We start from the raw sequence: 93,572 nt of genomic DNA, 5'->3' as shown, positions 1-93,572 counted from the left end.
TGGTGAGAGAGGCGATCCTAATCTACAACCAGGAGCGCCCGCACCTGTCCTTGAAATACAAAACGCCCGATGCGGTGCATCGGGCGTTGGGGTGAAACAGGTGTAAACCTATTTCAGGACTAGACATGGCGAATTCAGATACCCATATTGCCCAGCGCCTGCACGATGTTGCGCAAGGTACCAGCAAGGGTCGGGTGCTCGATTTCGAAGCGCTCGACCGCCAGGTTCACATTATCGGACAAGCTTGAATCCTGGGTTTTGGTCTCAAGCTCAAGCTCAAGTTCGATCTGCTGCATCAGTACGTGCAGGTCTTCACGCTCCACTTCCGTCAGTGGCGGATTCTGTTCCAGTTGCTCGCGCAGAGTATTGAGCTGTTCTTGCAGTTCGCGGGCAGGCATGACGTTCTTCCTTTTATCGATAGGCACTGGCATAGACCGCAGCAGCGCGCCAAAGGTCTATGGCTTGCCTTTAGATTAATCCACTCGCGGGCAACCTGCATGCGTTGATCGTGGCGAGGCGGCAATCAGGGCTTTTCGCCCTTGAGCCGGCGCAGGCTGATGTCCGCCAGGCAAGTGTCGAGTTCGCCCAGGTGGTCGATCACCGAATGCACGCCCAGACCGAACAGTTGCACGGTGGCCTTACCGCGTTTGAGCTCGCGCTGCTGTGCGCTCAACGCTTGCCATTCATTCGGCGCCAGCCCGCACAGCGATCCGCAGGAGGCCAGGCCAATGGTCCACAAACCGGCGTTCAGGCCTGATTGCAGCAGCCGCGGCTCACCGCTCACCAGCACGCAGCCATCCAGTTGGGCAACGTTGAGGGCCATCAAGGCTTCCCAGCAGGCATGGGGTGACGGCCATGGATTGTTTGTTGCAAATTGTGTCGAGGGTTTGATCCATTCCGGCAGCGCGAGCGCCAGGGAGTGGCTGAGGGCAGGGGGCAGTTCATCGAGCCAGGCACAGGGGATTTGCTGTCGCTGCAAGCTGTGCAGACTGTCCAGGGCGCCAGGCGTGACTTCGGCATGCTCCCCTTGATGGTCGGCATGTTGGCGGGTGCGCGCGCCGAAATCCACCAGGCAGCCACTGAGGCCAAACAACACGGCGGTCAGGCGGGGCGCGGCGAGGGGCAAGGCTTCGGCGTGCGGCATTTCGGCATCCTTGAAATAGTACCGAGGCTATTGGACGCGGGTGACAGTTGAGTGACACTGCTGTTATCGACCGTAGGCCAGCTAGACTTGCGCGCGGGCTCACGGCGATACTGCCTAAAACGGCCTTTCCGTCTTATACTAGCCAGCTCAACGCTTGGGTCCAGAGCCCGCGTCAGTACAATCCAAGGAGTTTTTCTATGCGCTGGAGCAACCTTCTAGCTCAGCTGTGTGTGTGTTCCAGCGTGTTGCTGGTGCCTTTCGTTGCCCAGGCAGCCACGGAAGAAGACCCTTGGGAAAGCGTCAACCGCCCAATCTACAAATTCAACGACGTACTCGACACCTATGCGCTGAAGCCATTGGCCCAGGGTTATCAGTACGTGACGCCGCAGTTTGTCGAAGACGGCATTCACAACTTCTTCCGCAACATCGGTGACGTGCGCAATCTCGCCAACAATGTGCTGCAGGCCAAGCCGGCTGCAGCGGGCGTCGATACTGCGCGCCTGATCTTCAACACCACGTTTGGCCTGCTGGGCTTCATTGACGTCGGTACCCGCATGGGCCTTCAACGTAACGATGAAGACTTCGGCCAGACCCTGGGTTACTGGGGTGTCCCGAGTGGTCCGTACGTGATGCTGCCGTTGCTCGGCCCGAGCACCTTGCGCGATGCACCGGCCAAGTACCCGGACTCCTACGTCGGCGCCTATCGCTACGTCGACGACGTAGCCGTGCGTAACTCGTTCATGGCTCTGGATGTGGTCGATGCCCGCGCCAGCCTGCTGTCGGCCGAGAAGCTGATCAACGGCGACAAGTACGTGTTCATCCGTAACGCCTACCTGCAGAATCGTGAATTCAAGGTCAAGGATGGTCAGGTCGAAGACGATTTCTGATTTCGACCAGGCATAAAGAAAGGCGGCCATTGTGCCGCCTTTTTCATTATCCGGATCACGCAAACTCCAGGTTTTATGGGGCTGAGCATGCGTTTTGCGCACTGAGTGCTACCTAACATTGAGTTACGGTTTTACCGGTTCTTATAACTACTGGTCATTTGCCAGGTAAAGTCCTCAAGTGACCTTCGCCACGAGCTTGAAACGCCCAGCGGATGGGAGTACCGTCTGCGCCTTAGAGGGCACCTCTGGTGTGACCTGTGCGTAGGGCAAAAGCCCGAAACCGGCGCGTCAGAGAGGCTAGAAAGCGAATCCAGTAGCGAGAGCCGGGTCTGAACCCCGCCTGCTACGCCAACCTAATTCTGGCGCCGTTTGCCCACATGCCAAAAACCAGTGCCACGCTGCTGATAATCGATGATGACGAAGTAGTGCGCGCGAGTCTCGCCGCCTATTTGGAAGACAGTGGTTTCAGCGTCCTGCAGGCCAGCAATGGCCAGCAAGGTCTTCAGGTATTCGAGCAAGACAAGCCCGACCTGGTCATCTGCGATCTGCGCATGCCACAGATGGGCGGACTCGAACTTATCCGTCAGGTCACCGAGCGGTCTGCGCAAACCCCGGTCATTGTGGTTTCGGGTGCCGGCGTGATGAATGACGCGGTCGAGGCCCTGCGCCTGGGCGCCGCTGACTACCTGATCAAGCCTCTCGAAGATCTGGCCGTGCTCGAGCACTCCGTGCGCCGGGCCCTGGATCGCGCGCGCCTGCTGCTGGAGAACCAGCGCTACCGTGAGAAGCTGGAGAAGGCCAACCGCGAGCTGGCAGCCAGCCTCAACCTGCTGCAGGAAGACCAGAACGCCGGTCGCCAGGTGCAGATGAACATGCTGCCGGTCAGCCCCTGGACCGTCGATGAGTTCCAGTTCGCTCACCAAATCATCCCGTCGCTGTACCTGTCGGGTGATTTTGTCGACTATTTCCGTGTCGATGAGCGTCGGGTAGCCTTCTACCTGGCGGACGTTTCCGGTCACGGCGCTTCGTCAGCCTTCGTCACCGTGCTGTTGAAGTTCATGACCACGCGCTTGCTGTTCGAATCCAAGCGCAGCGGTACATTGCCGGAATTCAAGCCTTCAGAGGTGCTTGGTCATATCAACCGAGGCCTGATCAGTTGTAAGCTGGGTAAACACGTCACAATGGTCGGTGGAGTCATCGACGAGGAGACAGGTTTGTTGACCTATAGCATCGGTGGTCATTTGCCGTTGCCTGTGTTGTACACGCCAGACAGTGTGCGTTATCTGGAAGGGCGCGGTCTGCCGGTGGGCCTCTTCAATGAAGCCACCTACGAAGACCACGTACTGGAACTGCCACCGACCTTCAGCCTGACGCTGATGTCCGACGGCATCCTGGACCTTCTGCCAGAACCTACACTGAAGGAAAAAGAAGCGGCTTTGCCCCAGCGGGTCAAGGCAGCGGGCGGCACCCTGGATGGGTTGCGGCAGGTTTTTGGATTGGCCACGCTTGGGGAGATGCCGGATGATATCGCCCTGTTGGTGTTGAGCAGGAATCTTTAATGAGTACCGGTAGAATCCAGTTCGCCGAGCAGGACGGCACCTTCGTCCTGAAGTTCGTCGGTGAAGTTCGCCTGACCCTGTGTTCGGCGTTGGATGCGACTATTGAGCGGATCTTCACGGCGTTGAATTTCAACGCCATTGTGATCGACCTGACCGAGACCCGTAGCATCGACAGCACCACCCTTGGCCTGCTGGCCAAATTGTCGATCCTGTCGCGGCAAAAAGTCGGCCTGCTGCCGACCGTCGTCACCACCCACGAAGACATCACCCGTCTGCTGCAGTCCATGGGCTTCGAGCAGGTGTTCAACATCGTTGACCGCCCGATCCCGTGCCCTGAGTGCCTGACCGACCTGCCAGACCAGGATCAGTCGGAAGAAGTGGTGCGGATCAAAGTGCTGGAAGCGCACAAGATCCTCATGGGGCTCAACGACTCCAACCGTGAAGCCTTCCATGACCTGGTGAACGCGCTCGAGCGCCACTGATACTGTCAAATTCCCACACTGGAATTCACACACAAAAAAGGCGAACCCCTGAGGGTTCGCCTTTTTGCACTGCCTTGGACTAGATCACAGCTTGGCTTGCAGAAGCGCCTCAAGCTTTTCCTGATCCCGGGCAAACTGGCGAATCCCCTCAGCCAGCTTCTCCGTCGCCATTGCATCCTCGTTGGACAACCAACGGAACTGCGCTTCATTCAAGCTCAGGCGCGCTTCACCGGCATGCCCTGGGGCCAACTTGCGCTCCAGCTTGCCGTTGTCCGCAGCGAGTTTTTCCAGCAGCTCCGGGCTGATGGTCAGGCGATCACAGCCGGCCAGTTGCTCGATCTGGTTCAGGTTGCGGAAGCTCGCACCCATGACCACGGTCTTGTAGTCATTGGCCTTGTAGTAGTTGTAGATACGGGTCACCGACTGCACGCCCGGATCGTCCGCGCCGGTGTAGTCGCTGCCATTGGCTTTCTTGTACCAGTCGTAGATGCGGCCCACGAACGGCGAAATCAGGAACACGCCCGCGTCGGCACAGGCCGCTGCCTGAGCGAACGAGAACAGCAGGGTGAGGTTGGTCTGGATGCCTTCCTTCTCCAGCTTCTCGGCGGCACGAATGCCCTCCCAGGTGGAAGCGATTTTGATCAGCACGCGGTCACGGCCCACGCCTGCCTTGTCATAGAGCTCGATCAGACGGTGCGCGCGCTTCAATACCGCGTCAGTGTCGAACGACAGGCGCGCATCCACTTCAGTGGAAATCCGCCCCGGTACTACCTTGAGAATTTCCTGCCCGACCGCGACGCCAAAACGATCGCTCGCCAGCCCTACGTCACCTTTGCAGTCATGCACGCACGCATTCAACAACTCGGCATAACCGGAGATTGCGGCGGCTTTGAGCAGCAGCGAAGGGTTAGTGGTAGCGTCTACCGGCTTGACCCGGGCAATGGCTTCGAAGTCGCCAGTGTCGGCAACGACGGTGGTCATTTGTTTCAGTTGTTCCAGCTTGGAAGTCATGGGCGTGCTCTGTCCTTTGGATCTGATGACATTACCCGAGCGCTGACAGCCACTCAAGGGCGCGTGTACCTATCGAAGGCCCCAGCGGCAACAACCTGAAAACGGCTGTTTGAAAGGTGGGGCGCGGTGTTGATAAATACGATGCCGAAATGCGGAACTGGTTCAACCGGGCTGACCAAGCAGTAAAAGCCGTAGCAGCGCAGAAGCGCAGAAGCGTAGGAGCTGTCGAGTGAAACGAGGCTGCGATCTTTTAAAAACGGCTGCGATCAGCCCCCCCCCGCATCAACGCCCCTCCAGCAACTCCGCCGCCTGATCCAGCAACGCCAAGGGCTCCTTGGCCTTGTGAATATCCACCGACAACAACTGCCGAAACCTGCGCGCGCCAGGGAATCCCGTACCCAACCCCAGCACATGCCGGGTGATATGGTGCATCGACCCACCCGCAGCAATATGCGCCGCAATATACGGCCGCAACTGCGCCAGCGCCTCAGCCCGGCTGATCACCGGCGCAGTGCTGCCGAACAGCTGTTGATCCACCTCGGCCATCACATAAGGATTGTGATATGCCTCACGCCCCAGCATCACCCCGTCGAAGGTCTGCAAATGCTCATGGCAGGCCTCCAGCGTCTTGATCCCGCCATTAAGGATGATCTCCAGATCCGGGAAGTCAGTCTTCAGCTGCGCCGCCACGTCATAACGCAGCGGCGGAATATCGCGGTTCTCCTTCGGCGACAACCCCTCCAGGATCGCAATCCGCGCATGCACGGTAAAACTTGTGCACCCGGCATCCCGCACGGTGCCAACGAAGTCGCATAACTGCTCATAGCTGTCCCGGCCATTGATGCCGATCCGATGCTTCACCGTCACCGGAATCGACACCGCATCCCGCATCGCCTTCACACAATCCGCCACCAACTGCGGATGCCCCATCAGCACCGCGCCAATCATGTTGTTCTGCACCCGATCGCTCGGGCAGCCCACATTCAGGTTCACTTCGTCATAACCGTGCTCCTGGGCCATGCGTGCGCAGGCAGCGAGGTCCAGGGGGACGCTACCGCCCAGTTGCAGGGCCAGCGGGTGCTCGGCTTCATTGTGACGAAGGAACCGCTCGTGATCGCCGTTGAGGAGCGCGCCGGTGGTGACCATCTCGGTGTAGAGGAGGGCGTGTTTGGAGAGCAGACGCAGGAAGAAGCGGCAGTGGCGGTCTGTCCAATCCATCATGGGCGCGACGGAAAAGCGTCTAGACACTGTAGAGCCTGTATTTACCTGGGTTGTAGCAAGATTTTGTACCATTTTACTCTACGTGTTCTAGGTCGATTTCAGGGGGTAAAACGACGTTTTTTCAGGGTCGGGGGTACGATGTACCACTTCAAAACTGACGCGTACCACTTTTGAAATGGCGACTATCAGGGCAAGAAAACTGGCAGATGGGACTGTGAGCTACACGGCTCAGATCCGCATCAAGCGCGACGGAGTGCAAGTCTACCAAGAGACCCAGACCTTCGCCCGAAAACAGGCCGCCCAGGCGTGGGTGCGCAAGCGCGAGGCCGAGCTGGATCAGCCCGGCGCCATTGAACGAGCCAATCGCCAAGGCGCCACGGTGAAGGAAATGATCGATCGTTACCTGGTCGAAATGGAAAAAGCCCGCCCGCTGGGTAAAACCAAACGCGCAATCCTCAAGGCCATCAGCGAATCGTACCTGGGCAAACTCATGGACCAGAGCATCAACAGCCAGCAGTTGGTTGAGTATGCGCTCTGGCGCATGAGCAAAGAGGGCGGGGGGATAAAACCGCAGACAGCCGGCAATTACCTGGCGCACCTTGGCGCGGTGCTTTCCATTGCTCGCCCCGCATGGGGCTATGAGGTTAACCCGCATTCCATGAGCGACGCGCGAAAAGTCCTGAAAAAGCTGGGCTACAACATGTGCAGCCGCGAACGGGACCGCCCGAGGGTCCCACACACACAGCCGCCATAACACGCAATACCTTGTGCTCATTATTTATTGTGGGTACAGTAATGTCATGCAGATTACTTATGACCCAGCCAAAGACGCTCACAACGTTGAAGAGCGTGGACTCCCATTCTCCCAGGTGCGGGACTTTGAATGGTCTACGGCCTTGATCGTGGAGGATGATCGATTTGACTACGGCGAGTTCCGGTATCGGGCCATGGGGTACATAGGGGATCGACTGCATGTCGTGGTGTTCACCCCTCGGGGCGATGCGGTCCACGTCATCAGCTTTCGTAAAGCGAACAAACGGGAGGTCAAAAGCTATGACCAAGAAACTCAATCCTGAGATGGTCGATACGACAAACCCTGAGTGGTCGGCCAAAGATTTCGCCAAGGCCAAGCCAGCCAGCGACGTGCTGGCGGGATTGTTCGGCAAGGTCCAGGCAGAAGAAATGCTCAAGCCAAAGCGTGGTCGGCCAAAGTCGGTAGCCACTAAAGAACACGTCAATGTTCGCTTTGATGCTGAAGTGCTGGAGCAATTCAGAGCCTCTGGGCCTGGCTGGCAAACACGAATGAACGCCGCCTTGGCTGACTGGCTCAAGACGCACACACCAGATGAATTGAAGGCGTAGCCACCCAGGTTAATCACCAAGACAATGAGCCGCCCATGAGGCGGCTTTTTGCTATCTCTGCTCAAACGTTCAGAGCGAGAAGGCGCTCGGGTCGTTGTTTGGTATCCAGGGCGAAGGTGGCAATCCCCAGCCCCCCCAACCTACTTCCGAGACGTAGCCTTACCCACCGAAGCAACCGTTGCGCCACTGCAGTTAATATAAGGCGATGACTTCAACCAGCGCTGGTCCGGATAATAAGAAAACAACAACTGCCCATTTTTCATCGAGTCAATCAACGGGCGAGCAACGGCAGGTCTCACGGCCGGGCAGCCCAGGCTTCGACCAATCCGGCCGTTGGCGCGTGCCAGTACCGGGCTGACATATGGTGCACCGTGAATGACGATTGCCCGGTCAAACGCGTTATCGTTGAAGCCTGGTTCCAGGCCTTGCATGCGCAGGGAATAACCGTTCTGCCCGACGTAACTGGCTTGTGTGCGATACAACCCTAAACTGGTGGCGAAACTCTCGTTCTGGTTGGAAAAGTTGACCGCCATGTTCTCGCCGCTGTTACGGCCATGGGCGACCAGTTCACGAAACAGCAACTTTCTCTTTTTCAGATCGAACACCCACAGGCGTTGTTCGGTCGAAGGCAGGGAGTAATCGATGACTGCCAGGCGTTGGGCTGGAGCTGAACCCTGGGCCTGCGTACATTGTGAAGCACGTACTGCCAGGTTTATAACGGCGGCGTTGGCATCTGGAGCCGCTTTGACGAGGGCGGCGGCAAGCGAATCGGCGTAGGCTGCCGGTACTGAAAGGGATGTCAGCAGCAGGGCCGAGAGAAGCAGACGAATGCGAGCTGGCGCCATATAGATGTCTCATCGTGATAGGTTCGAGTCTAGCTGTTTGCGGGAAGCTAGCCGTTGAAATCGGGAGATTAAGGATTATCCATGGTGCAATTAACAAGGTTATTCGTCATAAGCCGCGTCTTTTTTATGGTCTTTCTGATCAGCGGTGCTGCGCATGGAGAAAATTCGTCGAACGAGGGGACAATTGCTCCCATCATCCAAAGGGATGCGGCAGCGGATGACAACGTCGGGCAGGCGATCCAGGCGCACCTTTCGCCCCTGACGACATCTTTTCCTCCTTTACTGACTGCGCCGCGGCATAAGCGGGTCGATGTCAGCCGCATGGTCCTGGATTTCTACTCCCATCGCGGCTATCGCGCGGCGTGGACCAACGAAGGCGATACCGTGCAATTGTTTGCCAGCTTGCGGGCCACTCAGGTCGATGGCTTGAACCCGGCGGATTTTCATATCGACGAGTTGGCCGCGTCGCGGACATTGATGCAGGCTGATTCGGCGACACCTGAACAGCGAGCGGCATTCGATGTTGCGGCCACTCATACTTTTCTCACGGCATTGCTGCAGTTGCGTCGCGGCAAGGTCGATCCTTCCCGATTGGATATCCATTGGAATTTCGACCCTGCGGACGTCGATCCCCGGGAAGACGTGAATAAATTCTTCATCGCCCTGGATGCCCATGACGTGGCTGGCGCCTTTGCCCAGGCGCCACCGCAAGAGGCGGTGTATCGCGGCTTGCGCGAAGGCCTGGCGCAGTTGCGCAAGGTGCACGACGTGGGTGGCTGGCCAAAAGTGGCCGAAGGTCAATCGCTCAAGCCGGGCATGGATGACCCTGCCGTCGCCCAGTTGCGGGCCAGGTTGGTCGCCGGTGGTTTTCTCGAACCGCGCCTGGCCCGTGGAGCCAAATATGACGGCGCAGTGATTGCGGCAGTGAAGAAATATCAGGCCGAGCAGTACCTGGGGGCTGATGGTGTGGCCGGGGCGACCACGCTGGCGGCGCTGAATGTGTCGGTCGACGCGCGCATCGATCAGGTCCGGGTGAACATGGAGCGGGCGCGCTGGCTGCTGTACAAGCTGCAAGGCACCTTCGTGATTGTTGATATCGCCGGGTATAAAGTCGCGATGTACCGCGACGGCAAGCCCATCTGGCGCTCGCGGGTGCAGGTGGGCAAGCCGTTCCGTAACACGCCGGTGTTCCAGTCCGAGATCACCTATGTCACGTTCAACCCGACCTGGACGGTGCCCCCCACCATCCTCAAGGAAGACGTGATCCCCAAGATCCAGAGGAATCCCGGGTATCTCGCCGCCAACCACATTCGCGTGATCGATCGCGAGGGTGCGGTGCTGGATCCGTCGAGCGTCGACTGGAGCAACCCGCGTGGCGTCAGCCTGCGCCAGGATGCGGGGCCCGACAGTTCGCTGGGGCAGGTGGTGATTCGTTTTCCCAACGACTATGCGATTTATTTGCACGACACGCCCCATCGCGAGTTGTTCTCCAAGTCGATGCGCGCCACCAGTTCCGGCTGCATTCGCGTGGAAAACCCGTTGCAGCTGGTCGAACTGTTGTTCAACGATCCGGTGCGCTGGGACAGTGCCGGCATCCAGAAACAGTTGGCCAAGGGCAAGACCGAAAATATTCGGCTGCCGGTGAAGGTGCCGGTGCTGTTGGCGTACTGGACGGTAGACCTGAGTAATGACGGGCGAGTGACGTTCAAGCCCGATGTGTACGGCTACGATTCGGCTGTCCTGCGGGGGTTGAACCTGCCCTCCAAGTTACCGATTCTGGATTTGCTGCGGGCAGGAGCTCCCGCCGTGGTGCTCAACCCGAAATAAGGGGGGTGAATATGGATGTTGCGCAAAAAACCACGGAACTGGTCAAGAGTCTGGTCCAGGTGCATGACCTGGATGAGTGTCGCAATATAAGTAACGGGGCGGTGTTTATCATCGCCTCGGGTGCGTCAGCCAAGGACTTTCCTCTCAAGAAGTATGCTGACGTGCCGATGATTACCATGAACGGTGCGATATCGATGTTCATCGGCACCGGCATCAAACCGTACTTTTTCATGTGCTCGGATGACGCGTTCTACAGGGAGCAGCCGCGTCTGTTCGCTGAAGCCATGCGCTTGAGCCAGCGGGTTGCGGTGACGCAAAGTCACGCTTATTACCAGGCGCTCAACCCCAAGGGGGAGCTGTACCTGTTGACTCGTGCTCCCAGGCTGTCATGGCTGGGGCTGCTGGGCCGGCGTGACAGGGAACTGATCCGAAGCCGCAAGCTGGGGGCAGGGCGTAATCGCAGCCTGGGTTTCAGCAAGAATCTTAAGCGTGGTTTTTTTGATGCGCGCACGGTGGCTTATGTGGCCCTGCAGGTTGCTTATCACCTGGGTTTTTCCAAGGTGTTCCTGGTGGGTGTCGATCTGAATCAATCAGTGAAACGCTTCTACGAGACTCCGGGGGCCTTGGTTTCGCCTTGCACGCTGGATGAGCATTTCCACACCCGGATCCTGCCGTCGTTCAAGATTCTGTCGAAATACGTGATGAATCCGGACTTCCAGGTCTACAACCTGTCCAGCACTTCGAGGATCCCTGCTGAACTGGTACCCCGTGTGACCTTTGAAGATGTCGACAGAATGATCGGCGCCTGACGCGCCTTTCCCAGGATGAGTTTTCTTGCCAATTCCCATGTATGACCACCAGCCCAGCTCCGGCCGGCCGCTGAAACGAATGCCGCTGCTCAAGGCGGCGGTGCTGTTCATCGTAGCCGTTTGCCTGACCCTTGTGGGTTTGCTGTACCTGCAACTGGACCAGTCACGCCGTTACGATCTGGAACAGGCGCAAGTGGCGTCGCAGAATCTGACCCGTGCCATGGCACAGCAGGCTGAAGATACCTTCATGAAGGCTGACCTGGTGTTGAGCAGCCTGGCCGACTGGATTCAGGCTGACGGCTACGGCGCTGCGCAAGTGCCAAGGCTGCAGAGGGCCTTCGCCCGGCGAGTGGCGGCGCTGAATCAGCTGCACGGCATTTTCCTGTTCGACCGCCAGGGGCAATGGGTGGTGACGTCGTTCGAAGACCTGCCCCGTGGCAAGGGCGTGGCGGATCGAGACTACTTCAAGTTCCACCAGCAGAACATTTCTTCGCGGGCGCACATTGGCCCGGCGATTCGCAGTCGCGAGAATGGCGAGTGGATCATTCCGCTGTCCAAGCGGGTAAACGACAAGGATGGCAAGTTCCTGGGCGTGTTGATGGCCGGGATCAAGATGTCGTATTTCGACCAGTTCTTCAAAAGCTTCAGCATCGATGACAACGGCTCGATGTTCCTCGCCATGACCGATGGCACCCTGCTGGCGCGCAGGCCTTTCGTGGAAGCGCAGATTGGCTCGAGCCTGGCCCAGGGGGAAATCTTCCAGAAATGGCTGCCCGGTGCGTCTTCCGGCAATGCCATGGTGAGCTCGATGGTGGACGGCGTGATACGCCTGCACGGTTACCGGCAGCTGGACGCCTATCCGCTGGTGGTGTCCGCGGCTTCTTCGCAAACGGCGATTCTCAAGCGCTGGTCAGACACCGCATTCCAGTCCAGCATGATCGTCGGCCTGGTGGTGCTGGGCGTTTGCCTGTTCGGTTGGGTGTTCATCCATCAGGTGCGCAATGGCGAGCGCATCGAGGCGGATTTGCGCGCGGCCCAGGAAACGCTGGAGCTGATCGCCACCCACGACAGCCTGACGGGGCTGGCCAATCGAAGGTTGTTCGAGCGCGCGCTGGACATCGAGTTCGGGCGTGGGGCCCGGCAAGCCAGTCCGCTGAGCCTGATCATGCTCGACATCGATTTTTTCAAGCGCTACAACGATACCTACGGTCACGTTGTCGGTGACCATTGCCTGGCTGAAGTGGCGGGTGCGGTGAAAGCATGCTGTCAGCGCAAGGCTGATCTTGCGGTGCGTTATGGCGGGGAGGAATTCGCGGTACTGCTGCCTGACACCGATCTGCGCGGGGCTAAGATTATCGCAGAGGAAATTCGCCAAAGAGTCATGGGCAAGAACATCACCCATACCGAATCGCCCACGGGATACATCACCGTGAGCCTGGGGTGCTACTCGTTCGTGCCAAACGGGCGCGACAGTATCGAAGTGTTTATCGGGCGCGCGGATGCAGCCCTGTATCAAGCCAAACATTCCGGCCGCAACCGGGTGGCGGTGCTTTCGATGGAAGGCGCCGAAGAGGCGTTGATACGCTCAGATCGTTGATACAGCGTTTGTACGGTCAGGGCAACGCAGGCAGTCGAGTTCATCGGCTGCCTTTACGCGTTCAGCTGCCCGTGCCACCGCCCGCACCGCCCGTGCCACCACCCGGAGCCCCGGTGCCGCCGCCTGCACCCGAGCCGCTGGTGCCGCCATTGGTGCCGGTGCCGCCGCCGGTACTGCTGCCGCTGCCGCTGCCGCTGCCGGTGGATGGGGTCGAGCTACTGTTGCTGCCACCCGAGGTGCCGGAAGGCATGCCAGGGTTGTTATTGGGGGACATGGTCGAGCCACCGACGGATCCCGATTTGGTCCCGGTAGCGTCAGCTCCATCGCCGGACGCCGCATAGGCACCCAGTGACGCCACGGACATCAACCCGGCCAGAAGCAGTGAGGAGATCTTGAGATTTTTCATGGTACGTCTCCAAAAATGAGTCGTTACCTGATGTTGGGGTGGCGCGGGAGGGGGTTGGTGCCGATTGGATGACGAGTGGTCGTGAGGTGAGCGCAGCGGACAGGTACCAACCCATTCCGACGCAACCCCGCAAAAAGCCAGCTGTCACAACCTTGGAAACCACGCCGTCCACTTTGCCAGCAGGAGCGCCGGCCCATGAAAAAATTGCGAATCGCCACGTTCAACGTCAATGGCATGCGCGCCCGTTTGCCGAACCTGCTCGCCTGGCTCGAGCGCGAGCAACCGGACGTTGTCTGCCTGCAGGAGCTCAAGTCAGTGGACAGCGCTTTTCCCGCTGCCGAGCTTGAAGCTGCCGGATATGGCGCGATCTGGCAGGGCCAGTCGTCGTGGAACGGGGTAGCGATCCTGGCGCGGGATGCGCAACCGCTGGAAAGCCGGCGCGGGTTGCCAGGCGATGACAGCGACACGCACAGCCGCTACATCGAGGCCGCCGTGCACGGGGTGTTGGTGGGGTGTCTTTACTTGCCTAATGGCAACCCGCAGCCCGGGCCCAAATTTGATTACAAGCTGGCCTGGTTCGAGCGATTGATCGCCTATGCCAAGGACCTTCAGGCCAGCGACCATCCGGTGGTGCTGGCCGGGGATTACAACGTAGTGCCCACCGACATGGATATCTATAACCCGCGCTCCTGGCTCAAGGATGCCTTGCTGCAGCCGGAAAGTCGCGAGTGTTACCAGCGCCTGCTCGAGCAGGGCTGGACCGATTCCCTGCGTCATCTCTACCCGGAAGATCGGCTCTATACCTTCTGGGATTACTTCCGCCAGCACTGGCAAAAGAACTCGGGCCTGCGCATCGACCACCTGTTGCTCAACCCGGCGTCGAGTCCTTACCTGGAGGAGGCTGGCGTGGACGCCTGGGTGCGCAATGAACCCCACGCCAGCGACCATGCCCCGACCTGGATTCGCCTGGGCTCACGCAAGCGTCGTTGATTTCAAAAAAGGCTGATTGGGGAAATCAATTGTTGGTCCGGGGCGTTTTTGGCCTATACCTGTGGCCCATCGGCGGAGCGATCCGCAGCACCCGTACAGGACTGAGCAATGAGCGAGACACGCCTGAGCAACCTTGCGCACTACCTGCAACTTCTAGGTTTCGAAGCACCGCCCGCGCCGACACTCGATACCTTGCGTCAGCTGCAACTGCGTCACACCGGCGTGTTCCCGTTCGAAAACCTGGCGACGCTGGCGGGAGAACCGGTGCTGATCGACTTGCCGTCCATCGAGCGAAAACTGCTGCAGGAACAGCGTGGCGGCTATTGCTACGAACTCAACCACATCTTTTTCGTGTTGCTCCAAGAGCTCGGCTTCGATGTTCAGGGCATTACCGGTCGGGTGGTAATGGGCCAGCCCGAAGGCGCCTGGACCGCCCGCACTCACCGTTTGAGCCTGGTGCACCTGGACGGCGTGCGCTACATCATCGACGTTGGCTTCGGCGGCATGGTGCCCACTGCGCCACTGCTACTCGACTCCAGGGCCGAGCAGCCCACGCCCCACGAACCCTACCGGATCGACCAGCATAAGGATGGCTTTACCTTGCGCGCCAAGGTCGGGGATGAATGGCGGCCGATGTACATCTTCGACCTGCAGCGCCAGGAGGACGTCGATTACGCCGTCGGCAACTGGTACGTCTCGACTCATCCAGACTCGTCTTTCTCAAGGCAACTGATGGTGGCGCGGACCGGGGATGGCTGGCGGCGCACGCTCAACAACGGCAGTTTTGCCATCCATCGAACCGGCCATGCCAGCGATCGGCATGAAGTGGCTGATGTCGCAGAACTCATCGACTTGCTACAGCTCGAGTTCGGCATTCGGCTGCCAGCGCATGCGGGATTGAGGCAAACCTTGGCCCGCCTGGTGAGCGGCGCTTAGAGGCCGTACTTCCAGCCTCAGTAAGTGACCGAGCTGATCGCCTTCAGCGACCGGCTCAGGTTTTGAGCACTCGCGGGATCTCGCTCAACGCCTGAAAGCTAAAAAACAGCGGGGGGCGAGAGAGCTGTCAGGCGAAAAATAGTGAAGGAATTTTTCTGGTGGAGCCCAGTGCAAACAAGGGTGGGATGGACATGTGTCCATAATTTGACTGGTGAGTTGTATACAACTCTATAGACATTTGTCCTGAGTCTTGCATACAGTGTGCGCATAACAAAAAACCAGGGAACCCCCCAATCATGAAAACGCCCCATGTTTCACACCAACGGCCTGAGGATGAAAACCTTGGGATCGGCGCGAATATGGCTTATGGCCTGCAACACGTTCTGACCATGTACGGCGGCATCGTTGCGGTGCCGTTGATTATCGGACAGGCGGCCGGGCTGTCGCCGGCGGACATCGGTTTGTTGATTGCTGCGTCACTGTTTGCAGGGGGCCTGGCAACGTTGCTGCAGACCCTTGGTTTACCGTTTTTTGGCTGCCAGTTGCCGCTGGTCCAGGGCGTCTCGTTTTCCGGCGTCGCGACCATGGTGGCGATTGTCAGCAGCGGCGGGGAGGGCGGGTTCCAGTCGATCCTGGGGGCGGTAATTGCCGCGTCGTTGATTGGGTTACTGATAACTCCGGTGTTCTCGCGTATCACCAAGTTCTTCCCGCCGCTGGTGACCGGCATCGTGATCACCACCATCGGCCTGACGCTGATGCCGGTGGCCGCGCGCTGGGCCATGGGGGGCAACAGTCACGCGCCTGACTTCGGCAGCATGGCCAACATCGGTTTGGCGGCAGTGACGCTGGTGCTGGTATTGCTGCTGAGCAAGGTCGGCAGCGCGACCATCTCCCGCTTGTCGATCCTGCTGGCCATGGTGATCGTCACGGTCATCGCGGTGTTCCTTGGCATGGCAGACTTTTCGTCCGTGACCCAGGGCCCGATGTTCGGTTTCCCGACACCGTTCCACTTCGGCATGCCGACGTTCCACTTCGCCGCGATCCTGTCGATGTGCATTGTGGTCATGGTGACGCTGGTGGAAACCTCGGCGGACATTCTCGCCGTGGGCGAAATCATCGAGACCAAGGTCGACTCCAAGCGCCTGGGCAACGGTCTGCGCGCGGACATGCTGTCGAGCATGATCGCGCCGATCTTTGGCTCGTTCACCCAAAGCGCATTCGCCCAGAACGTCGGGCTGGTGGCGGTGACCGGAATCAAGAGTCGCTTCGTGGTAGCGACGGGCGGGTTGTTCCTGGTGATCCTCGGCCTGCTGCCGTTCATGGGGCGGGTGATTGCCGCAGTGCCGACCTCTGTGCTCGGCGGTGCCGGTATTGTGCTGTTCGGCACCGTGGCGGCCAGTGGCATTCGGACGCTGTCCAAGGTTGATTACCGCAACAACGTCAACCTGATCATCGTTGCCACCTCGATCGGTTTCGGCATGATCCCCATCGCTGCGCCCAACTTCTATGACCAATTCCCGAGCTGGTTTGCGACCATCTTCCACTCGGGCATCAGCTCGTCGGCGATCATGGCCATCGTGCTGAACCTGGCGTTCAACCACCTGACGGCGGGCAACTCCGACCAGCAGTCGGTGTTCGCTGCGGGTACCGAGCGGGTGTTGCGTTATCAGGACCTGGCCGCATTGCGTGAAGGCGATTACTTCAGCGATGGCAAGCTGCACGACTGCGATGGCAAGGAGATTCCGGTGGTGGAGGTTGACCATGGGCATGGAGAATCGCGACCGGTGCAGGCCAAGACGGGTGAGCATGTCTGAATCATGCAGGAGCTCGCTCCTGCAACAGACTTAAGCCCACAAAAAAGCCCCTGAATCTTTCGATTCAGGGGCTTTTCAGTTCTTGCTGTCTGGCTCCACGACCTGGACTCGAACCAGGGACCCAGTGATTAACAGTCACTTGCTCTACCAACTGAGCTATCGCGGAATGGCGTGTATGTTACTGATTCAAAAAGAGAAGTCAAGCACCTGTGGTTAAATTCGACAATTCGTCGAGACCTGCGGTGGTTTTTCCGACTTTGGCGGTTACCAGAATCCCCTCAGGGGTCTACCATGGCCGCCCGGAAGCGGTTACACGCGCTGCCGGCCATTCGCCGAAAAGGTACGCGCCATGAATCACCCAGTTTTCACCTGTCCAGCCAACGGGGTGTTCGCATGAGCATCGCCCAGATCAGCCTGCCAAAAGGCGTTGGCCCACACGCTGAAAAGCTGTTCGACGCCATCACCCAGGCCAGCACCGCCGAAGAATTGAACCGTGCGGGCGGCAAGGCCGAAGGTTTCGTTCTCGGCCTGGAAAGCACCAAGGCCATCAAGAGCCAGGTCGCCGAATCGCTCTACGTCGCTTATGACGATGCCGCCAGTCAGCGGGCTGGCGAACTGGTTTAACCGCCGAAGGTAAATGTGCCAAGCATCAGCTTGCCATACACCATCGTCACCGCCAGTTGCACCAGCCACAGGGCCAGGCCGCCGAGAAACACACCGGCGGCCACTTGCAGCACCAGGTTGTTGCCGCGTTTGGCCGCAGGGCGAGGGACGAAATGGTCCAGTTCATCCAGGTCATCGCGCTCGGCGCGCAGGTCATCATTTTTCATCTACGTTCTCGCAGGAATTCAGGCTGTACACAAAACCCGTAGGAGCCGCCTCGTTGCACTCGACAGCTCCTACGGCTAGTTGAGATCTGATGCAGTCTAGAGGTTTCGAGCCGCATTCTTCAGACAAATAAAAAACGGGAAGCCCAAAGGCTTCCCGTTTTTCGTCAACAGGCCGAATCAGATCACCTGAACGATGGCATCCGTTACCGCCTTGATGTTGCTCTGGTTCAGCGCCGCAACGCAGATGCGGCCCGTGTCCAGCGCGTAGATGCCGAACTCGTTGCGCAAGCGGTGAACCTGTTCGGTGGTCAGGCCGGAGTAGGAGAACATGCCACGCTGGCGACCGACGAAGCTGAAGTCACGCTGCGGCGCTTTTTCCGCCAACAGGTCGACCATCTGGGTGCGCATGGCGCGAATGCGCAGGCGCATCTCAGCCAGCTCCTCTTCCCACTGCGCGCGCAGCTCAGGGCTGTTCAGTACAGCAGCGACGATGCTTGCACCGTGGGTCGGCGGGTTGGAGTAGTTGGTGCGGATCACGCGCTTGACCTGCGACAGCACTCGCGCGCTTTCTTCTTTCGACTCGCTGACGATCGACAGGGCGCCAACGCGCTCGCCGTACAGCGAGAACGACTTGGAGAACGAGCTGGAGACGAAGAAGGTCAGGCCCGATTCAGCGAACAGGCGCACGGCCGCCGCGTCTTCGTCGATGCCGTCGCCAAAGCCCTGGTAGGCCATGTCGAGGAACGGCACGTGGCCTTTGGCTTTGACCACGTCGAGCACGTTTTTCCAGTCCGCCGGGCTCAGGTCCACGCCGGTCGGGTTGTGGCAGCAGGCGTGCAGTACGACGATCGAGCCAGACGGCAGGGCGTTGAGGTCTTCCAGCAGGCCGCTGCGGTTAACGTCGTGGGTCGCGGCGTCGTAGTAGCGATAGTTCTGTACCGGGAAACCGGCGGTTTCGAACAGCGCGCGGTGGTTTTCCCAGCTTGGGTCACTGATCGCTACGACGGCGTCGGGCAGCAGCTGCTTGAGGAAGTCAGCACCGATTTTCAGTGCACCAGTGCCGCCGACGGCCTGGGTGGTCAGAACACGGCCAGCGGCGATCAGGGGCGAATCGTTGCCAAACAGGAGTTTTTGCACGGCCTGGTCGTAGGCAGCGATGCCGTCGATTGGCAGGTAGCCGCGGGACGCGTGTTGAGCGACGCGAATCGTCTCGGCTTCGACAACGGCGCGCAGGAGTGGAATTCGCCCCTCCTCGTTGCAGTAAACACCGACCCCCAGGTTGACCTTGGTGGTGCGTGTATCGGCGTTGAATGCTTCGTTGAGGCCCAGGATTGGATCGCGTGGTGCCATTTCGACAGCGGAGAACAGGCTCATTTTTGCGGCGGCTCTGAATGGGGAGTGGAGGGACGTGTCGCGCTCCAGCCGAATGCACTAGAGCGGTGCACAAACGGGGAGCTAGTATAGAGGCCATCAACGAGTGAAGGCGACAGACGATTCGGCTTTTCGCGTAAGTTTTTTGCATTATTTTTCGACCGTTAGTCGCACTGCGTCGTCAAAGACCCAGAGTGATGTAGGACGTTTACCTTGAAAGCGCAGGCAATCGGCTCCACATTGAGCACAATCCAGTTTTTTTCCTCGGGCGGCGTCAGTCGTTTGCGGCTTTTCTCGTTCCAGCAGGTTTAACCTGCAGGCGCGATTCCCTGCTTCGAGAACCCAGAGGTATGCATGTCTGAATTCCAGCTAGTCACCCGCTTCGAGCCCGCCGGCGATCAGCCGGAAGCCATCCGCCTGATGGTCGAAGGCATCGAGGCCGGGCTGGCGCACCAGACGTTGCTCGGTGTGACCGGCTCGGGCAAGACCTTCAGCATCGCCAACGTCATTGCCCAGGTTCAGCGCCCAACCCTGGTGCTGGCGCCGAACAAAACCCTGGCCGCGCAGTTGTATGGCGAATTCAAGGCGTTTTTCCCCAACAACGCCGTCGAGTATTTCGTTTCCTACTACGACTACTACCAGCCCGAAGCCTATGTGCCGTCCTCGGATACCTTTATCGAGAAGGACGCCTCGATCAACGACCACATCGAGCAGATGCGACTGTCGGCGACCAAGGCCCTGCTGGAGCGCAAGGACGCGATCATCGTGACTACGGTGTCGTGCATCTACGGCCTGGGCAGCCCGGAAACCTATCTGAAGATGGTGTTGCACGTGGATCGCGGCGACAAGCTGGATCAGCGCGCCTTGCTGCGCCGCCTGGCGGACCTGCAATACACCCGCAACGACATGGATTTCGCCCGGGCGACATTCCGGGTTCGCGGCGACGTGATCGATATCCATCCCGCGGAATCGGACTTTGAAGCGATCCGCATCGAGCTGTTCGATGACGAGGTCGAGCGGATTTCCGCGTTCGATCCGCTGACTGGCGAGGTGACGCGCCAGTTGCCGCGATTCACCTTCTATCCGAAGAGCCACTACGTGACCCCGAGAGAAACCCTGCTCGGCGCCATCGAGGGGATCAAGGTCGAACTGCAGGAGCGCCTGGACTACCTGCGCTCCAACAACAAGCTGGTGGAAGCCCAGCGCCTGGAGCAGCGCACGCGTTTCGACCTGGAGATGATTCTCGAGCTGGGCTACTGCAACGGTATCGAAAACTACTCGCGCTACCTGTCCGGGCGCGCTTCCGGCGAGGCGCCGCCGACTTTGTTCGATTACCTGCCGGCCGATGCGTTGCTGGTGATCGACGAATCCCATGTCAGCGTGCCCCAGGTGGGGGCCATGTATAAGGGCGACCGTTCGCGCAAGGAAACCTTGGTGGAGTACGGCTTCCGCCTGCCGTCGGCCCTGGATAACCGGCCGATGCGCTTCGACGAATTCGAACACATCAGCCCGCAAACCATTTTCGTCTCCGCGACGCCTGGCAACTATGAGGCCGAACATGCGGGGCGGGTGGTCGAGCAACTTGTGCGGCCGACCGGCCTGGTGGACCCGCAGATCGAAATCCGCCCGGCGCTGACCCAGGTCGACGATTTGCTGTCGGAAATCTCCAAGCGTGTCGCGCTGGAAGAGCGGGTGCTGGTCACCACTTTGACCAAGCGCATGTCTGAGGATTTGACCGACTACCTGGCCGATCATGGTGTAAGGGTTCGTTACCTGCACTCGGACATCGACACGGTGGAACGCGTGGAAATCATCCGCGACCTGCGGCTGGGGACGTTTGACGTGTTGGTGGGGATCAACTTGCTGCGAGAAGGCCTGGACATGCCGGAGGTCTCCCTGGTGGCGATTCTTGACGCGGACAAGGAAGGCTTCCTGCGTTCCGAGCGGTCGCTGATCCAGACCATCGGCCGGGCGGCGCGTAACCTCAATGGCCGGGCGATCCTGTATGCGGACCGCATCACCGGGTCCATGGAGCGGGCGATCGGCGAGACCGAGCGTCGCCGGGACAAGCAGATTGCCTTCAACCTGGCCAACGGCATCACGCCCAAAGGGGTGTTCAAGGACGTTGCCGACATCATGGAAGGTGCCACTGTGCCGGGTTCGCGCAGCAAGAAGCGCAAGGGCATGGCCAAGGCTGCCGAGGAAAGCGCCAAGTACGAAGCCGAACTGCGCTCACCGGGCGAAGTGGCCAAGCGGATCAAGGCGCTGGAGGAGAAAATGTACGCCTTGGCGCGGGACCTCGAGTTCGAGGCTGCGGCGCAGATGCGCGACGAGATTGGCAAGCTGCGCGAGCGCCTGATCACTGTTTGATGTGTGCGGTGCCTGACTGGCCTCATCGCGGGCAAGCCCGCTCCCACAGGTTTTGTGTCGATCCACAAATCCTGCGAACGGCTCTAAATCTTGTGGGAGCGGGCTTGCCCGCGATGAGGTCAGTCGCCGCACTACAAAATCAGTGCGCTTCCCCAGCCTTGATCCCCGCCGGCAATGCCTTGGTCAGCAACACCGCAATCATGCTGATCCCCAGCGCAATCCCGACAAAGTGAAACGCATCGTTGTACGCCATGATCGAGGCCTGCTGGTGCGCGATTTCGCTCAGTTTGCCCAAGGCCGCCGTCTCGCTGCCAAACCTATCCGTCATCGACGCCATGCGCTCCGCCACCTGCGGGTTGGTCGGTACGATCGCCTCGCGCAAATAATCGAAGTAGGTCTTGGTTCGCGCATCCAGCAATGTGGCGAGGAGGGCGATGCCAATCGCGCCGCCCAGGTTGCGCAGGATGTTGAACAGGCTCGACGCCGACCCCGCATCCTGGGGCAGGATATAGGCGGTGGCGATCAGTGAAATGGTGACCATGATCAGCGGCTGGCCCAGGGCGCGAATGATCTGGATCTGATTGAACTGCGGCCCGGCAAAATCCGGATTCAACACCCCCGACGAGAAGCTCGCCAGGCCGAACAACCCAAAACCCAGCGTGCACAGCCATTTGGGTGAGATGTACTTCATCAGTTTTGGCACCAGCGGAATCAGAAACAGCTGGGGCACACCCATCCACATGATCACTTCGCCGATCTGCAGGGCGTTGTAGTTCTGGATCTGCGCCAGGTACAACGGCAGCAGGTAAATCGAGCCATACAAGCCCACCCCCATGCCCAGGCTGGAAATGCTCGACAGGCCAAAATTGCGATTGCGCAGGATGCCCAGGTTGATCAGGGGGTTGGGCCTGGATACCTGCACGATCACAAAGGTGATCAGGCTGATCAGCGCGATGCTGCCCAGGGTCACGATCAGGCTCGATTCCAGCCAGTCCTTGCGATGGCCTTCTTCAAGAAAAACCTGCAGGCAACCAAGGCCGACGCCCAGGGTGAGAATGCCCATGTAGTCGGTGCTTTTGAGCAGTTCCCAGTGCGCCTCTTTTTTCTCCAGACCGTACATCAGCCCGGCAATCATGATCAGGCCGGGGGGGATGTTGATGTAGAAGATGTATTCCCAGCCCCAGTTTTCCGTCAGCCAGCCGCCCAGTGTCGGGCCAATGGAGGGCGCGAAGGTGGCGGTCATGGCAAACATGGCCATGCCCTTGGCGCGATGGTGTTCGGGGAGTTTGATCAGGGTCAGGGTGAACGCCAGCGGAATCAGTGCGCCGCCGGTGAAGCCCTGCAAGGCGCGGAACACGATCATGCTTTCCAGGCTCCAGGCCATGGAGCACAGCAGCGAAGCCACCAGGAAGCCCAGCGAGACCCAGACCGCCAGGCGACGTGCTGACAGCAACTGCACCAACCACGCCGTCAGCGGGATCATGATGATTTCCGCGACCAGGTAGGAAGTGGAAATCCACGAGCCTTCCTCCAGGGTCGCCGAGAGCGCGCCCTGGATGTCTTTGAGTGAAGAGTTGGTGATCTGGATATCGAGCACGGCCATGAAGGCGCCGAGCATCACGCTCATGACCGCAATCCAGTCCCGCCGCGTCGGCTCGCCGACCGGGCGGATCAGTGGGTCACCGGCCATCGTCAGGGGCGTCTTTGATGTTCACTTTGGCGGTGACCGACATCCCCGGACGAATCTTGCCGTGCAGCGGGTTATCCGCGGCGAAGGTCAGTTTGACCGGGATCCGTTGTACGACTTTGGTGAAGTTGCCGGTGGCATTGTCCGGTGGCAGAAGGCTGAATTGCGCCCCGGAAGCGGCAAACAGACTGTCGACCCGCGCTTCAATCGGCGTATCGCTGTAGGCGTCGAAGGTCAGCTCGGCTTTCTGCCCTGGCTGCATGTGGCCGATCTGGGTTTCCTTGAAGTTGGCCTGGATCCAGATGTCCTGGTCCGGCACGATCGACAGCAGGTACGCGCCGGCCTGCACGTATTGGCCGTTGCGCGCGGCGCGCTGGCCGATCAGGCCGCTGATGGGCGCGTGGATCTCGCTGCGGGTCAGGTTCAGCTCGGCCTGAGCCAGATCGGTCCGGGCATTGGCGATCATCGCATCCAGGCGCTTGATTTCGGCGGTCAGGGAGTTCACCTGCTGGCGCTGGCTCTGGGCATCCGCCTGGGCTTTGGTCACTTGGGAGCGGGCAATATGGTTGTCGGCGGAGAGGGTGGTCACCCGTTCTTCTGATACGTAGCCGGGTTTGCGCAAGGTTTCGGCGCGGGACAAATCGATTTGCGAACGACTGAGGCTGGCCTGGCTGGAGGCCACCTGCGCCTCGCTGGCCGCAATCAGGCTGGCCTGTTGCGTGAGTTTGCTCTGGGCTTGCAGGCGCTCGGCCTGGCGGGTCTCGAGGGCGGCGTTGGCGCGGTCGACGGCCAGGTGGAAATCATCACCTTCGAGTTTGACCAGCAACTGGCCTTTTTCAACGTGCTGGTTGTCCTGCACCAAAACCTGATCGATGCGAGCGCCGAGCTGGCTCGACACGCGGGTGATCTCGCCCTGCACATAGGCGTTGTCGGTGCTTTCGTAAAAGCGCCCTTTGAAAAACCAGTGAGCAAAGAATCCCCCGGCGATGAGCAGGACGAGCAACAGGAAAATAAACAGGCGACGCTTGAGTTGGGCAGGCATGGGCAGACTGTAGTCGAGAAATTGTAAGGAAAGGTATCAGCAGCCCAATCTGGCATACAGCCGATAAACGGTAAATGCCGACCGTTGATATTCGGCCATTCACCGGCTGCGAAGCGCGTTGCAGACGCAAACTTGGCTTAAATGCCCTGCTCACTGGAGCCGGGCCGGTGTCGCCTGTTACCATTCGCCCTTTGTTTTATCTTCATTTCGAGACTTGCCATGACCACCGTCCGCACTCGCATCGCGCCATCGCCTACCGGGGATCCCCACGTAGGTACCGCTTACATCGCATTGTTTAACTACTGCTTTGCCAAGCAGCACGGCGGTGAGTTCATCCTGCGGATCGAAGACACCGACCAATTGCGTTCCACCCGCGAGTCCGAACAGCAGATTTTCGACGCCCTGCGCTGGTTGGGTATCGACTGGAGCGAAGGCCCGGACGTGGGCGGCCCGCACGGTCCCTATCGCCAGAGCGAACGTGGCGAGATCTACCAGAAGTACTGCCAGCAGTTGGTGGAAATGGGCCACGCCTTCCCGTGCTTCTGCACCGCCGAAGAGCTGGACCAGATGCGCGCCGAACAACAGGCCCGGGGCGAAACCCCGCGCTACGATGGGCGTGCGCTGCTGCTGCCTGCGGAAGAAGTGGCCCGTCGTCTGGCCGCTGGCGAGCCGCACGTTATCCGCATGAAGGTGCCGAGCGAAGGCGTCTGCGTGGTGCCGGACATGCTGCGTGGCGACGTCGAAATCCCGTGGGATCGCATGGACATGCAAGTGCTGATGAAGACCGACGGCCTGCCGACCTACTTCCTGGCCAACGTGGTCGACGATCACCTGATGGGCATCACCCACGTGCTGCGCGGCGAAGAATGGCTGCCATCGGCGCCCAAGCTGATCCTGCTCTACGAGTACTTCGGCTGGGAACAACCGGAGCTGTGCTACATGCCGCTGCTGCGTAACCCGGACAAGAGCAAACTGTCCAAGCGCAAGAACCCGACCTCGGTGACGTTCTACGAGCGCATGGGCTTCATGCCTGAGGCGATGCTCAACTACCTGGGGCGCATGGGCTGGTCGATGCCGGATGAGCGCGAGAAGTTCTCGCTGCAAGAAATGGTCGACAACTTCGACCTCAAGCGCGTCTCCCTGGGCGGGCCGATCTTCGACATCGAGAAGCTCTCCTGGCTCAACGGCCAGTGGCTGCGTGACCTGCCGGTGGACGAGTTCGCCTCGCGCCTGCAGACCTGGGCGTTGAACCCTGAATACATGATGAAAATCGCGCCGCACGTGCAGGGCCGCGTTGAAACCTTTAGCCAGGTCGCTCCGCTGGCCGGGTTCTTCTTCGCCGGCGGGGTCAACCCGGACGCGAAGCTGTTCGAGTCTAAGAAGCTGTCGGGCGATCAGGTGCGTCAGTTGATGCAGTTGATTTTGTGGAAGCTCGAAAGCCTGCGTCAGTGGGAGAAGGACAGCATTACCGCGACGATCCAGGCGGTGGTCGAATCCCTGGAGTTGAAACTGCGTGACGCCATGCCGCTGATGTTCGCCGCGATCACCGGGCAAGCAAGCTCGGTCTCGGTGCTCGACGCCATGGAGATTCTCGGGCCGGACCTGACCCGTTTCCGTCTGCGCCAGGCCATCGATTTGCTCGGTGGCGTGTCGAAGAAGGAAAACAAGGAGTGGGAAAAGCTCCTGGCCAATATCGCCTGATTACGGGCAGCGACTAAAAAGATCGCAGGCTTCGCCAGCTCCTACAGTTGAAATGCAATCCCGTAGGAGCTGCCGAAGGCTCGGGCCGCGATCGGACGATTTTTTGATCTGGCTGTTGCCAGTACCCCCATTTTCCGGGGGGAGAGCGGTAAGTGATTGTTATCCCGGCAAAAAACTTTGAAATATTTTAAAAATAAGTTTGACAGCCTTTCGATCCGCCATTAAGATTCGCCCCGTCCTCAGCGATGAGGGGCTATAGCTCAGCTGGGAGAGCGCTTGCATGGCATGCAAGAGGTCGACGGTTCGATCCCGTCTAGCTCCACCAATTTACACTTCAGGGTCTGGCCACACCGGCCTTGGAGCGATCAACACTCAGCGTTGATCTGTTGTATAGAAGGGTTTACGTCCCCTTCGTCTAGTGGCCTAGGACACCGCCCTTTCACGGCGGTAACAGGGGTTCGAGTCCCCTAGGGGACGCCAGTTTTACAGAAGTGATGTTGCAAGACGTCACTCCGCCGCGAGGCGAAAAATCCGGGGCTTTAGCTCAGCTGGGAGAGCGCCTGCATGGCATGCAGGAGGTCAGCGGTTCGATCCCGCTAAGCTCCACCAATTTTACAGTTCAAGGTCTGGCCACACCGGCCTTGAATCGATCAGTACTCAGCACTGATCAGTTGTATAGAAGGTTTTGCGTCCCCTTCGTCTAGTGGCCTAGGACACCGCCCTTTCACGGCGGTAACAGGGGTTCGAGTCCCCTAGGGGACGCCACGATTACCCGCTCTGCGGGATTTTATAAGGGTCATTCAATTATTGAATGGCCCTTTTGTTTGTCTGGCGTTTGGCCAAATCCCCCTCTCTACCTCAAACTGATCTTCAGACCAGCGGTCACATCCACGACTTGCGGAAAATTATTATGAGAATAATATTCTAGTCGTAATATTCGGAGGCAACGATGAACGATAAAAAAGCTCAAACCCGCGAACGCATTCTCAAGGTCGCCAGTGCAGCGCTGATCCAGCGCGGCCCGGCCGAACCGAGCGTGGGTGAAGTGATGGGCGCAGCCGGCCTGACGGTTGGCGGCTTCTATGCGCACTTCGAAAGCAAGGACGCAATGATGCTGGAAGCGTTCAAGCAGTTGCTGGGTCACCGTCGTGGCCTGATCGCCGACATGGACGCCGAACTGACCGGCGAAGAGCGCCGCGCCCTGGTGGCCGCGTTCTACCTGTCACGCAAACACCGCGATTCGTCTGACTCCGCGTGCCCAATCCCGGCGTCTGTCGGCGAGTTGGGCCGGCTGCCCGATGAGTTTCGGGTGGCCTTGAATGAGCACGTGGAAATGATGGTCGCGCAGTTGGCGGCCAGCCCGGAAGAAACCGACAAGGCCCTGGCCGACATGGCCTTGATGGTGGGTGGCTTGGCACTGGCGCGGGCGCTGGGGCCAGGAGAGTTATCCGATCGACTGTTGCGCGCCGCCAAATCGGCGGTGCTATGACCTGAAGGCCTGGGCCTGGGGAGTGAGAGCGATGAGCGGGTTAAAGTGGGTTCGTGGCGTCAACGGCACTTTGGGCTGGTTTGCCCCTCAACTTGTCGCAAGCAGGATGCGACTGGCGTTCATGACTCCGCGAGAGCTGCCCCCGCGGGATTGGGAGCTGCCCTTGCTGGCCAGGTCGGAGCGCATCACCTTGCGCTTCGGTCTCTCGGCACTGCGCTGGGGAAAAGGGCCGACGGTCTTGCTGATGCATGGCTGGGAAGGGCGCCCAACCCAGTTCGCCAGCATGATTAACGCACTGGTGGACGCCGGCTACACCGTGGTCGCCCTCGACGGTCCCGCCCACGGGCGCTCGCCGGGCAGCGAAGCGAATGTTGTCCTGTTCGCCCGCGCCATGCTTGAAGCCGCCGCCGAGCTGCCGCCGCTGCAAGCCGTGATCGGCCACTCCATGGGCGGCGCCAGTGCGATGCTGGCAGTGCAGTTGGGTCTGCGTACCGAAACCCTGGTGACCATTGCCGCGCCATCGCGAATACTCGGCGTTTTGCGCGGATTTGCCCGGTATGTGGGCCTGCCGCCCAAGGCCCGTTCGGCGTTCATTCGCCAGGTCGAGCAAGACGTCGGCATGCGCGCCGCGACGCTGGATGTCGCGCACTATCAGCTCGATATGCCCGGGCTGATCGTGCATGCCGAAGATGACCGTCTGGTCTCGGTCAAGGAGTCCCAGCTGATCAACGAGGCCTGGTTCGACAGCCGTCTGCTGCGCCTTGAAGAAGGCGGTCATCAGCGGGTGCTGGCCGACCCACGAGTCATTGATGGCGTGCTGTCACTGCTGGCGGGCCGCAGCCTGCAATCGCGCCAATCGGCCTGAGCATCCGTTACACTGCCCAGGTGACTATCTGACTGGAGTGGGGCATGGGCTGGGATCGGGCAACGCCGTTCATCATTGACCTGGAAGTGGGCGCTGAGGACATCGACGGGCTGGGGCACGCGAATAACGCGGTGTATGTCACCTGGCTCGAACGCTGCGCCTGGCGCCACTCCCAGCGCCTGGGCCTGGACCTGGTCGAGTATCGACGCCTGGATCGGGCAATGGCGGTGGTGCGGCACGAAATCGATTACCTGGCGGCCGCCTACGAAGGCGACGGCTTGCAATTGGCGACCTGGATCGTCGACTGGGACCAACGCCTGAAAATGACTCGGCACTTCCAGCTCAAGCGCCCGAGCGACAACACCACGCTGCTGCGTGCGCAGACCACTTTCGTGTGCATCGAACTCTCCACGGGCAAGCCCAAGCGCATGCCAGCGGAGTTCATCGACGGCTATGGCCCGGCGTTGCAAGTCCCCGCCTGACACCCGTCCCGAAGGCTCTGGCCGCGATAGGACGATCTAAGGATCAAAGTCAAAAGATCGCAGCCTTCGGCAGCTCCTACATGGGGAAACCTGTAAACTGCCGCACGTTTTTCGTAGAGTGTGTTTTTCATGCAAATTGCCTTGGCGCCCATGGAGGGGTTGGTCGACAACATCCTGCGGGACGTGCTCACTCGTGTCGGTGGTATCGATTGGTGTGTGACCGAGTTCATCCGCATCAACGACCAGCTGCTCACGCCTGCCTATTTCCACAAGTTCGGCCCTGAATTGCTGACCGGAGCGCGCACGGCCTCTGGCGTGCCGCTGCGCGTGCAATTGCTCGGCTCGGACCCTGTGTGCCTGGCAGAAAATGCCGCGCTCGCTTGCGAATTGGGTTCCGAGGTGATCGACCTGAACTTCGGCTGCCCGGCCAAGACCGTGAACAAGTCCCGCGGTGGCGCGGTATTGCTCAAGGAGCCGGAACTGCTCAACCAGATCGTCGAGCACGTGCGCCGCGCGGTGCCGGCGCACATTCCTGTGACCGCAAAAATGCGCCTGGGCTTCGACAGCCCCGACGGCGCGCTGGTCTGCGCCACCGCGCTGGCCGAAGGTGGCGCGGCGCATATCGTCGTGCATGCGCGCACCAAGACCGATGGCTACAAGCCACCGGCCCACTGGGAGTGGATCCCGCGGGTGCAAGAGGTGGTCAAGGTGCCGGTGTTTGCCAACGGCGATATCTGGGATGTCGAAGACTGGCGTCGTTGCCGCGAAATCAGCGGCGTCGAAGACATCATGCTCGGTCGCGGTCTTGTCTCGCGCCCGGACCTGGCGCGGCAAATCGCGGCGGCGCGGGCGGGTGAGGAGGTGGTCGAAATGACCTGGGCCGAGTTGTTGCCGTTGATCCAGGACTTTTGGCTGCAAGCCAAGGCGCAAATGACAGCGCGCCAATCGCCGGGGCGTTTGAAGCAGTGGCTGGCAATGCTGACCCGCAATTATCCGGAAGCGGTCGAGCTGTTTACGGTGCTGCGCCGCGAGACAGAGCTGGATAATGTCTCGCGTTTACTGGGTCTTCAGGTGTCCGAAGCGGCCTGAAAAAAAATCTTCAGATAATCTCTTGAAATGTAATCAGCGGTCCCTATCTAAGGGGTACGCGATGCCGAATTCGGGTCGCGGAGACATAAACCTTGCTGATTGTTTTCAGGAGATTTGAATCATGAGTACTGCATTTTCCCTGGCCCCACTGTTCCGTTCCTCGGTAGGCTTCGACCGTTTTAACGACCTGTTCGAAACCGCCCTGCGCAATGAGCCAGGCAGCACCTATCCGCCCTACAACGTGGAAAAACACGGTGACGACCAATACCGCATCGTGGTCGCCGCAGCCGGGTTCCAGGAAGAAGACCTGGACCTGCAAGTCGAGAAGGGCGTGCTGACCATCAGTGGCGGCAAACGCGACGCTACCGAAGGCGTGACCTTCCTGCACCAGGGCATCGCCCAACGTGCTTTCAAGCTGTCGTTCCGCCTGGCGGATCACATCGAAATCAAGGCCGCTGACCTGCGTAACGGGTTGCTGAGCATTGATTTGCTGCGGGTGATTCCGGAGGAGGCGAAAGCCAAACGCATCCCGATCAACGGGATGGAAAAGCCGGCTTTGCAGCACTAAGGCCGAGCAATGAAAAGGGCGCCATTGGCGCCCTTTTTTATGCGCGTTCCCCCGTAGGAGCTGCCGCAGGCTGCGATCTTTTGATTTTTTGGCAGGCCAAGATCAAAAGTTCGCAGCCTGCGGCAGCTCCTACACGTTCAGCGGTTATTGAAGGAGCTTTTGGAAGGCTTCCACCGGCAACGGCCGGCTGTGCAGATACCCTTGGTAAAAATAACACCCCAGTCCCTGCAGAAACTCCAGCTGCTCCAGGGTTTCCACCCCTTCGGCGATCACCTTCAACCCCAGGCTGCGGGCCATGGCGACGATGGCACGGATGATTTCGGCGTCGTTGGGGTCGGTGGTGGCGTCGCGGATGAAGGACTGATCGATTTTCAGGGTGTCGACCGGCAGGCGCTTGAGGTAGGTCAGGGACGAGTAGCCGGTGCCAAAATCGTCCATGGCGAAGCTCACGCCGAGTTTCTTCAGGCGGCACATCTTGCTGATGGTGTCTTCCAGGTTCTGAATGACGATGCCTTCGGTGATTTCCAGTTTCAGCAGCGAGCAGGGCAGGCCGTGGCTGCGCAGGCTGTGTTCGACGCGTTCGACGAAGTCGTTCTGGCGAAATTGGCGCGGGCTGATGTTGACGCACAGGCTGAAGTCGAGCGGGTCGATCAGACCTTCGGCCATCAGGTGCTGGAATGCGCGGCAGGCTTCGTCGATGATCCAGCTGCCGACCTCCAGGATCAGTCCGCTGTCCTCCAGCACCTTGATGAACTCGCTGGGTGACTGGGCGCCCAGTGCGGGGTGATTCCAGCGCACCAGTGCCTCGGCGCCGACGATGCGGTTGTCCCGGGCGTCGATCTGGGGCTGGAAGTGCACGCGAAATTCGTTGCGCGACAGCGCCAGGCGCAGGTCGGTTTCCATGCGCAGGCGTTCGCTGGCGGCCTTTTGCATGGTGTTGTGGTACATCTGCGCGGTATTGCGGCCTGAGTCCTTGGCCCGGTACAGGGCGATGTCGGCGCGCTTGAGCAGGTCGGTGGGGGTCGAGCCGTGATCGGGAATCAGTGCGATGCCGATGCTGGGTGTGACTTGCAGGCGTTGTCCGTCGAGGAACATGGGCTCCGACAGCAGTTCGCGCAGGGTGTCAGCCAGGCTGCGCACCTGGGTGCTGACCTCCTCGCGCGAACCTTCCAGGCCGCTGAGCAGCACAACGAACTCGTCACCCCCCAGGCGTGCCACGGTGTCTTCCATGCGCACGCTGGCTTCGAGGCGCGCGGTGATGATTTTCAGTACGGTGTCGCCCACGGGATGCCCGAGGGAATCATTGATGTGCTTGAAGTGGTCGAGGTCGAGAAACAGCAGGGCGCCGCGCAGGTTGTGGCGCTTGAGCAGGGCGATCTGCTGGCTCAGGCGGTCCATCAGCAATGCGCGGTTGGGCAGGTTGGTCAGGGGGTCGTGGTAGGCCAGGTGGCGAATCTGCGCCTCGGCGTTTTTCAGCAGGCTGACGTCCCGGGCGGTCAGCAGCAGGCAGGCGGTTTCGTTGAGGGTGATGGGCTCTACCGACACTTCAACGGTGAGCAACTCGCCGCGCTTGTTGCGCCCGAGCATTTCCTGGTGATGCACCCGGCCGTTGAGCTGCAGTTCGGCCAGCAGTGAGGAGCGCTGTTTCTCCTCGGCCCAGATGCCGACCTGATACACCGTGCGCCCGACGACTTCATCGGCCTGGTAGCCGGTGAGGCGGCAGAAGCCGTCGTTGACCTCCAGGTAACGTCCGGTGTCGCGCTCGGTGATGGTGATGGCGTCCGGGCTGGAGTGGAACGCCTTGGCAAATTTCTCTTCGCTGGCCTTGAGTGCCGCTTCAGACCGCTGCTGCTGGGTGATGTCGCGCAGGGTGGTGACCACGCAGGGATGGTCGCTGACACTGATCTGGCGGCTGGAGATCACACAGGTGAGCGAATGCCCATCTTTGTGCTGGACCTGGATGGCCACGTTACTCAGGCCCTGTTCGCGGATCACCTGTTCAATGCGGTGCAGGCTTTTCGCCGAGGCGTCCCACAGGCCGATTTCGTCGGCGCTGTGCCCGATCACATCGGTGGCGCTCCAGCCAAATGCCTGGGTGAAGCTGGAGTTGATCTCGATGAACTGGCCGCTGTCCTGGCGAGTGACGCAAATTGGATCGGGGCTGACCTGGAACAGGCTGGCAAATTTCTCTTCCGACGCTACCAGCTGTTGCTCACGCTCCACCTGATCAGTGATGTCGAGCAGGGTGCCGGCCATGCGCAGCGGGGCACCGTTTTCGTCGCGGTACAGCCGCGCGCGGCTTTCCAGGTAGCGCGAGCTGCCGTCGGCCAGTTGCACCCGGTAGGTCAGCTGATAATTGCCGGCCGGGCCCTCGCGCAAGCTGCGGTAGGCGTCGCGCATGCTGCCGCGCTCTTCATCGGGTACGCCTTCGAAAAACTCGTCGAAGGACTCGTGGAAAGGGATTGCCTCCAACCCGTGCAACTGCGCAGCGCGTGCCGAGCCATAGAGCATGCCGCTGGGGATGTGCCAATCCCAGGTACCCAGTTGCGCCGAATCCAGCGCCAGGTCCAGGCGCTCCTGGCTGTCTTTGAGGGCGAGCTCGGCGGCTTTGCGTTCGGTGGTGTCGAGGAAGGTGCTGAGCAGATAGGGTTGGCCTTCGAGTTCGACCTTCTGCGCGCTGAGAATGCCGTCGTGGATCTGCCCGTTGCTGGCGCGAAACTGCACCTCCATGCTGATGAGTTCACCTTTGGCCTTGGTCGCCTTGACCAGTCGCTCGCGCTGCTCGGGATGCACCCAGAGGCCCAGCTCCAGGGTGGTTCGGCCGATGGCGTTCTGTACCGGCCAGCCGAACAGGCTTTCAAAATACTGGTTGGCCTCGGTGATCAGGCCGTCTTCCTGGCGGGTCAGCAGCACCATGTTCGGGCACAGGTGAAACAGCGTCGCGAAACGTTTCTCCGAGCTGCTCAGGGCCTGTTCGCGCTGGCGCTGGTGGGTGATTTCGCGGATCACGCCGATCATTCGCGGGCGGCCGTCCTTGTCTGGCAGCAGGCTGCCATTGATCTCCAGCCAGTGCAGGCTGCCATCGGGCCAGCGAATGCGGTGGTGCATCGCCTGCTCCAGCGGCGCGCCGGCGATCACTGCATGGAAGGCGCGCACGGTTTTTGCCCGGTCTTCCGGCGGCAGCAGGTCGAGGTATTCCAGGTCGGCGGGCAGCGGCGTATGGGGGTCGAAGCCAAACAGCGCCTGGGTACCCCGAGACCAACTGATCTGCCCACGCTCGATGTCCCAATACCAGGCGCCCAGGCGGGCACCGTTGAGGGCCGCGAGCAACTGTGGCGCGCTTTCCCAACTTTGCTCGGACCGTTTGGGGTCCAGCGCCTGGATACGCGGCATCGGCGGAATACGGTCAACAGATTTCGGCATTGGCAAGCCTTAGACTGAATAGGGCGTTAGGCGCTGGGTCTCGCGGCACTATAGGAGTAGCACAAGTTAGCCATGTGTCCCTGGCTGATCGATTTGTGCGTCCAGCAAAGCCATGAAAGCCCGTGCCGCGTTCGACAGCGTCCGTTCTGTGTGCAGGATATAGCCTAGCTGGCGAGTGAGCTGTATGCCCGGCAAAGGGATGCGCGCCACCTGCTCATCAAGCATGGTGCGCGGCAACACGCTCCAGGCCAGGCCGATGGACACCATCATCTTGATGGTTTCGAGGTAGTTGGTGCTCATGGCGATGTTCGGCGTCAGCCCTTGAGCCTCGAACAGGCGCTGGACGATGTGGTGGGTAAAGGTGTTGCCGCCGGGGAACACCGCCGGGTGCAGGGCGATGTCTGCCAGGCTCACCGCGCCATTGCTGATCAGCGAATGTTCCGGTGCGACCACGAAATCCAGCGGGTCGTCCCACACCGGGGTGGCTTTGACCAGGGAGTGAGGTTCGGGGGCCAGGGTGATGACCGCCAGTTCCGCGCGGCCATGGAGGATTTCTTCGTAGGCCACTTCCGAATCGAGGAACTGAATATCCAGCGCTACTTGCGGGTAGCGTCGGGTGAACTCCCTTAATAAAGGCGGCAGGCGGTGCAGGCCGATGTGGTGGCTGGTGGCCAGGGTCAGGCGCCCGCTGACTTCGCCGGTCAGGTTGGTCAGGGCGCGGCGGGTGTCGTCCAGCACGTTGAGAATCTGGTAAGCCCGCGGCAACAGGGCGCGGCCAGCTTCGGTCAGGCCGACTTCGCGGCCCAGCCGATCGAACAGCCGCACTTTCAACTGTTGTTCCAGCCCGGCGATGCGTTTGCTGATCGCCGGTTGCGTCAGGTGCAGTCGTTCTCCCGCGCCAGAGAAGCTGCCGGTCTCGGCAATCGCGATAAAAGCATTAAGGTTGGCGAGGTCCATTGCGGTATTCCAGATGGTTATCCAAAGCATAAAAAATATGAATTTGAGTTATTTAATGTAACCCCCTAGGATCGACCTCACAAGCCAAAGGGTTATTGAGTCGTTCAAACCCGGGGCATAGAAACAAATGATGAGGAAACCGTCTGATGGCCGGCAAAACGCTCTACGACAAGCTCTGGGATTCGCATTTGGTCAAACAGCGCGACGATGGTTCTGCGCTGATCTACATCGACCGTCACATCATCCATGAAGTGACCTCGCCGCAAGCCTTCGAAGGCCTGCGCCTGGCCGGGCGCAAGCCTTGGCGCATCGATGCCAATATCGCGACCCCGGACCATAACGTACCGACCACACCGGAGCGCAAGGGCGGCATCGAAGCGATTGCGGACCAGGTCTCGCGTCTGCAGGTTCAGACCCTCGACGACAACTGCGATGAATACGGCATTGTCGAGTTCAAGATGAACGACGTGCGCCAGGGCATCGTCCACGTCATTGGCCCGGAGCAGGGCGCCACCTTGCCGGGCATGACCGTGGTCTGCGGCGACTCCCACACCTCGACCCACGGCGCATTCGGCGCTTTGGCTCACGGTATTGGCACTTCCGAGGTCGAGCACGTGCTCGCCACCCAGTGCCTGGTCGCCCAGAAAATGAAAAATATGTTGGTGTCGGTCGAAGGCGAATTGCCGTTCGGCGTGACGGCCAAGGACATCGTGCTCGCCGTGATCGGCAAGATCGGCACGGCCGGCGGTAATGGCCACGCCATCGAGTTCGCTGGCAGCGCGATCCGCGACCTGTCGGTTGAAGGGCGCATGACCATCTGCAACATGTCCATTGAAGCCGGCGCACGCGTGGGCCTGGTGGCGGCGGATGAAAAAACCGTGGCCTACGTCAAGGGCCGTCCATTTGCTCCGAAAGGCGCGGAGTGGGACTTGGCTGTCGAGGCGTGGAAAGACCTGGTGTCTGACGCGGACTCGAAGTTCGACACCGTCGTCGAGCTCGATGCCACGCAGATCAAGCCGCAAGTCAGCTGGGGCACTTCGCCGGAGATGGTCCTGGCCGTTGATCAAAACGTGCCAGACCCGGCTCAGGAACCGGACCTGGTCAAGCGCGGCTCCATCGAGCGCGCCTTGAAATACATGGGCCTGACTGCCAATCAGGCGATTACTGATATCCAGCTGGACCGCGTGTTCATCGGCTCCTGCACCAACTCGCGCATCGAAGATTTGCGCGCCGCTGCCGTGATCGCCAAGGGCCGCAAAGTGGCGTCGACCATCAAGCAGGCCATCGTGGTGCCGGGCTCGGGCCTGGTGAAGGCGCAAGCTGAATCCGAAGGCCTGGACAAGATTTTCCTCGAGGCCGGTTTTGAATGGCGCGAGCCAGGCTGCTCGATGTGCCTGGCGATGAACCCGGACCGTCTGGAGTCGGGCGAGCATTGCGCGTCCACCTCGAACCGCAACTTCGAAGGCCGTCAGGGTGCCGGTGGTCGTACCCACCTGGTGAGCCCGGCCATGGCCGCCGCCGCCGCAGTAAACGGTCGTTTCGTCGACGTCCGTGAATTGATCTAAAGGAGCGCAGAATGAGAGCTTTTACCCAGCACACTGGACTTGTCGCGCCTCTGGATCGTGCCAACGTCGACACCGATCAGATCATCCCGAAGCAGTTCCTCAAGTCGATCAAGCGCACGGGTTTCGGCCCGAACCTGTTCGACGAATGGCGCTACCTGGATGTGGGGCAGCCGTATCAGGACAATTCCAAGCGTCCGTTGAACAAGGACTTCGTGCTTAACGCCGAACGTTATCAGGGCGCCAGTGTACTGCTGGCCCGTGAGAACTTCGGTTGCGGCTCCAGCCGTGAACACGCGCCGTGGGCCCTTGAAGAATATGGCTTTCGCAGCATCATCGCGCCGAGCTACGCCGACATTTTCTTCAACAACAGCTTCAAGAATGGCTTGTTGCCGATCATCTTGAGCGACGCTGAAGTCGATGAGCTTTTCCAGCAGGTTGAAGCCAACCCTGGGTACCAGTTGCAGGTTGATCTGCAAGCGCAGACGGTGACTCGCCCGGATGGCAAGGTGCTGAGCTTCGAGATCGATGCGTTCCGCAAGCATTGCCTGCTCAATGGCCTGGACGATATTGGCCTGACGTTGATGGACCACGAGGCAATTGCGTCGTTTGAAGCCAAGCACCGCGCGAGCCAGCCTTGGTTGTTTCGCGACGCATAAGTTTGCGTAAGGCGTGATGACGCCATCGCCAGCAGGCTGGCTCCCACATTGGATGTGCGGCGTTCACAAAACCCTGTGGGAGCGAGCCTGCTCGCGATGAGGCCCGAATAAACAACACAAAGACTCACCCCAAAAAGGAAGTCCCCATGACCAGCACCGCCCAGCACAGCCAGGTAGTCCAGAAGCAATTCGGTGAACAGGCCTCGGCCTATCTGAGTAGCGCCGTCCACGCTCAAGGCACTGAATTCGCTTTGCTACAGGCTGAATTGGCGGGGCAGGGCAACGCCCGCGTGCTGGACTTGGGATGCGGTGCCGGTCATGTCAGCTTCCAGGTGGCGCCACTGGTCAAGGAAGTAGTGGCGTACGACCTGTCGCAGCAAATGCTCGATGTGGTCACCGCCGCGGCTGTCGATCGTGGTCTGGGCAATGTCACCACCGTCAATGGTGCCGCCGAGCGCCTGCCGTTTGCCGATGGCGAGTTCGAATTCGTCTTCAGTCGGTACTCGGCGCACCATTGGAGCGATCTCGGTGTGGCGTTGCGGGAAGTTCGGCGGGTGCTTAAACCGGGTGGCGTGGCCGCGTTCATCGATGTGTTGTCACCGGGCAGTCCGTTGTTCGACACTTACCTGCAAAGCGTTGAAGTGCTGCGCGACACCAGCCATGTGCGCGATTATTCCGCCGGCGAGTGGTTGCGCCAGGTCAGCGAGGCAGGGTTGCACACCCGCAGCACCACGCGTCAACGCCTGCGCCTGGAATACAGCAGCTGGGTTGAGCGCATGCGCACACCCCAGGTGATGCGCGCCGCGATCCGCGAGTTGCAGCAGGCGATGGGCAGCGAGGTGCGCGAGTATTTCGAGATTGAGGCCGATGGTTCGTTCAGCACCGACGTGCTGGTGCTGTTCGCCGAAAAATGAGTCACGCAACGATAGAATTTTTCCGGGTGTGCTCCAAGGGCGCACCGACTGATGACAAGAGGAAAGCATGAGCAAGCAGATTCTGATTCTCCCAGGTGACGGTATTGGCCCGGAAATCATGGCCGAAGCGGTCAAGGTCCTGGCATTGGCCAGCGACAAGTTCAACCTGGGTTTCGAGCTGAGCCACGACGTGATCGGCGGTGCTGCCATCGACAAGCATGGCGTGCCCCTGGCTGACGAAACCCTGGAGCGTGCCCGCGCGGCCGACGCTGTGCTGCTGGGCGCCGTGGGCGGCCCGAAATGGGACACCATCGAGCGTGACATCCGCCCTGAGCGCGGCCTGCTGAAAATCCGTGCGCAACTGGGCCTGTTCGGCAACCTGCGCCCGGCGATCCTCTACCCGCAACTGGCCGAGGCTTCGAGCCTGAAGCCGGAAATCGTCGCGGGCCTGGATATCCTGATCGTTCGCGAACTGACCGGCGGCATCTACTTCGGCGCGCCACGCGGCACCCGCACCCTGGAAAACGGCGAGCGCCAGGCCTACGACACCCTGCCATACAGCGAAAGCGAAATCCGCCGTATTGCCCGTGTCGGTTTCGACATGGCCATGGTGCGTGGCAAGAAGCTGTGCTCGGTGGACAAGGCCAACGTTCTGGCATCCAGCCAGCTGTGGCGTGAAATCGTCGAGCAAGTGGCCAAGGACTACCCTGAAGTCGAGCTGAGCCACATGTACGTCGACAACGCTGCCATGCAGCTGGTGCGCGCACCCAAGCAGTTCGACGTGATCGTCACCGACAACCTGTTCGGCGACATCCTGTCCGACCAGGCGTCGATGCTCACCGGGTCCATCGGCATGCTGCCATCGGCGTCCCTGGACACCAACAACAAGGGCATGTACGAGCCTTGCCACGGTTCGGCGCCGGACATCGCAGGCCAAGGCATTGCCAACCCGTTGGCGACCATCCTGTCGGTGTCGATGATGCTGCGTTACAGCTTCAACCAGCAGGTTGCGGCCGATGCCATCGAAAAAGTAGTCAGCCTGGTTCTGGACCAGGGGCTGCGCACCGGCGACATCTGGTCGACCGGTTGCACTAAAGTCGGAACGCAGGAAATGGGTGACGCAGTAGTCGCCGCGCTGCGGAATCTGTAATCTCTCGGGCCCGCTGCCACTTTCAACTTCGAAAGCAGCGGCCCACTTTTTAAAGAAGGTGTAGTTGCGATGAAACGTGTAGGTCTGATCGGTTGGCGCGGTATGGTCGGTTCCGTGCTCATGCAGCGGATGCTGGAAGAGCAGGATTTCGATCTTATCGAGCCGGTGTTTTTCACCACTTCGAATGTCGGTGGCCAAGGCCCGTCCGTGGGCAAGGACATTGCTCCGCTCAAGGACGCTTACAGCATTGAAGAGCTGAAGACCCTCGACGTGATTCTGACCTGCCAGGGTGGCGACTACACCAGCGAAGTCTTCCCGAAACTGCGCGAAGCCGGCTGGCAGGGTTACTGGATCGACGCCGCTTCCAGCCTGCGCATGCAGGATGACGCGGTGATTGTGCTGGACCCGGTGAATCGCAAGGTCATCGACCAGCAGCTCGATGCGGGCACCAAGAACTACATCGGCGGCAACTGCACAGTCAGCCTGATGCTGATGGGCCTGGGCGGCCTGTTCGAAGCCGGCCTGGTGGAGTGGATGAGCGCCATGACGTATCAGGCGGCTTCCGGTGCCGGCGCGCAGAACATGCGTGAGCTGATCAAGCAGATGGGCGCGACCCACGCCGCTGTCGCCGATCAACTGGCTGACCCGGCAAGCGCGATCCTCGACATCGACCGTCGTGTGGCCGAAGCGATGCGCAGCGACGCGTACCCGACCGAAAACTTTGGCGTACCGCTGGCCGGCAGCCTGATCCCGTGGATCGACAAGGAACTGCCGAACGGTCAGAGCCGTGAAGAGTGGAAAGCCCAGGCCGAGACCAACAAGATCCTCGGTCGCTTCAAGAGCCCGATCCCGGTGGACGGCATCTGCGTGCGCATCGGCGCCATGCGCTGCCACAGCCAGGCGCTGACCATCAAGCTGAACAAAGACGTGCCGATCGCCGATATCGAAGGGCTGATCAGCCAGCACAACCCGTGGGTCAAGCTGGTGCCGAACAACCGTGAAGCCAGCATTCAGGAACTGAGCCCGACCAAGGTCACCGGCACCCTGAATGTACCGGTGGGCCGTCTGCGCAAGCTGAACATGGGTTCGCAGTTCGTCGGCGCATTCACCGTGGGCGACCAGCTGTTGTGGGGCGCCGCGGAACCGCTGCGGCGCATGCTGCGAATCCTGCTTGAGCGTTGATCGACTGAAGTAAACAAAGAGCCCGTGCCTTGAAAGAGGTGCGGGTTTTTTTATGAAATTGCCTGCGCCCCCACCACCCGGTAAAGTGCCGCTCCCCCCGTTCCGCCAGAGGTAGCACCATGACCCAGTCCTTTGATATTGCCGTAATTGGCGCCACCGGAACGGTCGGCGAAACGCTGGTGCAGATCCTCGAAGAGCGCGACTTCCCGGCGGGCAACCTGCACCTGCTCGCCAGCAGCGAGTCAGCCGGGCATTCGGTGCCGTTTCGCGGCAAGAACGTGCGGGTGCGTGAAGTCGACGAGTTCGACTTCAGCAAGGTCCAACTGGTGTTCTTCGCCGCCGGCCCCGCTGTCACCCTCAGTTTCGCATCGCGCGCCACGGCTGCCGGGTGCTCGGTGATCGACTTGTCCGGCGCCTTGCCGGCCGATCAGGCTCCGCAAGTGGTGCCCGAAGCCAACGCCCACCTGCTCGACGGGATGAAAACTCCGTTTCAGGTCAGCAGCCCTAGCCCGTCGGCCACCACGCTGGCCGTGGTGCTGGCACCCTTACTGGGCATTATCGACCTGCAGCGCATCAATCTGACCGCTTGCCTCGCTGTGTCAGCCCAGGGCCGCGAAGCCGTCACCGAGTTGGCCCGGCAGACCGCCGAGCTGCTCAATGTGCGCCCTCTGGAGCCCAGCTTCTTTGATCGGCAGATGGCATTCAACCTGCTGGCCCAAGTCGGCAAGCCTGACGAGCAGGGCCACACGCAGCTGGAAAAACGCCTGGTACGCGAAGTGCGTCAGGTCATGGCGCTGCCTTCGTTGAAAATTTCCGTCACCTGCATTCAAGCCCCGGTGTTTTTCGGCGATAGCTATAGCGTGACCCTGCAGACTGCAGGCGAGGTCGATCTGGCGCAAGTCAACGCGGCCCTGGACGATGCGCCCGGGATTGAGCTGGTCGAGGCCGGTGATTACCCGACTGCGGTCGGTGACGCAGTAGGGCAGGACGTTGTCTATGTCGGCCGGGTTCGCCGGGGAATCGACGACCCGTCGGAACTAAATCTGTGGCTGACGTCAGATAACGTACGCAAAGGTGCGGCCCTCAATGCAGTGCAGGTGGCCGAATTGTTGATAAAAGACCTTTCGTAAAAGATACTTGCCAATAATTTGTCGACTGAATGCTGTCGGGCGCTATGCTTGCCCGCAGTGGTCGACAGCGCGGTTCAAACTAAGGATGAGGCTATGGTTCAAGTTCGCAAACTGGTGTTAGCAATAGCGGCCGCCTCGGCGCTGTCCTCCGGTATGGCGCATGCCCTCGGGCTCGGGGAGTTGACCCTGAAGTCCACCCTGAACCAGCCGCTGGTCGCGGAGATCGAGCTCCTCGATATCAAGGAGCTGACAGCGGCCGAAGTGGTGCCTAGCCTTGCTTCGGCAGAAGATTTCGCCAAGGCCGGGGTCGATCGCCAGGCGTTTCTGAACGACCTGACCTTTACCCCGGTGCTCAACCCCGGCGGCAAAAGCATCCTGCGCGTCACGTCGAGCAAGCCATTGTCCGAGCCGATGGTGAAATTCCTCGTGCAGGTCATGTGGCCCAACGGCCGCTTGCTGCGCGACTACAGCGTATTGCTCGACCCATCCAAGTTCTCTCCGCAGACCGCTGATGCCGCTGCGCAGCCAGCGCCGAGCCAAACTGTCACCGCACCGGTCACGGGTGCGACCAAGCCGACCGAGTACACCACCACTCGCCGCGACACCCTGTGGGAAATCGCCGCGAAGGCGCGCAACGGCGGTTCGGTGCAGCAGACCATGCTGGCGATCCAGGCGCTCAACCCGGATGCGTTTATCGACGGCAACATCAACCGATTGAAAACCGGGCAGGTGCTGCGTCTGCCAGACCAGGGGCAGAGCACCAGCCTGCCGCAATCCAAAGCCATCGCCGAAGTCGCCGCGCAGAACACCGCCTGGCGTCAGGGCCGTCGTTATGCGCCGCAGCCCGGTGCCGGGCAGCAGCAGCTCGACGCGACCAATCGTCCTCGCGGTGACGCCCCTTCAACGCAGGCTGCCCGGGATAACCTCAGCCTGGTCTCGGCCGAAGCCGGCAAGGCCGGTGCGAAAGGCGCGGGGGGCGACGCGAAGAATTTGAGCAACAAGCTGGCGGTGACCCAGGAAAGCCTCGACACCACCCGTCGGGACAACGAAGAACTGAAAAGCCGCATGGCCGATCTGCAGAGCCAGCTGGACAAGCTGCAGAAGCTGATCGAACTGAAGAACAATCAGCTGGCCAAGTTGCAGGCAGAAGGAGGTCAGGACGCGCCTGCGGATGTGGCGGCTGCCCCGGCGATCAACGCCGAACTGGCCACCGATCCTGCAGTGACTGCTCCGGAACAGGGCCTGGCACCAGAAACCGTGCCACCAGCACCCGCAGCGACCCCCGAAGCTACACCGGTGGTCGAGGACAAGCCGGTCGAGCCTGCACCGGCGACGGCGACGGCCACGGACGAGCAGAAATACAACGACCTGCTGACCAACCCGTGGCTTCTGGGCATGGTTGGCGGTGGGGCAATCGTTCTGCTGCTCCTGCTGTTGCTGCTGGCCCGTCGCCGCAAGGCCCAGCAGGAAGCTGAGAAACACCTGCGCATGGCTCGCGCCTTGTCCGAAGAGCAAGAGTTCTCGGTCGATCACGATCTGCCGGAAAGCAGCTTCGAAGGCCTGGAAGTTCCACCGCCGAGCGTGAAAATGGCGACTATGCCCGAGCCGACTCCGGCGCCAGCACCTGCACCCGCGCCGGTAATCGCTCCGGTGATCGTTACTCCACCCATCGCAGCGCCACTGATCTCGCCAGCTGCAGAGCACTCCGACGACGTCTTGCCCCGGGCTCAGTCGCATATCAACGCCGGTCGGTTCAACCAGGCGGGCGCGTTGCTGGAAGACGGCATCAAGCAAGAGCCTCAGCGCAGCGACTTGCGCCTCAAGCTGATGGAAATCTACGGCCGGCAGGGCGATCGCGAAGCCTTCGTCGCTCAGGAGCGCAAGCTGGTAGCCAATGGCGATAACTACGCCCAGGTCGAACAGCTCAAAAGCCGCTTCCCGGCCATGGCGATGGTCGCCGCGGGCGGTATTGCTGCCGCAGCCCTGGCTGCGCAAATGGATGCGCAGTACGTCAAGGACCTGATGCTGGACGAGCCACAGGAACCAGCCGCAGAGCCGGCGCCGGTGGCTGATGAGGCGCTGGACGAAAGCTTCGACCTGAGCCTGGATGACCTGGAAGCCGCCTCTCCATCAGTGGTTGCACCCGAAATTGAGCCGGATGCCCTTGGTGAGCTGGACGAATTCCCGTCCGACGATGACCTGAGCTTCCAGTCGGTGTTGCAACAGCAGACCGAGATCAAGGAAAACCTCGACGACCTGTCGGATTTCGATCTGGACATGGACCTCGGCGGTGATACCTCCCCGGCGATCCTGGCCGAGGATGACTTCCTCCTGGACCTGGACGAAGGCGCCAAGGACCTGCCTGTCGCTGACGTGCCAGGTACTCCCGAAGTGCCGCAGGACGACCTGGAACTGCCGGATGACTTCGACCTGTCGCTGGCTGACGAGATGGATGCGCAGGGTACGTCTGAAGCCTTGCCTGCTGAACCGGACGACCTGAGCGCCGAACTGGATCGTCTGTCCCGGGATATCAGCGCGCCGACCTTTACCGCCGACGACGCGCTGGTTTCCGCAGACGACGAGCCCGAGTTCGATTTCCTCTCGGGCACCGACGAAGTCGCAACCAAGCTCGACCTGGCCCAGGCCTACATCGACATGGGCGACAGCGATGGTGCGCGCGATATCCTCAATGAGGTCGTGAGCGAAGGCGATGACGGGCAGAAGAGCGAAGCGAAGGACATGCTGTCGCGGCTGGTTTGATGAATAGGGCGTGAACAACAGCGGCAGCCATTGAGGCTGCCGTTTTTTGTTATAGAAGACGATCTTTTGACTTTGGCTGGCATCCCCGCCCCACAGCCTTATAATGCCCGCCTTTGCGCACATCAGCAGGCTGTCACCCCTTGGCAAATATAGATAATCCGGCCGCCGAAATGGTGCCTGAAGGTTTTTTCCGCATCGCACTGGGCGTCGAGTACAAAGGTTCGCGCTATCGCGGCTGGCAGCGTCAGGCCTCCGGCGTGCTCACCGTGCAGGAAACCCTGGAAAATGCCCTGTCGAAAGTCGCCAACTCACCGGTCTCGCTGCTCTGCGCCGGGCGCACTGATGCCGGTGTGCACGCTTGTGGCCAGGTGGTGCACTTCGACACCCAGGTCGAGCGCTCGATGAAAGCCTGGGTCATGGGCGCCAACATCAACTTGCCCCACGACGTCAGCGTCAGCTGGGCCAAGGTCATGCCTGCGCATTTTCACGCGCGGTTCAAGGCCATCGCCCGGCGCTATCGCTACGTTATCTACAACGATCAGATCCGCCCGGCCCACCTGAACGAAGAGATCACCTGGAACCACCGGCCGCTGGACGTCGAACGCATGGCCGAAGCGGCGCAATACCTGGTCGGCACTCATGACTTCAGCGCCTTCCGCGCCGGCCAGTGCCAGGCCAAGTCTCCGGTCAAGAAACTGCACCACCTGCGCGTCACTCGCCACGGCAAGATGATCGTGCTGGACATCCGTGCCAGCGCGTTCCTGCACCACATGGTGCGCAACATTGCCGGCGTGTTGATGACCATTGGCGCCGGCGAGCGTCCGGTGGAGTGGATGAAGCAAGTGCTGGAAAGCCGCATCCGTCGCTCTGGCGGGGTAACAGCACATCCGTTCGGGCTGTATCTGGTGCAGGTGGAATACCGCGACGAGTTCCAGTTGCCCGAGCGTTACATTGGCCCACACTTCCTTACCGGTTTCGCCGAACTTGACGGCTGACGCCCTCGAACGCATTTGTTACCATCCGGGACTTTCCCGGAATTAGCTTGGGGTTATATCGACATGTCAGCCGTTCGCAGCAAGATTTGCGGGATCACCCGCTTAGAGGATGCGCTGGCAGCGGTCGAGGCGGGGGCGGATGCCATAGGTTTTGTGTTCTATGCCAAGAGCCCGCGCGCCGTTACCTTTCAGCAGGCACGCTCGATCATCCAGGCACTGCCTCCGTTCGTGACCACCGTTGGCCTTTTCGTCAACGCCAGTCGCTGCGAGCTGGGGGAAATCCTCGACGCCGTGCCGCTGGACCTGCTGCAATTCCACGGCGATGAGACCGCGGCCGAGTGTGAGGGCTGGCATCGACCGTATATCAAGGCGCTGCGGGTCAAGGCCGGCGATGATATTGCGGCAGCCTGCAATGCATTTCCGAGCGCCAGCGGTATTCTGCTCGATGCCTATGTCGAAGGCGTGCCGGGCGGAACCGGGCAGGCGTTCGACTGGTCTCTGATTCCCCAAGGCCTGCGCAAGCCGATCATCCTGGCGGGCGGCTTGACACCGGATAACGTCGCCGAGGCGGTCAGCCGAGTGCGGCCTTACGCGGTGGACGTCAGCGGCGGGGTGGAAGCGAGCAAAGGCATCAAGGATCACGCAAGGATTCACGCATTCATCAACGCGGTACGCGGCACGTTGATGTGACGGCTGGCAGACTGCCGCCGTCCACAGGCATGGCTGAGGGTTTTTGGGTGGTACGCAGGTCACGATTCTCTGATCCGGCCATCCATGGATCATCGCCGCACATATGAATTTAGCTCAAGGGCATACGCGGGGCTGCGAACCAAAGCGTTCGAGCCGCCGGTACTGGAGAAAGAAAGCATGAGCAACTGGTTGGTAGACAAACTGATCCCTTCGATCATGCGTTCCGAGGTCAAGAAGAGCTCGGTGCCTGAAGGTCTATGGCACAAATGCCCATCTTGCGAGGCGGTGCTTTACCGTCCGGAGCTGGAAAAGACCCTGGATGTTTGCCCAAAGTGCAATCACCACATGCGTATCGGCGCACGCGCACGCATCGACATCTTCCTCGACGCTGAAGGCCGTGCCGAACTGGGCGCTGACCTGGAGCCAGTGGACCGTCTCAAGTTCCGCGACGGCAAAAAGTACAAGGACCGCCTGGTCGCAGCCCAGAAAGCCACCGGCGAGAAAGATGCGCTGGTGTCCATGAGCGGCACCCTGCTGGGCATGCCGGTGGTGGTTTCGGCGTTCGAATTCTCCTTCATGGGCGGTTCCATGGGTGCCATCGTGGGCGAGCGCTTCGTTCGCGCCGCCAACTACGCCCTGGAAAACAAATGCCCGATGATCTGCTTTGCCGCTTCCGGTGGCGCGCGGATGCAGGAAGCGCTGATTTCCCTGATGCAAATGGCCAAGACCTCCGCGGTACTGGCGCGTCTGCGTGAAGAAGGCATTCCGTTCATCTCCGTACTGACGGACCCGGTGTACGGTGGTGTTTCCGCCAGCCTGGCGATGCTGGGCGACGTGATCGTCGGCGAGCCAAAGGCCCTGATCGGCTTCGCCGGCCCGCGCGTGATCGAGCAGACCGTGCGCGAAAAACTGCCGGAAGGCTTCCAGCGCAGCGAATTCCTGCTGGAGCACGGTGCGATCGACATGATCATTCACCGTCAGGAACTGCGTCCACGCCTGGGCAACCTGCTGGCACAGATGATGGGCCTGCCGACGCCGAAGTTCGTCGCCGCGCCAATCGAGCCAATCGTGGTTCCGCCGGTGCCTGCCAACATATGACCCAACGTACCCTTGGCGAGTGGCTCGCCTACCTGGAACAGTTGCACCCTTCGGCCATCGACATGGGGCTGGAGCGCTCGCAACAGGTAGCGTCCCGCATGGGACTGGGCAAGCCGGCGCCTCGGGTGATCACGGTCACCGGCACCAACGGCAAGGGGTCTACCTGTGCGTTCGTGGCTTCATTGCTGCGCGCGCAGGGCCTTAAAGTCGGTGTCTACAATTCTCCGCACCTGCTGCGTTACAACGAGCGGGTGCAGGTCAACGGCGTCGAAGCGACTGACGCCGAGCTGTGCCAGGCCTTCGCGGCAGTCGAGGCAGGCCGTGGCGATACCTCCCTGACTTATTTCGAAATGGGCACCCTGGCGGCGTTCTGGCTGTTCCAGCAGTCGGGGCTGGATGCCGTGGTGCTCGAGGTCGGCCTGGGCGGGCGCCTGGATACGGTCAACGTGGTGGACGCGGACATGGCGCTGGTCACCAGCATCGGCGTCGACCACGCCGATTACCTGGGTGATACCCGCGAGTCCGTGGCCTACGAAAAAGCCGGCATCTTCCGCCAGGGCGCCCCCGCGCTCTGTGGCGATCTGAATCCTCCGCAACCTCTGCTGGACAAAGCCCGCGAGCTGGCCTGCCCGTTTTTCCTGCGTGGGCGTGACTTCGACCTGGGTGTCACCGATCACCACTGGCAATGGCGCGGTCTTGACAGCCAGGGCCGGGTAGTCGAACTGCGGGACCTGCCCCTGCTGGACCTGCCGATGGAGAACGCTGCGCTGGCCTTGCAGGCTTATCTGCTGCTGGGTCTGCCTTGGGTAGAGGCACAGATCATTGAAGCCTTGAAGGCGACTCGCGTGGTGGGGCGCCTCGACCGTCGGGCGTTCGACTGGCAGGGCAAACGTCTGCACCTGTTGCTCGACGTGGGGCATAATCCTCATGCGGCCGAATACCTGGCTCGCCGTCTGTCCAGTCGTCCGCCAGTCGGCAAGCGTCTGGCAGTGTTCGGCTTGCTCGCGGACAAGGATCTGGACGGTGTCGTTGGCCAGTTGAATGCCAGTGTCGACCATTGGGCGGTTGCGCCGCTGGATTCGCCCCGGGCGCGCCCGGTGGCTGATTTAGAAGAGGCGCTGCAGAACCTTGGCGCTTCAGTAACGTCCTATGCCAGCGTGGCCGCCGCCCTGGAAGGGCAGTGCGCACGAGCGACGAGCGACGACGAAATTCTGTTGTTCGGATCATTTTATTGTGTCGCCGAGGCCCTTGAGTGGTTGGCCCGGCGCTCCACGGAGGAAGCGGCAAATGGCATTGCTGGATAAGGCTTACAAACAACGCATGGTCGGCGCCCTGGTGCTGGTCGCGCTGGCAGTGATTTTCCTGCCGATGCTGTTTTCCCGTCAGGATGAGCAGCGGCAGGTGACTGTCGAGGCGCCTGCTGCCCCGCAAGCGCCTTCGGTGCCTCAGGTGCAGATCGAGCCGGTGGTCGTACCTGAGCCTCAGGTGCTGCCGCAGGAGCCGGTGCCGAGCGACGAAGAAATCGCCGAGCAGCAAGCGCCGTCGACGCCAATCGCCCCTGTGGTGCCCGTCGCCCCTGCGCCGGCCCCGGCAGCCAAGCCAGTCGCGCCAGCCCCGGCACCCGTGCCGGCATTGGCCGCCAAGCCAAGCACGCCACCGGCCCAGCCAATCACGGCGACGCCCGGCAAGCCGGACACCAGCCAAAGCCGCGTCGATGCCAATGGCCTGTCGGTCAGCTGGTCGGTGCAACTGGCCAGCCTGTCGAACCGTGCCAGTGCCGAAAGCCTGCAGAAATCCCTGCGAGCCCAGGGCTATAACGCCTACATTCGCACCGCTGATGGCAAGAATCGGGTATTTGTCGGGCCGCTGATCGAGCGCGCCGAGGCCGACCGTTTGCGCGATTTGTTGAGCCGCCAGCAGAACCTCAAGGGGTTTGTGGTGCGTTTCCAGCCCGAGCGCGGTTAAAAACTATCGCTGCGATTGAAATGCACTGCTAATCGCAGCTTACCGACAGGCATGCGCTCTGCTAAAATGCGCCGCCTTATCCGTCTGTAGGCTGCACTGTGCCATTTACCTGGGTTGATTGGGCGATCGTTGCAATTGTCGCCATCTCCGCATTGATCAGTCTTAGCCGCGGCTTCGTCAAGGAAGCATTATCGCTGGTGACCTGGATCATCGCAGGAGTCGTCGCCTGGATGTTCGGTGGTTCATTGTCCGAGTACCTCGCCGGATACATCGAAACGCCATCGGCTCGCGTGATCGCGGGCTGTGCCATCATGTTTGTCGCCACTTTGATAGTAGGCGCAATGATCAATTATCTTATCGGCGAGTTGGTACGTGTCACCGGGTTATCCGGGACCGATCGATTCCTCGGCATGGCCTTCGGCGCTGCGCGTGGCGTGTTGCTGGTGGTCGTGGCGGTCGGGCTGTTGAGCCTGGGGCCGGTACAGCAGGACGGGTGGTGGAAAGAATCACAGCTCGTACCAAAGTTTCTATTGGTCGCAGACTGGTCCAAGAACCTGATTCTCGGGTGGAGCAGTCAGTGGCTTGCCAGCGGTATCAGCGTACCCGCTGAGATACCGTTCAAGGAGCAACTCTTGCCGACGGCCAAAACGCCGCAGTGAGTGTTGCTCAGTTCAGATCCATTAAGTAGGGGTTGCGTCGCATGTGTGGCATCGTCGGTATCGTCGGTAAGTCGAACGTCAATCAGGCGCTGTATGACGCGCTAACCGTCCTCCAGCACCGCGGCCAGGACGCTGCCGGTATCGTGACCAGCCATGATGGCCGGTTATTCCTGCGCAAGGACAATGGCCTGGTGCGTGACGTGTTCCATCAGCGTCACATGCAGCGCCTGGTCGGTCACATGGGTATCGGCCATGTCCGTTACCCGACCGCTGGCAGCTCGACTTCGGCCGAAGCTCAACCGTTCTACGTCAACTCGCCTTACGGCATTACCTTGGCGCACAACGGTAACCTGACCAACGTTGAACAGCTGGCCAAGGAGATTTACGAATCTGACCTGCGCCACGTCAATACCAATTCCGATTCGGAAGTACTGCTCAACGTGTTCGCTCACGAACTGGCCCAGCGGGGCAAGTTGCAGCCAACCGAAGAAGACGTGTTCGCCGCGGTCACAGACGTGCACAATCGTTGCGTCGGTGGCTATGCGGTCGTGGCGATGGTGACCGGCTACGGCATCGTCGGTTTCCGTGACCCGCACGGCATCCGTCCGATCGTCTTCGGTCAGCGTCACACCGACGAGGGCGTCGAATACATGATCGCCTCCGAAAGCGTGTCCCTGGACGTGCTCGGTTTCACCCTGATTCGCGACCTGGCACCCGGCGAAGCGGTCTACATCACTGAAGACGGCAAGCTGCACACCCGCCAGTGCGCAAACAATCCGTCCCTGACCCCGTGCATCTTCGAACACGTCTACCTGGCGCGTCCGGACTCGATCATCGACGGTGTATCGGTCTACAAGGCCCGCCTGCGCATGGGCGAGAAGCTGGCCGAGAAGATCCTGCGCGAGCGTCCGGATCACGACATCGACGTGGTCATCCCGATTCCGGACACCAGCCGCACCGCGGCCCTGGAACTGGCGAACCACCTGGGCGTGAAATTCCGCGAAGGCTTCGTGAAGAACCGCTACATCGGCCGGACCTTCATCATGCCGGGCCAGGCAGCGCGGAAAAAATCCGTACGCCAGAAGCTTAACGCCATCGAACTGGAATTCCGCGGCAAGAACGTCATGCTGGTGGATGACTCGATCGTTCGCGGCACGACCTGCAAGCAGATCATCCAGATGGCCCGCGAAGCCGGCGCCAAGAACGTCTACTTCTGCTCCGCGGCACCGGCCGTTCGTTACCCGAACGTGTATGGCATCGACATGCCGAGCGCGCACGAACTGATCGCCCACAACCGTTCGACCCAGGACGTGGCTGACCTGATCGGTGCTGACTGGCTGATCTACCAGGACCTGCCTGACTTGATCGAAGCGGTCGGTGGCGGCAAGATCAAGATCGACAAGTTCGATTGCGCGGTGTTCGACGGCCAGTACGTCACAGGTGATGTCGACGAGGCTTACCTGAACAAGATCGAGCAGGCACGCAACGATGCCTCCAAGGTCAAGACCCAGGCAGTCAGCGCGATCATTGATCTGTACAACAACTGAGTAACTGGCCGGCCTGTGGGAGCAAGGCTTGCCCGCGATGGCGTTTGTAAAGACGCCATCGCGGGCGAGCGTTGTTCCCACAGGCCGGTTTAGTATCCATTACCGAGTAAGGCAAGGAGTGACAGCATGAGTCAGGATTGGGATGCCGGTCGGCTGGACAGCGACCTCGAAGGCGTAGCGTTCGATACCCTGGCCGTACGCGCCGGCCAGCACCGCACGCCGGAAGGCGAACACGGTGATCCGATGTTCTTCACTTCCAGCTACGTTTTCCGCACCGCTGCCGACGCCGCGGCGCGATTTGCCGGGGAAGTGCCGGGCAACGTTTACTCGCGCTACACCAACCCGACCGTGCGTGCGTTCGAAGAGCGCATTGCCGCGCTTGAAGGCGCCGAGCAAGCCGTGGCCACTGCCACCGGCATGGCAGCGATCATGGCTGTGGTCATGAGCCTGTGCAGCGCCGGTGATCATGTGCTGGTGTCGCGCAGCGTATTCGGTTCGACCATCAGCCTGTTTGAAAAATATTTCAAGCGTTTCGGCGTAGAGGTCGATTACGTGCCCCTGGCGGAACTGTCCGGCTGGGATGCGGCCATCAAGGCCAATACCAAATTACTGTTCGTCGAGTCGCCGTCCAATCCGCTGGCAGAGCTGGTGGACATCGCCGAACTGGCGAATATCGCCCATGCCAAGGGCGCGATGCTGGTCGTGGACAACTGTTTCTGCACCCCGGCGTTGCAGCAGCCGCTGAAGATGGGCGCGGACATCGTCGTGCACTCGGCGACCAAGTTCATCGATGGCCAGGGGCGTTGCATGGGCGGCGTGGTTGCCGGTCGCGGCGAGCACATGAAAGAAGTCGTCGGCTTTCTGCGCACCGCCGGGCCAACCCTGAGCCCGTTCAACGCCTGGATCTTCCTCAAGGGCCTGGAAACCCTCGGCCTGCGCATGAAGGCGCACTGCGCCAACGCCCAGCAACTGGCCGAATGGCTGGAGCAGCAGGACGGTATCGAGAAAGTCCATTACGCCGGTCTCAAGAGCCATCCACAGCATGAGTTGGCCTTGCGCCAGCAGAAGGGCTTTGGCGCGGTGGTGAGTTTTGAGGTCAAGGGGGGCAAAGAGGGTGCGTGGCGCTTTATCGATGCGACTCGCCTGATCTCGATCACCGCCAACCTCGGGGACAGCAAGACCACCATTACCCACCCAAGCACCACCTCCCACGGCCGCCTGGCGCCGCAGGAGCGTGAAGCCGCAGGGATCCGCGACAGCCTGATCCGCGTCGCGGTGGGTCTGGAAGACGTGGCGGACCTGCAAGCCGATCTGACGCGCGGCTTGGCTGCGCTGTGATCGAAATGTCTGCGCCCGGCACGGGCACCAATGGCCGCGTCGCGCTGGTCACGGGTGCTGCGCGCGGCATCGGCCTGGGCATTTCGGCCTGGTTGATTAGCGAAGGCTGGCAAGTCGTGCTGACCGACCTGGATCGGGTCCGTGGTTCGAAAGTGGCGAAGGTGCTGGGTGATAACGCCTGGTTCATCGCCATGGACGTCTCGAACGAGGGTCAGGTAGCGCTGGGGGTGGCCGAGGTGCTCGGGCAGTTCGGGCGGCTCGATGCGCTCGTGTGCAACGCGGCAGTAGCCGAGCCACACAACATCACCCTGGAAAGTCTCGATCTGGCCTACTGGAATCGGGTGCTGGCGGTCAATCTCAGTGGCCCTATGTTGCTGGCAAAGCACTGTGCGCCGTACCTGCGTGCTCACAGCGGCTCGATCGTCAACCTGGCCTCGACCCGCGCCAGCCAGTCGGAACCCGACAGTGAAGCCTACGCGGCGAGCAAGGGCGGCCTGTTGGCCCTGACTCATGCGCTGGCGATCAGCCTGGGGCCGGAGATTCGGGTCAATGCCGTCAGCCCGGGCTGGATCGATGCACGCGACCCTTCAGCGCGCCGCGCCGAGCCGTTGTCCGACGCCGACCATACCCAGCATCCGGCGGGCAGGGTGGGGACGGTGGAGGATGTCGCGGCAATGGTGGCCTGGTTGCTGTCGAGGAACGCCGGCTTTGTCACGGGGCAGGAGTTTGTGGTGGACGGCGGCATGACCAAGAAGATGATTTACAGCGAGTGACCGGCAGCAGCATTGATGCTGGATGCTCTGCAGCTTTGGCGAGCAAGCCCGCTCGCGCAGTGGCTTTGTGTCGGACCCATAGCCTGTGTTCACTCACAATCCGCTGTGGGCGCGGGCTTGCTCGCGAAAGCGGTCTGACGGCATAACCATTCGCCACTGACACGATTTTGTCTTTTTCAGAAAAACTTCAATCCTGCTATTGACTTAGGTTCGCTACCTGCGTAAATTTCGCGGCCTCGGAGATGCAAACGGGTGATTAGCTCAGCTGGGAGAGCGTCTGCCTTACAAGCAGAATGTCGGCGGTTCGATCCCGTCATCACCCACCACTTCCGAGAGTCTTGCGAAAGCAAGATGGAAGCCTTAAAAGCCTCCACCGACGCGCAGCGGTAGTTCAGTCGGTTAGAATACCGGCCTGTCACGCCGGGGGTCGCGGGTTCGAGTCCCGTCCGCTGCGCCATATTTTCCGAGTCAGGTCTGACCTGATTCGAGATCAAAAGAGAGATTGAAAAATCTCGGAGCTTCTGATCAGACGAGTTAGGACGCAAGTCCAAAGCGATACGCAGCGGTAGTTCAGTCGGTTAGAATACCGGCCTGTCACGCCGGGGGTCGCGGGTTCGAGTCCCGTCCGCTGCGCCATATCTGCTACAAGGCCCACTGAACGCCTTGGAGCTACGAAGAAGCCGTTGGTGACTTCGAGTCGATAGCAAAAACCCTGGTCGAAAGACCGGGGTTTTTTGTGTCTGCGATTTGCCATTTTCCTGAACTGCTGCCCCCGTCCTGTAGGAGCAAGCTCGCCCCTGCAGGAGGGCCTTTCTGCGCGCGCAATGCATAAAGAGCTTCCTTCCCGGCACCGACATTAATTAGAATCACTCTCATTTACGATAACTCCTGGCACAGGGCTTCTAGATGAGTGATGCAGTGATGCCGAAGGAGCCAACGCTTCACGACCTGTACCGCGATCACCGTGGCTGGCTTGAAACCTGGTTGGGGAGGCGCTTGGGCAACGGCTGCGATGCGGCTGATCTGAGCCAGGACACTTTCCTGCGGGTGCTTGCCAGTTCGCAGCGGATCGCGGACCTGCAAGAGCCCCGTGCCTATCTGCTGACTGTGGGCAAACGCCTGCTGAGCAACTTCTACCAGCGCCGGAGCCTGGAACAGGCCTATCTCGCCGCCTTGGCGGCGATGCCGGAGGACTGTGCGCCATCCCCCGAGCAACGCTGGCTGCTGCTGGAAACGCTGCAAGTGCTGGATGAGCTGCTCGACGGCTTGCCGCGGGCGGTGCGCCGGGCGTTTTTGTGGAGCCAGCTCGAAGGCCTGACCTACGGGCAAATCGCGGAACGCCTGCAAGTGTCCGAACGTACCATCAAGCGTTACATGGCTCAGGCTTATGAACATTGCCTGTTGGTGGACCTGTGAACACTCAGGCGTCCGACTCGCGCCAGGCCGTTCGTGCAGCCGCGCAATGGCTTGCGTTGCTGGAATCCGGCGGTGCCAACGAGCAGGATCGCGCGAACTTGCAGCGCTGGCGTGATACCTGCGCCACCCACGAGCAGGCCTGGCAGAAAGCCCAGGCGCTGCGCCAGCGTTTTGCCGACCTGCCATCGGGGCTGGCACTGAGCAGCCTGGATCGTCCGGATCCGGCGCGGCGCAAAGTGCTCAAGTGCGCCCTGGGCGCGGTGGCCCTGGTGCCGGCGGCGTGGCTGATCAGTCGGCAACTGCCGCTGGATGCCTGGCGCGCCGATTTGCACACAGCCACCGGCGAGCGTCAGCAGACCCGGCTTGCCGACGGCAGCGCGCTGCAGCTCAACACGGCCAGCGCGGTCGATGTGAACCTGCAGGCACGCCGCGTCAAGCTGATCGAGGGCGAAATGTCCCTGACAGTACCGGGTGATTCGCCGCTGACGATCCAGACCCGTTTTGGCAATGTCATCGTCAGCCGCAGTGAAGTCTGCGTTCGCCAGGACGCACGCGGCTGTCGGGTTTCGGTCTACAACGGCGCCGTCCAGTTACAGCCTTTGCATGGGGCGGCCCTGGCCTTGCGCGCGGGCCAGCAGGTCAGCCTGCAGGCCGCCGGTGCCGGATCCATCAGCGCATTCGACACCTTGGCGCCGGGTTGGCGCGAGGGCGTGCTGATGGCGAAGGACCAGCCGCTGGGGGGCTTCCTGCGTGAACTGAGCACCTATCGACCGGGTGTCCTGCGCTGGGAGCCGGAGCTGGAAACCCTGCGAGTCACCGGCAGCTTCCGTCTGGACGACACTGACCGGGTACTCGCGCTGCTCGCCGCCAGTCTGCCGCTGGAGGTGCTTTCCCGGACTCGCTACTGGGTCACGTTGCTGCCGCGCAAAAATAGTGTGTAAACCCTGGCCCCTTTTTTCGACTCGCCTGTCATTGAAGGCATGTGAACGAATCAAGAGAGCCTATTCAAATGCCTAACGCTTCTTCCCCGCGCCTGCGACCGTTGTTGCACCTCAGCCTGATGCTGGGCCTGAGTGCCAGTCCATGGTTGATCTCGCCAACCTGGGCCGAGGACGGTAACCGGCGCAGCTATCAGGTGCCGGCCGGCAGCCTGAGCGATGCATTGACCCGGTTTGCCGGTCTGTCCGGGGTCAATCTGTCGGTGGACCCGGCCCTGGTCAGCGGCCGCAGCAGTGGCGGGCTGTCCGGTGAGTTCGCCGTCGAGGAGGGCTTTGCCCGGTTGCTGCAGGGTTCCGGTCTGCAACTGCAGGCGGTAGGTGAGCAAGCGTACATTCTCACCCCGGCCCCGGAAGGCAGCAGCTTGCAGCTGGCCCCCACCTCGATTCTCGGCGCCACGGGCGGGGAGGGCGGCGAGGTGTTCGCCGGAGGCCAGGTTGCGCGTCGCGGGTCCCAAGGCTTGCTCGGCTCGAAAGACTTCATGGAAACGCCATTCAGCATGACCACCTACACCAACGAGGTGATCGAGAACCAGCAAGCCCGGACCTTGGGTGACCTGATCGCCAACGACCCATCGGTTCGCGCCACTAACCCTGCCGGCGGGCGTTACGAGCAATTCACCATTCGCGGGCTGAGCCTGTTCAACAGTGACGTCGCCTACAACGGCCTCTATGGCGTATTGCCGACTTACACCATCGACATGGAAATGGCTGATCGCGTGGACATCCTCAAGGGCCCCAGCCAGCTCATCAACGGCATCTCGCCGCGTGGCAGCGTGGGGGGCGGGATCAACGTGGTACCCAAGCGTGCCACCGACAAGCCGATCACTTCATTCACCGGCAGCTACGCGTCCAACAACCAGCTCGGTGGCGCGGTGGACGTCGGTCGACGCTTCGGTGAAGACGACAAGTTCGGCCTGCGCTTCAACGGCGTGAAACAGTCCGGCGACACCGAGTGGGATCACCAGAGCATCGACCGCGAGATGGCCGTACTCGGCCTGGACTTTCGCGCAGAGCGCCTGCGGCTCTCGACAGACATCGGCCACACCGAGCGCAATACCGATGCGCCCCAGGAACGGGTGCAGGTTGGCGTCAATGCCCAGGTCCCGCAGGCAGGCGATGTCCGCCACAACTACGCGCAGGCCTGGAGCAAGGCGCGCACCGAAGACACGTTCGGCACCGTCAATGGCGAGTTCGACGTCAACGATTCGGTCATGCTGTATGGCGGAGTTGGCGCACGCAAAAGTAATCATGACTTCCTCCGGCATGCGGTTTCGGTCACCAACGATGCTGGCGATTTCAGCGTCCAACCCCGCGACTTCACCCGCGACGAGAATGTGCGCACGGCCACGGCCGGAGTACGTAACTGGTTTAAAACCGGCCCGGTCAGCCACGAGGTCAATCTCGCGGCCAGCTACTTCTACATGGATTTCGAAAACGGCGGCGCCCGTTATGCTGCCGCGCCCAGCAATCTCTACGATCCGGTGCAAACCCCCACCCCGGCCAGGCCGACCCGCCAGGATGCCAAGGTCTACACCGAGAACCGCTTCAGCGGCGTGGCCTTGTCCGACACCCTGGGGTTCTTCGAGGATCGCCTGCTGTTGACCCTCGGCGCGCGTTGGCAGCGTGTGAAGGTCGATGACTGGTCCGACAACATCAAGGGCGCCACTGCCTATGACGAAGAAAAAGTCTCGCCGTCGGGCGGTATCCTGTTCAAGGCCACTGACAAGTTGTCGCTGTACGCCAACTACATGGAGGGCTTGAGCCAAGGCAAGATCGCCCCGTCGACCTCGGTCAACGAAGACGAAATCTTCCCGCCCTTCGTCAGTCGCCAGGTCGAGGTCGGCGCCAAATACGACGCCGGCCCGTTCGCGGTTACTGCGGCGGTCTTCCGCATCAAGCAGCCGGCATACGAAACCAACGCGACCACACGGGTCTTCGGCCCGAACGGCAAACGCGAGAACAAAGGTGTGGAGCTGAGTGTGTTCGGCGAACCCCTGGATGGCTTTCGCCTGCTCGGTGGGGTGATGTACATCGACAGCGAATTGACCCACACCACCAACGGCGCTTTCGACGGCAACCGCGCGCCCGCAACGCCCAAATACAACGTCAACCTCGGTGCCGAGTGGGACGTGCCCACCGTCCAGGGCCTGACCCTGACCACGCGTGGCATCTACTCCAGCTCGCAGTACCTGGACCAGTCCAACAACAAGGAAATCGACTCCTGGGAACGCTTCGACGTGGGCGCCCGCTACGCGTTCAAGGTCGACGACAAGACCATCACCCTGCGCGGCAACGTCGAGAACGTCGCGGACAAACGCTACTGGAGCTCCGCAGGCGCCTCAGATGACAGCGAGCCTGGCTTGACGCTATCCACGCCACGCACGTACCTGCTTTCGGCGACAGTGGATTTCTAGGATCGCTCACGCGCCTTTGCCTGCGATGACCCCGGTTCAGGTGTCATCGGCAGGGGGAAGACAGTTGCTCCCACAGTGGAATGGTGGTGGACGCAGTATTTGTGTTCGGCGCAGACCACTGTGGGAGCCAGCCTGCTGGCGATGGCATCTGCATATTCGACATTGATGTGGCAGGAAGATTGCCATCGCGGGCAAGTCGAATCGTCGCACCGCCGCTCCCACAGGTATTGGTGGTGGGCGCAGCATTTATGTACGGCAGATATCTCTGTGGGAGCCGGGCTTGCCCGCGAAGACGATGGTGCATCCGACAGCAATTTGACTGCCCAGACACCCCCGCAAATCCGGAAATTTTGATCTTCCAGTCAGTTTTTTGTAACTGGTTGTTTGCCCCGAGCGCATAAACCTTTAAAGTTAACCTTTCGGTCAGCTTTGCACTGTCACCACAGCCCTTTGCTCCGTCCTAAAAGGGTTCCTGCAAGACTCGAGATTCCCAGAACATAACCAGAAGGGCGGGCCCATAACCGCTCAGAGGATGATCCATGTCCAACCGTGATATATCCCGGCGCTCGTTCCTACAGGGCGGGCTGGTGGCGGGGGTGAGCGTGACGCTTACGCCGCTCAGCTCCCAGGCCCTGGCCGCCTTGATGGAGAACAGCGTGACCGTGCCGTCCGAGCAATGGCTCGGCAACAACGGCAAGGCGCGCTCGCGTAACGATGCCCTGTCCAAGGTGTGCGGCAGCAAGGTTTTTGCTCGCGACATCCGCGCCAAGGACATGCCGGGCTGGCCCGAACAGCAAGGTCACGCCATGCTGCTGAAAATCACCAAGGCCGACCGCCTATACGCCGGTTATGACTTGGCGTGGCTCGGTGCCGACTTGCAGCCGGACCGTATCGTCACCGCAGAAGACCTGGAGAAAGACGGCATCGTCTTCCCCGAAGAGCATGCCCCGGACCCGCTGCTGCCAGTCGGCAAGGTGCCGATGTTCATCGGTCATCCGGTCGCGATACTCATCTGGAATGACTTCGAGCGCTTCCGCCAGGCCAAGGCCAAACTCAAGTTCAACGACAAGGCCATTCGCTACGGTGCCCAGGTGCCGTACTACGAAGGTGATCCCTACGGCAGCTTCCGCTACGTGCGGGTCGGCGGTGCGACTTCGGCTGACGAAGATGAATTCGCCAGCCTCAAGGATTCGATCCTGTTCCCGATGCTGCGCAACCGTCGTCCGGTCTGGGATTCGCAGCCCAACCTGCACGGCAACCTGACCGAGCGCGGGCTGTTCTATGCCGATCGCATGAAGCAGCAGATCGACACCCCGCCCGACAACTGGCTGGTGTTCGACGAGCGCTACAAGACGCCGTCCATCGAGCCTGCAGCCATGGAGCCGGACAACGGCAACGGCTGGTACGACCCTGCGACCAAGACCCTGCATTTCGTGGTGGCCACCCAGTGCCCGCTGGAGACCGCCACCGAGACCGCGAAGATGATCGCGCCGTCGCGTTTCGGCCTGGCCAACCTCAACATGCACCCGGGCTACACCGTGGGTTACGGTTCCAAAGACCACAATATTTTTGTCTATTACGCAGCCCTCGCCGCCCTGTACGGGGCTGGTGTGCCGGTGCGCCTGGCCAACGACCGCTACGAGCAGTTCCAGAGCGGCATCAAGCGCCACCCGTTCGATATCCGCTATCAACTGGCGGTGGACAAGACCGATCACAGCTTCAAGATTTTCCGCGCCGAAATGAGCGTCGACGGTGGCGGACGCGTCAACTACAGCCCGTCGGTAGCGGCGGTTGGCGCCACGGCGGCGCAGTCGATCTACTACATGCCGCAGAACGATCTGCAGGTCACGGCCTACCATTCCCGCGCTGTGGAAGCCGGCTCGATGCGTGGCTACGGCACCCTGCAGAGCATGGCTTCGACCGAGATGATGGTTGACGAAATTGCCGGTCGGCTGGGCATCGACGCTATCGACCTGCGCAAGAAAAACGCCATGGTCTCGGGCATGAAAAATACCCAGGGTGCGGTGCCGGCGGGTGCCTTGCGCCTGCACGAGATTCTCGACAAAGCGGCTGTGCACGAGGTTTGGAAAAACCGCGACAAGCTCAAGCAGCAACGCGAAGCCCAGGACCCGGACCACTGGTACGGCGTCGGCTTCGCCATTTGCCAAAAGGACTTCGGCACCGGTTCCGAAGCGCCGATGGCGAGCATCGAATTCAACGCCGAAGGGCGCATTCACCTGCGCCATATCGGGATTGAAATCGGCACCGGCATGTCCACCTCCCAAGCCATGGTCGTGGCCGATTTCCTCGGCAGCCCGGCTCACGAAGTGAAGACCGGCGAGACTGAATGGCAAGAGCTGCAGCTGATCACCGGCGGCAACCCGTACATCATGAGCCAGGCCGAGCAGGACACCTTGCTGCGCAACCCGCGCTGGGTCGGCAAACTGGCCTCGGCCTCGTCGGCCACCAACTCGGCCTACTATTTCAGCCACGCCACCCGCGAAGCGGCGCGCGTGCTGTTCAACCACGGCCTGTGGCCGGCCGCGCTGCAGATCTGGCGCCAGGGACCTTATGGCGGCCAGGCCAACCCCTACGTGGTGCGCCGGGAAGACGCGCACTGGGTCGACGGCAAGCTCACCGCCAACGGCATGCAGCCGCTGAGCTTCGAGCAGTTGGCCAGACACGCTCACGAAAAAGGTCTGGTCACCGGCGCCACCGTGCACGGTTTTAACCGCTGGAGTTGGGCCGAGGCCGAGTTCAGCATCGATGGCGTGCGCGAGCGCCTGCCGCTCGACAGCCTGGCGGTGAAGTACGGCGACGGCGCCCCGAGCGCGAAGAAGGCGCAGATGAACAGCGCTGGCTTCCATCTGCTTGATCGGCAGAACGTGCACTACCCGGACACCCAATTGAACAACGCCGCAGTGACTTACTACAGCCCGGTGGCAACCCTGGTTGAGCTGAAAGTGAACAAGGGCTCGGCCGAAGTGCAGGTGCTCAACCATCACTCGTGGGTCGAGTGCGGTCGGGTATTGGTGGAAGAACTGGTCAGGGGCCAGCTTGAAGGTGGCATTGCAATGGGCATCGGCCATGCGCTGCTGGAAGAAATGCCGCTGTACGAAGGCGGACCGGGGGAGGGTGACTGGAACTTCAACCGCTATCGCCTGCCCATGGCGCGCCACGTCGCGGTCTGGAAGCAGACGGCGGAAATCCTGCCGCCGCTGTCCCCGAGCGACCCCTCCAAAGGCATCGCCGAAGTGGTGATGATCCCGGTCGTGGGTGCCATCGGTAACGCCGTGGCCCACGCCATCGGCAAGCGCGTTCGCGACCTGCCTATCACTTCTGCCCGCATCAAGGAGGCCCTCAATGGCTAACCGTCCGCTTCAACTGACCCTCAACGGTCAAACCGTCGGCCCGGTGGACATCCCTGATGACCTGCCGATGATCGACTACCTGCACGAATACAAGAACCTCACCGGTTCCCGCCTGGGCTGCGGCCAGGGCATCTGCCATGCCTGCGTGGTGATCGTCGACAACCCCGACGGCACCAGCGAGGAAGTGCGCACCTGCATCACCGGTGCGCACTATTTCGAAGGCAAGAAAGTACGGACCATCGAAGGCCATGCCACCCGCGATGAGCAGGGCAAAGTCACTGAGCTCAACCCGATCCAGCAACGCTTCGTCGATGAGTTCGCTTTCCAGTGCAGCTACTGCGCGCCCGGTTTCGTCAATGCCGCGACCGTGCTGGTAGAAAAGCTGCAGCGCCAGCCGATCGTCAAGAGCCAGCTGGAACAGGTGATCGAGGACAGCCTCGGCCACCACGTCTGCCGCTGCACCGGCTACGTGCGTTACTACAGCGCCACGCGCAACGTGCTGACCGATCTCGGCCTGGTCAAGGAGGGCTAACATGAAGCATCTATTTTCCCGCCTGGCATTGGCGGTCGGCCTGGCTGCGCCGGTCTTGATGGCGCACGCCGACGATCAGGTCAAGCGCGGCGAATACCTCGCCCGCGCGGCCGACTGCATGGCCTGCCATACCGCCCCGGGTGGCGCTCCCTATGCGGGAGGCCTGCCGATCGTTTCGCCGTTTGGCACCATCTATGGCACCAACATTACCCCGAGCAAGGAGCACGGCATCGGTCAATACAGCGATGAGGAATTCTTCGCTGCGCTCACCGAAGGCAAGCGTCGCGACGGGGCTAACCTGTACCCGGCGATGCCGTACACCTCCTATCACCTGATGCCCCGGGCCGACTCCGACGCGATTCACGCTTACCTGAAAACCGTCGAGCCGATCGAGCGCGCGGCGCCGGTGACCAGCCTGAGTTTTCCGTTCAACGTACGTCTGGGCCTGACGGGCTGGAACATGCTGTACGGTAAAGACGTCAAGCTGTCGCCCACCGCGGGCAAGAGCGAGGCTTTCAAGCGCGGCCAGTATATGGTCGACGTGCTCGGCCACTGCGGCGAATGCCACACCCCGCGCGGTTTGCCCGGTGCGATGCAGCAGGACAAGCGCATGACCGGTGGCGTCCTCAATGGCTACCTGGCGCCCAGCCTGCTGGCCGAAGACCTGGCAAACCGTGGCTGGAATCACCAGGACCTGAGTTCGTTCCTCAAGCACGGCATGAGCGCCCAGGGCACCATGTTCAACGAGATGTTCCCGGTGTTCCACAACAGCACCCAGGGCCTCACTGATCCGGATCTGGCAGCGATGGCCACCTACCTGCTTGGCGATCAACCGCCAGCGGCGAAAGTGCTGAGCGAAGTGCCCCTGGAGCAGTTGAGTGCCAGCGCCCGGCGCGGTCGCCAGGAATACCTCAACGTCTGCGCCGGTTGTCATGCGGTAGAGGGCGAGGGCAAGCCGCACATCGCAGTGGCCATGCGTGGCAACACCACGCTGCGCCTGGATGATGCGCGCAACCTGCTACGGGTGATCGAGGACGGCATCGGCGAGCAGCAATTTGTCGGCTTCGAACGCATGCAACCGATGCCGGGCTTTGCCGACAAGCTCAGCCCTGGCCAGCTGACCGACCTGCTCAATTACCTGCGTCAAGGGTGGGGTGGTCAGCCGGGTGAACTGACAATCGGCGACGTGCAGAAGCTACAAGCGGACGCGCCTCCAACCGAACACAAGGTGCATTGATATGCAGCATCTGGATCTGCAAGTGGTACGGCGCGCGCTGCAATGGTCAAACGCCGGCCAGCAGGTCTGGCTGTGCACGGTGCTCGCCACCTACGGCTCGGCGCCTCGCGCGCCGGGCTCGCTGCTGGCGGTGAACGGCGGGGGGCAGTGGATAGGTTCGCTGTCGGGAGGTTGCGTCGAGGAAGACTTTCTCGAGCGCGTCGCCGAAGGCGCATTCGAGCAAGCCGTGTGCGTGGTTCGGTACGGTGAAGGAGATGACCCCCGCTCGCGCATCAGCCTGCCGTGTGGCGGGATTCTTGACGTGCTGGTGGAGAAGCTTGAGCCGGCTTGCGAGGTTCAGGCACATCTGCGGGAACTGGAATCGGCCTTGCTGGGCCAGCGTCGCCTGATCCGCGAAGTCGATCTGGCCAGCGGCGCCCGTGACGTGTTCGTGGACCGGGAGCAGGGCGCGCGTATCGAGCGCGAAGTCGATCGGGTTCGTGTGCGCATCGGCGCTGCCCAGCGCTTGTTGCTGGCGGGTTACTCCAGTGTCGCCCAGGCCTGTGCGGAGTTTGCGGTGGGGCTTGGGTTCGAAGTGATCCTCTGCGACCCCCGGGATGAAGTGCTTGAAGGTGTGGTGCTGAACAACGTCGAGATCCGCCGGCAGCTGCCTTCGGTCTTCATCGCTGACGGCGGCTGCCATAGCGATACGGCGGTGGTTGCATTAACCCACGACCCGCGCATTGATGACCTGGCGATGATGGAAGCGGTGCGTACCGACGCGTTCTACATTGGCGTCATGGGCTCGGTGCAAACCTCGCAAAAACGCTTCGAACGCTTGCGTCGCATTGGCGGGCTGGGCGAAGCCGAACTGGCACGAATTCACGCGCCCATCGGCCTCAACCTAGGCAGCAAAACCCCCGCAGAAATCGCCTTGGCGGTGCTCGCCGACATCCTGCGAATCCGCAGCGGCATCGCCCGGGATCAACTCTAAACGCCCTGTGGGACAACCCCAGTGGGAGCGGGCTTGCTCGCGAAAGCGGTGGGTCAGTCGATATCGATGTTGAACAAGCCAACCTCATCACGAGCAGGCTCGCGCGCGTGATTCAGTACCCGAATTTGTCCCGCAACCCGTAATACCAGGCCCCCAGCGCCGCAAATGGCGTGCGCAACAGCTGCCCACCCGGAAACGGATAATGGGGCAGGTCGGCAAACGCATCAAAACGCTCAGCCTGGCCGCGCAACGCCTCGGCCAGCACCTTGCCCGCCAGATGCGTATACGTCACCCCATGGCCGCTGCAGCCCTGGGAGTAGTAGATGTTGTCCCCAAGTCGCCCCACCTGTGGCAATCGCGACAAGGTCAGCAGGAAATTCCCGGTCCAGGCGTAATCGATCTTCACATCCTTGAGCTGTGGAAACGCCTTGAGCATCTTTGGCCGAATGATTGCCTCGATGTTCGCCGGATCCCGCGCCCCGTACACCACGCCACCGCCGAAAACCAGGCGCTTGTCGGCGGTCAGGCGGTAGTAGTCGAGCAGGTAATTACAGTCCTCCACACAGTAGTCCTGCGGCAGCAAACTGCTGGCCAACGCATCGCCCAATGGGGCAGTGGTAATGACCTGAGTCCCGCAAGGCATCGACTTGGCCGCCAGCTCCGGTACCAGGTTGCCCAGATAGGCATTGCCGGCGACGATAATGAACTTGGCCCTGACCTTGCCCTGCGGCGTGTGCACCACCGGGCTGGCGCCGCGCTCGATCCGCACCGCCGGCGATTGCTCATAAATAGTCCCGCCCAGAGACTCCACCGCAGCGGCTTCACCCAAGGCCAGGTTCAATGGATGAATATGCCCGCCACTCATATCAAGCATGCCACCGACATACTGATCGCAAGCCACCACCTGGCGAATACGCGCCTGATCCATGAGCTCCAGCTGCGTATGCCCAAAGCGCTCCCACAAACGCTTCTGCGCCTCCAGATGGCCCATCTGCTTGGCCGTGATGGCGGCGAACACGCCGCCGTCCTTCAGGTCGCACTGGATATTATATTTGGCCACCCGCTCGCGAATGATCCGTCCGCCCTCGAACGCCATCTGCCCCAGCAGTTGAGCCTGCTTGGGCCCGACGGTGCGTTCGATCACATCGATATCGCGGCTGTAACTGTTAACGATCTGCCCACCGTTGCGCCCGGAAGCACCAAAACCAACCTTGGCCGCCTCCAGCACCGTGACCTTAAAACCGTTCTCCAGCAGGAACAGGGCAGAGGACAAGCCGGTATACCCGGCGCCGATCACGCAGACATCAGTCTCTACTTCCTCCTGCAAAGCCGGGCGCGGCGGAGCCGCATTGGCCGATGCGGCGTAATAGGACTCTGGATAAGGAGTGTTCGCCATCCTGCTGCCTCTGTTTAATATATTTTACGAGTCCCCCGATCCTACCCGAGTTGAAAAACCCTCGCCAGCCACCGGAAAATCTTCCTCGCAGCAGCAAAATTAAATATTTTGCATATTCATAGGGTTAGCGCGAAAAAAGGTGTTGACACCCCTCCGGAATTCCGTAGAATGCCGCCTCACAGCAGGCACGTAGCTCAGTTGGTTAGAGCACCACCTTGACATGGTGGGGGTCGTTGGTTCGAGTCCAATCGCGCCTACCAAACAAAATCCGCTCTGCTGGGCGGTCTAGAAAGGCTCACCGAAAGGTGGGCCTTTTTTTGTTGCCTGGGATTTGCAAAACTTTTGTAAAAGTCCCGCCTCAGAACACCAGTTCGGCGCCCACCTTCAGACAGTGGGTTGCCGATGGTAGCGCAGACGGCCTTAAACCGACCGCGGGCAATTAGCTGAAAAGATGGGGGGCGACTAGTCAACCCGACTGCACCTGACGAGAGGGTGGGAGCTATATGGACGAGCTGAGAGTTTTCAATAATACCCACTGGACGGTGACTCATCGAAGAGATGCCCGTTACGACGGCTATTTGATTATTTCATCAGAAGAGACGGCATCAGGGCTCGGCGGTCTGAGTCATGAAGCCCTGGCGTCTTTAGGTCCGGTAATGAAAGCGGTAGAGCTTCTGCTGACAAGGGCCTACGCACCCTACAAAGTAGTGTTCTATAAGCTAGGGTTCTCGCCTGGTTTCAGCGTCCATTTTCATGTCGCTCCAGTCTCGGAAGCGTTGCTGGCAGAGATATCAAATCACCCTGGTTATTCCGACAACCCTGACGGTAATGACGTCATTATTTTTCTCAGTCGGGAATATTGCGAACGGTCACTGAGCGCTTACGAGATGGAAAAACAGCTCTCGGCGGTTCGTCGGCTTAAAGATTGTTTCGACCAGGCCTGCCCAGAGCCAGATTTATCTTAAGACAGACCCGGCATACCCCTAAGGCCACAAATCTATTTATCACCCGCGTGGGATAGATGTTCTGGTGTCGGTACAGGCGACGTCGATGGCGACCTGGGTGGGGGCCGAGAGTACGGGGTGGAAGTCTCGGTTAATTGAGAATCAGGGCCAGCCATTGATCCCACCAGAACACCATGGAAATCAATGCCAAACCGCAGGCGCCCGCGAATACGAGGCAAACCCAATCTGAAACCACCATGCGCAGGATCATCGTTACCACTCCTCTTGGCGGGACGTAGACTCAGGCTAGTTGAACTTCTGCACATCGAGGCTGTCCGAGCAGACCATTTCGGTATCCTCAGAGGCATGGGCGACGAAAGGGCGACACGCCTCGGTATTGTTCCCCGCCGGGGAGTAAGCACGCTAGGCCGCGATGGGCTACTACTGACAGACCGATCATTGGTGCTGACAGGGGTATTTCGATGCTGACTCACTGGTTGCTGGCTGCGGTTCATCTATTAGCGTATGCGCTTGGCTTTTGGGCCGTATTGTCCCGGGGGACGGCGTTTCGGCGACTGGCGGCGGGCACAGGAGAGGCACGCAGCGTGCTGATTGCCGATAATCTTTGGGGGCTCAGCGCTCTGGTGCTGCTGGTGACGGGGGTTATGCGCGCCTTTGCAGGCTTCGAGAAGGGCACTGACTACTATCTGCACCAGCCGTTGTTTCACCTGAAGATGACGCTCTTCGTGCTGATCCTGCTATTGGAACTGGCGCCGATGATCACGCTGATCAAATGGCGAATTGCACGGGGAAGGCGCGGTAGACGCTGGGCGTGCAAAGCTGTTCGCACGGATCAGTCATGTGGAGGCGATGCTGGTATTGCTGATGGTGGTGGCGGCCACAGGTATGGCGCGAGGGGTGACCTTTGCTTAGCCAGCTTTGGTTCAGGTGCGTTGTACTGGAATTCTAGCCAGCCGAAGCTCAGGGGCGAACGGGCTGGCTACTGGGTGCCGCAAGATCAGTTTTGTGGCTTGTCCGGTGCGGTCAGGCCAGCCTGAATGCGCTGGTAGATCTCTTCGCGATGAACCGCGACGTCCTTTGGGGCATTGATACCAATCCTGACTTGTTGGCCGCTGACGCCGAGGATGGTGATCGTAATGTCATCACCAATGTTTATGCTTTCACCGACTTTGCGGGTGAGTATCAGCATGGTCTTCTCCTTGATTGCTTTGTAGGGCACCTGATTCGAACAGTGCAGAGGTCGGTGGTACGTATAGATTAGTGCGAAGTCTCACAATTTGGGTGCCTCTTTCTGACGCGCAGATGCAGCATTAATTCCCAAGGCGTAACTATACAGAGGCCGCACCCATCATTCTCGTTGTTTTATCTCGATTTTTCGGCCCTAAAGAACTATTCATGAATGCTAAAATGCGTGCTTTAAGCATTTAGAGGGACAACTCGTGCGCAAATGGGTCTGGGTAGTGGCAATACTGGCGTTGGCAGGGTGCGATCAAGGCAAGCGCGGCGACGTGCCACCGCCGAAGCCGACAGTCGCCACGTCGCCCGCCGCAGCTGCCGCGCCACAGTGGGATCTGGAAGTTCGGGGCGAGATCACCCAGGCCGTCAGCGACCTGAGCGGCTGGTTGATCGAGCACAGTTTTGTTTCCAGCGTGGTCAGGGAAAACGGCAAGACGCGTATCCTGATGGGCCCCTACGGTTCCGAGGCTGAGGCCAAGGCCAAGCAAGCCGAGGTGCAGGCCGCGCTAGTGCGGGCGAAAAAACAGAATATCGAATTGCTGGTGATCGAGCGTCCGCTGAGTCAGTAAGACTCCCATGCACTTTCCAGGGGCGAGCTTGCCGCAGGCGGCGTTCCGACGAAGAACCAACGGGCACCGCGTTTTCCAGGCTTCACGCGTTATCGTTGACGTTCTTCGCGAGCGAGCTCGCTCCTACAAAGTTCGGTGTTCAATCAGCCGCAGGCTTTGAGGTCGACCGGGCCGACGAACTCATTGCCGCGTCCCATCACACACGCCACCGTCTGGTTGCGCTGGCTTTCCCAGGCCTGTACCGGGTAGGTCTTGTTCCAGGCTTCGTAGAGCTGCCGATCCTGCTTGGACAGGCGCAACCCGTACTGTTTGCTCATGTAGAAGTAAGTGCGTGCGATCATTCCGCGAATAGACGGGCGCGGCATGACTTTCTTCGCCTTGAAGTCGACCTGGGTCAGGCACGAGCCGTATTGCCCCGATTGCACCGGCAGCCAGCCGAAACTGAAGTTGCTGCGGTCGCCGTTCACTTCGCCGATGCTCGGCACCAGGTTGTGCAGGTCGGCTTCCGCCTTCTGGTACACCGCGTCGTATCGGGTGCAGTTCTTGCGCCCACCTTCCTGCCAGCACTGGCGCTGATGACCAATCTGCCAGGCCGGCACAATATGCTCCCACTCGATGCGCGCGGCGCGCTTGGCATTCTTGCGCGGCACGTAACCACAGGCGGACAGGTTGACCTTGTTGCCCGTGTACTTGCAGCCGCAATAGAACTCGGTCGATTGCGGTGCGTAGAGTTTCCAGGCGACTTTCTTGGCTTCGGAAAAGGTTCGCGGGGCTGCTGCCTGGGCGCCCATGGCGCAGAACAGCAGCAGTAAAGCTAAACAACGGACACTCATCGACTCAGTCTTCCTTCGGCACAACCCAAAAAATCTGCACGCCGCCATCGTCGCGGTAGGCGAGGGTGACGTTATCGTTTTCGTCGATTTCTTCGAGCAACTGCTCCCACTCGTCCACGGGTTCGTCGGGCAGGCGGAAGATCAGCGCGGCTTTGGCTTTCTGCGCGGTGGGGGAATTGATGATTTTCTGAACGCGCATGCCCATGCGTGCGTAGGAATCTGGAGCGGAGGAGGCGGTGGTCACGGAATTATCCTTATTAAGCTGTACGTGCATACAGTATTAAACTGTAGGAATTATCGCAACTGCTTAAAATTCAAGAAATTCCTCTGACAGCGGTTTTCGCTTTTTGGTGTAGGAAGGGGGCAGGTTTTTTATCAGGCCCCTGACCCCTTCAGGAGAAGTCAGGGCTGCCTGACCGGAATCGTTCGGGCGAGGAGGGATCAATACTCCCAGAACATCCGCTGCAGTTCTTTGCTGTCATTGGTCTTGGTCAGCGCAACCATGGCCAGGATGCGGGCTTTTTGCGGGTTCAGGTCGTGGGCCACCACCCAGTCGTTCTTGTCATCCGGTTGTTCGGCGTTACGCAATACGAAACCGCCGGCATTGACGTGGGAAGAACGGATGATTTGCACGCCGTCCTTGCGCAGCGCCTGCAGGGCTGGAACCACGCGCGAAGACACCGAGCCATTGCCGGTACCGGCGTGGATGATGGCTTTGGCGCCAGATTGCGCCAGGGCCTTGTACGCGGTGTCGCTGACATTGCCGTAGGAATAGGCGATTTCAACGGCAGGCAGGCTCTTGATGTCCTTGATGTCGAATTCCGAATCCATGGTGTGACGCTTGGCCGGCAGGCGGAACCAATAGGATTTGCCTTCGACTACCATGCCCAGCGGACCCCAGGCGCTCTTGAACGCTTCAGTCTTGATGTTGATCATTTTGCTGACGTCACGACCCGACTGGATCTCGTCGTTCATGGTCACCAGCACGCCTTTGCCTCGTGCGTCCTTGCTGCTGGCGACAGCCACAGCGTTGTACAGGTTGAGCATGCCATCAGCGGACATCGCGGTGCCCGGGCGCATGGAGCCGACGACGATAATCGGCTTGTCGGTTTTTTCCACCAGGTTGAGGAAGTAAGCGGTTTCTTCCAGGGTGTCGGTGCCATGGGTGATGACGATGCCGTCGACGTCGCTGCTGTCGGCCAGTTCCGCCACGCGGCGGCCGAGTTGCAGGAGGTTGTCGTTAGTGATGCTTTCGGAGGCGATTTGCATCACTTGTTCGCCACGCACATTCGCCAACTGGCTCAGTTCCGGAACGCCGGCGATCAATTGCTCGATGCCGACTTTCGCCGCCTGGTAGGTGGCACTGTTGGCTGCGCTGGCGCCTGCGCCGGCGATGGTGCCGCCGGTGGCGAGGATCACCACGTTGGCCAGTTTCTGTTCGGTCTGGGTCTGGGCTTCTTTAGCCTGGAGCGCGGTAGGCAGGAGGAGGAGCAGGGCCAAAGTGCCCGGAACGAAGGACTTAAGAGCAGATGTCATTATTTTTTTCTCTCTTGTGGTGAGACGGTGCTGATTGCAGGTCTTCCAAATGGCCCCGGCACACCTGAATGCCGAGGTGGGAGTGAGAGAGCAGGATCCATACCAGCTGTAATGTGTAACGAAACTATTTGTAAGCTAATGATATGTAACAAATATTTTTGTCATGAGCGCAGGCGTCCGTAACCAGTTCGTCCGGGCTTCCGAACAGTGACGGTTTTTTTGTTCGGTCTACCGAAAGTCCCTGCACATGCTGTTGAAATGCGCGTTCAGTGCTCAATTGCTGCTCGCCCCCCTAAAGAAACCGCAGTCCCGGTCGATGCGCCTGTAATGGATCGTTCAAGAGGGATTGGAAATGTCGTTGACCGTCGCTTTGTCGAATGCGCGTGTGATCAATATTGGCAACAAGCCTGCGGACGCCGCTGTTAAAACAACCGCCGAAGCCACCGCGCAGGCTGCGACCCCGGAAGAGGGCGATAAAAAACCCTTGAGCGTGGCGCCTGCCCAGCAAGACGCAAAAGCCGAGAGCAGTAGCAGCAGCCAAAGTGTTACGGTGCAGATGTTGCTCAAGCGCATGAAGCAACTGCAGCAACAGTTGCGCGAACAACAGCAGCAACTGGCAGCGACCCAGGCCACCAAATTTGCCAACGAAGAAGCCAAGGCGACCGCGGTCATGGCGGTTCAGCAGCGCATTGCCGACACCGCAGGGGCGATCGCCCAGGTGGCGGGCGCGCTGGCCAAGGCGCTGACTGAGGGTTCGACCAGTGGCAGTATGGTCAGCACCTCGGTCTGACTTATGTCTTTCATGCATCAGCATTGCCGGGCGTTGACAAATCTTTGCAGGGTTCGCATAGTTCGGTCTTCGCAAACGTTTGCGCAGTGTTCTGATAGCCTGTTCCTACAGAACGCTGTATAGCCTACGCCAGCGCAAGCGTTGCTCAGAATAATCATAAGATCGGAGTGAACCCATGAAGCTGCCATTCGCTGGACGCCTTCTCGCTGTCGCCATGCTGGCTGCCGCATCCGCCGCATTGCCCATCTCCTCGGCCTTCGCCGAAACCCCGGAAAAACCTAAAGTCGCGCTGGTCATGAAATCCCTGGCCAACGAATTCTTCCTCACCATGGAAGACGGCGCCAAGGCTTACCAGAAAGCACACTCCGCCGATTTCGACCTGATCTCCAACGGCATCAAGGACGAAACCGACACCGCCGGGCAAACCCGTATCGTCGAGCAAATGATCCTGGCCAAGGTCAATGCCCTGGTGATCGCGCCGTCGGATTCCAAGGCCATGGTGCCGGTGATCAAGAAAGCCATCGATGCCGGTATCACCGTGATCAATATCGATAACCAGCTGGACCCGGCCGTGGTCAAGAGCAAGAACATCAGCGTGCCCTTCGTCGGGCCGGACAACCGCAAAGGCGCACGCCTGGTCGGTGAGTACCTGGCCAAGCAGCTAAAGGCCGGTGACGAAGTCGGCATCATCGAAGGCGTGTCCACTACTACCAACGCCCAGGCCCGCACCGCAGGCTTCAAGGATGCAATGGAGGCAGCGCAAATCAAGGTGGTGTCACTGCAGTCCGGCGACTGGGAAATCGACAAGGGCAACAAGGTGGCCGCTTCGATTCTCAGCGAGTATCCGCAGGTCAAGGCGCTGCTGGCCGGTAACGACAGCATGGCCGTTGGCGCGGTGTCTGCGGTGCGTGCTGCGGGCAAGGCGGGCAAGGTCCAGGTGGTGGGTTACGACAACATCAACGCCATCCAGCCAATGCTCAAGGACGGTCGCGTCCTGGCCACCGCTGACCAGTTTGCCGCCAAGCAGGCGGTGTTCGGCATCGAGACTGCTTTGAAGATCATCAAAGGCGAGAAAGTCGACAGCGGCGCCAATGGCGTGATCGAAACCCCGGTCGAGCTGGTGACCAAGTAGTCCTTCTGGTGACGCAAGGTGCTCGCTCCTGGTGAGCGAGCGCATGGAGAGTTTTTATGTCAGTTTCCGCTGCGAACGCTGTCCTGTCGGTCAGCGGTATCGGCAAGACCTACGCCCAGCCTGTCCTCACCGGCATCGACCTGACGCTGATGCGCGGCGAAGTGCTGGCGCTGACCGGTGAAAACGGCGCGGGTAAAAGCACGCTGTCGAAAATCATCGGCGGGCTGGTGACGCCGACTACCGGGCAGATGCAGTTCCAGGGCCAGGATTACCGTCCCGGCAGCCGCACCCAGGCCGAAGAACTGGGCATCCGCATGGTGATGCAGGAACTCAATCTGCTGCCGACCCTGTCGGTGGCGGAAAACCTGTTCCTGCACAAGCTGCCGAGCACCGGTGGCTGGATCAGTCGCAAGCAATTACGCAAGGCCGCGATCGAGGCCATGGCGCAGGTCGGGCTCGACGCGATCGACCCGGACACCCTGGTCGGCGAGCTCGGCATCGGCCACCAGCAAATGGTCGAGATCGCGCGCAACCTGATCGGCGACTGCCACGTGCTGATCCTCGACGAACCGACGGCCATGCTCACGGCCCGGGAAGTCGAAATGCTCTTCGAGCAGATCACACGCCTGCAGGCACGCGGCGTGTCGATCATCTATATCTCGCACCGACTCGAAGAGCTGGCCCGTGTGGCCCAGCGCATCGCGGTGCTGCGCGACGGCAACCTGGTGTGCGTTGAGCCCATGGCCAACTACAACAGCGAGCAACTGGTCACGTTGATGGTCGGGCGCGAGCTGGGCGAACACATGGACATGGGCCCGCGCAAAGTCGGCGCACCGGCGTTGACGGTCCGCGGCCTGACCCGTTCCGACAAGGTTCGCGACGTGTCCTTTGAAGTGCGCGCTGGCGAAATCTACGGTATTTCCGGGCTGATCGGGGCAGGGCGCACCGAACTGCTGCGGCTGATCTTCGGTGCCGATATTGCCGACAGCGGCACGGTGGCCCTGGGTTCGCCGGCGCAGGTGGTGAGTATCCGTTCGCCGGCCGACGCAGTCGGTCATGGCATTGCCCTGATCACCGAGGACCGCAAGGGCGAAGGCCTGCTGCTGACCCAGTCGATCAGCGCGAACATCGCCCTGGGCAACATGCCGGTGATTTCCCGCGGCGGCTTCGTCAACAACGGCGACGAGATGTCCCTGGCCCAGCGCCAGATCGACGCGATGCGTATCCGCAGCTCCAGCCCCACGCAACTGGTGTCGCAATTGTCCGGGGGCAACCAGCAGAAGGTCGTGATCGGCCGCTGGCTCGAGCGCGATTGCTCAGTGATGCTGTTCGACGAGCCAACCCGGGGCATCGACGTCGGCGCAAAGTTCGACATCTATGCCTTGCTGGGAGAATTGACCCGTCAGGGCAAGGCGCTGGTGGTGGTCTCCAGCGACCTGCGCGAATTGATGCTGATCTGCGACCGCATCGGCGTGCTGTCCGCCGGGCGCCTGATCGACACGTTCGAACGCGATTCCTGGACCCAGGATGATTTGCTTGCTGCCGCCTTTGCCGGCTACCAAAAACGTGATGCGTTGCTCAATGAAGCAGCGCCTAGGGACCTTCAATGAAAACTGCAACGCCTGTTGGCAAGCGAAGTGGCAACTTCTATGGCCTCGGTACTTACCTGGGCCTGGCCGGTGCCCTGTTGGCAATGATCGCGCTGTTCTCGGTGCTCAGCAGCCACTTCCTGTCCTATGACACCTTCAGCACCCTGGCCAACCAGATCCCCGACCTGATGGTGCTGGCGGTCGGCATGACGTTCGTGTTGATCATCGGCGGCATCGACCTGTCGGTAGGTTCGGTGCTGGCGCTCGCCGCATCGGCAGTCAGCGTGGCGATCCTCGGCTGGGGCTGGAGCGTATTGCCGGCGGCCTTGCTCGGCATGGCCATTGCTGCACTGGCCGGGACCATTACCGGCTCGATCACGGTAGCCTGGCGCATTCCGTCGTTCATCGTGTCCCTGGGCGTGCTGGAGATGGCGCGGGGTGTGGCGTATCAGATGACCGGTTCGCGCACCGCCTACATTGGCGACGCCTTTGCCTGGCTGTCCAACCCGATCGCCTTCGGCATCTCGCCCTCGTTCATCATCGCCTTGCTGATCATTATCATCGCCCAGGCCGTGCTGACCCGCACCGTGTTCGGTCGTTACCTGATTGGCATCGGCACCAACGAAGAAGCCGTACGCCTGGCCGGGATCAATCCCAAGCCTTACAAGATCCTGGTGTTCAGCCTGATGGGGTTGCTGGCCGGGATTGCCGCGCTGTTCCAGATCTCGCGCCTGGAAGCGGCGGACCCGAATGCCGGTTCCGGCCTTGAGCTGCAGGTGATCGCGGCGGTGGTGATCGGCGGTACCAGCCTGATGGGCGGCCGGGGTTCGGTGATCAGTACCTTCTTTGGCGTGTTGATCATTTCCGTACTGGCTGCCGGCCTGGCGCAGATTGGCGCCACCGAGCCAACCAAACGCATCATCACCGGTGCGGTCATCGTGATCGCGGTGGTGCTCGATACTTATCGCAGTCAGCGCGCAAGCCGGCGGACCTGAGTCATGGCAACCATCAAGGATGTCGCTGCACTGGCGGGCATCTCCTACACCACGGTTTCCCACGTGGTGAACAAGAGCCGCCCGGTCAGCGAAGAAGTACGGATCAAGGTCGAGGCCGCCATCAAGACCCTCGACTATGTGCCGAGCGCGGTGGCGCGGTCGCTCAAGGCCAAGACCACGGCAACCATCGGCTTGCTGGTGCCCAACAGCCTCAACCCGTACTTCGCCGAGCTGGCGCGGGGGATCGAGGATTACTGCGAGCGCAATGGTTACTGCGTGATCCTGTGCAACTCCGACGATAACCCGGACAAGCAGCGCAGCTACCTGCGGGTGCTTCTGGAAAAACGCATCGACGGCCTGATCGTGGCTTCGGCCGGCGGTGATGCCGGGCTGGCGCAAGGTCTTGCCGCCGTGCGCACGCCGATGGTGATCGTCGACCGTGGCCTGGAAGGCGTGAACGCCGACATGGTGCGCATCGATCACGAGTACGGCGCCTACCTGGCCACCCGGCACCTGCTGGAACTCGGGCATCGGGACATCGCCACGATTGGCGGCCCGGCGAGTACCAGCGTGGCGCAGATGCGCCTGGCCGGTTTCTGTAGGGCCTTGAGCGAGGCCGGCATTGAAGTGCCGGGCGAGCGCATGCTGGAAAGCGATTTTACCAGCACCGGCGGTTACGCTGCGGCGGCGCTGTTGCTGGAAAACAATCCGCCCAGCGCCATTTTCGCCGGCAACGACATGATTGGCATCGGCGTACTGCGCGCCGCTGCCGAGCGCAACATTCGCGTACCGAGCGAGCTGTCGGTGATCGGCTTTGACGACATCCAGATGAGTCGTTACGTGTACCCGGCACTGACCACTGTCGGCCAGTCGATCCTGCAGCTTGGCGAAATGGCTGCAGAAGTGCTGCTGCGCCGGATCGCCAGCCCGGCCATGGCTACCGATCAGCGGATCGTGACCCCCAGTATTGTCCTGCGAGAATCGACAGCGCCATTGGCGGGAGTCTTTGTCGAGTAGCGCTAACCAACCGCATCACTGAAACACAATTGACGAGTAGTGACGAATGCCAGCAAAAGTAGCGGTAATAGGCAGCCTGAACATGGACCTGGTCACCCGGGCGCCACGGCTGCCCCGTGGCGGCGAAACCCTGATCGGCCAATCGTTCGCCACGGTTTCCGGTGGCAAGGGCGCCAATCAGGCCGTCGCCGCCGCCCGGCTGGGCGCCCAGGTGTCCATGGTCGGTTGTGTCGGCAACGACGCTTACGGCAGGGAGCTGCGCGGCGCACTGGTGGCCGAGCAGATCGACTGCCAGGCGGTCAGCACCGTCGAAGGCTCCAGCGGTGTGGCCTTGATCGTGGTTGACGACAACAGCCAGAACGCCATCGTGATTGTCGCCGGGGCCAACGGTGCGCTGACCCCGGCAGTCATCGGCTGCTTCGATGCGGTATTGCAGGCGGCCGATGTGATCATCTGCCAGCTGGAAATACCCGATGCGTCGGTCGGTCATGCGCTCAAGCGTGCCCGTGAGCTGGGCAAGACCGTGATCCTCAATCCGGCGCCGGCCAGTCGTCCGCTGCCGGCAGACTGGTACGCCAACATCGATTACCTGATCCCCAATGAAAGCGAGGCCACGGCCCTGAGCGGTGTGCCCGTGGATTCCCTGGACTCCGCCAAGGTAGCTGCCGCCCGGTTGATCGCCCTGGGCGCCGGCAAAGTCATCATTACCCTGGGAGCCCAAGGTTCACTGTTCGCCAGTGGCAGCCGCCTGGAGCATTTCCCGGCACCGGTCGTGAAGGCGATTGATACCACGGCAGCCGGCGACACCTTCGTCGGCGGCTTCGCGGCGGCCCTGGCCAATGGTCAGGACGAAGCCGCAGCGATCCGTTTTGGCCAGGTGGCTGCGGCGCTGTCGGTGACCCGTGCCGGCGCGCAACCTTCGATTCCCACCTTGTCCGACGTGCAGGCGTTCAAACCATCATGAAAAAGACTCCTTTGCTCAACGTCGCCTTGTCGCGGTTGATCGCCTCCCTGGGGCATGGCGACATGGTGGTGATCGGCGATGCCGGCCTGCCGGTGCCCGCCGGCGTCGAGCTGATCGACCTGGCCCTGACCCATGGCGTGCCGGATTTCATCAGCACCCTCAAGGTGGTGCTCAGCGAGATGCAGGTTGAAAGCCATGTGCTGGCACAGGAGATTCTCGATAAACAACCGACGGCGCTGGCCACCCTGGACGAGCTTGATGCCGCCGGCGAACTGGGCCGGCGCGAGCTGCTCAGCCACGACCAGTTCAAGGTGCTCAGCCGGCAGGCGCGGGCGGTGGTTCGTACGGGCGAGTGCCAGCCGTACTGCAACATCGTGCTGATCGCCGGAGTGACCTTCTAGACATTCGACATCACTGTTTCCTCACGCACAAGGAGTGCGCCATGCACCGCTATGCTCAGAAACTGCACCAACTGATCCGGAGTTTGCTGCTTTTGTCCTTGATTACTGCAACAGGCGCCCAGGCGGCGGAAAAGATCGACCTGATCATCGACACCGACCCTGGTGCCGACGACGTGGTTGCCTTGCTGTTTGCCCTGGCTTCCCCTGAAGAATTGAACATTCGTGCGCTGACCACCGTGGCCGGCAACGTGCGCCTGGACAAGACTTCGCGCAATGCCCGCCTGGCACGCGAGTGGGCAGGGCGCGAGGAGGTGCCGGTGTACGCCGGTGCAGCCCGGCCGATGATGCGCACGCCGATCTACGCCGAGAACATCCATGGCAAGGAAGGCCTGTCGGGTGTCACCGTGCACGAACCGAAAGCAGGCCTGGCCGAGGGCAACGCGGTCAACTACCTGATCGACACCTTGAAAGCCGCCAAGCCCCACAGCATCACGATCGCCATGCTCGGCCCACAGACCAACCTGGCGCTGGCATTGATCCAGGAGCCCGAGATCGTCCAGGGCATCAAGGAAGTAGTGATCATGGGCGGCGCGCACTTCAACGGTGGCAACATCACCCCGGTGGCCGAGTTCAACCTGTTCGCCGATCCCCAGGCGGCAGAAGTGGTGCTCAAGAGCGGCGTGAAGCTGACTTATTTGCCACTGGATGTGACCCACAAGATCCTCACCAGCGAATCGCGCCTGAAGCAGATCGCTGCCCTGAACAACAATGCCAGCAAGCTGGTGGGCGATATTCTGAATGAATACGTCAAGGGTGACATGGAACACTACGGCATGACCGGTGGCCCGGTGCATGACGCCACCGTCATCGCCTACCTGCTCAAGCCCGAGTTGTTCAGCGGTCGTGCGGTCAATGTGGTGGTCGACAGCCGCGAAGGCCCGACCTTCGGCCAGACCATCGTCGACTGGTACGACGGCCTGAAGGCGCCGAAAAACGCGTTCTGGGTTGAAAACGGCGACGCCCAGGGTTTCTTTGACCTGCTGACCCAGCGTCTGGCGCGTTTGAAGTAAGCAGCGGTCGCTTCCCGCAGGTGCCAGCCTGCGGGAGTTACTTGGCCGCCGTGTACGCGGCGCCCATGTAGTTCACCGGGTACTTCTCAAATACCTGGGTGATGAACGACTGGGCCGCTTCGGTTCCCAGTTCCTTGACCAGAAGATCTATGCCGATGATTGCCAATTCTTCAGGGCTGCCGGGGCTGTAGGAGCTGTGGCCCTGCGGCCACTTGGCTTTGATGTCGGCATCGATACTTACGGTGGTCATGAATAGCGCTCGTGAATGGGTAGAAGTCTGTTTGCGAAGTTAACCATTTTGCGCGACGTTTGGCACTCCGACTTAGGCATGAGGGGAGGGCTATGCGACACTTGGTCTTTGAACAATGTCCAAGGACCACCCCGTGCAGATTGATTTGAACACGCCCGACGGCTTGACCCTGGATGCCGTTCGCCATTTGCTGGCCTCAGCCAGTGACGATGAGCACACCCAGTTGCGGGTGACTAAAGCCGGCATTGCCTATATATCCTCAGGTGTCGTCGGCGGTACCGACATCGGCGACCTGCTGTTTCGCCTGGAGACCTGGGCCAAGGGTTCCGGTTATGTCGGGCGCGTCGCCGCCAGCGATGAGGTGTGGGTGATGCAGATCTACAACGCGCTGAAAGAGAACTGGCCGAACCCGCCGTTCGACTACATCGACGTCTACTGAGGCTTGTTCATATTCAGTCACGATTGAACAATGATCAGCCTGCTGGTGCTCAGGCAAACTTGGCAATTATCCTGTCTGGGGGCAGGGTGCTATCAGCCACGGTGAAACCAATCACCAGAATGGCGGTCGCACGATCTCAGCTTAACTATTGAAAAGAGGAGGCTTCATGCCTTGGAAGCTCGCGTCATTGGGTACTTTGTTGGCCGCCACGTTGCTGGCTGGCTGCAGCAGTACGTCCTCCGAGTCGGCAACAGACCCCGTAGCGTCGACCGATACGGGTCACAGCCGCTGTGAAGCGAAGGCTGCCGAATTCGCCATCGGCAAGAAGGCTTCATCTGAATTGCTGGAGCAGGCCCGCACTCGCGCAGGCGCGCAGAATGCCCGGTTCCTGATGCCCGATGACATGGTCACCCTGGAATATCGCTCCGACCGCCTGAACCTCAATACCGATGCGGCTCGAGTGGTCACCCGCGTCAACTGCGGCTGACAGCGTCCGGCTTTTGTTGCACGCATAAAAAACCCCGTCACATGGACGGGGTTTTTTTAGTGCGCCAGAAACTTACTCTGGGCGAACCTGTGCAGCTTGCATACCCTTTTGGCCTTTCTCAGCCACGAAGGAAACGGTCTGGCCTTCTTTCAGGCTTTTGAAACCGTCGCTTTCGATAGCTTTGAAGTGTACGAACAGGTCGTCACCGCCACCTTGAGGAGTGATGAAGCCGAAGCCTTTTTCATCGTTGAACCACTTAACGGTGCCGGTTTGGCGATTAGACATGGTGTATCTCCAAGAAACATATATTTTTTCAGTACTGTGCTGCTCAGGCCAACTGGGCACACCGGGGTATCATAGTCGAAATGTTCGCTTTGGGAGCCCCCCGCAGGTGCTGTTTGCCTTGCAGTCACGCTTGCTTTGCTGCTCATATTGGCTGAAAGCCCCGATTTAAAAGGCTTTCAGCCGAAAGTAAAGACGATAAAAAAAGCGTAAAAACCTGAAAAATTTGTAGTAAAAGGCGGTTTTCAGGGGCTTTTAGGCGCTCGTCCAGGCTGAAAACGAGCTCCGATGGGCTTATTTTTTCGCCTTCGGATCGGCTTTGCAGGAGGCGATCTGGGTCAGCGCTTTCTGTTTCAGCGCGTCACTGGCCTTGTTGTCCATCAATGCCTGGATGTCGCTGGCCGGGTACGACTTGATCGCATCGGCGCCACAGGCGCAGTGGGACTTGGCAGCAGCTGCGCCGATCTGCGGCGTGGCCGCCTGGGTGCACTGAGCCATGTATTTCTCGCGCTCGCCCTTCGGCCAGTCCGCGTGGGCGGCCAGTGGCAGCAGCAGGACGACGGGGGCGACGATGGCGAATAAACGATTCAGACGCATGCTGGGATGCTCCTTGTGGGTCAATGTCTTGTTATCTGAGGGGTAAAACCCGGTTCAAGTTCAGCACTCTGGCATAAAAAGCCCTGATTTGCCCTAGCGGCGCGCTGCATGGCGTCGACGACCGTTCATCTGTGCTAGCATGCCTCGCTCGGGCGTTTAGCAGGCTCCGGATGACCTTCAGTCCCGGTGGCGGCACAGGCCCGAATAACCCTGATTTGAATCCCAGTCACTCTGGTTCGGTTTCCGGTTGGCCGCAAGGCTCCTGCCGCTGTAAGGCAGGCGTTCGTCATTGAATGGCCTGGACCGGATCTTGTACTGGCTCATCCCAACCCACGTGACCTTTGGTAGGGGTCACCACTAGGAGAGGAGGCGCCATGCCAACTATTACTCTTCCCGACGGCAGTCAACGTTCATTCGATCACCCGGTTTCCGTAGCCGAGGTCGCCGCATCCATTGGTGCTGGCCTGGCCAAAGCCACCGTGGCCGGCAAGGTCAATGGCCAGCTGGTCGACGCCAGCGACATCATCAGCAGCGATTCCACGCTGCAAATCATCACGCCAAAGGATGAAGAGGGGCTGGAGATCATTCGCCACTCTTGCGCCCACCTGGTTGGCCACGCGGTCAAGCAGCTGTATCCGACCGCCAGGATGGTCATCGGTCCGGTCATCGACGAAGGCTTCTATTACGACATCGCCTTCGAGCGTCCTTTCACCCCGGACGACCTGGCCGCGATCGAACAGCGCATGCAGCAGCTGATCGAGAAAGATTACGACGTGATCAAGAAAGTCACTCCGCGCGCCGAAGTGATCGAAGTGTTCAAGGCCCGTGGCGAAGACTACAAGTTGCGCCTGGTCGAGGACATGCCGAACGAACAGGCCATGGGTCTGTACTATCACGAAGAATACGTCGACATGTGCCGCGGCCCGCACGTGCCGAACACCCGCTTCCTCAAATCCTTCAAGCTGACCAAGTTGTCCGGCGCCTACTGGCGCGGCGATGCCAAGAACGAGCAATTGCAGCGCGTCTACGGCACCGCCTGGGCTGACAAGAAGCAGCTGGCGGCTTACATCCAGCGCATCGAAGAAGCTGAAAAGCGCGATCACCGCAAGATCGGCAAGCGCCTGGGCCTGTTCCACACCCAGGAAGAGTCGCCGGGCATGGTGTTCTGGCACCCGAACGGCTGGACCCTGTACCAGGTGCTCGAGCAGTACATGCGCAAGGTTCAGCGCGACAACGGCTACCTGGAGATCAAGACTCCGCAAGTCGTTGACCGCAGCCTGTGGGAGAAATCCGGGCACTGGGCCAACTACGCCGACAACATGTTCACCACCCAGTCGGAAAACCGAGACTACGCCATCAAGCCGATGAACTGCCCGTGCCACGTGCAGGTGTTCAACCAGGGCCTGAAAAGCTACCGCGAGTTGCCGATGCGCCTGGCCGAGTTCGGTGCCTGCCACCGTAACGAGCCATCGGGTGCGTTGCACGGCATCATGCGCGTGCGTGCCTTCACCCAGGACGACGCCCACATCTTCTGCACCGAAGAGCAGATGCAGGCCGAATCCGCCGCATTCATCAAGCTGACCATGGACGTCTACGCCGATTTCGGCTTTAAAGACGTCGAGATGAAGTTGTCCACTCGTCCGGAAAAACGCGTAGGTTCCGACGAACTGTGGGATCGCGCCGAGGCTGCCCTGGCTGCAGCCCTTGATAGCGCGGGCCTGCCGTACGATCTGCAACCGGGCGAAGGCGCTTTCTACGGTCCGAAGATCGAGTTCTCGTTGAAAGATTGCCTTGGCCGCGTCTGGCAGTGTGGTACCCTGCAGCTCGATTTTAACCTGCCTGTCCGTCTGGGAGCCGAATACGTCTCCGAAGACAACAGTCGCAAGCACCCGGTCATGTTGCACCGGGCGATCCTCGGCTCCTTCGAACGTTTCGTCGGAATCCTGATCGAGCACTACGAGGGCGCGTTCCCTGCGTGGCTGGCTCCGACCCAGGCAGTGATCATGAATATCACTGACAAGCAGGCTGATTTCGCCGCTGAAGTTGAAAAAACTCTCAACGAAAGCGGATTTCGTGCCAAGTCTGACTTGAGAAATGAAAAGATCGGCTTTAAAATCCGCGAGCATACTTTGCTCAAGGTTCCCTATCTCTTGGTTATCGGAGATCGGGAAGTCGAGATGCAGACTGTCGCTGTGCGTACTCGTGAAGGTGCTGACCTGGGCTCGATGCCCGTCGCCCAGTTCGCTGAGTTTCTCGCGCAAGCGGTTTCCCGGCGTGGTCGCCCAGATTCGGAGTAATTACTATTAAGCGTGAAATGAGACAAGATAAACGAGCTGCACCGAAAGCCCCGATCAACGAGAATATCTCGGCACGCGAGGTTCGGTTAATTGGGGCTGAAGGCGAGCAGCTTGGGATTGTGTCAATTGAAGACGCGCTTCTTAAGGCTGAAGAAGCCAAGCTCGATTTGGTGGAAATTTCCGCCGATGCTGTACCTCCTGTCTGCAAGCTGATGGACTACGGCAAATCGATCTTCGAAAAGAAGAAGCAGGTTGCCGCAGCCAAGAAGAACCAGAAGCAGATCCAGGTTAAAGAAATCAAGTTTCGTCCAGGGACGGAGGAAGGGGATTACCAGGTAAAACTGCGCAACCTGGTACGTTTCCTGAGTGATGGGGACAGGGCCAAGGTATCCTTGCGATTCCGCGGCCGTGAGATGGCCCACCAGGAGCTGGGGATGGAACTCCTCAAGCGAGTTGAAGGTGACTTGCTCGAGTACGGTTCGGTCGAACAGCATCCTAAGATGGAAGGACGCCAACTGATCATGGTCATCGCCCCGAAAAAGAAGAAGTAATCATTTGGGCACGGCAGGCCTACTGATTATGTTTATCAACTGAATGCGGAGTATCCGAACATGCCAAAAATGAAAACTAAAAGTGGTGCTGCTAAGCGGTTTCTGAAAACTGCTAACGGTATCAAGCACAAGCACGCTTTCAAGAGCCACATCCTGACTAAAATGTCGACCAAGCGTAAGCGTCAACTGCGCGGTAGCAGCTTGCTGGCACCGTGTGACGTGGCAAAAGTCGAGCGCATGCTGCGCCTTCGTTAATTTAGTCAAGAATAGAGGAAGTAACTCATGGCTCGTGTAAAGCGTGGCGTCATTGCCCGTAAACGTCACAAAAAAATTCTGAAACTTGCTAAAGGCTACTACGGCGCTCGTTCGCGCGTATTCCGTGTTGCCAAGCAAGCGGTAATCAAGGCAGGCCAATACGCCTACCGTGACCGTCGTCAGAAAAAACGTCAGTTCCGCGCTCTGTGGATCGCTCGTATCAACGCTGGTGCACGTATCAACGGTCTGTCCTACAGCCGTTTCATCGCCGGCCTGAAAAAAGCGTCCATCGAGATCGACCGTAAGGTTCTGGCTGATCTGGCAGTGAACGAAAAAGCGGCGTTTGCTGCGATTGTCGAGAAAGCTAAAGCCACCTTGGCTTAAGTACCCCCGACAGTCACCCTGCCTCACCTTTGTGGGGCCAGGTGTTAAACGTCATAAATAGGGGAAGAGCCTTCAAGCTCTTCCCCTATTTTGTATCTGGAGTCTGTACATGGAAAACCTGGATGCGCTCGTCTCTCAAGCACTAGAGGCTGTGCAAAGCGCTGAAGATATCAATGCCCTGGAGCAAATCCGGGTTCACTACCTTGGCAAGAAGGGCGAATTGACTCAGGTGATGAAGACCCTGGGAAATCTGCCGGCAGAAGAGCGTCCGCAAGTCGGCGCCCTGATCAACGTTGCCAAGGAGCGTGTCACAGAGGTTCTCAATGCCCGCAAGGCACTGTTTGAAGAGGCCGACCTGGCCGCCAAACTGTCTGCCGAGTCCATTGACGTGACCCTGCCTGGCCGCGGCCAGACTTCGGGTGGTCTGCATCCGGTTACGCGTACTCTGGAACGAATCGAACAGTTCTTCACCCACATCGGCTACGGCATCGCCGAAGGCCCTGAGGTCGAAGACGACTACCACAACTTCGAAGCGCTCAACATCCCAGGCCACCACCCGGCCCGGTCGATGCATGACACCTTCTATTTTAATGCCAACATGTTGCTGCGCACCCATACCTCGCCGGTACAGGTCCGCACCATGGAATCGAAACAGCCGCCGATCCGCATCGTCTGCCCAGGCCGTGTGTACCGTAGCGACTCGGATATCACCCACTCGCCGATGTTCCACCAGGTCGAAGGCCTGCTGGTCGATCGCGACATCAATTTCGCCGACCTCAAGGGCACCATCGAAGAATTCCTGCGGGTGTTCTTCGAGAAGGAACTGGCGGTGCGCTTTCGTCCTTCGTACTTCCCGTTCACCGAGCCATCAGCTGAAGTCGACATGGAATGCGTGATGTGCAGCGGTAAAGGCTGCCGTGTCTGCAAACAGACTGGCTGGCTGGAAGTCATGGGCTGCGGAATGGTTCACCCGAACGTGCTGCGCATGTCCGGGATCGACCCGGAAGAGTTTTCGGGCTTTGCCTTTGGCATGGGCGTCGAGCGTCTGGCCATGCTGCGTTACGGCGTGAACGACTTGCGTCTGTTCTTCGACAACGACTTGCGGTTCCTCGCGCAATTTCGCTAGTCGTAACGAATTCTTAGGAGAGCAGGATGAAATTCAGTGAACAATGGCTGCGCGGCTGGGTAAGCCCGCAGGTAAGTCGCGACGAGCTGGTTGCTCGTCTGTCGATGGCCGGTCTTGAGGTCGACAGCGTCACGCTGGCCGCCGGTGAATTCAGTGGCGTGGTCGTGGGCGAGGTGCTGAGCACCGAGCAGCACCCGGACGCCGACAAGCTGCGTGTGTGCCAGGTCAGCAATGGCGCCGAAACCTTCCAGATCGTGTGCGGTGCGCCTAACGTGCGCCCGGGCCTGAAGATCCCGTTCGCCATGATCGGTGCCGAGCTGCCAGGCGACTTCAAGATCAAGAAAGCCAAGCTGCGTGGCGTTGAGTCCAACGGCATGCTGTGCTCGCAAGCCGAACTGCAGGTTGGCGAAGGCAACGATGGCCTGATGGAATTGCCGGTCGATGCACCGGTTGGCCAGGACATCCGTGAATACCTGGGCCTGGACGACGCCAGCATCGAGGTCGACCTGACCCCGAACCGCGGCGACTGCCTGTCCGTGGCCGGCCTGGCCCGTGAAGTCGGCGCGCTGTACGCCGCCCAGGTCACCCGTCCGGTCGTGGCCACTGTGCCCGCCGTGCACGACGAAGTGCGCTCGGTGGAAGTCCTGGCGCCGGCCGCTTGCCCGCGCTACCTGGGCCGCGTGATCCGTAACGTCGACCTGTCCAAGCCAACGCCACTGTGGATGGTCGAGCGCCTGCGTCGTTCCGACGTCCGTAGCATCGACGCTGCCGTCGACATCACCAACTACGTGATGCTGGAACTGGGTCAACCGCTGCACGCATTCGATCTCGCCGAAATCAATGGCGGCATCCGCGTGCGCATGGCCGAAGAAGGCGAAAAACTGGTACTGCTCGACGGTCAGGAAGTCAGCCTGCGTAGCGATACCCTGGTCATCGCCGACCACACCCGCGCCCTGGCGATTGCCGGCGTCATGGGTGGCGAGCACAGCGGCGTCAACACCGCGACCACTCGCGACGTATTCCTCGAAAGCGCGTTCTTCGACCAGATCGCCGTCGCTGGCAAGGCCCGTTCCTACGGCCTGCACACCGACGCCTCGCACCGCTACGAGCGTGGCGTGGACTGGCAGCTGGCCCGTGAAGCCATGGAGCGCGCCACCGGCCTGCTGCTGGAAATCACCGGCGGTGAAGCCGGCCCGATCATCGAAACCGTCAGCGAACAGCACCTGCCGTCGATCGCACCGGTCACCCTGCGTGCCCAGCGCATCAGCCAGATGCTCGGCATGGAAATGGAACCGGCCGAAGTCGAGCGCCTGCTCAACGGCCTGGGCCTTAAAATTTCCGCCGACGGGGCAGGGCAGTGGCGCGTAGAAGTGCCAAGCCATCGCTTCGACATCAGCCTGGAAGTCGACCTGATCGAAGAACTGGCTCGCCTGTACGGCTACAACCGCCTGCCGGTCCGCTACCCGCAAGCCCGCCTGGCGCCACAAGCCAAGGCCGAAGCCCGCAGTGACCTGCCAGAACTGCGTCGCCTGCTGGTTGCCCGTGGTTACCAGGAAGCGATCACCTACAGTTTCATCGATCCGAAACAGTTCGAGTTGTTTAATCCAGGTGTTGAACCACTGCTCTTGGCCAACCCGATCTCCAACGACATGGCTGCCATGCGTTCGTCGCTGTGGCCAGGCCTGGTCAAGGCGCTTCAGCACAACCTGAACCGCCAGCAGGATCGCGTGCGCCTGTTCGAAAGCGGCCTGCGGTTCGTCGGTCAACTCGACGGCCTCAAGCAAGAGCCGATGATCGCCGGTGTAGTGTGCGGCAGCCGCCTGCCGGAAGGCTGGGCGCAAGGTCGCGACGTCGTCGACTTCTTCGACGTCAAGGCCGACGTGGAAGCCGTATTGGGCTTCGCCGGCGCACTGGATTCGTTCACGTTCGTGCCGGGCAAACACCCAGCGCTGCACCCGGGTCAAACCGCGCGCATCGAACGCGAAGGTCGCCTGGTCGGCTTCGTCGGCGCCATCCACCCGGAATTATCGAAAACCCTCGGTCTCGACCGTCCGGTGTTCGTATTCGAGCTGGTTCTGGCGGAAGTGGCACTGGGTAAAATGCCTAAATTCCAGGAGTTATCGCGCTTTCCTGAAGTGCGACGTGACCTGGCCCTGATCGCGGAAAAAGACGTCGCAGCCAGCGCCGTTCTCGACGTAATCCGTGAAAATGCAGGCGAATGGCTGACAGACCTCAGGCTATTTGACGTGTATCAGGGTAAAGGCATTGATCCTGATAGAAAAAGCCTTGCAGTCGGCTTGACCTGGCAGCATCCATCGCGCACTCTTAATGACGATGAGGTGAATACCACGACGCAAAATATCCTCACCTCGCTCGAACAAAGGTTGAACGCCACGTTAAGGAAGTGACGTATGGGGGCTCTGACGAAAGCTGAGATGGCGGAACGTCTGTATGAGGAGTTGGGCCTGAATAAACGGGAGGCCAAGGAATTGGTCGAGCTGTTTTTTGAAGAAATCAGGCACGCTCTGGAAGACAACGAACAAGTCAAATTGTCCGGTTTCGGCAATTTCGACCTTCGGGACAAACGCCAGCGGCCTGGCCGCAATCCGAAAACGGGAGAAGAAATCCCGATCACGGCTCGCCGTGTGGTCACCTTTCGTCCAGGGCAGAAGTTGAAGGCCCGAGTTGAGGCTTATGCTGGAACCAAGTCATAACGACGAGCTACCCGTCATCCCAGGCAAACGCTACTTCACCATTGGTGAAGTCAGCGAGCTGTGTGCGGTAAAACCGCACGTGCTGCGCTATTGGGAGCAGGAGTTTCCTCAACTCAACCCCGTCAAACGCCGCGGAAACCGCCGGTATTATCAGCGACAAGACGTGCTGATGATCCGGCAGATCCGCGCGCTTCTTTACGATCAGGGCTTCACCATCGGCGGCGCACGCTTGCGTTTGTCCGGCGACGAAGCCAAAGATGACACCACCCAGTACAAACAGATGATCCGGCAGATGATTGCCGAGTTGGAAGATGTGCTGGTTGTACTCAAGAAATGATTTTTTGCTTTTAAATACTTCCAGTTTTCAAAAGCTTGCGATATATTCTTGAGCGTCCTTCGAGGTGAAGGATGAGTTTCACGCCTAGTCGGGGCGTAGCGCAGTCCGGTAGCGCACTAGCATGGGGTGCTAGGGGTCGAGTGTTCGAATCACTCCGTCCCGACCATATTTACTGAGTAAAATCAGACACTTAAGCCGATCAGATGGATCGGCTTTTTTGTGTGTGAAGGAAGGCCTGAATTTAGGGCACACATAGGGCACATGAAAACTACCGCGAATCGTTGTGCATTTTGGCTGCATCGAGTCTGTGTGAGTTCGTGCTAGGCATCTCGCGTTGATCAATCACCGGCTTTTTCAGCGTTTGCTGCGCCGCGAAAACCAGCGGATGCCAGTGGCGGATGTGGTCAGGGACGACGATGTGATTGGACGGGTCGCGCTCGAAGGCCAGCACCACAGCTAGCCGCTCATCCATGGGCTGTGGCGCCGGCGGTACAGGCGGTGCGGAGGTGCGAAACAGGTGCATCGGGTGCCCAATGTACCTACGCGATGGCTTGACGAGACGTTCGTTGCAAGTGAGCGAAGTAAGTCCCAAACATCCATGCAGGCCACGTTGGCGCAATGCTTAGGGAATCTCCGAACAAGTTTGCAGATGTGCTGAAATATGCCTTCACCACCTGCCCCGGGCCCCCCATGAGCCAGATGAGCTTTTCCGACTTTGGGTACGCCGGCAAGCGCAAGCAAACACGTCGTGAACGATTCCTCGCTGAGATGGATCAGGTGCAGCCGTGAGATTGCCGACGATTTTGCAGCAGGGCGCATTTTTCATCCATGAGCTTGCTGCTGATCCCGCGCTAAAAGCCAAATGAAATGCTACGGCATGCCAATTGATTGAAGCGAGTTTTACTTCCTGTTCAGGCTGATCCTGTGAGTAGATTTTCTTGTGGTCATGGATTGGCCCCTCCCGGCGGGTCGACTGCGACCACGTTCGCATAGCCTAGATTCTGACGGAGCAGGGTGCGACACGCTAATCTGCCCGCATCACAAGCTCGCACGACAAACTCCAGCGTCGCTTTCAGCCAGGTGGCCCGCCCACGCTAAAGCGCGGACGAACCGGGCGGCCCACCTCATACCCTCAAAGGAACACGCCATGGCCCGTACATTGCTGGATGTCCAGCTCGCCCGACTGCTGTACCCGCTGTCATCGAACTGGCCAGCGCCCAGCAGACCCTGACCTACGGCCAGCTGATCGAGCGCGCCCAAGCCCGTTACCCGGATGATCAGCGGGTGGCCAACCTAATTCCAGTGCGGATGGGGCGCATTCTCTGGGTGATCTATGACTTCGTGGCAGAGCGCGACCTGCCGCGTTTGACCCTGATCATCGTCAGCGCCGGCGATCAGTACCCGGGCAGTGCCATGTGGCAGCACGATTGCGCTGCCGAACAACAACGCTGTTTTGCCTTTGACTGGTCCACGGCCGATCAGGCCTTTGACCGGTACGGCCAGCATAGTGAAAAAGCGGTCACGCCCGTTCAGCGTGTGCCCCGTGAGCAAGCGAAACAACTGATGGCCGGCCACTACCACGACCCGCTGAATGTTTACCCGAGCGGCATTCGCGCTCTGCGCGAAGCCATTATCGAAAACATCATGAACGGCCTGTCGGTGGCGGAGGCGTTTCAAATCGAAGCGCAGCTACTGACGCCGTCGACGCAGGCTTAACCACCCTTGTTCACCGTTTAATTAGCCAATCCAACGCTTGCTCACCCCCCCCTCAATAGGAAACACGCGATGAACCCTCTCCAATGGAATGTCGACACCCTCGCTTCGCTGGATCGTATTTTTTTGCGCAAGGTGATGAAAAACCTGCGATCCGTTGAAGGCGCGATCGTGCAGTTCGGTGAAATGGGGCAGGGCATCCAGCCCAACTACCAGGTGTGTTTCCCCAATGGCAACGTGAATCCCTATCGCGGCGCCAATCACAAGCCCCTCATGCCCCGTGGCACCTTTAGTCAGGAACACATTCCCCAGCCTTTTTCGTCAGTGGACCTTCAGCGTGCATTCGACGCCGCGGTTGCCGCACGATAGAGGCAGGGCCGGCGTCAAACCGTCGCGCAACGGAGGCACCAGGATAATCGAAACCCGGTATGTGGTTGAGCTTGAAGCGCGTCGCAGATGTGCCGCCGGGGCAGTAGCACTGCTTGCGTTAAAGAGAAGCGTACAAGCTTGCGAGAGCCGTTGGGTACGCTGCTGTAGGAGCGGTAGTTGGTCGTCGGTGGTCGTGCAGAGTTTCTCTTTGTGAGAGTCGATCATCGTCAAGATTAATTTCCGAAACCTCTATTTGCGCATACAGGTCGGGGTTTGTTTTTTGACTGAGCGTAAACGCGCAGATTTGAGCTTTCTTGAGTGTAAGGGTTGCAGGTCTGTGCTGCCGCTCCCTTGGTCACCTCGCCGCTCATCATTGACTTTAGTACTCTGTCTATCCAAATTTTTTCGCCCTCTCCGCCAGAGCCGGCTCTGCCGGAATTTAGCCAGTGGGGTGATTCTATGAGATCACCTATTGGTGATGGGGTTTAGGACCTTCAATTTGGATTTGTTTAAATACTATATTGGTTCCTTTACTGATAAGTTGCTTGTGCTAATGGGTTCTGTCACAGCTGTCATCTGGATCCGTTCCGGCACCTGAAGTACGGTTTTTTTTGTAAACAATAAAAAGGTTTTTTTGTTTTTTTTGTCCCGTCCCTAATTAATAACGGGGGGAGAGTTTTAGAGAGGGGGGACCTTAGACAATCTGCTCTTTAGGGGAGATGTGTCGTATGTCCATTGACAGTATTTTATAAGCCAACATCAGACGACATTCATGCCAAGAGGATCGTGGCGAATATCCAGTCTGTCCCGCCCCTAAACAGCACAGACCTGATTCGATTTGAGATACGTGTACTCGACCGCTTTGCCTACGCGTTGGCTAGTCAGCAGACCTTTCTCGACGCCTTCTTTGAGCAGCCTTTCAACAGTCTTGATCGACTGACTCCCTTTCAATGCGTCTATCAGAACGGTCTTTGTCAGCGTGTTCTCAGCTCCGAAAGCATCTGATAATTTTGATTCAATAGAGACCTTTTGTGGTGGCAACACCGCCGAGAAAGACAAGTCGTCATTACCTACCAAATGCATACGTTCTGGCAGATTGACATCGCGACCGGAAAGACTCAGCCGATAATCGTTTTTTGCTTCGTTTGGACGTACGATTGAGAGAACACCATTTACTTCGCCGTGGATTGCGGACGCGCCACGCATGGCACCAGCACCCATGGCGCCACCCTGAAATTGAGGTTTTTTGTCGTGGTGGACCACTATGTGTGCAACCCCTGCGCACAATTTTCGAAACGCGAGCATTACCTGGGCCATTTCGCCGTTGTCATTTTCTTTGGCAATGTGGCACCTGGTGAGTACGTCCCATACGATCAGATCCGGCTTGATTGTATTGATATAGGGGGTGACCTTGGCTAGATCATCTGAGTTAAGTACGTTTATGTTCATGAAGTCTTTACATATGAAAAGATTGGCGTTGTTGGACATTTTTTCACGATCGTTACCATGAAGCCGTAGGGCCCGGCTACCGCAACTACGTTCTGACATTTCCATGTCCATATAGAGCACTTTTTGATGGCCGTTTGCTTTGAATCCAATGCACTCTGAATTCAAACTTGCTGCTACAGCGAGTTGAAGGGCGAGTCTTGATTTTCCTGTCTTTGGGGCGCCGGATATTATCCACTGCTCTCCACGCTCAATGAGGCCTTGAATGATCCATTCGGGTTTTTTGTCAGCGTCGTTGAGCACTTTACGCATGTTGCAACGTGCAAAAATTTCTTCAGCCGTCATCATGGTCATGGAATGTCCTGATAGGAGTGTCGTATGGATATGCCAAGCGGCAATTTTTTTAAAGTGGTTTAAATGTGGCTGGTTAGGTAAGTGTGTTGCAGGAATATGCCAACCTGATCTTAAATTATAGACAAGCGACTGCCCTTGAAAGAGCCAAGTTATAAATACCCTAGGCGGGCTGAAAAAGCCGAAAAGAGCCTGATTCTCGCATTCACGTAAACACGAAAATTTGGTCGATTAAGGACTGAAGATGACTAAAAGTCTTTGGGTAAATTGAGTTTTGAAGTGTGGTTTTGCTGGGTGCTGGAAAGGCTTTTTTGTACTGGCATATGACTCACCTCATTCGCTTGAGGTTTCCCATAATAAGCCGCTCTCATATTGCCGTCAATGAAATTATTTTTTTGTCAAGCGTTGTTTTGGTATTGTTTTTTCTAAAACTCCCGGCGGGCTTGGTCGTATTTGACCACTTAGGAAGGCAAAAAATTTTAGTTTCCAGGTGTCATTGAGATTTGGATGGTTTGAAGGGCAGGTTTTCGTTAAAAAAGGGGGGGCTGAACCTGATTTCGCAGCTGTGTAATGGTTGTGCGTTTCGCGAAGACGGGGTCTGGAATCGGCCCCTGATTACACAGCGGTGTAATGGTTGTGCGTATCGCGATGACGGGGTCTTGAATCGGCCCCTGGTTACACAGCTGTGTAACCGTTGTTCGTTTTGCGATGACGGGGTCTTGGATTAGCGCCTGATTACACAACTGTGTAATCGTTGTTCGTTTTGCGATGACGGGGTCTTGGATTAGCGCCTGATTACACAGCTGTGTAATCGTTGTTCGTTTTGCGATGACGGGGTCTTGGATTAGCGCCTGATTACACAGCTGTGCAATGGTTGTGCGTTTCGCGATGACGGGGTCTTGGATCAGCGCCTGATTACACAGCTGTGTAATCGTTGTTCGTTTTGCGATGATGGGATGTTGAATCAGACCGTGATTACACAGCTGTGTAAGCGAGAAGGCACCTATTACGAATCCGATTCGCTGCTCCTGCGTGATACTTCCTCAATAAATGGCATCTTGCCGCCAAGGTCGGCCAGCCGATTGCCAGTCTGCACTCTCATAAAAACTTTTGGGGTTTCGTAGAAAGTGCCTGCTTCCTGCATACCAGGGGCGACCATCTCAAGTGCGGTTTTGTAGATGTCGTCATCAATGCTGACAGTTACTCAAATCTATTGGTCTCAGTGGGCTAGTGTGCTGTCTCACAAATAACACTCCTCATGCCTGTGAGGCCATTGCCTCACGGGCTCGCTGTATCTTGTTCAAAATATCTTCCCCCTTGGCGTTCCAGACGTAGCGAGTCGGCTGCGCATTTC

At 59.9% G+C, this 93,572-nt stretch carries 86 protein-coding genes, 10 tRNA genes and 2 pseudogenes; 75 read left to right on the top strand and 23 right to left on the bottom strand.

Annotated elements, in window-relative coordinates; genetic code table 11:
• Nucleotides 1-134: 134 nt before the first annotated feature.
• Nucleotides 135-398 (bottom strand): DUF4404 family protein, encoded by a 264-nt coding sequence (locus IMW75_RS16940; RefSeq protein WP_045062476.1) that lies wholly within the window; start codon nt 396-398, stop codon nt 135-137.
• Between the two features lie 125 nt (nt 399-523).
• Nucleotides 524-1,144 carry an HAD superfamily inactivated hydrolase PcrP gene (locus IMW75_RS16935; protein WP_045062479.1) on the bottom strand — a complete coding sequence of 207 codons (621 nt, stop codon included), beginning with the start codon at nt 1,142-1,144 and terminating at the stop codon, nt 524-526.
• Between the two features lie 197 nt (nt 1,145-1,341).
• Between IMW75_RS16935 and IMW75_RS16930 the strand changes: the two genes are divergently transcribed.
• The 3 genes from IMW75_RS16930 (at nt 1,342) to rssC (ending at nt 4,072) form a co-directional block, all read left to right on the top strand.
• Nucleotides 1,342-2,031: an MlaA family lipoprotein gene (locus IMW75_RS16930; protein WP_045062482.1), complete on the top strand. Its 690-nt coding sequence runs from the start codon at nt 1,342-1,344 to the stop codon at nt 2,029-2,031.
• A 377-nt stretch (nt 2,032-2,408) separates the two neighbouring features.
• Nucleotides 2,409-3,590 (top strand): two-component system response regulator RssB, encoded by a 1,182-nt coding sequence (gene rssB, locus IMW75_RS16925; RefSeq protein WP_045062484.1) that lies wholly within the window; start codon nt 2,409-2,411, stop codon nt 3,588-3,590.
• Nucleotides 3,590-4,072 carry an anti-sigma factor antagonist RssC gene (rssC, locus tag IMW75_RS16920; protein ID WP_007935262.1) on the top strand — a complete coding sequence of 161 codons (483 nt, stop codon included), beginning with the start codon at nt 3,590-3,592 and terminating at the stop codon, nt 4,070-4,072. The genes rssB and rssC overlap by 1 nt, the downstream gene beginning before the upstream one ends.
• Nucleotides 4,073-4,156: 84 nt before the next feature.
• Here rssC and tal read toward each other — a convergent pair whose 3' ends face one another.
• Together tal and dusA are read right to left on the bottom strand one after the other, a co-directional pair.
• Nucleotides 4,157-5,083, bottom strand: a complete 927-nt coding sequence (tal, locus tag IMW75_RS16915; protein ID WP_045062488.1) for a transaldolase — start codon at nt 5,081-5,083, stop codon at nt 4,157-4,159.
• Between the two features lie 282 nt (nt 5,084-5,365).
• On the bottom strand, nt 5,366-6,376 hold the full coding sequence (dusA, locus tag IMW75_RS16910; RefSeq protein ID WP_205893248.1) for a tRNA dihydrouridine(20/20a) synthase DusA: 1,011 nt from the start codon (nt 6,374-6,376) through the stop codon (nt 5,366-5,368).
• Between the two features lie 103 nt (nt 6,377-6,479).
• Between dusA and IMW75_RS16905 the strand changes: the two are divergent.
• From IMW75_RS16905 to IMW75_RS16895, 3 genes and pseudogenes are all read left to right on the top strand, one after another.
• Nucleotides 6,480-7,028, top strand: a pseudogene (locus tag IMW75_RS16905) (site-specific integrase); the annotation flags it as partial.
• 76 nt (nt 7,029-7,104) lie between these two features.
• Nucleotides 7,105-7,380: a BrnT family toxin gene (locus tag IMW75_RS16900; protein ID WP_205893245.1), complete on the top strand. Its 276-nt coding sequence runs from the start codon at nt 7,105-7,107 to the stop codon at nt 7,378-7,380.
• A complete protein-coding gene (locus tag IMW75_RS16895; protein ID WP_205893243.1) occupies nt 7,358-7,666 on the top strand; it encodes a BrnA antitoxin family protein in 309 nt (102 codons plus the stop codon). Before IMW75_RS16900 ends, IMW75_RS16895 begins: the two co-directional genes overlap by 23 nt.
• A gap of 140 nt (nt 7,667-7,806) precedes the next feature.
• Here the strand turns inward: IMW75_RS16895 and IMW75_RS16890 are convergent, their stop codons facing one another.
• Nucleotides 7,807-8,511: a murein L,D-transpeptidase catalytic domain family protein gene (locus IMW75_RS16890; RefSeq protein ID WP_045057773.1), complete on the bottom strand. Its 705-nt coding sequence runs from the start codon at nt 8,509-8,511 to the stop codon at nt 7,807-7,809.
• Nucleotides 8,512-8,592: 81 nt separating this feature from the next.
• Between IMW75_RS16890 and IMW75_RS16885 the strand changes: the two genes are divergently transcribed.
• Genes IMW75_RS16885 through IMW75_RS16875 form a run of 3 tightly spaced genes read left to right on the top strand, consistent with a single transcriptional unit; the run spans nt 8,593 to nt 12,744 of the window.
• Nucleotides 8,593-10,338, top strand: coding sequence for a L,D-transpeptidase family protein (locus tag IMW75_RS16885; protein ID WP_205893241.1), 1,746 nt, complete (start codon nt 8,593-8,595; stop codon nt 10,336-10,338).
• Between the two features lie 11 nt (nt 10,339-10,349).
• On the top strand, nt 10,350-11,147 hold the full coding sequence (locus IMW75_RS16880) for a lipopolysaccharide biosynthesis protein (RefSeq protein ID WP_205893239.1): 798 nt from the start codon (nt 10,350-10,352) through the stop codon (nt 11,145-11,147).
• 25 nt (nt 11,148-11,172) lie between these two features.
• Nucleotides 11,173-12,744, top strand: coding sequence for a sensor domain-containing diguanylate cyclase (locus IMW75_RS16875; protein ID WP_414704650.1), 1,572 nt, complete (start codon nt 11,173-11,175; stop codon nt 12,742-12,744).
• Nucleotides 12,745-12,805: 61 nt separating this feature from the next.
• Here IMW75_RS16875 and IMW75_RS16870 read toward each other — a convergent pair whose 3' ends face one another.
• The gene (locus IMW75_RS16870; protein ID WP_205893237.1) at nt 12,806-13,150 is read right to left on the bottom strand and encodes a hypothetical protein; all 345 of its coding nucleotides are present in this window, start codon (nt 13,148-13,150) and stop codon (nt 12,806-12,808) included.
• A 195-nt stretch (nt 13,151-13,345) separates the two neighbouring features.
• Between IMW75_RS16870 and IMW75_RS16865 the strand changes: the two genes are divergently transcribed.
• The 3 genes from IMW75_RS16865 to IMW75_RS16855 all read left to right on the top strand — a co-directional run bounded on the left by IMW75_RS16865 (nt 13,346) and on the right by IMW75_RS16855 (nt 16,890).
• Complete coding sequence (locus IMW75_RS16865) at nt 13,346-14,140, top strand: exodeoxyribonuclease III (RefSeq protein ID WP_205893235.1); 795 nt, start codon at nt 13,346-13,348, stop codon at nt 14,138-14,140.
• 108 nt (nt 14,141-14,248) lie between these two features.
• On the top strand, nt 14,249-15,076 hold the full coding sequence (locus tag IMW75_RS16860) for an arylamine N-acetyltransferase family protein (RefSeq protein WP_205893234.1): 828 nt from the start codon (nt 14,249-14,251) through the stop codon (nt 15,074-15,076).
• Between the two features lie 296 nt (nt 15,077-15,372).
• Entirely contained in the window at nt 15,373-16,890 is a 1,518-nt protein-coding gene (locus IMW75_RS16855; protein WP_205893232.1) for a nucleobase:cation symporter-2 family protein, read from the top strand.
• A 90-nt stretch (nt 16,891-16,980) separates the two neighbouring features.
• On the opposite strand, the gene IMW75_RS16850 is transcribed toward IMW75_RS16855, so the two are convergent.
• A tRNA-Asn gene (locus IMW75_RS16850) sits at nt 16,981-17,056 on the bottom strand.
• A 227-nt stretch (nt 17,057-17,283) separates the two neighbouring features.
• Here IMW75_RS16850 and IMW75_RS16845 point away from each other — a divergent pair.
• Complete coding sequence (locus tag IMW75_RS16845; protein ID WP_045057788.1) at nt 17,284-17,514, top strand: hypothetical protein; 231 nt, start codon at nt 17,284-17,286, stop codon at nt 17,512-17,514.
• On the opposite strand, the gene IMW75_RS16840 is transcribed toward IMW75_RS16845, so the two are convergent.
• Both IMW75_RS16840 and IMW75_RS16835 read right to left on the bottom strand, forming a co-directional pair.
• Complete coding sequence (locus tag IMW75_RS16840; RefSeq protein WP_045057781.1) at nt 17,511-17,720, bottom strand: hypothetical protein; 210 nt, start codon at nt 17,718-17,720, stop codon at nt 17,511-17,513. The two genes, IMW75_RS16845 and IMW75_RS16840, sit on opposite strands and share 4 nt — an antisense overlap.
• A gap of 177 nt (nt 17,721-17,897) precedes the next feature.
• A complete protein-coding gene (locus IMW75_RS16835) occupies nt 17,898-19,094 on the bottom strand; it encodes an amino acid aminotransferase (RefSeq protein WP_205893230.1) in 1,197 nt (398 codons plus the stop codon).
• A gap of 351 nt (nt 19,095-19,445) precedes the next feature.
• Between IMW75_RS16835 and uvrB the strand changes: the two genes are divergently transcribed.
• Nucleotides 19,446-21,461: an excinuclease ABC subunit UvrB gene (gene uvrB, locus IMW75_RS16830; protein ID WP_045057783.1), complete on the top strand. Its 2,016-nt coding sequence runs from the start codon at nt 19,446-19,448 to the stop codon at nt 21,459-21,461.
• 139 nt (nt 21,462-21,600) lie between these two features.
• Here uvrB and IMW75_RS16825 read toward each other — a convergent pair whose 3' ends face one another.
• Together IMW75_RS16825 and IMW75_RS16820 are read right to left on the bottom strand one after the other, a co-directional pair.
• Nucleotides 21,601-23,151 (bottom strand): MDR family MFS transporter, encoded by a 1,551-nt coding sequence (locus tag IMW75_RS16825; RefSeq protein ID WP_205893228.1) that lies wholly within the window; start codon nt 23,149-23,151, stop codon nt 21,601-21,603.
• Nucleotides 23,141-24,190 carry an HlyD family secretion protein gene (locus tag IMW75_RS16820; protein ID WP_205893226.1) on the bottom strand — a complete coding sequence of 350 codons (1,050 nt, stop codon included), beginning with the start codon at nt 24,188-24,190 and terminating at the stop codon, nt 23,141-23,143. The genes IMW75_RS16825 and IMW75_RS16820 overlap by 11 nt, the downstream gene beginning before the upstream one ends.
• 219 nt (nt 24,191-24,409) lie before the next feature.
• On the opposite strand from IMW75_RS16820, the gene gltX reads away from it, so the two are divergent.
• The 10 genes from gltX (at nt 24,410) to IMW75_RS16770 (ending at nt 30,384) form a co-directional block, all read left to right on the top strand.
• Nucleotides 24,410-25,891 (top strand): glutamate--tRNA ligase, encoded by a 1,482-nt coding sequence (gene gltX, locus IMW75_RS16815; RefSeq protein WP_205893224.1) that lies wholly within the window; start codon nt 24,410-24,412, stop codon nt 25,889-25,891.
• A gap of 249 nt (nt 25,892-26,140) precedes the next feature.
• Nucleotides 26,141-26,216, top strand: a tRNA-Ala gene (locus IMW75_RS16810).
• A 79-nt stretch (nt 26,217-26,295) separates the two neighbouring features.
• A tRNA-Glu gene (locus tag IMW75_RS16805) sits at nt 26,296-26,371 on the top strand.
• 53 nt (nt 26,372-26,424) lie between these two features.
• A tRNA-Ala gene (locus tag IMW75_RS16800) sits at nt 26,425-26,500 on the top strand.
• 80 nt (nt 26,501-26,580) lie between these two features.
• Nucleotides 26,581-26,656, top strand: a tRNA-Glu gene (locus tag IMW75_RS16795).
• 184 nt (nt 26,657-26,840) lie between these two features.
• Nucleotides 26,841-27,380 (top strand): TetR/AcrR family transcriptional regulator, encoded by a 540-nt coding sequence (locus IMW75_RS16790; RefSeq protein WP_205893222.1) that lies wholly within the window; start codon nt 26,841-26,843, stop codon nt 27,378-27,380.
• A gap of 31 nt (nt 27,381-27,411) precedes the next feature.
• Complete coding sequence (locus IMW75_RS16785; RefSeq protein WP_045057958.1) at nt 27,412-28,245, top strand: alpha/beta fold hydrolase; 834 nt, start codon at nt 27,412-27,414, stop codon at nt 28,243-28,245.
• 44 nt (nt 28,246-28,289) lie between these two features.
• Entirely contained in the window at nt 28,290-28,727 is a 438-nt protein-coding gene (locus IMW75_RS16780; protein WP_205893220.1) for an acyl-CoA thioesterase, read from the top strand.
• 129 nt (nt 28,728-28,856) lie between these two features.
• Complete coding sequence (locus IMW75_RS16775) at nt 28,857-29,816, top strand: tRNA dihydrouridine synthase (RefSeq protein ID WP_205893215.1); 960 nt, start codon at nt 28,857-28,859, stop codon at nt 29,814-29,816.
• A 121-nt stretch (nt 29,817-29,937) separates the two neighbouring features.
• Nucleotides 29,938-30,384, top strand: coding sequence for an Hsp20 family protein (locus IMW75_RS16770; protein ID WP_045057955.1), 447 nt, complete (start codon nt 29,938-29,940; stop codon nt 30,382-30,384).
• A 144-nt stretch (nt 30,385-30,528) separates the two neighbouring features.
• Here the strand turns inward: IMW75_RS16770 and IMW75_RS16765 are convergent, their stop codons facing one another.
• Together IMW75_RS16765 and IMW75_RS16760 are read right to left on the bottom strand one after the other, a co-directional pair.
• Nucleotides 30,529-33,807 (bottom strand): EAL domain-containing protein, encoded by a 3,279-nt coding sequence (locus IMW75_RS16765; RefSeq protein WP_205893212.1) that lies wholly within the window; start codon nt 33,805-33,807, stop codon nt 30,529-30,531.
• Nucleotides 33,808-33,873: 66 nt separating this feature from the next.
• Entirely contained in the window at nt 33,874-34,764 is an 891-nt protein-coding gene (locus tag IMW75_RS16760; protein WP_045057953.1) for a LysR family transcriptional regulator, read from the bottom strand.
• A 146-nt stretch (nt 34,765-34,910) separates the two neighbouring features.
• Here IMW75_RS16760 and leuC point away from each other — a divergent pair, with 146 nt between their 5' ends.
• The 26 genes from leuC (at nt 34,911) to IMW75_RS16630 (ending at nt 64,127) form a co-directional block, all read left to right on the top strand.
• Nucleotides 34,911-36,329: a 3-isopropylmalate dehydratase large subunit gene (gene leuC, locus IMW75_RS16755; RefSeq protein ID WP_045057952.1), complete on the top strand. Its 1,419-nt coding sequence runs from the start codon at nt 34,911-34,913 to the stop codon at nt 36,327-36,329.
• Between the two features lie 11 nt (nt 36,330-36,340).
• Nucleotides 36,341-36,985: a 3-isopropylmalate dehydratase small subunit gene (leuD, locus tag IMW75_RS16750; protein ID WP_122838208.1), complete on the top strand. Its 645-nt coding sequence runs from the start codon at nt 36,341-36,343 to the stop codon at nt 36,983-36,985.
• Between the two features lie 146 nt (nt 36,986-37,131).
• The gene (locus IMW75_RS16745) at nt 37,132-37,899 is read left to right on the top strand and encodes a class I SAM-dependent methyltransferase (RefSeq protein ID WP_205893210.1); all 768 of its coding nucleotides are present in this window, start codon (nt 37,132-37,134) and stop codon (nt 37,897-37,899) included.
• A 67-nt stretch (nt 37,900-37,966) separates the two neighbouring features.
• Complete coding sequence (gene leuB / locus IMW75_RS16740; protein ID WP_205893208.1) at nt 37,967-39,049, top strand: 3-isopropylmalate dehydrogenase; 1,083 nt, start codon at nt 37,967-37,969, stop codon at nt 39,047-39,049.
• A gap of 69 nt (nt 39,050-39,118) precedes the next feature.
• Entirely contained in the window at nt 39,119-40,231 is a 1,113-nt protein-coding gene (gene asd / locus IMW75_RS16735) for an aspartate-semialdehyde dehydrogenase (protein ID WP_045057948.1), read from the top strand.
• A gap of 119 nt (nt 40,232-40,350) precedes the next feature.
• Nucleotides 40,351-41,361: an aspartate-semialdehyde dehydrogenase gene (locus tag IMW75_RS16730; RefSeq protein ID WP_205893206.1), complete on the top strand. Its 1,011-nt coding sequence runs from the start codon at nt 40,351-40,353 to the stop codon at nt 41,359-41,361.
• A gap of 93 nt (nt 41,362-41,454) precedes the next feature.
• Nucleotides 41,455-44,121 (top strand): motility hub landmark protein FimV, encoded by a 2,667-nt coding sequence (locus IMW75_RS16725; RefSeq protein ID WP_205893204.1) that lies wholly within the window; start codon nt 41,455-41,457, stop codon nt 44,119-44,121.
• Between the two features lie 170 nt (nt 44,122-44,291).
• Nucleotides 44,292-45,116 (top strand): tRNA pseudouridine(38-40) synthase TruA, encoded by an 825-nt coding sequence (gene truA, locus IMW75_RS16720; RefSeq protein WP_205893250.1) that lies wholly within the window; start codon nt 44,292-44,294, stop codon nt 45,114-45,116.
• 63 nt (nt 45,117-45,179) lie between these two features.
• The gene (locus tag IMW75_RS16715) at nt 45,180-45,806 is read left to right on the top strand and encodes a phosphoribosylanthranilate isomerase (RefSeq protein WP_205893202.1); all 627 of its coding nucleotides are present in this window, start codon (nt 45,180-45,182) and stop codon (nt 45,804-45,806) included.
• 177 nt (nt 45,807-45,983) lie between these two features.
• A complete protein-coding gene (gene accD / locus IMW75_RS16710) occupies nt 45,984-46,904 on the top strand; it encodes an acetyl-CoA carboxylase, carboxyltransferase subunit beta (RefSeq protein ID WP_045057943.1) in 921 nt (306 codons plus the stop codon).
• Nucleotides 46,901-48,208 (top strand): bifunctional tetrahydrofolate synthase/dihydrofolate synthase, encoded by a 1,308-nt coding sequence (gene folC, locus IMW75_RS16705; protein WP_205893200.1) that lies wholly within the window; start codon nt 46,901-46,903, stop codon nt 48,206-48,208. Before accD ends, folC begins: the two co-directional genes overlap by 4 nt.
• Complete coding sequence (locus tag IMW75_RS16700) at nt 48,192-48,869, top strand: SPOR domain-containing protein (protein ID WP_045057941.1); 678 nt, start codon at nt 48,192-48,194, stop codon at nt 48,867-48,869. The genes folC and IMW75_RS16700 overlap by 17 nt, the downstream gene beginning before the upstream one ends.
• 98 nt (nt 48,870-48,967) lie before the next feature.
• Nucleotides 48,968-49,528 carry a CvpA family protein gene (locus IMW75_RS16695; protein WP_045057940.1) on the top strand — a complete coding sequence of 187 codons (561 nt, stop codon included), beginning with the start codon at nt 48,968-48,970 and terminating at the stop codon, nt 49,526-49,528.
• 41 nt (nt 49,529-49,569) lie between these two features.
• On the top strand, nt 49,570-51,075 hold the full coding sequence (purF, locus tag IMW75_RS16690) for an amidophosphoribosyltransferase (protein WP_045057939.1): 1,506 nt from the start codon (nt 49,570-49,572) through the stop codon (nt 51,073-51,075).
• Between the two features lie 126 nt (nt 51,076-51,201).
• Nucleotides 51,202-52,413, top strand: a complete 1,212-nt coding sequence (locus IMW75_RS16685; protein ID WP_205893199.1) for an O-succinylhomoserine sulfhydrylase — start codon at nt 51,202-51,204, stop codon at nt 52,411-52,413.
• A 5-nt stretch (nt 52,414-52,418) separates the two neighbouring features.
• Nucleotides 52,419-53,186: an SDR family oxidoreductase gene (locus IMW75_RS16680; protein ID WP_177328522.1), complete on the top strand. Its 768-nt coding sequence runs from the start codon at nt 52,419-52,421 to the stop codon at nt 53,184-53,186.
• A gap of 250 nt (nt 53,187-53,436) precedes the next feature.
• Nucleotides 53,437-53,512 (top strand) — tRNA-Val (locus tag IMW75_RS16675).
• Between the two features lie 54 nt (nt 53,513-53,566).
• Nucleotides 53,567-53,643, top strand: a tRNA-Asp gene (locus tag IMW75_RS16670).
• Between the two features lie 102 nt (nt 53,644-53,745).
• A tRNA-Asp gene (locus tag IMW75_RS16665) sits at nt 53,746-53,822 on the top strand.
• Between the two features lie 270 nt (nt 53,823-54,092).
• Nucleotides 54,093-54,602, top strand: coding sequence for a sigma-70 family RNA polymerase sigma factor (locus IMW75_RS16660; RefSeq protein ID WP_205893197.1), 510 nt, complete (start codon nt 54,093-54,095; stop codon nt 54,600-54,602).
• On the top strand, nt 54,599-55,543 hold the full coding sequence (locus IMW75_RS16655) for a FecR domain-containing protein (RefSeq protein WP_205893195.1): 945 nt from the start codon (nt 54,599-54,601) through the stop codon (nt 55,541-55,543). Before IMW75_RS16660 ends, IMW75_RS16655 begins: the two co-directional genes overlap by 4 nt.
• Nucleotides 55,544-55,611: 68 nt before the next feature.
• Nucleotides 55,612-58,014, top strand: a complete 2,403-nt coding sequence (locus IMW75_RS16650) for a TonB-dependent receptor (protein ID WP_205893194.1) — start codon at nt 55,612-55,614, stop codon at nt 58,012-58,014.
• Between the two features lie 539 nt (nt 58,015-58,553).
• Nucleotides 58,554-61,385, top strand: a complete 2,832-nt coding sequence (locus IMW75_RS16645; protein WP_045057933.1) for a xanthine dehydrogenase family protein molybdopterin-binding subunit — start codon at nt 58,554-58,556, stop codon at nt 61,383-61,385.
• Nucleotides 61,378-61,917, top strand: a complete 540-nt coding sequence (locus IMW75_RS16640; protein ID WP_045057932.1) for a (2Fe-2S)-binding protein — start codon at nt 61,378-61,380, stop codon at nt 61,915-61,917. Before IMW75_RS16645 ends, IMW75_RS16640 begins: the two co-directional genes overlap by 8 nt.
• 1 nt (nt 61,918) lies before the next feature.
• Nucleotides 61,919-63,154: a c-type cytochrome gene (locus tag IMW75_RS16635; protein WP_205893193.1), complete on the top strand. Its 1,236-nt coding sequence runs from the start codon at nt 61,919-61,921 to the stop codon at nt 63,152-63,154.
• A 1-nt stretch (nt 63,155) separates the two neighbouring features.
• Entirely contained in the window at nt 63,156-64,127 is a 972-nt protein-coding gene (locus IMW75_RS16630; RefSeq protein WP_205893192.1) for an XdhC family protein, read from the top strand.
• A 112-nt stretch (nt 64,128-64,239) separates the two neighbouring features.
• Here the strand turns inward: IMW75_RS16630 and IMW75_RS16625 are convergent, their stop codons facing one another.
• Nucleotides 64,240-65,523 carry an NAD(P)/FAD-dependent oxidoreductase gene (locus tag IMW75_RS16625; protein ID WP_045057929.1) on the bottom strand — a complete coding sequence of 428 codons (1,284 nt, stop codon included), beginning with the start codon at nt 65,521-65,523 and terminating at the stop codon, nt 64,240-64,242.
• A gap of 183 nt (nt 65,524-65,706) precedes the next feature.
• Here IMW75_RS16625 and IMW75_RS16620 point away from each other — a divergent pair.
• The 3 genes and pseudogenes from IMW75_RS16620 (at nt 65,707) to IMW75_RS16610 (ending at nt 67,400) form a co-directional block, all read left to right on the top strand.
• A tRNA-Val gene (locus IMW75_RS16620) sits at nt 65,707-65,783 on the top strand.
• Between the two features lie 243 nt (nt 65,784-66,026).
• Nucleotides 66,027-66,488, top strand: coding sequence for a hypothetical protein (locus IMW75_RS16615; protein ID WP_205893191.1), 462 nt, complete (start codon nt 66,027-66,029; stop codon nt 66,486-66,488).
• Between the two features lie 461 nt (nt 66,489-66,949).
• Nucleotides 66,950-67,400 (top strand): annotated as a pseudogene (locus tag IMW75_RS16610) (DUF2214 family protein).
• 85 nt (nt 67,401-67,485) lie between these two features.
• On the opposite strand, the gene csrA reads toward IMW75_RS16610, so the two are convergent.
• On the bottom strand, nt 67,486-67,677 hold the full coding sequence (csrA, locus tag IMW75_RS16605) for a carbon storage regulator CsrA (RefSeq protein WP_045057924.1): 192 nt from the start codon (nt 67,675-67,677) through the stop codon (nt 67,486-67,488).
• Between the two features lie 250 nt (nt 67,678-67,927).
• On the opposite strand from csrA, the gene IMW75_RS16600 reads away from it, so the two are divergent.
• Nucleotides 67,928-68,293 carry an SPOR domain-containing protein gene (locus IMW75_RS16600; RefSeq protein WP_205893190.1) on the top strand — a complete coding sequence of 122 codons (366 nt, stop codon included), beginning with the start codon at nt 67,928-67,930 and terminating at the stop codon, nt 68,291-68,293.
• Between the two features lie 143 nt (nt 68,294-68,436).
• On the opposite strand, the gene IMW75_RS16595 is transcribed toward IMW75_RS16600, so the two are convergent.
• The 3 genes from IMW75_RS16595 to IMW75_RS16585 form a co-directional block, all read right to left on the bottom strand.
• Entirely contained in the window at nt 68,437-69,126 is a 690-nt protein-coding gene (locus IMW75_RS16595) for an endonuclease (RefSeq protein ID WP_045057922.1), read from the bottom strand.
• 4 nt (nt 69,127-69,130) lie between these two features.
• The gene (locus tag IMW75_RS16590) at nt 69,131-69,400 is read right to left on the bottom strand and encodes a DUF1654 domain-containing protein (protein ID WP_045057921.1); all 270 of its coding nucleotides are present in this window, start codon (nt 69,398-69,400) and stop codon (nt 69,131-69,133) included.
• 167 nt (nt 69,401-69,567) lie between these two features.
• Nucleotides 69,568-70,662, bottom strand: coding sequence for an asparaginase (locus IMW75_RS16585; RefSeq protein WP_045057920.1), 1,095 nt, complete (start codon nt 70,660-70,662; stop codon nt 69,568-69,570).
• A gap of 352 nt (nt 70,663-71,014) precedes the next feature.
• On the opposite strand from IMW75_RS16585, the gene IMW75_RS16580 reads away from it, so the two are divergent.
• From IMW75_RS16580 to IMW75_RS16545, 8 genes are all read left to right on the top strand, one after another.
• The gene (locus IMW75_RS16580) at nt 71,015-71,452 is read left to right on the top strand and encodes a hypothetical protein (RefSeq protein WP_045057919.1); all 438 of its coding nucleotides are present in this window, start codon (nt 71,015-71,017) and stop codon (nt 71,450-71,452) included.
• A 175-nt stretch (nt 71,453-71,627) separates the two neighbouring features.
• Entirely contained in the window at nt 71,628-72,584 is a 957-nt protein-coding gene (locus IMW75_RS16575) for a sugar ABC transporter substrate-binding protein (RefSeq protein WP_205893189.1), read from the top strand.
• Between the two features lie 56 nt (nt 72,585-72,640).
• Entirely contained in the window at nt 72,641-74,194 is a 1,554-nt protein-coding gene (locus IMW75_RS16570; RefSeq protein ID WP_205893188.1) for a sugar ABC transporter ATP-binding protein, read from the top strand.
• Nucleotides 74,191-75,168, top strand: a complete 978-nt coding sequence (locus IMW75_RS16565) for an ABC transporter permease (RefSeq protein WP_205893187.1) — start codon at nt 74,191-74,193, stop codon at nt 75,166-75,168. The genes IMW75_RS16570 and IMW75_RS16565 overlap by 4 nt, the downstream gene beginning before the upstream one ends.
• A 3-nt stretch (nt 75,169-75,171) precedes the next feature.
• Nucleotides 75,172-76,185 (top strand): LacI family DNA-binding transcriptional regulator, encoded by a 1,014-nt coding sequence (locus IMW75_RS16560; protein WP_045057915.1) that lies wholly within the window; start codon nt 75,172-75,174, stop codon nt 76,183-76,185.
• A 46-nt stretch (nt 76,186-76,231) separates the two neighbouring features.
• Nucleotides 76,232-77,149 (top strand): ribokinase, encoded by a 918-nt coding sequence (gene rbsK / locus IMW75_RS16555; protein WP_205893186.1) that lies wholly within the window; start codon nt 76,232-76,234, stop codon nt 77,147-77,149.
• Complete coding sequence (rbsD, locus tag IMW75_RS16550) at nt 77,146-77,550, top strand: D-ribose pyranase (RefSeq protein ID WP_045057913.1); 405 nt, start codon at nt 77,146-77,148, stop codon at nt 77,548-77,550. The genes rbsK and rbsD overlap by 4 nt, the downstream gene beginning before the upstream one ends.
• 41 nt (nt 77,551-77,591) lie before the next feature.
• The gene (locus IMW75_RS16545) at nt 77,592-78,620 is read left to right on the top strand and encodes a nucleoside hydrolase (RefSeq protein WP_045057912.1); all 1,029 of its coding nucleotides are present in this window, start codon (nt 77,592-77,594) and stop codon (nt 78,618-78,620) included.
• Between the two features lie 37 nt (nt 78,621-78,657).
• On the opposite strand, the gene IMW75_RS16540 is transcribed toward IMW75_RS16545, so the two are convergent.
• Nucleotides 78,658-78,870 carry a hypothetical protein gene (locus IMW75_RS16540; protein WP_045057911.1) on the bottom strand — a complete coding sequence of 71 codons (213 nt, stop codon included), beginning with the start codon at nt 78,868-78,870 and terminating at the stop codon, nt 78,658-78,660.
• Nucleotides 78,871-79,003: 133 nt separating this feature from the next.
• Here IMW75_RS16540 and IMW75_RS16535 point away from each other — a divergent pair, with 133 nt between their 5' ends.
• Nucleotides 79,004-79,309 carry a hypothetical protein gene (locus IMW75_RS16535; RefSeq protein ID WP_045057961.1) on the top strand — a complete coding sequence of 102 codons (306 nt, stop codon included), beginning with the start codon at nt 79,004-79,006 and terminating at the stop codon, nt 79,307-79,309.
• Nucleotides 79,310-79,475: 166 nt separating this feature from the next.
• Complete coding sequence (locus IMW75_RS16530) at nt 79,476-79,796, top strand: I78 family peptidase inhibitor (protein ID WP_122838302.1); 321 nt, start codon at nt 79,476-79,478, stop codon at nt 79,794-79,796.
• Between the two features lie 72 nt (nt 79,797-79,868).
• Here the strand turns inward: IMW75_RS16530 and IMW75_RS16525 are convergent, their stop codons facing one another.
• Both IMW75_RS16525 and IMW75_RS16520 read right to left on the bottom strand, forming a co-directional pair.
• Nucleotides 79,869-80,081 carry a cold-shock protein gene (locus tag IMW75_RS16525; protein WP_003179963.1) on the bottom strand — a complete coding sequence of 71 codons (213 nt, stop codon included), beginning with the start codon at nt 80,079-80,081 and terminating at the stop codon, nt 79,869-79,871.
• 291 nt (nt 80,082-80,372) lie between these two features.
• Complete coding sequence (locus IMW75_RS16520) at nt 80,373-80,675, bottom strand: hypothetical protein (protein WP_122838303.1); 303 nt, start codon at nt 80,673-80,675, stop codon at nt 80,373-80,375.
• Between the two features lie 374 nt (nt 80,676-81,049).
• Between IMW75_RS16520 and thrS the strand changes: the two genes are divergently transcribed.
• The 9 genes from thrS to IMW75_RS16475 all read left to right on the top strand — a co-directional run bounded on the left by thrS (nt 81,050) and on the right by IMW75_RS16475 (nt 88,505).
• Nucleotides 81,050-82,972 (top strand): threonine--tRNA ligase, encoded by a 1,923-nt coding sequence (thrS, locus tag IMW75_RS16515; RefSeq protein WP_045057908.1) that lies wholly within the window; start codon nt 81,050-81,052, stop codon nt 82,970-82,972.
• On the top strand, nt 82,972-83,523 hold the full coding sequence (infC, locus tag IMW75_RS16510) for a translation initiation factor IF-3 (RefSeq protein ID WP_176469887.1): 552 nt from the start codon (nt 82,972-82,974) through the stop codon (nt 83,521-83,523). The genes thrS and infC overlap by 1 nt, the downstream gene beginning before the upstream one ends.
• 60 nt (nt 83,524-83,583) lie before the next feature.
• On the top strand, nt 83,584-83,778 hold the full coding sequence (gene rpmI / locus IMW75_RS16505; RefSeq protein ID WP_008145659.1) for a 50S ribosomal protein L35: 195 nt from the start codon (nt 83,584-83,586) through the stop codon (nt 83,776-83,778).
• A 27-nt stretch (nt 83,779-83,805) separates the two neighbouring features.
• Entirely contained in the window at nt 83,806-84,162 is a 357-nt protein-coding gene (rplT, locus tag IMW75_RS16500; RefSeq protein WP_007905879.1) for a 50S ribosomal protein L20, read from the top strand.
• A 109-nt stretch (nt 84,163-84,271) separates the two neighbouring features.
• Nucleotides 84,272-85,288, top strand: coding sequence for a phenylalanine--tRNA ligase subunit alpha (gene pheS / locus IMW75_RS16495; RefSeq protein WP_007905876.1), 1,017 nt, complete (start codon nt 84,272-84,274; stop codon nt 85,286-85,288).
• A 26-nt stretch (nt 85,289-85,314) separates the two neighbouring features.
• The gene (gene pheT / locus IMW75_RS16490) at nt 85,315-87,696 is read left to right on the top strand and encodes a phenylalanine--tRNA ligase subunit beta (protein ID WP_205893185.1); all 2,382 of its coding nucleotides are present in this window, start codon (nt 85,315-85,317) and stop codon (nt 87,694-87,696) included.
• 3 nt (nt 87,697-87,699) lie between these two features.
• Entirely contained in the window at nt 87,700-88,002 is a 303-nt protein-coding gene (ihfA, locus tag IMW75_RS16485; RefSeq protein ID WP_002553164.1) for an integration host factor subunit alpha, read from the top strand.
• A complete protein-coding gene (locus IMW75_RS16480) occupies nt 87,983-88,339 on the top strand; it encodes a MerR family transcriptional regulator (protein WP_003179985.1) in 357 nt (118 codons plus the stop codon). The genes ihfA and IMW75_RS16480 overlap by 20 nt, the downstream gene beginning before the upstream one ends.
• Before the next feature lie 89 nt (nt 88,340-88,428).
• Nucleotides 88,429-88,505 (top strand) — tRNA-Pro (locus tag IMW75_RS16475).
• A 102-nt stretch (nt 88,506-88,607) separates the two neighbouring features.
• On the opposite strand, the gene IMW75_RS16470 is transcribed toward IMW75_RS16475, so the two are convergent.
• Complete coding sequence (locus IMW75_RS16470) at nt 88,608-88,811, bottom strand: hypothetical protein (RefSeq protein ID WP_205893184.1); 204 nt, start codon at nt 88,809-88,811, stop codon at nt 88,608-88,610.
• An 812-nt stretch (nt 88,812-89,623) separates the two neighbouring features.
• Between IMW75_RS16470 and IMW75_RS16465 the strand changes: the two genes are divergently transcribed.
• Both IMW75_RS16465 and IMW75_RS16460 read left to right on the top strand, forming a co-directional pair.
• On the top strand, nt 89,624-90,055 hold the full coding sequence (locus IMW75_RS16465; RefSeq protein ID WP_205893183.1) for a hypothetical protein: 432 nt from the start codon (nt 89,624-89,626) through the stop codon (nt 90,053-90,055).
• Nucleotides 90,056-90,124: 69 nt separating this feature from the next.
• Nucleotides 90,125-90,421, top strand: coding sequence for a hypothetical protein (locus tag IMW75_RS16460; protein ID WP_205893182.1), 297 nt, complete (start codon nt 90,125-90,127; stop codon nt 90,419-90,421).
• Between the two features lie 813 nt (nt 90,422-91,234).
• Here the strand turns inward: IMW75_RS16460 and IMW75_RS16455 are convergent.
• Complete coding sequence (locus tag IMW75_RS16455) at nt 91,235-92,221, bottom strand: AAA family ATPase (RefSeq protein WP_205893181.1); 987 nt, start codon at nt 92,219-92,221, stop codon at nt 91,235-91,237.
• Between the last annotated feature and the right edge of the window lie 1,351 nt (nt 92,222-93,572).

It is taken from the genome of Pseudomonas gregormendelii (genome assembly GCF_017114825.1).
In the GTDB taxonomy this organism is placed as follows: domain Bacteria; phylum Pseudomonadota; class Gammaproteobacteria; order Pseudomonadales; family Pseudomonadaceae; genus Aquipseudomonas; species Aquipseudomonas gregormendelii.
The sequence above is the reverse complement of the archived record's forward strand: the minus strand, read 5'-3'. Positions and strand labels throughout refer to the sequence as shown.

What these genes read in the sequence shown, in the direction of transcription:
- IMW75_RS16940 (WP_045062476.1), bottom strand. Translation starts at nt 398, where the DNA reads ATGCCTGCCCGCGAACTGCAAGAACAGCTCAATACTCTGCGCGAGCAA.
- IMW75_RS16935 (WP_045062479.1), bottom strand. Translation starts at nt 1,144, where the DNA reads ATGCCGCACGCCGAAGCCTTGCCCCTCGCCGCGCCCCGCCTGACCGCC.
- IMW75_RS16930 (WP_045062482.1), top strand. Translation starts at nt 1,342, where the DNA reads ATGCGCTGGAGCAACCTTCTAGCTCAGCTGTGTGTGTGTTCCAGCGTG.
- rssB (WP_045062484.1), top strand. Translation starts at nt 2,409, where the DNA reads ATGCCAAAAACCAGTGCCACGCTGCTGATAATCGATGATGACGAAGTA.
- rssC (WP_007935262.1), top strand. Translation starts at nt 3,590, where the DNA reads ATGAGTACCGGTAGAATCCAGTTCGCCGAGCAGGACGGCACCTTCGTC.
- tal (WP_045062488.1), bottom strand. Translation starts at nt 5,083, where the DNA reads ATGACTTCCAAGCTGGAACAACTGAAACAAATGACCACCGTCGTTGCC.
- dusA (WP_205893248.1), bottom strand. Translation starts at nt 6,376, where the DNA reads ATGGTACAAAATCTTGCTACAACCCAGGTAAATACAGGCTCTACAGTG.
- IMW75_RS16900 (WP_205893245.1), top strand. Translation starts at nt 7,105, where the DNA reads ATGCAGATTACTTATGACCCAGCCAAAGACGCTCACAACGTTGAAGAG.
- IMW75_RS16895 (WP_205893243.1), top strand. Translation starts at nt 7,358, where the DNA reads ATGACCAAGAAACTCAATCCTGAGATGGTCGATACGACAAACCCTGAG.
- IMW75_RS16890 (WP_045057773.1), bottom strand. Translation starts at nt 8,511, where the DNA reads ATGGCGCCAGCTCGCATTCGTCTGCTTCTCTCGGCCCTGCTGCTGACA.
- IMW75_RS16885 (WP_205893241.1), top strand. Translation starts at nt 8,593, where the DNA reads ATGGTGCAATTAACAAGGTTATTCGTCATAAGCCGCGTCTTTTTTATG.
- IMW75_RS16880 (WP_205893239.1), top strand. Translation starts at nt 10,350, where the DNA reads ATGGATGTTGCGCAAAAAACCACGGAACTGGTCAAGAGTCTGGTCCAG.
- IMW75_RS16870 (WP_205893237.1), bottom strand. Translation starts at nt 13,150, where the DNA reads ATGAAAAATCTCAAGATCTCCTCACTGCTTCTGGCCGGGTTGATGTCC.
- IMW75_RS16865 (WP_205893235.1), top strand. Translation starts at nt 13,346, where the DNA reads ATGAAAAAATTGCGAATCGCCACGTTCAACGTCAATGGCATGCGCGCC.
- IMW75_RS16860 (WP_205893234.1), top strand. Translation starts at nt 14,249, where the DNA reads ATGAGCGAGACACGCCTGAGCAACCTTGCGCACTACCTGCAACTTCTA.
- IMW75_RS16855 (WP_205893232.1), top strand. Translation starts at nt 15,373, where the DNA reads ATGAAAACGCCCCATGTTTCACACCAACGGCCTGAGGATGAAAACCTT.
- IMW75_RS16845 (WP_045057788.1), top strand. Translation starts at nt 17,284, where the DNA reads ATGAGCATCGCCCAGATCAGCCTGCCAAAAGGCGTTGGCCCACACGCT.
- IMW75_RS16840 (WP_045057781.1), bottom strand. Translation starts at nt 17,720, where the DNA reads ATGAAAAATGATGACCTGCGCGCCGAGCGCGATGACCTGGATGAACTG.
- IMW75_RS16835 (WP_205893230.1), bottom strand. Translation starts at nt 19,094, where the DNA reads ATGAGCCTGTTCTCCGCTGTCGAAATGGCACCACGCGATCCAATCCTG.
- uvrB (WP_045057783.1), top strand. Translation starts at nt 19,446, where the DNA reads ATGTCTGAATTCCAGCTAGTCACCCGCTTCGAGCCCGCCGGCGATCAG.
- IMW75_RS16825 (WP_205893228.1), bottom strand. Translation starts at nt 23,151, where the DNA reads ATGGCCGGTGACCCACTGATCCGCCCGGTCGGCGAGCCGACGCGGCGG.
- IMW75_RS16820 (WP_205893226.1), bottom strand. Translation starts at nt 24,190, where the DNA reads ATGCCTGCCCAACTCAAGCGTCGCCTGTTTATTTTCCTGTTGCTCGTC.
- gltX (WP_205893224.1), top strand. Translation starts at nt 24,410, where the DNA reads ATGACCACCGTCCGCACTCGCATCGCGCCATCGCCTACCGGGGATCCC.
- IMW75_RS16790 (WP_205893222.1), top strand. Translation starts at nt 26,841, where the DNA reads ATGAACGATAAAAAAGCTCAAACCCGCGAACGCATTCTCAAGGTCGCC.
- IMW75_RS16785 (WP_045057958.1), top strand. Translation starts at nt 27,412, where the DNA reads ATGAGCGGGTTAAAGTGGGTTCGTGGCGTCAACGGCACTTTGGGCTGG.
- IMW75_RS16780 (WP_205893220.1), top strand. Translation starts at nt 28,290, where the DNA reads ATGGGCTGGGATCGGGCAACGCCGTTCATCATTGACCTGGAAGTGGGC.
- IMW75_RS16775 (WP_205893215.1), top strand. Translation starts at nt 28,857, where the DNA reads ATGCAAATTGCCTTGGCGCCCATGGAGGGGTTGGTCGACAACATCCTG.
- IMW75_RS16770 (WP_045057955.1), top strand. Translation starts at nt 29,938, where the DNA reads ATGAGTACTGCATTTTCCCTGGCCCCACTGTTCCGTTCCTCGGTAGGC.
- IMW75_RS16765 (WP_205893212.1), bottom strand. Translation starts at nt 33,807, where the DNA reads ATGCCGAAATCTGTTGACCGTATTCCGCCGATGCCGCGTATCCAGGCG.
- IMW75_RS16760 (WP_045057953.1), bottom strand. Translation starts at nt 34,764, where the DNA reads ATGGACCTCGCCAACCTTAATGCTTTTATCGCGATTGCCGAGACCGGC.
- leuC (WP_045057952.1), top strand. Translation starts at nt 34,911, where the DNA reads ATGGCCGGCAAAACGCTCTACGACAAGCTCTGGGATTCGCATTTGGTC.
- leuD (WP_122838208.1), top strand. Translation starts at nt 36,341, where the DNA reads ATGAGAGCTTTTACCCAGCACACTGGACTTGTCGCGCCTCTGGATCGT.
- IMW75_RS16745 (WP_205893210.1), top strand. Translation starts at nt 37,132, where the DNA reads ATGACCAGCACCGCCCAGCACAGCCAGGTAGTCCAGAAGCAATTCGGT.
- leuB (WP_205893208.1), top strand. Translation starts at nt 37,967, where the DNA reads ATGAGCAAGCAGATTCTGATTCTCCCAGGTGACGGTATTGGCCCGGAA.
- asd (WP_045057948.1), top strand. Translation starts at nt 39,119, where the DNA reads ATGAAACGTGTAGGTCTGATCGGTTGGCGCGGTATGGTCGGTTCCGTG.
- IMW75_RS16730 (WP_205893206.1), top strand. Translation starts at nt 40,351, where the DNA reads ATGACCCAGTCCTTTGATATTGCCGTAATTGGCGCCACCGGAACGGTC.
- IMW75_RS16725 (WP_205893204.1), top strand. Translation starts at nt 41,455, where the DNA reads ATGGTTCAAGTTCGCAAACTGGTGTTAGCAATAGCGGCCGCCTCGGCG.
- truA (WP_205893250.1), top strand. Translation starts at nt 44,292, where the DNA reads ATGGTGCCTGAAGGTTTTTTCCGCATCGCACTGGGCGTCGAGTACAAA.
- IMW75_RS16715 (WP_205893202.1), top strand. Translation starts at nt 45,180, where the DNA reads ATGTCAGCCGTTCGCAGCAAGATTTGCGGGATCACCCGCTTAGAGGAT.
- accD (WP_045057943.1), top strand. Translation starts at nt 45,984, where the DNA reads ATGAGCAACTGGTTGGTAGACAAACTGATCCCTTCGATCATGCGTTCC.
- folC (WP_205893200.1), top strand. Translation starts at nt 46,901, where the DNA reads ATGACCCAACGTACCCTTGGCGAGTGGCTCGCCTACCTGGAACAGTTG.
- IMW75_RS16700 (WP_045057941.1), top strand. Translation starts at nt 48,192, where the DNA reads ATGGCATTGCTGGATAAGGCTTACAAACAACGCATGGTCGGCGCCCTG.
- purF (WP_045057939.1), top strand. Translation starts at nt 49,570, where the DNA reads ATGTGTGGCATCGTCGGTATCGTCGGTAAGTCGAACGTCAATCAGGCG.
- IMW75_RS16685 (WP_205893199.1), top strand. Translation starts at nt 51,202, where the DNA reads ATGAGTCAGGATTGGGATGCCGGTCGGCTGGACAGCGACCTCGAAGGC.
- IMW75_RS16680 (WP_177328522.1), top strand. Translation starts at nt 52,419, where the DNA reads ATGTCTGCGCCCGGCACGGGCACCAATGGCCGCGTCGCGCTGGTCACG.
- IMW75_RS16660 (WP_205893197.1), top strand. Translation starts at nt 54,093, where the DNA reads ATGAGTGATGCAGTGATGCCGAAGGAGCCAACGCTTCACGACCTGTAC.
- IMW75_RS16650 (WP_205893194.1), top strand. Translation starts at nt 55,612, where the DNA reads ATGCCTAACGCTTCTTCCCCGCGCCTGCGACCGTTGTTGCACCTCAGC.
- IMW75_RS16645 (WP_045057933.1), top strand. Translation starts at nt 58,554, where the DNA reads ATGTCCAACCGTGATATATCCCGGCGCTCGTTCCTACAGGGCGGGCTG.
- IMW75_RS16640 (WP_045057932.1), top strand. Translation starts at nt 61,378, where the DNA reads ATGGCTAACCGTCCGCTTCAACTGACCCTCAACGGTCAAACCGTCGGC.
- IMW75_RS16635 (WP_205893193.1), top strand. Translation starts at nt 61,919, where the DNA reads ATGAAGCATCTATTTTCCCGCCTGGCATTGGCGGTCGGCCTGGCTGCG.
- IMW75_RS16630 (WP_205893192.1), top strand. Translation starts at nt 63,156, where the DNA reads ATGCAGCATCTGGATCTGCAAGTGGTACGGCGCGCGCTGCAATGGTCA.
- IMW75_RS16625 (WP_045057929.1), bottom strand. Translation starts at nt 65,523, where the DNA reads ATGGCGAACACTCCTTATCCAGAGTCCTATTACGCCGCATCGGCCAAT.
- IMW75_RS16615 (WP_205893191.1), top strand. Translation starts at nt 66,027, where the DNA reads ATGGACGAGCTGAGAGTTTTCAATAATACCCACTGGACGGTGACTCAT.
- csrA (WP_045057924.1), bottom strand. Translation starts at nt 67,677, where the DNA reads ATGCTGATACTCACCCGCAAAGTCGGTGAAAGCATAAACATTGGTGAT.
- IMW75_RS16595 (WP_045057922.1), bottom strand. Translation starts at nt 69,126, where the DNA reads ATGAGTGTCCGTTGTTTAGCTTTACTGCTGCTGTTCTGCGCCATGGGC.
- IMW75_RS16590 (WP_045057921.1), bottom strand. Translation starts at nt 69,400, where the DNA reads ATGCACGTACAGCTTAATAAGGATAATTCCGTGACCACCGCCTCCTCC.
- IMW75_RS16585 (WP_045057920.1), bottom strand. Translation starts at nt 70,662, where the DNA reads ATGACATCTGCTCTTAAGTCCTTCGTTCCGGGCACTTTGGCCCTGCTC.
- IMW75_RS16580 (WP_045057919.1), top strand. Translation starts at nt 71,015, where the DNA reads ATGTCGTTGACCGTCGCTTTGTCGAATGCGCGTGTGATCAATATTGGC.
- IMW75_RS16575 (WP_205893189.1), top strand. Translation starts at nt 71,628, where the DNA reads ATGAAGCTGCCATTCGCTGGACGCCTTCTCGCTGTCGCCATGCTGGCT.
- IMW75_RS16570 (WP_205893188.1), top strand. Translation starts at nt 72,641, where the DNA reads ATGTCAGTTTCCGCTGCGAACGCTGTCCTGTCGGTCAGCGGTATCGGC.
- IMW75_RS16565 (WP_205893187.1), top strand. Translation starts at nt 74,191, where the DNA reads ATGAAAACTGCAACGCCTGTTGGCAAGCGAAGTGGCAACTTCTATGGC.
- IMW75_RS16560 (WP_045057915.1), top strand. Translation starts at nt 75,172, where the DNA reads ATGGCAACCATCAAGGATGTCGCTGCACTGGCGGGCATCTCCTACACC.
- rbsK (WP_205893186.1), top strand. Translation starts at nt 76,232, where the DNA reads ATGCCAGCAAAAGTAGCGGTAATAGGCAGCCTGAACATGGACCTGGTC.
- rbsD (WP_045057913.1), top strand. Translation starts at nt 77,146, where the DNA reads ATGAAAAAGACTCCTTTGCTCAACGTCGCCTTGTCGCGGTTGATCGCC.
- IMW75_RS16545 (WP_045057912.1), top strand. Translation starts at nt 77,592, where the DNA reads ATGCACCGCTATGCTCAGAAACTGCACCAACTGATCCGGAGTTTGCTG.
- IMW75_RS16540 (WP_045057911.1), bottom strand. Translation starts at nt 78,870, where the DNA reads ATGACCACCGTAAGTATCGATGCCGACATCAAAGCCAAGTGGCCGCAG.
- IMW75_RS16530 (WP_122838302.1), top strand. Translation starts at nt 79,476, where the DNA reads ATGCCTTGGAAGCTCGCGTCATTGGGTACTTTGTTGGCCGCCACGTTG.
- IMW75_RS16525 (WP_003179963.1), bottom strand. Translation starts at nt 80,081, where the DNA reads ATGTCTAATCGCCAAACCGGCACCGTTAAGTGGTTCAACGATGAAAAA.
- IMW75_RS16520 (WP_122838303.1), bottom strand. Translation starts at nt 80,675, where the DNA reads ATGCGTCTGAATCGTTTATTCGCCATCGTCGCCCCCGTCGTCCTGCTG.
- thrS (WP_045057908.1), top strand. Translation starts at nt 81,050, where the DNA reads ATGCCAACTATTACTCTTCCCGACGGCAGTCAACGTTCATTCGATCAC.
- rpmI (WP_008145659.1), top strand. Translation starts at nt 83,584, where the DNA reads ATGCCAAAAATGAAAACTAAAAGTGGTGCTGCTAAGCGGTTTCTGAAA.
- rplT (WP_007905879.1), top strand. Translation starts at nt 83,806, where the DNA reads ATGGCTCGTGTAAAGCGTGGCGTCATTGCCCGTAAACGTCACAAAAAA.
- pheS (WP_007905876.1), top strand. Translation starts at nt 84,272, where the DNA reads ATGGAAAACCTGGATGCGCTCGTCTCTCAAGCACTAGAGGCTGTGCAA.
- pheT (WP_205893185.1), top strand. Translation starts at nt 85,315, where the DNA reads ATGAAATTCAGTGAACAATGGCTGCGCGGCTGGGTAAGCCCGCAGGTA.
- ihfA (WP_002553164.1), top strand. Translation starts at nt 87,700, where the DNA reads ATGGGGGCTCTGACGAAAGCTGAGATGGCGGAACGTCTGTATGAGGAG.
- IMW75_RS16480 (WP_003179985.1), top strand. Translation starts at nt 87,983, where the DNA reads ATGCTGGAACCAAGTCATAACGACGAGCTACCCGTCATCCCAGGCAAA.
- IMW75_RS16470 (WP_205893184.1), bottom strand. Translation starts at nt 88,811, where the DNA reads ATGGATGAGCGGCTAGCTGTGGTGCTGGCCTTCGAGCGCGACCCGTCC.
- IMW75_RS16460 (WP_205893182.1), top strand. Translation starts at nt 90,125, where the DNA reads ATGAACCCTCTCCAATGGAATGTCGACACCCTCGCTTCGCTGGATCGT.
- IMW75_RS16455 (WP_205893181.1), bottom strand. Translation starts at nt 92,221, where the DNA reads ATGACCATGATGACGGCTGAAGAAATTTTTGCACGTTGCAACATGCGT.